General features: G+C 39.3%; 106 protein-coding genes, 1 riboswitch and 2 other annotated features (1 of these 109 running past the window's edge). Of the genes, 73 read left to right on the top strand and 33 right to left on the bottom strand.

What is annotated here, in order from left to right; genetic code table 11:
- The 4 genes in view from AB7942_RS12580 to AB7942_RS12565 are tightly spaced (at most 22 nt apart) and all read left to right on the top strand, a layout consistent with a single transcriptional unit that may run on beyond the window.
- On the top strand, positions 1-910 hold the 3' portion of the coding sequence (locus AB7942_RS12580; RefSeq protein WP_335439989.1) for a glucose-1-phosphate adenylyltransferase. It extends 236 nt beyond the left edge of the window; 910 of the gene's 1,146 nt are visible here — the last part of the coding sequence; its start codon lies beyond the left edge, outside the window; it ends in the stop codon at positions 908-910.
- Between the two features lie 22 nt (positions 911-932).
- Positions 933-1,964, top strand: a complete 1,032-nt coding sequence (locus AB7942_RS12575; protein WP_335439987.1) for a GlgC family sugar phosphate nucleotidyltransferase — start codon at positions 933-935, stop codon at positions 1,962-1,964.
- Positions 1,961-3,412, top strand: a complete 1,452-nt coding sequence (gene glgA, locus AB7942_RS12570; RefSeq protein ID WP_369447100.1) for a glycogen synthase GlgA — start codon at positions 1,961-1,963, stop codon at positions 3,410-3,412. The genes AB7942_RS12575 and glgA overlap by 4 nt, the downstream gene beginning before the upstream one ends.
- Positions 3,402-5,798 carry a glycogen/starch/alpha-glucan phosphorylase gene (locus AB7942_RS12565; protein ID WP_369447099.1) on the top strand — a complete coding sequence of 799 codons (2,397 nt, stop codon included), beginning with the start codon at positions 3,402-3,404 and terminating at the stop codon, positions 5,796-5,798. The genes glgA and AB7942_RS12565 overlap by 11 nt, the downstream gene beginning before the upstream one ends.
- 222 nt (positions 5,799-6,020) lie before the next feature.
- Here the strand turns inward: AB7942_RS12565 and AB7942_RS12560 are convergent, their stop codons facing one another.
- Positions 6,021-6,956 carry a 1,4-dihydroxy-2-naphthoate polyprenyltransferase gene (locus AB7942_RS12560; protein ID WP_369447098.1) on the bottom strand — a complete coding sequence of 312 codons (936 nt, stop codon included), beginning with the start codon at positions 6,954-6,956 and terminating at the stop codon, positions 6,021-6,023.
- A 357-nt stretch (positions 6,957-7,313) separates the two neighbouring features.
- On the opposite strand from AB7942_RS12560, the gene AB7942_RS12555 reads away from it, so the two are divergent.
- The 6 genes from AB7942_RS12555 to menC all read left to right on the top strand — a co-directional run bounded on the left by AB7942_RS12555 (position 7,314) and on the right by menC (position 14,805).
- Positions 7,314-8,714, top strand: a complete 1,401-nt coding sequence (locus tag AB7942_RS12555) for an isochorismate synthase (RefSeq protein ID WP_369447097.1) — start codon at positions 7,314-7,316, stop codon at positions 8,712-8,714.
- 2 nt (positions 8,715-8,716) lie between these two features.
- Positions 8,717-10,465: a 2-succinyl-5-enolpyruvyl-6-hydroxy-3-cyclohexene-1-carboxylic-acid synthase gene (menD, locus tag AB7942_RS12550; RefSeq protein ID WP_369447096.1), complete on the top strand. Its 1,749-nt coding sequence runs from the start codon at positions 8,717-8,719 to the stop codon at positions 10,463-10,465.
- Entirely contained in the window at positions 10,466-11,278 is an 813-nt protein-coding gene (gene menH / locus AB7942_RS12545) for a 2-succinyl-6-hydroxy-2,4-cyclohexadiene-1-carboxylate synthase (protein WP_369447095.1), read from the top strand.
- Between the two features lie 18 nt (positions 11,279-11,296).
- Complete coding sequence (gene menB, locus AB7942_RS12540) at positions 11,297-12,115, top strand: 1,4-dihydroxy-2-naphthoyl-CoA synthase (RefSeq protein WP_088089340.1); 819 nt, start codon at positions 11,297-11,299, stop codon at positions 12,113-12,115.
- Positions 12,116-12,205: 90 nt separating this feature from the next.
- Positions 12,206-13,699, top strand: coding sequence for an o-succinylbenzoate--CoA ligase (locus AB7942_RS12535; protein ID WP_369447094.1), 1,494 nt, complete (start codon positions 12,206-12,208; stop codon positions 13,697-13,699).
- A complete protein-coding gene (gene menC / locus AB7942_RS12530; protein WP_369447093.1) occupies positions 13,699-14,805 on the top strand; it encodes an o-succinylbenzoate synthase in 1,107 nt (368 codons plus the stop codon). The genes AB7942_RS12535 and menC overlap by 1 nt, the downstream gene beginning before the upstream one ends.
- Positions 14,806-14,853: 48 nt before the next feature.
- On the opposite strand, the gene AB7942_RS12525 is transcribed toward menC, so the two are convergent.
- Positions 14,854-15,792 (bottom strand): metal ABC transporter solute-binding protein, Zn/Mn family, encoded by a 939-nt coding sequence (locus AB7942_RS12525; RefSeq protein WP_369447092.1) that lies wholly within the window; start codon positions 15,790-15,792, stop codon positions 14,854-14,856.
- 215 nt (positions 15,793-16,007) lie between these two features.
- Here AB7942_RS12525 and AB7942_RS12520 point away from each other — a divergent pair, with 215 nt between their 5' ends.
- Positions 16,008-16,580, top strand: a complete 573-nt coding sequence (locus AB7942_RS12520; protein WP_369447091.1) for a beta-class carbonic anhydrase — start codon at positions 16,008-16,010, stop codon at positions 16,578-16,580.
- On the opposite strand, the gene yidD is transcribed toward AB7942_RS12520, so the two are convergent.
- Positions 16,577-16,804 carry a membrane protein insertion efficiency factor YidD gene (gene yidD / locus AB7942_RS12515; RefSeq protein ID WP_168245403.1) on the bottom strand — a complete coding sequence of 76 codons (228 nt, stop codon included), beginning with the start codon at positions 16,802-16,804 and terminating at the stop codon, positions 16,577-16,579. The two genes, AB7942_RS12520 and yidD, sit on opposite strands and share 4 nt — an antisense overlap.
- Before the next feature lie 141 nt (positions 16,805-16,945).
- Here yidD and AB7942_RS12510 point away from each other — a divergent pair, with 141 nt between their 5' ends.
- Complete coding sequence (locus AB7942_RS12510) at positions 16,946-17,419, top strand: S-ribosylhomocysteine lyase (RefSeq protein ID WP_369447090.1); 474 nt, start codon at positions 16,946-16,948, stop codon at positions 17,417-17,419.
- Positions 17,420-17,480: 61 nt separating this feature from the next.
- On the opposite strand, the gene ytzI is transcribed toward AB7942_RS12510, so the two are convergent.
- Both ytzI and AB7942_RS12500 read right to left on the bottom strand, forming a co-directional pair.
- Entirely contained in the window at positions 17,481-17,654 is a 174-nt protein-coding gene (gene ytzI, locus AB7942_RS12505) for a YtzI protein (protein WP_369447089.1), read from the bottom strand.
- A gap of 111 nt (positions 17,655-17,765) precedes the next feature.
- Positions 17,766-18,023 carry a DUF6154 family protein gene (locus AB7942_RS12500; RefSeq protein ID WP_066258317.1) on the bottom strand — a complete coding sequence of 86 codons (258 nt, stop codon included), beginning with the start codon at positions 18,021-18,023 and terminating at the stop codon, positions 17,766-17,768.
- A 201-nt stretch (positions 18,024-18,224) separates the two neighbouring features.
- On the opposite strand from AB7942_RS12500, the gene AB7942_RS12495 reads away from it, so the two are divergent.
- Positions 18,225-18,542: a hydrolase gene (locus AB7942_RS12495; protein ID WP_369447088.1), complete on the top strand. Its 318-nt coding sequence runs from the start codon at positions 18,225-18,227 to the stop codon at positions 18,540-18,542.
- Between the two features lie 88 nt (positions 18,543-18,630).
- Complete coding sequence (gene ytkD, locus AB7942_RS12490; protein WP_369447087.1) at positions 18,631-19,110, top strand: RNA deprotection pyrophosphohydrolase; 480 nt, start codon at positions 18,631-18,633, stop codon at positions 19,108-19,110.
- Between the two features lie 21 nt (positions 19,111-19,131).
- On the opposite strand, the gene AB7942_RS12485 is transcribed toward ytkD, so the two are convergent.
- From AB7942_RS12485 to AB7942_RS12475, 3 genes are read right to left on the bottom strand one after another with little or no spacing between them, the layout of a single operon-like run.
- Positions 19,132-19,938, bottom strand: coding sequence for an ABC transporter permease (locus tag AB7942_RS12485; RefSeq protein WP_369447086.1), 807 nt, complete (start codon positions 19,936-19,938; stop codon positions 19,132-19,134).
- Complete coding sequence (locus AB7942_RS12480; RefSeq protein WP_335398895.1) at positions 19,919-20,695, bottom strand: ABC transporter ATP-binding protein; 777 nt, start codon at positions 20,693-20,695, stop codon at positions 19,919-19,921. The genes AB7942_RS12485 and AB7942_RS12480 overlap by 20 nt, the downstream gene beginning before the upstream one ends.
- Before the next feature lie 20 nt (positions 20,696-20,715).
- Positions 20,716-21,681 (bottom strand): ABC transporter substrate-binding protein, encoded by a 966-nt coding sequence (locus AB7942_RS12475; protein WP_483310871.1) that lies wholly within the window; start codon positions 21,679-21,681, stop codon positions 20,716-20,718.
- Between the two features lie 175 nt (positions 21,682-21,856).
- On the opposite strand from AB7942_RS12475, the gene AB7942_RS12470 reads away from it, so the two are divergent.
- Positions 21,857-22,651 (top strand): alpha/beta hydrolase family protein, encoded by a 795-nt coding sequence (locus AB7942_RS12470; protein ID WP_369447085.1) that lies wholly within the window; start codon positions 21,857-21,859, stop codon positions 22,649-22,651.
- A 37-nt stretch (positions 22,652-22,688) separates the two neighbouring features.
- Positions 22,689-22,931 (top strand): DUF2584 domain-containing protein, encoded by a 243-nt coding sequence (locus tag AB7942_RS12465; protein ID WP_088089328.1) that lies wholly within the window; start codon positions 22,689-22,691, stop codon positions 22,929-22,931.
- A 44-nt stretch (positions 22,932-22,975) separates the two neighbouring features.
- Here the strand turns inward: AB7942_RS12465 and pckA are convergent, their stop codons facing one another.
- Positions 22,976-24,562 carry a phosphoenolpyruvate carboxykinase (ATP) gene (gene pckA, locus AB7942_RS12460; protein WP_369447084.1) on the bottom strand — a complete coding sequence of 529 codons (1,587 nt, stop codon included), beginning with the start codon at positions 24,560-24,562 and terminating at the stop codon, positions 22,976-22,978.
- Between the two features lie 251 nt (positions 24,563-24,813).
- Positions 24,814-24,953: riboswitch (SAM riboswitch) on the top strand.
- 200 nt (positions 24,954-25,153) lie between these two features.
- Here pckA and metK point away from each other — a divergent pair.
- Both metK and asnB read left to right on the top strand, forming a co-directional pair.
- Entirely contained in the window at positions 25,154-26,353 is a 1,200-nt protein-coding gene (gene metK / locus AB7942_RS12455; protein ID WP_335711868.1) for a methionine adenosyltransferase, read from the top strand.
- 280 nt (positions 26,354-26,633) lie between these two features.
- On the top strand, positions 26,634-28,538 hold the full coding sequence (asnB, locus tag AB7942_RS12450) for an asparagine synthase (glutamine-hydrolyzing) (RefSeq protein WP_335711867.1): 1,905 nt from the start codon (positions 26,634-26,636) through the stop codon (positions 28,536-28,538).
- Between the two features lie 129 nt (positions 28,539-28,667).
- On the opposite strand, the gene AB7942_RS12445 is transcribed toward asnB, so the two are convergent.
- Positions 28,668-29,180 carry a gamma carbonic anhydrase gene (locus AB7942_RS12445; protein ID WP_335711866.1) on the bottom strand — a complete coding sequence of 171 codons (513 nt, stop codon included), beginning with the start codon at positions 29,178-29,180 and terminating at the stop codon, positions 28,668-28,670.
- Between the two features lie 147 nt (positions 29,181-29,327).
- On the opposite strand from AB7942_RS12445, the gene AB7942_RS12440 reads away from it, so the two are divergent.
- Positions 29,328-30,131: an alpha/beta hydrolase gene (locus AB7942_RS12440; RefSeq protein WP_088089323.1), complete on the top strand. Its 804-nt coding sequence runs from the start codon at positions 29,328-29,330 to the stop codon at positions 30,129-30,131.
- Between the two features lie 17 nt (positions 30,132-30,148).
- Positions 30,149-31,231 (top strand): tetraprenyl-beta-curcumene synthase family protein, encoded by a 1,083-nt coding sequence (locus AB7942_RS12435; protein WP_179195933.1) that lies wholly within the window; start codon positions 30,149-30,151, stop codon positions 31,229-31,231.
- Between the two features lie 21 nt (positions 31,232-31,252).
- Here the strand turns inward: AB7942_RS12435 and mnmM are convergent, their stop codons facing one another.
- Both mnmM and mnmL read right to left on the bottom strand, forming a co-directional pair.
- Complete coding sequence (gene mnmM, locus AB7942_RS12430; RefSeq protein WP_369447083.1) at positions 31,253-31,825, bottom strand: tRNA 5-(aminomethyl)-2-thiouridylate-methyltransferase MnmM; 573 nt, start codon at positions 31,823-31,825, stop codon at positions 31,253-31,255.
- A 5-nt stretch (positions 31,826-31,830) separates the two neighbouring features.
- Positions 31,831-32,787 (bottom strand): tRNA modification radical SAM protein MnmL/YtqA, encoded by a 957-nt coding sequence (mnmL, locus tag AB7942_RS12425; protein WP_214719265.1) that lies wholly within the window; start codon positions 32,785-32,787, stop codon positions 31,831-31,833.
- Positions 32,788-33,106: 319 nt separating this feature from the next.
- Between mnmL and AB7942_RS12420 the strand changes: the two genes are divergently transcribed.
- The 6 genes from AB7942_RS12420 to AB7942_RS12395 all read left to right on the top strand — a co-directional run bounded on the left by AB7942_RS12420 (position 33,107) and on the right by AB7942_RS12395 (position 38,501).
- The gene (locus tag AB7942_RS12420) at positions 33,107-33,376 is read left to right on the top strand and encodes a YtzC family protein (RefSeq protein WP_088089319.1); all 270 of its coding nucleotides are present in this window, start codon (positions 33,107-33,109) and stop codon (positions 33,374-33,376) included.
- Positions 33,373-33,552, top strand: coding sequence for a glycogen biosynthesis protein GlgD (locus tag AB7942_RS12415; protein WP_335711861.1), 180 nt, complete (start codon positions 33,373-33,375; stop codon positions 33,550-33,552). The genes AB7942_RS12420 and AB7942_RS12415 overlap by 4 nt, the downstream gene beginning before the upstream one ends.
- Positions 33,553-33,922: 370 nt before the next feature.
- Positions 33,923-34,735, top strand: coding sequence for a hypothetical protein (locus tag AB7942_RS12410; RefSeq protein ID WP_369447082.1), 813 nt, complete (start codon positions 33,923-33,925; stop codon positions 34,733-34,735).
- A gap of 90 nt (positions 34,736-34,825) precedes the next feature.
- Entirely contained in the window at positions 34,826-35,338 is a 513-nt protein-coding gene (locus AB7942_RS12405; protein WP_088089316.1) for a NapC/NirT family cytochrome c, read from the top strand.
- Between the two features lie 2 nt (positions 35,339-35,340).
- On the top strand, positions 35,341-36,792 hold the full coding sequence (locus tag AB7942_RS12400; protein ID WP_369447081.1) for an ammonia-forming cytochrome c nitrite reductase subunit c552: 1,452 nt from the start codon (positions 35,341-35,343) through the stop codon (positions 36,790-36,792).
- Between the two features lie 515 nt (positions 36,793-37,307).
- Positions 37,308-38,501, top strand: coding sequence for an MDR family MFS transporter (locus AB7942_RS12395; RefSeq protein ID WP_369447080.1), 1,194 nt, complete (start codon positions 37,308-37,310; stop codon positions 38,499-38,501).
- Positions 38,502-38,642: 141 nt separating this feature from the next.
- On the opposite strand, the gene AB7942_RS12390 is transcribed toward AB7942_RS12395, so the two are convergent.
- Positions 38,643-39,515: an AraC family transcriptional regulator gene (locus AB7942_RS12390; RefSeq protein WP_369447079.1), complete on the bottom strand. Its 873-nt coding sequence runs from the start codon at positions 39,513-39,515 to the stop codon at positions 38,643-38,645.
- Between the two features lie 168 nt (positions 39,516-39,683).
- On the opposite strand from AB7942_RS12390, the gene AB7942_RS12385 reads away from it, so the two are divergent.
- From AB7942_RS12385 to AB7942_RS12295, 19 genes are all read left to right on the top strand, one after another.
- The gene (locus AB7942_RS12385) at positions 39,684-41,021 is read left to right on the top strand and encodes a carbohydrate ABC transporter substrate-binding protein (RefSeq protein WP_369447078.1); all 1,338 of its coding nucleotides are present in this window, start codon (positions 39,684-39,686) and stop codon (positions 41,019-41,021) included.
- A 66-nt stretch (positions 41,022-41,087) separates the two neighbouring features.
- Positions 41,088-41,978, top strand: a complete 891-nt coding sequence (locus tag AB7942_RS12380) for a carbohydrate ABC transporter permease (protein ID WP_369447077.1) — start codon at positions 41,088-41,090, stop codon at positions 41,976-41,978.
- Positions 41,979-41,995: 17 nt separating this feature from the next.
- Positions 41,996-42,877, top strand: coding sequence for a carbohydrate ABC transporter permease (locus AB7942_RS12375; protein WP_483310867.1), 882 nt, complete (start codon positions 41,996-41,998; stop codon positions 42,875-42,877).
- Positions 42,878-42,892: 15 nt separating this feature from the next.
- Complete coding sequence (locus AB7942_RS12370) at positions 42,893-43,060, top strand: DUF6903 family protein (protein ID WP_369447075.1); 168 nt, start codon at positions 42,893-42,895, stop codon at positions 43,058-43,060.
- Positions 43,061-43,106: 46 nt separating this feature from the next.
- Complete coding sequence (locus AB7942_RS12365) at positions 43,107-45,674, top strand: beta-galactosidase (RefSeq protein WP_369447074.1); 2,568 nt, start codon at positions 43,107-43,109, stop codon at positions 45,672-45,674.
- 111 nt (positions 45,675-45,785) lie between these two features.
- Positions 45,786-46,517, top strand: a complete 732-nt coding sequence (locus tag AB7942_RS12360; protein ID WP_369447073.1) for a GntR family transcriptional regulator — start codon at positions 45,786-45,788, stop codon at positions 46,515-46,517.
- A gap of 305 nt (positions 46,518-46,822) precedes the next feature.
- Positions 46,823-47,872 (top strand): LacI family DNA-binding transcriptional regulator, encoded by a 1,050-nt coding sequence (locus AB7942_RS12355; protein ID WP_369447072.1) that lies wholly within the window; start codon positions 46,823-46,825, stop codon positions 47,870-47,872.
- A 92-nt stretch (positions 47,873-47,964) separates the two neighbouring features.
- Positions 47,965-49,239, top strand: a complete 1,275-nt coding sequence (locus AB7942_RS12350; protein WP_369447071.1) for a Gfo/Idh/MocA family protein — start codon at positions 47,965-47,967, stop codon at positions 49,237-49,239.
- A 203-nt stretch (positions 49,240-49,442) separates the two neighbouring features.
- The gene (locus AB7942_RS12345; protein ID WP_369447070.1) at positions 49,443-50,693 is read left to right on the top strand and encodes an ABC transporter substrate-binding protein; all 1,251 of its coding nucleotides are present in this window, start codon (positions 49,443-49,445) and stop codon (positions 50,691-50,693) included.
- An 88-nt stretch (positions 50,694-50,781) separates the two neighbouring features.
- A complete protein-coding gene (locus tag AB7942_RS12340) occupies positions 50,782-51,702 on the top strand; it encodes a carbohydrate ABC transporter permease (protein ID WP_483310870.1) in 921 nt (306 codons plus the stop codon).
- 14 nt (positions 51,703-51,716) lie between these two features.
- The gene (locus AB7942_RS12335) at positions 51,717-52,550 is read left to right on the top strand and encodes a carbohydrate ABC transporter permease (RefSeq protein WP_369447069.1); all 834 of its coding nucleotides are present in this window, start codon (positions 51,717-51,719) and stop codon (positions 52,548-52,550) included.
- A 420-nt stretch (positions 52,551-52,970) separates the two neighbouring features.
- Positions 52,971-53,885, top strand: a complete 915-nt coding sequence (locus AB7942_RS12330) for an ROK family protein (protein ID WP_369447068.1) — start codon at positions 52,971-52,973, stop codon at positions 53,883-53,885.
- 14 nt (positions 53,886-53,899) lie between these two features.
- Positions 53,900-55,066, top strand: coding sequence for an SIS domain-containing protein (locus tag AB7942_RS12325; RefSeq protein WP_369447067.1), 1,167 nt, complete (start codon positions 53,900-53,902; stop codon positions 55,064-55,066).
- Positions 55,067-55,099: 33 nt separating this feature from the next.
- Complete coding sequence (nagA, locus tag AB7942_RS12320; protein ID WP_369447066.1) at positions 55,100-56,248, top strand: N-acetylglucosamine-6-phosphate deacetylase; 1,149 nt, start codon at positions 55,100-55,102, stop codon at positions 56,246-56,248.
- Between the two features lie 25 nt (positions 56,249-56,273).
- Positions 56,274-57,209, top strand: coding sequence for a tagatose-6-phosphate kinase (lacC, locus tag AB7942_RS12315; RefSeq protein WP_369447105.1), 936 nt, complete (start codon positions 56,274-56,276; stop codon positions 57,207-57,209).
- A gap of 15 nt (positions 57,210-57,224) precedes the next feature.
- On the top strand, positions 57,225-58,211 hold the full coding sequence (lacD, locus tag AB7942_RS12310; protein WP_369447065.1) for a tagatose-bisphosphate aldolase: 987 nt from the start codon (positions 57,225-57,227) through the stop codon (positions 58,209-58,211).
- Positions 58,212-58,433: 222 nt separating this feature from the next.
- Positions 58,434-62,792 carry an endo-alpha-N-acetylgalactosaminidase family protein gene (locus AB7942_RS12305; RefSeq protein ID WP_369447064.1) on the top strand — a complete coding sequence of 1,453 codons (4,359 nt, stop codon included), beginning with the start codon at positions 58,434-58,436 and terminating at the stop codon, positions 62,790-62,792.
- A gap of 191 nt (positions 62,793-62,983) precedes the next feature.
- Positions 62,984-63,205 (top strand) — a binding site (T-box leader).
- Positions 63,206-63,248: 43 nt separating this feature from the next.
- Positions 63,249-65,666, top strand: coding sequence for a leucine--tRNA ligase (leuS, locus tag AB7942_RS12300; RefSeq protein WP_369447063.1), 2,418 nt, complete (start codon positions 63,249-63,251; stop codon positions 65,664-65,666).
- A 48-nt stretch (positions 65,667-65,714) separates the two neighbouring features.
- Positions 65,715-66,029, top strand: a complete 315-nt coding sequence (locus AB7942_RS12295) for a rhodanese-like domain-containing protein (protein ID WP_088089312.1) — start codon at positions 65,715-65,717, stop codon at positions 66,027-66,029.
- Positions 66,030-66,080: 51 nt separating this feature from the next.
- Here the strand turns inward: AB7942_RS12295 and AB7942_RS12290 are convergent, their stop codons facing one another.
- Genes AB7942_RS12290 through AB7942_RS12280 form a run of 3 tightly spaced genes read right to left on the bottom strand, consistent with a single transcriptional unit; the run spans position 66,081 to position 67,895 of the window.
- Entirely contained in the window at positions 66,081-66,602 is a 522-nt protein-coding gene (locus AB7942_RS12290; protein WP_369447104.1) for a ferric reductase-like transmembrane domain-containing protein, read from the bottom strand.
- A 7-nt stretch (positions 66,603-66,609) separates the two neighbouring features.
- Positions 66,610-67,488: an FAD:protein FMN transferase gene (locus AB7942_RS12285; protein ID WP_369447062.1), complete on the bottom strand. Its 879-nt coding sequence runs from the start codon at positions 67,486-67,488 to the stop codon at positions 66,610-66,612.
- Positions 67,488-67,895: a hypothetical protein gene (locus AB7942_RS12280; RefSeq protein WP_369447061.1), complete on the bottom strand. Its 408-nt coding sequence runs from the start codon at positions 67,893-67,895 to the stop codon at positions 67,488-67,490. The genes AB7942_RS12285 and AB7942_RS12280 overlap by 1 nt, the downstream gene beginning before the upstream one ends.
- Before the next feature lie 150 nt (positions 67,896-68,045).
- On the opposite strand from AB7942_RS12280, the gene AB7942_RS12275 reads away from it, so the two are divergent.
- Positions 68,046-68,231 carry a sporulation protein Cse60 gene (locus tag AB7942_RS12275; protein ID WP_088089308.1) on the top strand — a complete coding sequence of 62 codons (186 nt, stop codon included), beginning with the start codon at positions 68,046-68,048 and terminating at the stop codon, positions 68,229-68,231.
- A gap of 7 nt (positions 68,232-68,238) precedes the next feature.
- On the opposite strand, the gene AB7942_RS12270 is transcribed toward AB7942_RS12275, so the two are convergent.
- A complete protein-coding gene (locus tag AB7942_RS12270; RefSeq protein ID WP_369447103.1) occupies positions 68,239-69,513 on the bottom strand; it encodes a BaiN/RdsA family NAD(P)/FAD-dependent oxidoreductase in 1,275 nt (424 codons plus the stop codon).
- Between the two features lie 204 nt (positions 69,514-69,717).
- On the opposite strand from AB7942_RS12270, the gene AB7942_RS12265 reads away from it, so the two are divergent.
- Both AB7942_RS12265 and AB7942_RS12260 read left to right on the top strand, forming a co-directional pair.
- Positions 69,718-71,328 (top strand): putative polysaccharide biosynthesis protein, encoded by a 1,611-nt coding sequence (locus AB7942_RS12265; protein ID WP_369447060.1) that lies wholly within the window; start codon positions 69,718-69,720, stop codon positions 71,326-71,328.
- Positions 71,329-71,347: 19 nt separating this feature from the next.
- Positions 71,348-72,076: a 16S rRNA pseudouridine(516) synthase gene (locus AB7942_RS12260; RefSeq protein ID WP_369447059.1), complete on the top strand. Its 729-nt coding sequence runs from the start codon at positions 71,348-71,350 to the stop codon at positions 72,074-72,076.
- A gap of 192 nt (positions 72,077-72,268) precedes the next feature.
- On the opposite strand, the gene AB7942_RS12255 is transcribed toward AB7942_RS12260, so the two are convergent.
- Both AB7942_RS12255 and AB7942_RS12250 read right to left on the bottom strand, forming a co-directional pair.
- Entirely contained in the window at positions 72,269-73,555 is a 1,287-nt protein-coding gene (locus tag AB7942_RS12255; protein ID WP_369447058.1) for a DUF4309 domain-containing protein, read from the bottom strand.
- A gap of 143 nt (positions 73,556-73,698) precedes the next feature.
- Entirely contained in the window at positions 73,699-74,133 is a 435-nt protein-coding gene (locus AB7942_RS12250; RefSeq protein ID WP_369447057.1) for a Dps family protein, read from the bottom strand.
- Positions 74,134-74,322: 189 nt separating this feature from the next.
- Here AB7942_RS12250 and speD point away from each other — a divergent pair, with 189 nt between their 5' ends.
- Positions 74,323-75,132: an adenosylmethionine decarboxylase gene (gene speD / locus AB7942_RS12245; protein WP_369447056.1), complete on the top strand. Its 810-nt coding sequence runs from the start codon at positions 74,323-74,325 to the stop codon at positions 75,130-75,132.
- A gap of 192 nt (positions 75,133-75,324) precedes the next feature.
- Here speD and AB7942_RS12240 read toward each other — a convergent pair whose 3' ends face one another.
- A complete protein-coding gene (locus AB7942_RS12240; protein ID WP_335439091.1) occupies positions 75,325-76,071 on the bottom strand; it encodes an AAA family ATPase in 747 nt (248 codons plus the stop codon).
- 287 nt (positions 76,072-76,358) lie between these two features.
- Between AB7942_RS12240 and AB7942_RS12235 the strand changes: the two genes are divergently transcribed.
- Both AB7942_RS12235 and AB7942_RS12230 read left to right on the top strand, forming a co-directional pair.
- Positions 76,359-76,784 (top strand): SRPBCC family protein, encoded by a 426-nt coding sequence (locus AB7942_RS12235; RefSeq protein ID WP_168245371.1) that lies wholly within the window; start codon positions 76,359-76,361, stop codon positions 76,782-76,784.
- Entirely contained in the window at positions 76,785-77,162 is a 378-nt protein-coding gene (locus AB7942_RS12230) for an ArsR/SmtB family transcription factor (protein ID WP_369447055.1), read from the top strand. It begins immediately after the preceding gene.
- 44 nt (positions 77,163-77,206) lie between these two features.
- On the opposite strand, the gene AB7942_RS12225 is transcribed toward AB7942_RS12230, so the two are convergent.
- Positions 77,207-79,207 (bottom strand): YhgE/Pip family protein, encoded by a 2,001-nt coding sequence (locus AB7942_RS12225; RefSeq protein ID WP_369447054.1) that lies wholly within the window; start codon positions 79,205-79,207, stop codon positions 77,207-77,209.
- Between the two features lie 124 nt (positions 79,208-79,331).
- Here AB7942_RS12225 and AB7942_RS12220 point away from each other — a divergent pair, with 124 nt between their 5' ends.
- Positions 79,332-80,240 (top strand): LysR family transcriptional regulator, encoded by a 909-nt coding sequence (locus tag AB7942_RS12220; RefSeq protein WP_335439087.1) that lies wholly within the window; start codon positions 79,332-79,334, stop codon positions 80,238-80,240.
- Positions 80,241-80,266: 26 nt separating this feature from the next.
- Here the strand turns inward: AB7942_RS12220 and AB7942_RS12215 are convergent, their stop codons facing one another.
- Both AB7942_RS12215 and AB7942_RS12210 read right to left on the bottom strand, forming a co-directional pair.
- Positions 80,267-81,622 carry an amino acid permease gene (locus AB7942_RS12215; protein ID WP_369447053.1) on the bottom strand — a complete coding sequence of 452 codons (1,356 nt, stop codon included), beginning with the start codon at positions 81,620-81,622 and terminating at the stop codon, positions 80,267-80,269.
- A gap of 469 nt (positions 81,623-82,091) precedes the next feature.
- On the bottom strand, positions 82,092-82,313 hold the full coding sequence (locus tag AB7942_RS12210) for a DeoR family transcriptional regulator (protein ID WP_369447052.1): 222 nt from the start codon (positions 82,311-82,313) through the stop codon (positions 82,092-82,094).
- A gap of 575 nt (positions 82,314-82,888) precedes the next feature.
- Between AB7942_RS12210 and dat the strand changes: the two genes are divergently transcribed.
- A complete protein-coding gene (dat, locus tag AB7942_RS12205) occupies positions 82,889-83,761 on the top strand; it encodes a D-amino-acid transaminase (protein WP_335713369.1) in 873 nt (290 codons plus the stop codon).
- 48 nt (positions 83,762-83,809) lie between these two features.
- Here the strand turns inward: dat and cysK are convergent, their stop codons facing one another.
- Positions 83,810-84,736: a cysteine synthase A gene (gene cysK, locus AB7942_RS12200; protein ID WP_369447051.1), complete on the bottom strand. Its 927-nt coding sequence runs from the start codon at positions 84,734-84,736 to the stop codon at positions 83,810-83,812.
- A gap of 167 nt (positions 84,737-84,903) precedes the next feature.
- Between cysK and thpR the strand changes: the two genes are divergently transcribed.
- From thpR to AB7942_RS12180, 4 genes are all read left to right on the top strand, one after another.
- On the top strand, positions 84,904-85,482 hold the full coding sequence (gene thpR / locus AB7942_RS12195) for an RNA 2',3'-cyclic phosphodiesterase (RefSeq protein ID WP_369447050.1): 579 nt from the start codon (positions 84,904-84,906) through the stop codon (positions 85,480-85,482).
- Between the two features lie 22 nt (positions 85,483-85,504).
- The gene (locus AB7942_RS12190) at positions 85,505-86,488 is read left to right on the top strand and encodes a diacylglycerol/lipid kinase family protein (protein WP_369447049.1); all 984 of its coding nucleotides are present in this window, start codon (positions 85,505-85,507) and stop codon (positions 86,486-86,488) included.
- Positions 86,475-88,607, top strand: coding sequence for a type I pullulanase (gene pulA, locus AB7942_RS12185; RefSeq protein WP_369447048.1), 2,133 nt, complete (start codon positions 86,475-86,477; stop codon positions 88,605-88,607). The genes AB7942_RS12190 and pulA overlap by 14 nt, the downstream gene beginning before the upstream one ends.
- 219 nt (positions 88,608-88,826) lie before the next feature.
- Entirely contained in the window at positions 88,827-89,600 is a 774-nt protein-coding gene (locus AB7942_RS12180; RefSeq protein ID WP_335712604.1) for a phosphotransferase, read from the top strand.
- Here AB7942_RS12180 and AB7942_RS12175 read toward each other — a convergent pair whose 3' ends face one another.
- The gene (locus AB7942_RS12175; protein WP_088089290.1) at positions 89,601-89,879 is read right to left on the bottom strand and encodes a YtzH-like family protein; all 279 of its coding nucleotides are present in this window, start codon (positions 89,877-89,879) and stop codon (positions 89,601-89,603) included. It lies immediately after the preceding gene.
- Positions 89,880-90,044: 165 nt separating this feature from the next.
- Between AB7942_RS12175 and trmB the strand changes: the two genes are divergently transcribed.
- Positions 90,045-90,686 (top strand): tRNA (guanosine(46)-N7)-methyltransferase TrmB, encoded by a 642-nt coding sequence (gene trmB, locus AB7942_RS12170; protein WP_088089289.1) that lies wholly within the window; start codon positions 90,045-90,047, stop codon positions 90,684-90,686.
- Positions 90,687-90,784: 98 nt separating this feature from the next.
- On the top strand, positions 90,785-91,627 hold the full coding sequence (locus tag AB7942_RS12165) for a YtnP family quorum-quenching lactonase (protein WP_369447047.1): 843 nt from the start codon (positions 90,785-90,787) through the stop codon (positions 91,625-91,627).
- A gap of 42 nt (positions 91,628-91,669) precedes the next feature.
- Here AB7942_RS12165 and AB7942_RS12160 read toward each other — a convergent pair whose 3' ends face one another.
- On the bottom strand, positions 91,670-91,993 hold the full coding sequence (locus tag AB7942_RS12160; protein WP_088089287.1) for a PepSY domain-containing protein: 324 nt from the start codon (positions 91,991-91,993) through the stop codon (positions 91,670-91,672).
- A gap of 192 nt (positions 91,994-92,185) precedes the next feature.
- Here AB7942_RS12160 and AB7942_RS12155 point away from each other — a divergent pair, with 192 nt between their 5' ends.
- The 6 genes from AB7942_RS12155 to murC all read left to right on the top strand — a co-directional run bounded on the left by AB7942_RS12155 (position 92,186) and on the right by murC (position 99,294).
- On the top strand, positions 92,186-93,259 hold the full coding sequence (locus AB7942_RS12155; RefSeq protein WP_335398976.1) for a M42 family metallopeptidase: 1,074 nt from the start codon (positions 92,186-92,188) through the stop codon (positions 93,257-93,259).
- A gap of 60 nt (positions 93,260-93,319) precedes the next feature.
- The gene (locus AB7942_RS12150) at positions 93,320-93,823 is read left to right on the top strand and encodes a DUF84 family protein (protein WP_088089285.1); all 504 of its coding nucleotides are present in this window, start codon (positions 93,320-93,322) and stop codon (positions 93,821-93,823) included.
- An 81-nt stretch (positions 93,824-93,904) separates the two neighbouring features.
- Positions 93,905-94,219 (top strand): thioredoxin family protein, encoded by a 315-nt coding sequence (locus AB7942_RS12145; RefSeq protein WP_098933329.1) that lies wholly within the window; start codon positions 93,905-93,907, stop codon positions 94,217-94,219.
- A 95-nt stretch (positions 94,220-94,314) separates the two neighbouring features.
- Positions 94,315-95,103 carry a DUF1444 domain-containing protein gene (locus AB7942_RS12140; protein WP_369447102.1) on the top strand — a complete coding sequence of 263 codons (789 nt, stop codon included), beginning with the start codon at positions 94,315-94,317 and terminating at the stop codon, positions 95,101-95,103.
- Between the two features lie 162 nt (positions 95,104-95,265).
- The gene (locus AB7942_RS12135; RefSeq protein WP_369447046.1) at positions 95,266-97,758 is read left to right on the top strand and encodes a DNA translocase FtsK; all 2,493 of its coding nucleotides are present in this window, start codon (positions 95,266-95,268) and stop codon (positions 97,756-97,758) included.
- A gap of 234 nt (positions 97,759-97,992) precedes the next feature.
- On the top strand, positions 97,993-99,294 hold the full coding sequence (gene murC / locus AB7942_RS12130) for a UDP-N-acetylmuramate--L-alanine ligase (protein WP_369447045.1): 1,302 nt from the start codon (positions 97,993-97,995) through the stop codon (positions 99,292-99,294).
- A 199-nt stretch (positions 99,295-99,493) separates the two neighbouring features.
- Here murC and AB7942_RS12125 read toward each other — a convergent pair whose 3' ends face one another.
- Complete coding sequence (locus tag AB7942_RS12125; protein WP_369447044.1) at positions 99,494-100,609, bottom strand: aminopeptidase; 1,116 nt, start codon at positions 100,607-100,609, stop codon at positions 99,494-99,496.
- Positions 100,610-100,832: 223 nt separating this feature from the next.
- Here AB7942_RS12125 and AB7942_RS12120 point away from each other — a divergent pair, with 223 nt between their 5' ends.
- The 5 genes from AB7942_RS12120 (at position 100,833) to ccpA (ending at position 104,786) form a co-directional block, all read left to right on the top strand.
- The gene (locus AB7942_RS12120; RefSeq protein WP_088089280.1) at positions 100,833-101,294 is read left to right on the top strand and encodes a DUF948 domain-containing protein; all 462 of its coding nucleotides are present in this window, start codon (positions 100,833-100,835) and stop codon (positions 101,292-101,294) included.
- A 20-nt stretch (positions 101,295-101,314) separates the two neighbouring features.
- Entirely contained in the window at positions 101,315-101,809 is a 495-nt protein-coding gene (locus tag AB7942_RS12115) for a YtxH domain-containing protein (protein WP_369447043.1), read from the top strand.
- 95 nt (positions 101,810-101,904) lie between these two features.
- Positions 101,905-102,240, top strand: coding sequence for a bacillithiol system redox-active protein YtxJ (gene ytxJ, locus AB7942_RS12110; RefSeq protein ID WP_088089278.1), 336 nt, complete (start codon positions 101,905-101,907; stop codon positions 102,238-102,240).
- Positions 102,241-102,459: 219 nt separating this feature from the next.
- Positions 102,460-103,539 carry a bifunctional 3-deoxy-7-phosphoheptulonate synthase/chorismate mutase gene (locus AB7942_RS12105; protein ID WP_335712922.1) on the top strand — a complete coding sequence of 360 codons (1,080 nt, stop codon included), beginning with the start codon at positions 102,460-102,462 and terminating at the stop codon, positions 103,537-103,539.
- 248 nt (positions 103,540-103,787) lie between these two features.
- Entirely contained in the window at positions 103,788-104,786 is a 999-nt protein-coding gene (gene ccpA, locus AB7942_RS12100; RefSeq protein ID WP_369447042.1) for a catabolite control protein A, read from the top strand.
- A gap of 37 nt (positions 104,787-104,823) precedes the next feature.
- Here the strand turns inward: ccpA and AB7942_RS12095 are convergent, their stop codons facing one another.
- The 3 genes from AB7942_RS12095 to AB7942_RS12085 are packed head-to-tail and all read right to left on the bottom strand — an operon-like array spanning position 104,824 to position 107,309.
- Positions 104,824-105,996 (bottom strand): acetoin utilization protein AcuC, encoded by a 1,173-nt coding sequence (locus AB7942_RS12095; protein ID WP_369447041.1) that lies wholly within the window; start codon positions 105,994-105,996, stop codon positions 104,824-104,826.
- Positions 105,993-106,640 carry an acetoin utilization AcuB family protein gene (locus AB7942_RS12090; protein WP_168245346.1) on the bottom strand — a complete coding sequence of 216 codons (648 nt, stop codon included), beginning with the start codon at positions 106,638-106,640 and terminating at the stop codon, positions 105,993-105,995. The genes AB7942_RS12095 and AB7942_RS12090 overlap by 4 nt, the downstream gene beginning before the upstream one ends.
- A gap of 36 nt (positions 106,641-106,676) precedes the next feature.
- The gene (locus AB7942_RS12085) at positions 106,677-107,309 is read right to left on the bottom strand and encodes a GNAT family N-acetyltransferase (RefSeq protein ID WP_369447040.1); all 633 of its coding nucleotides are present in this window, start codon (positions 107,307-107,309) and stop codon (positions 106,677-106,679) included.
- Between the two features lie 221 nt (positions 107,310-107,530).
- Between AB7942_RS12085 and acsA the strand changes: the two genes are divergently transcribed.
- Positions 107,531-109,249 (top strand): acetate--CoA ligase, encoded by a 1,719-nt coding sequence (gene acsA, locus AB7942_RS12080; RefSeq protein WP_369447039.1) that lies wholly within the window; start codon positions 107,531-107,533, stop codon positions 109,247-109,249.
- Positions 109,250-109,360: 111 nt separating this feature from the next.
- On the opposite strand, the gene AB7942_RS12075 is transcribed toward acsA, so the two are convergent.
- A complete protein-coding gene (locus AB7942_RS12075; protein ID WP_369447038.1) occupies positions 109,361-112,222 on the bottom strand; it encodes a transglycosylase domain-containing protein in 2,862 nt (953 codons plus the stop codon).
- A gap of 145 nt (positions 112,223-112,367) precedes the next feature.
- Positions 112,368-112,586: a binding site (T-box leader), on the top strand.
- Between the two features lie 47 nt (positions 112,587-112,633).
- Between AB7942_RS12075 and tyrS the strand changes: the two genes are divergently transcribed.
- A complete protein-coding gene (gene tyrS, locus AB7942_RS12070) occupies positions 112,634-113,887 on the top strand; it encodes a tyrosine--tRNA ligase (protein WP_369447037.1) in 1,254 nt (417 codons plus the stop codon).
- A gap of 113 nt (positions 113,888-114,000) precedes the next feature.
- Entirely contained in the window at positions 114,001-114,189 is a 189-nt protein-coding gene (locus AB7942_RS12065) for a DUF6954 family protein (protein ID WP_214732634.1), read from the top strand.
- A gap of 89 nt (positions 114,190-114,278) precedes the next feature.
- Here AB7942_RS12065 and AB7942_RS12060 read toward each other — a convergent pair whose 3' ends face one another.
- Together AB7942_RS12060 and AB7942_RS12055 are read right to left on the bottom strand one after the other, a co-directional pair.
- The gene (locus AB7942_RS12060) at positions 114,279-114,698 is read right to left on the bottom strand and encodes a hypothetical protein (RefSeq protein WP_369447036.1); all 420 of its coding nucleotides are present in this window, start codon (positions 114,696-114,698) and stop codon (positions 114,279-114,281) included.
- A 463-nt stretch (positions 114,699-115,161) separates the two neighbouring features.
- Positions 115,162-115,343, bottom strand: a 182-nt coding sequence (locus tag AB7942_RS12055) for a hypothetical protein (RefSeq protein WP_369447035.1), incomplete at its 5' end; no start/stop codon positions are given.

Here is a 115,343-nt window from a genome sequence, read left to right as displayed (position 1 = left end):
CCGAAAGGATGGCGGGGTAACTGTATTACCACCGTATGCTGAATCTTCCGAAGTAAAATGGTATACAGGCACTGCAAGTGCGATTTATCAAAACCTTAATTACCTTAAACAATACCAGCCTGAATATGTGCTAATCCTATCAGGTGACCATATTTACAAAATGAACTATGAGAGTATGCTTGAATATCATATTGAAAAAAGGGCAGACGTAACTATTTCTTTAATTGAAGTTCCTTGGAATGAAGCCAGTCGTTTTGGGATCATGGATACAGACGAAGAACTAAGAATTGTCGATTTTGACGAAAAACCAGCGAATCCAAAAAATAATCTTGCTTCGATGGGCATTTATATTTTTAACTGGAATATACTTAAAGAATATTTAGAAATGGATGACCGTGTTCCTGAATCGAGTCATGATTTTGGTAAAGATGTGATTCCGATGCTTTTAGAGGAAAATAAAAAATTGTTTGCTTATCCATTTAAAGGCTATTGGAAAGACGTGGGTACGGTCCAAAGCCTCTGGGAAGCTAATATGGATCTACTAAGAGAAGAATGTGACTTAGATTTGTTTGATCACGGATGGAGGATTTATTCAGTTAACCCGAATCAGCCGCCACAATATATTTCTCCGAGTGCGTTGGTTAAAGAGTCACTTATTAATGAGGGATGTACAATAGAAGGGGAAGTAGAGAAATCAGTTCTTTTTCAAGGGGTTACTGTTGGAAAAGGATCAACTATTTTAGAGTCGGTCATAATGCCGGATGCGATCATTGGTAATAATTGTTTGATTGAAAGGGCCATAGTACCTTCTGAAGTGAATGTTCCTGACGGGACAGTTATCCGCTCGTTCGATGAAGAGATTATTCTAGTTACTAATGAAATGTTAAGCGGGTTATACCCTGCTTTTTAATATAATACAGGAGGGACTTGGATTGAAAAAAAAGCTACTAGGAGTCATTGATGCCACAACATACCATGAAGATTTGGAAGATTTATTAACACATCGCTCACTTGCTGCCCTGCCTTTTGCAGGAAGATATCGTATTATTGATTTTGTGCTATCGAATATGGTGAATTCAGGTATTCGAAGTGTGGCAATATTTCCAAAAATGCAGTACCGTTCACTGATGGATCATCTAGGTTCAGGGAAAAACTGGGATTTGGATCGAAAACGGGATGGCCTTTTCTTTTTCCCATCGCCAATAGTTGATTACGATGGAAATACAATTGGTTCGTTTGAGAATTTTGCAGCAAATTTAGACTTCTTTTATCGCAGCACGCAAGAGTATTCGATTATTTCCAATTGCAATACGGTTTTTAATATGAACTTTAGACCAATCTTAGATTGGCATATCAATTCAAGATGTGACATTACCGAAATCCATCAAAAGGATGGAGCTTCGATGGAGATGTACTTAATCAAAACATCCCTACTTATTAAGCTGATTGAAACGCGTAATGAAACAGGGTATACCTGTATGAAGGATGTTGTAAATGATATTGAAAATCTTTACTCGATTTGTAACTATGAATATGACGGTTATTCCGTGATGATAGATTCGATCGAAAACTATTTTTCTACTAGTATGAATTTGCTACAGTCGGATGTCTGGAAAAAACTATTTATTAAAGAACAGCCGATTTTCACAAAGGTAAAGGATGAGCCGCCAACGAAATATAATAAAGGGTCTGTTGTAAAAAATGCAATGATTGCCAATGGATGTTTAATTAGCGGTTCAGTAGAAAATAGTATTATATCCCGAGGTGTAAAGATTGGAAAAGGTGCAGTTATTAAGAACTGTATCATTATGCAAAAGTGCCAGATCGAAGATAATTGTTATCTAGATTCCGTTATTTTAGATAAAGATGTGAAAGTTGAAGCAGGAACTAAATTAACTGGAACAGCGGGGTCACCATTTGTGGTTCGTAAAGGGACAAAACAAGGAGCGTTGATGAACTCGTGAAAGTACTATTTGCCGTTTCGGAATGTGGACCATTTGCAAAATCGGGAGGACTTGCCGATGTTGCTGGTTCCCTTCCAAAAGAATTAAAGAGTTTGGGAACTGATGTCAGAGTTATTCTACCTAAATACGGAACAATTTCAGAAGAATTTAAGAGTGAGATGAAAAAGGTTAAAGAATTTACTGTTTCTGTTGGCTGGAGAAATCAGTATTGCGGAATTGAAGAGCTCACACACCAGGGAGTTACATTTTATTTCGTAGATAATGAATACTACTTTAAACGAGAAAATTTATATGGATATTTTGATGATGGGGAAAGATTTGCTTATTTTAATAGGGCTGTCTTAGACACACTTGCCCAGCTAAACTTTTTTCCAGATGTGTTACATTGCCATGACTGGCACACGGCGATGATTCCTTTTCTGTTACGAACTGAATATTATAAAAGAAAAGGTTACGGCTTAATGCGTACTGTTTTTACGATTCATAATCTTCAATTCCAAGGGATCTTTCCAAAAGAGGTGTTGGGAGACTTGTTAGGCATGGATTACAATTCCTTTCACACTGGTCACTTAGAGTTTTTCGGAAATATCAATTATATGAAGGGTGCTCTTGTATCTGCAGACAAAATTACGACAGTTAGCCCAACCTATAAAGAAGAAATTCAAACACCTGTATTTGGTGAAAAGTTAGACGGTCTCTTAAGAGAAAGAAATGATGATTTAATTGGGATTTTAAATGGGATTGATGAAGATTTCTATAATCCTGTTTCCGACCCATTAATATATCAAACATATACGGCTGATAATCATCAAAAAAAATCAATCAACAAAAGTGAGATTCAAAAACATTTTGGATTACCACAATCTGAGCGTACACCTTTATTAGTCATGATTACAAGGCTGACAAGGCAAAAAGGACTTGATTTAGTTAAATGTGTCCTTCGTGAAATTTTGCAGGAGGATCTGCAGGTCATTATCCTTGGAACAGGTGATTATGAATACGAAGAACATTTAAGACAGGCTGCACGCATTTATCCTGAAAAATTAAGGGTTCATACCGGTTTTAATGAAGGTCTTGCCCATAAACTTTATGCCGCTGCAGATTTATTTTTGATGCCATCCCAATTCGAACCATGCGGGCTTGGACAGTTGATTGCAATGAAATATGGTGCGATCCCGATCGTTAGGGAAACTGGCGGCTTAAATGATACAATAAAACCTTGGAACGAATTTACTGGAAAAGGAAATGGATTTTCTTTTTCAAATTTTAATGCCCATGATATGCTCTATACAATTAAAAGAGCACTAAGCGTTTATCACGATTCAAAATCGTGGAAATCGATTGTAAAACAAGCAATGGAAATGGATTATAGCTGGGCACAGTCAGCATATAGCTATAACCAGTTATATGCAGAGATCGTTGCAAGGAGTGAAACACATGTTTTCTAATACGGTCGAGTTTAAGGAAGCTTTTCTAAAAAGGATTGAGATGGTATGTGGGAAGAGTTTCCCTGAAAGCTCAGCCAGGGATCACTATCAAACCCTTGGAACAATGATTAGCGAATTTGTAAGTAATGATTGGATTACTACAAACGAGCGCCATTTGGCGGCAAAGGGAAAGCAGGTTTATTACCTCTCTATTGAATATCTTTTGGGGAAATTACTAAGACAAAATCTAATTAACCTGGGTGTGGAAGAGACGGTGCAAGCAGGCCTAGAGGAATTAGGAATCGATCTAGGAGAATTAGAGGAATATGAGGCAGATGCAGGCTTAGGAAACGGCGGCTTAGGAAGATTAGCTGCCTGTTTTCTAGACTCACTTGCATCACTTAATCTGCCGGGTCATGGTCATGGCATTCGTTACAAACATGGCTTATTTGAACAAAAAATTGTTGATGGCTATCAAGTAGAATTGCCGGAACAATGGCTAAGGAACGGAAATGTTTGGGAAATCCGTAAAACCGATAGTTCCATCAAAATCCCATTTTGGGGTAAGGTGGAAACAAAGATGGAAAATGGCCGACTTGTGTTTCATCACCTACATGCTGAAACGGTCACCGCAGTACCTCACGACATGCCGGTCATCGGCTATCAGTCAAAAACCATCAATACACTAAGACTTTGGAATGCAGAGCCTTCCCAATTTCCCTTACACGAGGATATTTTAAAATATAAACGGGAAACGGAAATGATTTCTGAGTTTTTATATCCTGATGATACCCATGATGAAGGAAAGGTTTTAAGATTGAAACAGCAATACTTTTTGGTATCCGCTAGTATACAATCTATTTTAAAGACCTATCGGAAACAACACAGCAGCTTAAAACAACTCCATGAACATATCTGTATTCACATTAATGATACACACCCTGTCCTCGCCATTCCCGAGTTAATGAGAATCCTAATTGATGACGAAGGATTTGATTGGGAGCAGGCATGGAACATTACAAAACATACTATTTCTTACACCAATCATACCACCTTGTCAGAAGCGTTAGAGAAATGGCCAATACATATTTTTCAACCGTTGCTTCCAAGAATATTTATGATTGTAGAAGAAATCAATGAACGATTTTGCCATGAACTTTGGGAGCAAACACCAGGTGATTGGGAGCGGATTAAGGGACTAGCCATCCTTGCCGATAATTATGTAAAAATGGCTCATTTGGCTATCGTCGGAAGCTTTAGTGTGAATGGTGTGGCGAAACTGCATACTGAAATATTAAAGAAACGCGAGATGAATCAATTTTATCAATTGTTTCCTGATAAATTTAACAATAAAACGAACGGAATTGCCTACCGCCGCTGGCTGTTAAAAGCGAACCCAAAACTATCTTCATTGATTACAGATACGATTGGGTCTGCATGGACATATAAAGCTACGGAGCTTTCCCAATTACTTAATTATCAAAACGACACTTCGTTTTTAGAGCAATTGTTAAAAATTAAGAATGAAAACAAACAAACACTTGCCAAGATTATTTTCGATAAGACGGGAACTGCCGTTGATACTGGTTCAATCTTTGATGTACAAGTGAAGCGGCTCCATGCTTATAAGCGGCAGCTTTTAAATGTCTTACATATTATGCATCTCTATAATCGGATCAAAGAAGATTCAAGCTTCAAGGTTGTTCCAAGGGTGTTTATTTTTGGAGCGAAAGCATCGCCAGGATATTATTATGCGAAGAAAATCATTAAGTTAATAAATACAGTTGCTGAAAAAGTTAACAATGACCCATTTATCAACGACAAAATTAAAGTGATTTTTCTTGAAAATTATCGTGTTTCTCTTGCGGAGAAGATCTTTCCAGCAGCAGATGTCAGTGAACAAATCTCCACGGCTAGTAAGGAAGCTTCTGGAACAGGTAATATGAAGTTTATGATCAATGGGGCATTGACGGTGGGGACCTTGGATGGGGCCAATATAGAAATTCGTGAATTAGTCGGTAATTCCAATATATTCACGTTTGGACTAACTGCAGATGAAGTTCTTCACTACTATCAACATGGCGGATATCAATCCGATGAATATTACCATCACGATTATCGAATTCGTCAAGCCGTTGACCAGCTTGTGAATGGCTTTTTTCCTGGTGTTTATAATGAATTTGAACCAATATTCGATTCACTCCTTCAGGAAAATGATCAATATTTTGTTTTAAAGGATTTTGCTTCCTATGCAGAAACACAACGTTCCATTGGAGAAGCGTTTATTGACCGATTACGTTGGCAGCAAATGAGTCTAAATAATATCGCCCAGGCTGGTTATTTTTCAAGTGATCGTACGATTCAGGAATACGCAGACGATATATGGGGAATTAAGCCTCTACAATAAGATAAGCGCAAGCGCCCTGTTCAGCGGCGTATGGCCTGGAGCGCTCCAACTGAGATAAAGGAAACACGAAGAGCCGAAGGTGATTCGATGTTGACTTATCGTAGGGCGGAGAGCGAAGGACACTAGCCGCTAGGGCGCTGGAGCTGGACAATTTTCAAAGTCGAAATTTATATTTTCTAATCTTATAAAAAAACTTCTGCCAGTCTATGGCAGAAGTTTTTTTTATAAGTAATGCCCAGCGAAAATTCCGATTGCTAATAAAAACCCAAATATCGTATTGGTTTGGGCTGTTGCTTTCATCGCTGGTGCCATTTGAATCGGCAGGGTATTTTCAATAAATCCTTTGGTTGCTTTAATAGCCTTTGGGGCGCTAAGAATTACAAGTGCTGTCCAAATTGGTAAGACACCAATAATGATGAGTCCCAAAACCCAAAGAAATGAAAAAGTGAACATCCCTGTTAATAAGTAAATAGCACCTTTCTTACCTAATAGAATAGCAACTGTTTTACGGCCGTTTTCTTTGTCGCCATCCAAATCACGGATGTTATTCGATAACATAATCATACCAACCAATATCATACTTGGAACTGAAACGAGAATACTTGTGCTGCTGACTGTTCCCGTTTGAATAAAGAAGGCGATTAAAATAATCAGCATCCCCATAAAGAAACCTGAAAGAATTTCACCAAATGGTGTATAGGCGATTGGGAAAGGACCTCCAGTATAAAAATACCCCACAGCCATACAAATTAGGCCTACAATGGCTAACCACCAGCTACTATTTGCGCAAATATAGATCCCTAATAATAGGGCAATTCCATAAAAGCCAAACGCAAGATTTAGGACTGTTTTGGGTTTGATTCCGTCACGAACAATCGTACCGCCAATCCCAACGGATTGGGCAGTATCCAGACCGCGTTTGAAATCGAAATATTCATTAAACATATTGGTTGCAGCTTGAATCAATAAACTCGCTATAAGCATGGCAAAAAATAGACCAAAATGGATTTTCCCATACTTAAGGGCTAATGCCGTACCAAGCAGAACTGGTACGAATGCAGCGGTTAATGTATGTGGGCGGGTCATTTGCCACCAAACTTGAAAGCCGCGGTTTGATTCAACTACAGGATTCGAGCTTTGCTGTATATTTGGTTGCATAGTATCTCTCCCTTTTTAGTTTTTTTCTCTCTATTTAAAGGTTTAGAATCGATTATTTGATGGGCTTTGCCCAAAACTAAGTGTATGAAATTCAAGGAATAGTGTCAATTAATTTTTCTTATCAAATCTAGAAGATTATACCTGTTTGATTATTATTGGATGGTTGGTGGGAAAATGAAACTAATTAAATGAGAATACTTTTTTTATCAGTAAGATGAAAACTTAAGATATAATACGGAATGAGGAAGGTTTGCTAGTGACAAGTATTACTGACTTCTTTACAATGAGAGTAGTATGTTAAAATTTGCATTAATATGAATGGATAACAGTCATTTCGGCTGTTTTGGAGGGATTTGTTTGGTTACCATTCAAGAATTGGAAATAATGGAACGAGGTCTTTTGGCTGTTAATAGGGCAAAAGAACTTGGCCGGCCCATTTTAATTAGTGAAGTTCATAAAATGGACACGATTAACCCACTATCATTTTTTAATATAGGAAAAGAACATTATCGCGGGGAACGATTTTTCTGGAAGGACCCAACGGACGAGACGGTGCTAATTGGACTTGGGATTTCGAAACAAATTCAGACGGATCAGGCTTCTGACCGCTTTTTTCATGTTGAAAAGGAATGGGAAAAATTTTTAGAGGACTGCCTCATTTTTAATCCATATACAGAAGTTGGTGTAGGACCCGTCATGTTCGGGGGCTTCTCTTTTGACCCCTACAAGGATAAAACAGACCTCTGGTCCAAGTACGCTGATTCATTGTTCCACATACCCAAATTTTTATTGAGTATCATTCGCGGTCAAACGTATTTAACCACGAATACAGTTTGTACTCCACATGAGGATCCTTATTTATTTAAGAAAGTGAGCAAAGAGAGAAATCAGCTATTAAATTCGCTCCATCAGAATGAACGGATGAGTACAGCGTCACTTCTAGAAACGCGAGAGATTGAACCAGAGGAGTGGAAAAAAACTGTTGACGGAGTTGTGAAGGAATTAACAGAAGGCCCGCTTAAGAAGGTCGTTCTCGCCCGAGAATTGCGGCTTGTTTTTGACGATCAGGTAGAGGCAGAGGATGTATTGAATAATTTATATATGCAGCAGCATGAAAGCTTTATTTTCGCATTTGAATCGAATGGTGATTGTTTTATTGGAGCATCTCCAGAAAGACTAGTGAAAAAACATGGCAATGAGGTTTATTCTACCTGCCTTGCAGGTTCTATTTCACGGGGGAAAACCGAACAAGAAGATTTGAAATTAGGTCAAATGTTATTAAATGATCAAAAAAATCTGATTGAGCATGGTTTCGTTGTTGAAATGATTAAAGCAGCACTTGAAGAATCATGTGAGGAAATTATCCTGCCTGACAAGCCGCAGTTGATGAAGATACGGGATATTCAGCACCTATATACCCCTGTTATCGGAAAATGCCATAAGGATGCTTCCTTGTTGTTATTAGTCGATCGACTTCACCCAACACCAGCACTCGGCGGACTGCCTAAGGATGAAGCAGTTGTAAAGATTAGACAAGTAGAAGAACTGGACCGTGGATTCTATGCTGCTCCTCTAGGGTGGGTGGACTACAGAAAAAATGGCGAATTTGCTGTTTCGATTCGATCTGGACTGATCCAGGGGGATGAAGTATCGTTGTTTGCAGGTTGTGGAGTAGTAGCAGATTCTGACTCAGAAAGTGAATATTTGGAGACGAGCTTGAAATTTAAACCAATGCTCCGAGCCCTTGGAGGAAATTAAATATGAATCATCAAGAATCATTAACAGCCTATATAGCCGCCGTAGTTGCTGAACTTATTTTTTCGGGAGTTACGGATGTAGTTGTTAGCCCTGGTTCAAGATCAACTCCAATGGCGATGATCATGGCAGAACATCCTGACCTGAAAGTCCATATCCATGTTGATGAACGGTCAGCGGCTTTCTTTGCGTTGGGCATTGCAAAGTCGTTAAATAAGCCAGTTGCCATACTTTGTACTTCAGGTACAGCAGCAGCAAACTATTTTCCTGCGATTGTTGAAGCGCGTTATGCTCGGGTACCATTGATTGTACTTACAGCGGATCGACCGCATGAACTGAGAGAGGTTGGTGCCCCACAGGCAATCGACCAAATTCATTTATATGGAAAGCATGTGAAATGGTTCTCCGAAATGGCATTGCCTGAAAAAAGTGATGAAATCATCCGCTATGCCAGGACCGTTTGTGCCCGGGCAGTTGCGATTGCCACTAGTGCCCCTTCTGGTCCTGTACATTTGAATTTTCCTTTCAGAGAGCCGCTAATTCCAAAGATGGATGATGAGCTCTTCCAGCTTAATGAACGACCAAATGGGTATATAAAAGTTCAAAACGGGGACTTAACCCTTTCAGATGAACATTTTCAGGAAATAGCTGAAAGGCTTAATAAGACAAATAAAGGTGTTATTATTTGTGGAAACCTGGGAGATTCTGAATTTCCTAACGCGGTTACGCAATTAGCTGAGAAATTAAATTTTCCAATCATTGCAGACCCCTTATCACAATTAAGAAGTGGGCAACATAGCCTTAAAAATATCATTGAAACTTATGATACCTTCCTAAGGAATGAAGATGCAAAAACCTTCCTTAAACCAGAAATTGTTATTCGAATTGGTGCTATGCCAATATCAAAAGCATTAACGATCTTCTTAAAAGAAAATGGAGATGCTGAACAATTTGTGATTGATGGCGGCGGAGGCTGGCGTGATCCTTCATCCTTGTCAACCAGGATGATCTTTTGTGATGAATCGGTATTCTGCAAGAAGCTATTGTCATATACGAATGAGAACCCCTCATCCCAATTTTTAACGAAATGGAAAAAGGTAAACGGGTTAACCAAAGAAAATATGAATGCTCTAAGAGATATAACAGAATTAAGTGAAAGCAAACTATTTTATCAATTAGCCGATATGGTACCAGAGGGTGCTACCCTTTTTGTTGGCAATAGTATGCCAATTCGCGACTTGGATAGTTTTTTTATTAACAATAATAAAGCAATCAAAGTAATGGCGAACAGGGGAGCCAATGGGATCGATGGTACTGTTTCGACCGCTTTAGGTGCAGCTTTATACTCAAAATCTTTATACCTTGTCCTTGGCGATTTAACTTTTTTCCACGACTTAAATGGTCTGATTGCAGCAAAGTTGTACAATATAGATATTAATATTCTTCTGGTTAACAATAATGGAGGCGGAATTTTTTCCTTCCTTCCTCAATCGGAGCATCCTAAGAATTTTGAACTGCTGTTTGGAACCCCACTAGATCTAGAATTTGAGCATTCGGTTAAGATGTTTAAGGGTGAATTTACGAAGATTGAAGATTGGGACCATTTAGGGTCAGAAATGATGAAGGCTATGAATCAAACGGGGTTAAAAGTATATGAACTTAGAACAAACAGAGACGTTAACCGTGACGAACACCGCGGATTTTGGAGCTTTGTTTCCCGGGAAATATCGAACTTTGTCAAAGGTGAACAGTAAATGAAGATTGTTAGCGACGGGATTCAATATCATGTCGAAGTTTACGGGGAAGGATCTATCCCGCTTGTTCTTTTACATGGATTTACCGGGGACTGCTCGACATGGACTCCTTTCTATGATGCTTGGGAGAAGCAAATGAAACTAATTAATCCTGACATCATTGGACATGGAAAAACGGAATCACCCGATGTACTTAGTCGATATCAAATAGAGTCAGTTGCGAAGGATTTAAAAACGATCCTTGAACATTTAGATGTTAAGCAAGTAGATTTACTTGGTTACTCAATGGGTGGAAGACTTGCCCTTACTTTTGCCCTGCTTTTTCCTGAGCGGGTCCGTAAATTAATACTTGAAAGTGCCTCACCAGGTCTGGCAACAGAAAATGAAAGTCAACTTCGCCGTATGAAAGATGCGGAACTTGCTAAATTTATTAAAGAACAGGGGATAAGCTCGTTTGTAGATTATTGGGAAGGGATCCCCCTTTTTCAAACGATGAAACGATTGCCTTCAGCACAAAAGCAGGTCATAAGAGAACAGCGTTTAAACAATTCGCCTACTGGGCTCGCGAACAGCCTGCTTGGGATGGGAACCGGATCTCAGCCTAACTGGTGGGGGAAATTAAACGAACTAACTTGCGAGGTCATGCTGTTAACGGGTGAAGAAGATAAAAAGTTTTGTGATATTGCGGATAAAATGATGAAAGAGCTAAAAAATAGCTCTTGGGTGGTTATTGAAGGTAGTGGGCATGCAATTCATGTGGAAGAACCAGAAAAGTTTGGTACAATAGTAAGTGACTTTTTGTCAAAAGAATAAATAAGGGAGGATTTCATTTTGACAGTAGAATGGATTGCAGGACGCAAATATGAGGAAATTCTATATGAAACATACAATGGTATTGCGAAAATCACCATTAATCGTCCACATGTACATAATGCATTTACACCGAGAACTGTTTCGGAATTAATTGATGCTTTTGCCTTCGCACGAGATGATTCTAGTGTAGGAGTTATTATTTTAACTGGAGCAGGAGATAAGGCATTTTGTTCAGGTGGTGACCAAAAAGTTCGTGGCCATGGGGGATATGTTGGAGAGGATCAAATTCCTCGTCTAAATGTTCTTGACCTTCAGCGCCTTATTCGTGTTATTCCAAAACCTGTTATCGCAATGGTAAAAGGATATGCCATCGGTGGTGGTCATGTGCTGCACATTGTGTGTGACTTAACGATTGCAGCGGATAATGCTATTTTCGGACAAACTGGACCGAATGTTGGAAGCTTTGATGCTGGATACGGCTCAGGCTACCTAGCTAGAATTGTTGGACATAAAAAAGCTCGGGAAATCTGGTTCCTATGTCGTCAATACAATGCCCAAGAGGCACTTGATATGGGCTTGGTGAATACGGTTGTTCCGCTTGAAAGAGTAGAGGAAGAAACGATTCAATGGTGTAGTGAAATACTTGAGAAAAGTCCAACTGCCCTTCGTTTCTTGAAAGCAGCCATGAATGCTGATACAGACGGATTAGCTGGTCTTCAACAATTTGCTGGCGACGCAACCCTGCTTTACTATACAACCGATGAAGCCAAAGAAGGCCGTGATTCATTTAAAGAAAAGCGTAAGCCTGATTTTGGTAAATTCCCTCGTTTTCCTTGATAGTTTTTACCAGCAGCTTGATGGTTTCCATCAGGCTGTTTTTAATAGAAAATCTGGGAGAAAGCAGGCAGATTAGGAAAGGTGACAATTATGCAAAGCGAAATGATACCTAATTTTTTGAAGAAAAGAGCGTTTCTAACCCCTGAACGAACAGCGGTGTATTTTCAGGAACAAACCATAACCTTTGGCGAACTCTACCAACGTTCTTATCAAGTTGCAGGACAGCTACAAGGGTTAGGAATGCGAAAAAGCCAATATGTTGGTGTGTTATTAAAAAGCAACCTAGATACAGTTGTCATATTATTTGCCCTTCAACTATTAGGGGTTCGGGCTGTAATTTTGAACAACCGCCTTTCTCCGTCGGAACTAGTATGGCAGCTAATTGATGCAAAGGCCGTCTCTTTAATAATTGAAGATACTTTTTCTGAAACAAAAACGATCATAAATAGTCAAATTCCATCAATTTGTTCGCTGACAAAGGCAGAGATATTTTCCGGCAGTCAAAACGCGCCCATTATTCAGGAAGAAATCAGCTTATCAGAAATTTGTACGATAATGTATACGTCTGGAACCACTGGAAATCCCAAGGGGGTAATCCAAACCTATGGAAATCACTGGTGGAGTTCCGTTGGTTCAGCCTTAAATTTAGGATTTATTGAAGGGGATTCCTGGCTTTGTAACGTTCCGCTTTTTCATATTAGCGGCTTTTCAATTTTAATGCGCAGTGTCATATATGGAATGCCGATCGTTCTCCACGAGCACTTTGATGTTGAAGAAACCATTCATGATATTCATGATAAAAAAGTGACCATCATGTCAGTTGTTGGTACTTCCCTGCGACGAATAGTTGATGCTCTTCGAGAGAGGCGCCTGCCTAATCATTTTCGGTGTATGCTTCTGGGAGGAGGACCTGCACCATTACCATTACTCCAAGCGTGTATAGAAAAAGAAATTCCTGTCTTCCAAACCTATGGAATGACCGAATCCTCCTCGCAAATCGTGACACTTGCTCCAGAATATAGTCTGACGAAGCTAGGCTCGGCAGGAAAGCCATTGTTCACCTCACAGCTTCAAATAGTTGCAGAAGATGGTGGTCTGGCTCCCTCAGGTATGCCAGGTGAAATTGTCATAAAAGGACCCAATGTTACCCCAGGGTATCTATTCCTTCCTGAAGTAACAGAAGAAAAGTTTATTAATGGCTGGTTCCACACGGGAGATGTGGGCTACTTAGATGAAGAAGGCTTCTTATATGTACTCGATCGGCGTTCTGACTTAATTATTTCAGGGGGAGAGAATATTTACCCTGCAGAAATTGAGGCAGTTTTGTTAGCCCATCCGGATGTTTCAGAGGCTGGTGTGACAAGTTTAGAGGATGCTGAGTGGGGACAAGTGCCGATTGCTTATATTGTAAAAAGAGAAGGAACAAATCCTTCAGTTGGAGCACTTGAGCAATTTTGTAAAGAGCGTTTAGCCAAATATAAAGTCCCTAAAGCATTTTATTTTACTAAGGAACTGCCTAGAAACGCATCGAAAAAAATACTCCGCCGAGAGCTCCGGGAGTGGGTGAAAGAGGAGACCCGGTAATGAAGATAGCAGCAGTAGAGTTAAATGTCATTCAAATGCCCTTAATTGACCCGTTTCTGACCCATTTAGGAGCCGTGAAGAACCGTGAGGGAATAATCATTAAGATAACCAATTCCGATGGTGTATCAGGGTTTGGAGAGGGCGTTGCCTTTTCTACTCCGTGGTACACAGAAGAAACGGTTAAAACAAGTTTACATATGTTAACTGATTTTTTGATTCCACTCCTTCAAAAAACACCCTTAAACCATCCTGAGGAGGTCTCTCAGCTGTTTAGCTCGGTAAGAAGGAACAATATGGCTAAGGCTGCCTTAGAAACAGCTGTATGGGATTTATTTGCGAAGAGTCATTCGCTGCCACTATCAAAACTCCTTGGGGGAACACGGTCTTTGATTGCGTCAGGGGTTGTAGTGGCCACAGATTCCACTAAAAATGCACTCCAGCAAATTGAGCAATATCTTGAGGACGGTTATCAAAGAATTAAAGTTAAAATAAATCCACAGCAGGATTATGCTTTTCTTTCTGAAATTCGCCGTTTTTATCCTGAACTGCCAATCATGGCAGATGCGAATTCTGCCTATACGATTAAGGATATCGAACGAATAAAAGCTCTTGATGACTTTAACTTGTTGATGATCGAGCAGCCGCTGGGCTATGATGATATTCTTGAACATGCCTTGCTTCAAAAAGAAATTAAAACACCTATATGTTTGGACGAAAGCATTGTCAGCTATGATGATGCTCGAAAGGCCATCGAGTTCGGAAGTTGTCAGGTAATTAATATTAAAGTGGGAAGGGTAGGGGGCTTGTATGAAGCGAAACGAATTCATGACTATTGCTTCGAAAAGGGCATACCGGTTTGGTGTGGGGGTATGATCGAGTTTGGGGTTTCTCGCGCCCATAATATTGCACTCGCCTCATTACCAGGATTTTCGATCCCAGGAGATATCTCTGCTTCTAATCGCTTTTGGGAGGAAGATATTATAACTCCCGAAGTAACCGTTGAAAACGGATTTGTCAAAGTCCCATCCAGTCCTGGGATTGGATTTGAAATAAACGAAAAAAGATTACAGGAAACCTTGCTAATGAAAGAAACATTTGTTTTATAAAAAAAATGAACCAGGTTAAAAGCGGCCTGGTTCATTTCATCTTCAAATTTAGTTATTTAACGCTATTTTTAATGATTCAAGATTTTTATTCATTAATGAAAAATAGGTTTCTTTGTTTTTGATGTTGTCGTTAGACAAAACAGCAAGATTATGAATGTGTAATGCTTTTGCCCCAATTTCTTTTTGAACAATTTTTCCAAGTTTTGATTGAACATTTTGTTCGAAAAGCATATAGTGTAAACCCTCATGTTCAGCTACAGAAATAATTTTTTCTAATTCCTTTTGGGTTGGCTCATTAGCCGTCGAAAGACCTGATATGCTGATTTGTTCAATCCCATAACGTTTTTCCCAATAACTGAACGCCGCATGGGTAACGATAATCTTTTTATGCTTCGAATTTGTAAGTGTCTGCTTATATTTAGTATTTAGTTCATCTAACTTTTGGGCAAGTTGTTTAAAATTCTCATTGAATAGTTCTTTGTGCTGCGGCATTTGTTTAATTAATGAATTACGGATGACAGCAGCCATTTCCTTTGAATAAATGGGGTCAAGCCATACATGTGGGTTGACATCCGAATTGCTATGGTCATGTTCTTCTTCTTCAAGTGAATCGTCGCTTTTTGGGAGTTTTAGTCCCTCAGCCGTTGGGACTAATGTTACATGTTCACTTTTCAATGTTCCTTTTGCTTTTTCCACAAATCCTTCAAGTCCAAGTCCAATGTAGAAAAATAAGTCTGAATCGGCTAAATTCATCATATCCTTTTGGGATGGTTCAAATGTATGTTCATCAGCCCCAGGTGGGTAGATCGTTTTGACATTTACATATTTTCCACCAATTTGTTCAGTAAAATATTGAAGTGGGAATACTGTTGTATAAATAGTTAACTGGTCCTTCTTTTTTTGTACATGGTCTTTACCATTTGAACACGCGGACAACAGAAGACTTAATGGTAACAGAAAAGAAAGGATAAGGATGATTTTTTTCATAAAGACTCCTTCAATATATTATTAAATCGGATTAATTACGATTTATTATCGAAATTTTTTTTGAATTCTGAATGATTACAAATGCATAATACGGAACGATTCCGATTTCCATTAGTATCTTACAAAAAATTTTCCTCAAAAGCAAGTATAAAATTTGGTTAAATCATTAAATATTAGGTATGCTTAAAAAGAAAACAAAAGAAAGGATGGTTATCATGAGTAACCCTACATTATTGAATGAGCTGTTAGACTATAATAAAAAATTTGTGGAGAACCACGAATATGAAAAGTATGAAACAACTAAATTCCCTAATAAACGCATGGTGATTCTTACATGTATGGATACCAGATTATTGGAATTATTGCCAAAAGCATTGAATTTGGGAAATGGTGATGCAAAGATCATAAAAGACGCTGGCGGCCTAGTGTCTCACCCTTTTGGAAGTGTGATGAGAAGTATACTGATTGCTTTATATCAATTGAAGGCTCAAGAGGTTTTAGTCATTGCCCATTATGATTGCGGCATGAGCGGTCTAAAAGCAGAACCAGTGATCGAGAATATGATGGAACGTGGAGTATCAGAAGAAACGATTGACACACTTACATATTCTGGAATCAACATTAAAAAATGGCTTCATGGATTTGATAATGTGACCGAGAGTGTTGAGCACAGTGTAGGTATCATAAAAAATCATCCATTAATGCCAAAGGGTGTTCCTGTTCATGGGTTGGTCATCGACCCAAAGACAGGAAAGCTTGATTTAATTGTTGATGGCAATAAGAATTAAAGCTTTTCTTTTTCAGGAACAGGATCCAAGCCACCAGGATGAAAGGGATGACATTTTGATATCCTTTTGATAGTGAGCCAGCCGCCTTTTAAAGCACCAAACCGCCCAATCGCTTCCAGACCATATTGGGAACAAGTAGGATAAAAACGGCAGGTCGGCGGTTTTATAGGTGAGATAACAATTTGGTAAAATCGAATAATCGCTAGGAAGGCTTTTTTTAACATGTCAATCTCTCCTTAACTACAATTAACTACAAGATACCATAAATAAATAATATCGTCTAAATTGTTAATTGTATGTAAGTGGATGAAAAAACTCGGAATTTATTGTATGATAAATGGTAGATAAAAAAAGGAGTGATATCGATGCCTTCAGTTGAAAGCTTTGATTTAGATCATAACGCTGTTAAAGCCCCTTATGTGAGACATTGCGGGGTCCACAAAGTTGGAAGTGACGGTGTTGTTAATAAATATGATATTCGCTTTTGCCAGCCCAATAAACAGGCGATGAAACCTGATGTCATTCATACACTAGAGCACTTGCTTGCCTTTAATCTTCGTGAGCACTCCGAGAAGTATGATCACTTTGATATTATCGATATTTCACCAATGGGCTGCCAAACCGGCTATTACCTTGTTGTCAGCGGCGAGCCGACTGTGGAGGAAATCATTGATCTTCTTGAGGATACAATGAAGTCTGCAGTTGAAATCGTCGAAATTCCTGCTGCAAATGAACGACAATGCGGCCAAGCAAAACTGCATGATTTGGAAGGTGCTAAACGTTTAATGCGTTTCTGGCTTGAACAAAGCAAGGAAGATCTTAAACAGGTATTTGCTTAATTAGAAAAGCTGAAGCTAGACAAATAATAAAAATTCCTATTCTACTTGAATAGGAATTTTTTTAAGCTTTATTTTGGTCCTGATTATGTTCTTGTTCCTTCTCTTGGTCAAGATATGGATTATTTTCTATTGGGTCCACAGTATGTTTATACGTGTAGGCTTTAGAAGTGGTGCCCACGGCTAGAAGCAGGATAACGATAACAATAATAATACAAATAACAGCTACTACATACATTCTTGTGAATGCCTCCTTTTTTCTTAATTGTAGCATGAATGGATGCTTTTTTGAGAAAAGAAAAAGGGAAGCCCGCTGTTTGAGCTTCCTTCCTTATGTTTTTATGTACAATCAATGAATATTTCGAGGATGATAAGTATTTGTGCGATGTTGTCCGTACTCTTCTTGGGCAAATTTACCTTTCAAACTTTCAATTAAATAAATACCCATTAAATTGTATAATTCCTGCTTATCCATTTCTTGGATTAAAGCAAGTAGATCCTCATGTGACATCTCTTCTAAAAAGGCAAATGCCAGCATGTCGATATCCTCTTCATCACCGGTTAGCTTGTTTCGGTACATTTCGTACAACTCATCAACTAATTTCATTTCGATACACCTCCTAGTTATTCTTTTCCCTTATAAACATAAAATAATTCTAACTTAACCGTTTGTAAATTAACAGAAAAATCTGTTTCTTTGATTGTATGTTTATTATAGCGTATTCATTTCTAAAAAATGAATCGAAATTTGACAAAGAATAAATTTTTTCTATTTGCAAATTACTAATGAGTAAAAGGGGATGACATAATGGATCAGCAAAAGAAGACCTATTATATTGATGTTGGAAGCGGTGAAATATCTCAAAGTGCAACAAGTTCAACCTGGAGCTATAAAATACAGGCAGATAATGAAGAAATAACCCAGCTGCGCGAGCTTTTTGACCAAAACTATTCCACCGAGTGGAAAAACTTCTTTAGAGCCCATGTGCCATATGTTGAGTATCATTATGACCGTGAAAACGATGCATATGACAGTACGATTCAGCAAGTGTATGGGATGTTGCATGAACTTGGTGACGCAGAAGCAAAAAATCATATTGAAAGTATGAATATACTACCAAAATAAAATTTTCACCCTGTAAGAAAAATCCTAACTTTAGGATTTTTCTTTTTTTTATTATAATTAAGTATAAAATAGTTGAGGCGGAAATTAGATGATGCGTTTTTTAGATGAAAATGGGAATCCTGTAGAATTGTCTTTTTTACCAAATGCTTTCGAAGAGGCAGCAAAGCATGTGTTAGTCATTTGCCAGTATGGGGAAGAATGGCTATTGACGAACCATAAAAAAAGAGGACTTGAATTTCCCGGTGGAAAAATGGAATCAGGGGAAACTCTTGAAGAGGCAGCACAACGAGAAACCTATGAGGAGACAGGCGCAATCCTAGGTGAGCTAAAATTTATTGCTGAGTATAAATTTACCGACCCGATGAGGTCTTATGTGAAGGCTGTCTTTTGGGGAAAGGTCGCTAGGGTTGAAGAAACGACAAGTTACCATGAAACCAATGGTCCTGTTGTTGTTAGAGGAGATATATTACAGCAGCGATTTGGGGATGATTACAGCTTTATTATGAAAGACCAAGTCGTCGAGCAATGTGTTAAACTCATTCAAAAGGTACAAAACAAAAAAGAATAGCAGAAAGTATTTGACAATCCACTATTCTTTGATAATTTTTTTCTCTAATAATTCAACAAGCTGGTACATAATGGTAGCAAATACCGCGATAACCAAAAGTGATAAGAAAACAAGTGTAAAATTAAATACTTGGAAGCCATAAATGATCATGTATCCAAGTCCTCTAGAGGATACAAGGAATTCACCTACGATCACACCGACCCAAGACAGACCGACATTTACCTTTAGAGTAGAAATAATCGTTGGAAAACTAGCGGGGAGGATAGCTTCTTTGAAGCATTGCCAACGAGTTGCTCCGAAAGTTTGGAGTACTTTAAGATAATTCGGATCCACCTCTTTAAATGAGGTATATACCACAATGGTGGTAATGATAATTGAGATAATCGCGCCCATGGCAATAATCGATGAATACCCAGGACCTAGCGCCACAATCAAAATGGGCCCTAATGCGACTTTCGGCATGGCATTTAAAATAACAAGATAAGGATCAAGCACCTTTGAAATTATTGGCGACCACCAGAGAATAGCAGCTAATATCGTACCCAGTAGTGTGCCTAGAATAAATCCTAGGACGGTTTCCGTTAAGGTTACGCCAATATTGCTAACTAAAGTTCCATCCTGAATTTTTTCCAGGAGTAAGTTCCATATCTTTGAGGGAGAACTGAAAAGAAGCGGGTCAATCCACTGCTTTTGACTAAACAATTCCCAACTAGAGAAAAAGACGATAAAAATGATCGCCTGATAAAATCCGACCCATCTTTTTTCAACCTGCAGTGATTGAATATAATTTTTATGGAGGAGTTCCAGCTTATTCTTTTTCTGGCTCAAGAGACTCCAACTCCTTCCATATGGTTTGAAAGATACTTGAAAATGCCTCATGATTTCTTGCTTCAAATGGGGATATATTTCTTAGTTCCTCCGGCATTGTAAATGTTTTATAAATTCTTCCGGGGCTTGGTGAAAGCAGAAAAACGCGATCGCTCATGGCAATAGCCTCACCAATATCGTGAGTAACGAGAATAGCTGTTTTTCCAAAATCATCTAATGTTTGTGAGACTAAATCCTCCAATTTAAGCTTGGTTTGATAATCAAGAGCGGAAAAAGGCTCATCAAGCATAAGCAGTTTTGGTTCTGTGGCAAGCGTCCGGACGAGAGCCACCCGCTGCCTCATACCCCCAGATAATTGCCTAGGAAGCTGTTTTTCCACCCCGGTTAATCCGATTTGGCTTAACAGGCCAAGGGCAGCCAATCTCGTTTTTTGATTCAACTGCTTTGATAACTTCAAACCAATCAGGATATTCTCTTCAATCGTTTTCCAAGGGAACAAATAATCTTGTTGGAGCATATAACCGATTTGGTTTTTTGCGGTAGTTACCGGCTTTTTTTCTAACAAAACAGTACCTTGCGTTGGTTTAAGCAAACTAGAAATAATGGAAAGCAGAGTCGTCTTACCACAGCCGCTGGGGCCGAGGAGGGAGACAAACTCGCCCTCCTCCACTGTTAATGAAATATCGGAGAGGGCCGTGGTGGCAGAGGCTTTAGTGAAATAGGTGTGATGAATATTTTGAACGGTCAAAAAGCTCATAAGGACGGCCTCCCTTTCCTTTATTCTTTTATTATCTTGTCAGCAATCTCTGTATTTACAAGTGTTTGATGATCTACTTCTTTTGGCAGTACTCCTGCTTCGTTCATGATGTTTTGTAGATTGTTCCACTCCTCTTGGTCAAGGATAGGATCTGTTGCAAAGGAGCCTTGACTTTTATAGCGTTCAACAACTGTGGTCATAATTTCTAAATCTGTATCTGGAAAAAACGGTTCCACCGCTTTGGCAATTTCCTCAGCACTGTGCGACTCTACCCATTGTTGAGCTTTGTAAATTGCTCGTGTGAACTTTTCAATCGTTCCTTTATTTTCTTTCATATAGCTTTCCTTGGACATAAACGTAGTATAGGGTACGTGGCCAGATTCTTTACCGAAGGAAGCAACAATATGACCTTTTCCTTCTTTTTCAAAAATACTTGCCGTTGGCTCAAATAATTGCACAAATTCGCCCGTTCCAGAAGCAAATGCATTGGCGATATTGGCGAAATCAATATTCTGGATTAAGTTCAAATCCTTTTGTGGATCAATTCCATGCTTCTTTAAAACAAATTCACCAACCATCTGTGGCATGCCGCCTTTACGTTGGCCTAAGAAGGTTTTTCCTTTTAGGAGATCCCATGAAAAATTATCAATCTTTTCTCTAGCAACGAGGAAAGTACCATCAGTCTGGGTTAATTGTGCAAAATTGATGACGGGGTCGTTTGCTCCTTGGGCATAAACGTAAATCGATGTTTCTGAACCAACTAGGGCAACGTCGGCCCCCCCAGAAATCAGAGTAGTCATGGTTTTGTCTCCGCCGGGTGTTGTTGTTAGTGTGACGTCTAAACCTTCAGCTTTGAAAAATCCTTTGGCTAGGGCAACATACTGCGGGGCATAGAAAATCGAACGGGTAACTTCAGCGATTCGAACTTTCTCAAGTTTCTTTGTTTCATTTTTTGTGGAGCTATTACAAGCGACAAGTGAAAACATAAGTATAGTGATGAGCAGAAAGGAGAAACTGAATTTTAACGATTTTTTCATGAAGCGAGCCTCCTTAGTTATCATAAAAAATCTGGGCTAATTGCCTAAGATATCGTATGAGGAGGAGAAAAATGTGTGAATGCCTAGAGAGAATAAATTTTATAAAAAAAGGGAAGTTTTGCTGATGAGCCAATACAATGATGGAAAGATTGTTGATATCACGCGCTTTCCTTCTCCAAATCCCAATATTGAATTAAAAGTAATCACTTACCTTTCCAATGGATTACGAGTGAAAGGAATGCTTGCGGAACCGATTGGGGAAGGTGAGTATGATGGATTCCTTTATTTACGCGGCGGCATTAAAAATGTTGGTAAAGTTCGACCAGCAAGGATTGCCCAGTTCGCAGCGGAGGGCTTTGTTGTTTTTGCGCCTTATTATCGTGGAAATCAAGGTGGGGAAGGCAATGAGGATTTTGCCGGGGACGACAGGGAAGACGCCTTTTCCGCCTTTTTGCTGTTAAAATCTATGCCCAGAGTACGTGATATACATATATTTGGGTTCTCGCGGGGTGGAGTAATGGCGCTTTTGACAGGAATTGAGTTCCCTGAGACCGCGTCTGTTGTCAGCTGGGGCGGGGTCAGTGATATGTCCCTCACCTATTTGGAACGTAAAGATTTACGGAGAATGATGAAGAGAGTCATTGGAGGAACCCCTCAGAAATTTCCGGAACGGTATCAAGACAGGACCCCTCTTTATCAAATAGAAAAGATGACAGCCCCTGTCCTGATTATCCATGGTGTTAAAGACGGAAATGTTTCGGTGGAGCATGCGTATCGTCTTGAAAGAAGGCTGAGGTTAGTAGAAAAACCAGTCGATGCATGGTATTTTAACGAATTTACACATTACTTCCCACCAGCAGTAAATAGAAAAGTCGTGAATGATTTAACGAAGTGGATGAAAAGTCATCGCAAAAGATGATAATATATAGGTATTACAAGTAGAGGAGCGGATGTTTATGGGTATGCCTCTTGAGTTAAATACGATGATAGTAACTAAAGGTAGAGAGAAACGAGTGGAAGAAAACGTCTTTTTGCTAGAAAAAGAAGGGTACAGACTTTATCCAATTGAGATTCCGATTGATGTAAGAAAAACAATCGATAGTGATTCAAGTGGTACCGCATTGATAAAAAAAGTTGAATTGCAAAAGAACAGCACGACCATAACCTATCAATTAATTTCATTAAATTCGACTAACTGATTATGTAAGAAAGCCCATATCGAATCGATATGGGCTTTCTTACATTATGCTATTGGACCGCCTTTTTCTTCAATATCACGTGAAACATTAGTGAATTTTTTAAAGTTTTCGCGGAACTTTGCAGCTAATTCTATTGCTTTCTTTTCATATACTTGCGAATCGGACCAAGTTTTAATCGGCTGCAGGACTTCGTCTGGTACACCTGCAATATGGAGCGGGATATTTAATCCAAAGATCTCGTCCTTGACAGTCTCTACATGGTTTAATTCTCCCTCAAGAGCGGCTTCAACCATAGCGCGCGTGTAGGAAAGTTTCATTCGATTACCGACCCCATATTCGCCGCCGGTCCAGCCAGTATTGACTAGAAAAACATTGGCATTGTGCTCAAGTATTTTTTCACCGAGCATTTCTGCGTAACGAGTCGCAGGCAGCGGCAGGAATGGAGCACCAAAGCAAGTGGAGAAGGTAGCTTGTGGTGAAGTTATTCCACGCTCTGTTCCGGCTAGTTTTGAGGTGTAGCCACTTAAAAAGTGATACATTGCTTGTTCCTTTGTTAATTTTGAAATTGGAGGCAATACTCCGAATGCATCAGCGGTTAAAAAGACAATCGTATTTGGGTGGCCAGCGATACTTGGTTGAACAATATTATCAATTGCGTCAATCGGATAAGCGGCACGTGTATTTTCGGTCAACGTTCCATCTTCATAATCAGGGATTCTTGATTCCTGGTTCAATGTTACGTTTTCTAGGACAGTTCCAAAGCGGATGGCATCAAAAATTTGCGGCTCCTTTTCACGAGAAAGATTGATACATTTTGCGTAGCAGCCCCCCTCGATATTAAAGACACCATTGGAGGACCAACCGTGCTCATCATCCCCAATTAATCGACGATTGGAATCGGCTGATAAGGTTGTTTTGCCAGTTCCAGACAAGCCAAAGAATAAAGCAACATCGCCTTCAATCCCAACATTTGCAGAACAATGCATGGAAAAAATATTGTTTTCAGGCAGTAAATAATTCATTACAGAAAAAATCGACTTTTTCATTTCACCTGCGTATTCTGTACCACCTATTAAAACAATTCTTTTTTCAAAAGAAATCATAATAAAAGCTTCCGAGTTGGTGCCATCGATAGCCGGATCTGCCTTGAAATTAGGTGCAGAAATAACGGTAAATCCAGCATCATGGGCAAGAAGTTCATCATCAGACGGGCGAATAAATAACTGGTGTACAAATAAATTTTGCCAAGCTAATTCATTTACCACTTGGATGGATAAACGTGATTTTTTATCAGCACCCGCAAATCCTTTAAAAACAAAGATCTCATTTTTCTGTTGTAAATAATTAATGACCTTTTGATAAAGCTTTGTAAAAACCGGTTCTGAAATTGGTTGATTGGTCGTGCCCCATTCAATTTTGTCTTTAGTTGAATCTTCTAAAACAATGAATTTATCCTGTGGAGACCGGCCAGTATATTTTCCAGTAACGACACTAATAGCTCCCGTAGAAGTTAGTGCTCCTTCATGTCGGGTTAAGACTTTCTCAACTAATTGAGGAACAGATAATTGCACATGAACATGACTTTCATTTAACAATTGATTTAATTCATTAGGAGTATCAACAGAATTCATTTAATGAGACCTTCCTTTATTTTAGTTTTTATGTTGTTAATAATATAAAAAGTATAACACATTAGCCGAATTGATGTATCCTATTTAACTAAATTTATATATTATAAAACTTTAATTGAAGATATAAAAAATATTTATAAATAGAGACTAACTTACTTCGTATTATTCCCATTTTGTTGTGAAAGACATTTCTTAAAAAATTCATTGACATTGTTGGGCAGTGTGATATTATTCTAATTTGAACGGATACTCTCTTATCCTGAGCTGGTGGAGGGACAGGCCCAATGAAACCCAGCAACCTGCAGTATGAAAAGATTGACCACTTAAAAGGTCCTTTTCAGGATGCGAAGGTGCTAATCTGACGCAAGGCTTTGACCTTGAACGATAAGAGCGAAAGGCCCGGAACAACCTTTCCTCTCTGGTAAGGTTTTTTGTTTTGTATAAGTCCTTTATGAAAAGAGTCTCTAATAAAAATCCTTTGTTTATTACATACTAAGGGAATGAGTACCGTATCAAATTCTCGATGTTTAAGGAAGTATTCCTGTAACCTTCCTAAAACCTCGATTATCTCATATTATAGGAGGAATTCAGATGTCAACAAAACGTCGTTTGTTCACTTCTGAATCAGTTACTGAGGGTCATCCTGATAAGATCTGTGACCAAATTTCTGATTCCATTTTAGATGCTATTTTAGCAAGGGATGCTAATGCCCGTGTTGCGGCTGAAACTTCAGTAACAACAGGACTAGTGCTAGTAGCAGGAGAAATCACCACATCTACCTACGTGGATATTCCAAAAATTGTTCGTGAAACGATTAAAAACATCGGCTACAATCGCGCGAAATTCGGTTTTGACTCAGAAACCTGTGCTGTTTTAACATCTATTGATGAACAGTCTCCAGATATCGCGATGGGTGTTGACCAAGCTTTGGAAGCGCGTGAAGGTCAAATGTCCGATGAACAAATCGAAGCAATTGGTGCAGGGGACCAAGGTTTAATGTTTGGTTTTGCTTGTAATGAAACTAAAGAGCTTATGCCTCTTCCCATTTCACTAGCGCACAAACTTGCTCGCCGTTTAACAGAAGTACGTAAAGATAAGGTTCTTGATTACTTACGTCCAGACGGAAAAACACAAGTAACGGTTGAATATGATGAGAACGATAAACCAGTACGCATTGATACGATTGTTATTTCCACTCAACACAATCCTGAAGTTGAGTTAGAGCAAATTCAACGTAACTTGAAGGAATATGTTATTAATCCGGTAGTTCCAAAAGAATTAATCGATGAAAAGACAAAATACTTTATTAATCCAACCGGCCGTTTCGTTATTGGCGGACCACAAGGGGATGCTGGCTTAACAGGCCGGAAAATCATCGTAGATACGTATGGTGGATATGCTCGCCATGGCGGTGGTGCCTTCTCTGGTAAGGATCCTACAAAAGTGGACCGATCAGCTGCCTACGCAGCACGTTATGTTGCTAAAAACATCGTGGCTGCTGGCCTTGCTGATAAGGTAGAAGTTCAACTTGCTTACGCTATTGGTGTAGCAAGACCTGTTTCGATTGCTGTTGATACGTTTGGTACAGGTAAAGTAAGCGAAGAGGTGTTAGTTGACCTTGTAAGTGAAAACTTTGACCTTCGCCCTGCAGGTATCATTAACATGTTGGATCTTCGTCGTCCAATTTACCAACAAACAGCAGCTTACGGTCACTTTGGCCGTACTGATGTGGATCTTCCTTGGGAGCGCACAGATAAAGTAGAAACATTACGCCAACAAGCAAATCTATAAAACGTTATGGGGGTTACATTCTACATGTAGCCCCCGTTTTTATTTCTCCGTCTATTTACCTGTATAGTAATTCAATTAGTGAATAAAATGTAATGTTTAAGCAGGTCAAAAGAAGTGAAAAATGATGATATTAAATTTGCCTATTGTTCACAGTGCAATTTTTATATAAAAAGTGGTAGTATTAGAGAGTATGTTTTTCTGTCTAGCTCCAGCGCAAGGCGTTTGGGATTTGGAGCAATACGTCCTTTTAAAGGATATTTAGAATGAGGTGAAGTACATAATGTGTGGTTTTATCGGTTGTGTACACGACAAAACACAAAACTATAGTGATGAGCAAAAACAACAATTTAAAAATATGAACGATATTATAACTCATCGCGGGCCGGATGATGATGGTTTTTATTATGATGATCATATCCAATTTGGTTTCCGCCGTTTAAGTATCATTGATATTGAGAGTGGTCATCAACCGCTTACGTATGAAAATGAACGGTACTGGATTATCTTTAATGGTGAAGTTTATAACTATGTTGAACTGCGCGAGGAACTATTGAGTGAAGGATTAACCTTTTCAACAAGCTCCGATACCGAGGTTATTATTGCACTCTACAGCCATTTGAAGGAAAAAGCCGTCGAAAAACTACGCGGAATGTTCTCCTTTGTCATATGGGATAAACAAGAACAAACTCTTTATGGCGCACGTGATCCGTTCGGGATTAAACCGTTTTTTTATTTTGAAGATGGTGAAAGAACATTTTTTGCCTCTGAGAAAAAGAGTATTCTCTTGGGTCTCGAAAATGATGTTCTTAATTATGATTCCTTGCAGCATTATTTGACCTACCAATTTGTTCCTGAACCAACCACCATGTCAGATGGTATTAAGAAATTAGAGCCAGGTCATTTTTTTACCAAAAAGATTGGCTCACCAATGGAAATCAAAAGATATTGGAAAGCACACTTTAAACCAGTTCACAAATCAGAACCTGATTTTATCAAGGAAATTAAAGATGTCCTGTTCGATTCTGTAAAAATGCACATGCGCAGTGATGTTCCAGTAGGCTCATTCCTTTCTGGCGGGATTGATTCTTCGATTATTGCATCGATTGCAAAAGAATATCATCCTGCGATTAAAACCTTTTCGGTAGGTTTTGAGCATAATGGATTCAGTGAAATTGATGTCGCAAAAGAGACAGCTGAGAAGCTTGGTGTCGAAAATATCAGCTATGTGATTTCACCGCAGGAATATATGAATGAAATTCCAAAAATCATGTGGCATATGGATGATCCGCTGGCAGACCCTGCTTGTGTCCCGCTTTATTTTGTTGCCCGTGAAGCGAGAAAACACGTAACCGTTGTTCTTTCAGGTGAAGGTGCGGATGAATTATTTGGCGGCTACAATATTTATCACGAGCCGCAATCCTTAGAGGTGTTTAATAAAATTCCGAAAGCAGGAAAAGTGCTTTTAAAAGGGATCGCGGGTATGATGCCTGAGGGAATGAGAGGAAAAAGCTTTATCGAACGCGGTGTAACGCCAATGGAAGAACGTTACATTGGTAATGCGAAAATGTTTACCGAAGAAGAAAAGCGCGAACTACTAAATGTCTATCGTGAAGGATTAGACTATACAGATATAACGAAGCCGCTTTACGCCGAATCTCGTGGTTATGATCCTGTTGACCGGATGCAGTATATTGATATCCATACCTGGATGCGCGGCGATATTTTGCTGAAGGCCGATAAAATGACGATGGCTCATTCCTTAGAACTTCGTGTGCCATTCCTTGATAAAGCGGTCTTCGAAGTGGCATCAAAAATTCCGACTAGCCTGAAAACAGTGCATGGAACGACGAAGTATATCTTACGTAAAGCAGCCGAAGGTGTTGTACCTGCCCATGTACTTGATCGGAAGAAACTTGGGTTCCCTGTACCAATCCGTCATTGGTTAAAGGATGAAATGAACGAATGGGCGAAGAAGATCATCCGCGAAAGCAACACGGATCATTTGATCAATAAATCATATGTGCTTCAATTGCTTGAAGACCATTGCCAGGGTAAAGCCGATAACAGCAGGAAGATTTGGACTGTGCTGATGTTCATGGTATGGCATCAAGTATATGTTGAAGATGTCTATTCCTTTCAACGTGATTATGCACTAGAAAAGGCCCTGCAAGCATCGAAAAATTAATCGTAAAAGCACCCAAAATTTCTTGGGTGCTTTTGCTTTTTCTCTGTTACAATTGCCAAGTTGATTTCCGCTCCAATCAACTTGGCAATAAAATCAACAATGACCTTTAACACAGCCTATTTTTAAGAATTATGATTGGATCGACTTATAATATTGTCCCTTTTCTGCATATTCTTTAGAGATTCTTACCATATCTTTTATGTCTTCTGGTGTTAATTCTCTAATAACTTTTGCCGGTCTGCCAAATGCTAAGGTATTAGGGGGAATTTTTTTCCCTTGCGGAACCAAACTGCCGGCTCCAATAAAAGCACCCTCGCCGATTTCAGCATTATCAAGAATGATGGAACCCATTCCTATTAACGCTTTTTTTCGAATGATACAACTGTGTAGAATAACCTGATGGCCAATCGTTACTTCATCTTCTAAAATTAGCGGGTTATTAGGGCTTTGGTGTAAGATAGAATTATCTTGTATATTTACTTTCTTACCAATAATGGTTGGGGCTACGTCCCCTCTGATAACGGTGTTAAACCAAACACTTGATTCATCGCCAATTTCAACATCACCGGTAATCGTCACATAGTCGGCAATATAAGCAGTATCAGCTATGAGGGGGTACTTCCCTTTAAATGGATAAATCATTATTCTCGCTCCTTTTGTATGATGATTCTATTTTATCGGAAGTATGAAGTAATTCACAAAAAATTTGTCTTTTTTATTAAAAAAGGACTAAAGATAGTTTGAAATTTTTCCAACAATAGGTAATAACTAATTCCAGGGGGGAAAACTATGTGGAAGTGGGAAGCAGAAGGAGAAGCGAAGGCTGTAATCGTGATCGTCCATGGCGCTATGGAACATCATCGCCGTTATGGCTGGCTGATTGAAATGTGGCGTTCGGCTGGATTCCATATCATTATGGCAGATCTTCCGGGGCAAGGGATGACAACAAGAGCAAACCGCGGCCATATTAATTCCTTCGATGAATATATTTTCGAGGTGAAAGATTGGATACAGGCTGCTTATCGTTATGATTTACCAGTCTTTTTACTTGGTCACAGTATGGGTGGCTTGATCTCAATCCGTCTCTTACAGGAAGAAAGACTGAATGTCGCTGGAGTCATTCTTTCTTCCCCGTGTTTAGGGTTAATTCATACTCCTTCCAAATTTTTAGATATTCTATCGCATGGTCTGAATTTGGTTTTCCCTTCACTTCGAATGAATTCCGGATTGACGGTTCAAATGGCGACAAGAAACGAAGAAGTAAGGGAAGCCGATTCAAATGATACTCTCTATATTACAAAGGTATCGATCAGATGGTATCGGGAACTGGTAGGGGCGATAAAAGAGGCATTTCAAGACCTTGAAAAAATACAGGATATTCCCATGCTTGTCATGCAAGGTGGAGATGACAAAATTGTAAATAAAGGCACCGTAAAAGAATGGTTCAATCATGTTCCATTATCTGAAAAAAGATTTAAGGAATGGCCGAAATGTTACCATGAAATCTTTAATGAACCAGAGCGGGAAGAGGTATTTGAGTATGCAAAGGATTTTGTTTTAAGTCAATTAAAAGCAATAGGTTATATTGTTTAGAAAGGTTGTCGGTTTCAATGATGCCAATCACCCTTATGTCTAGGGTCTATCGCAAAATACTTCCAGCAGTACACAAAGAATTGGCTTATTGGAAAAGCCGTGCTGAAAACATTCCGAATGCGGAGCTAAGAACCCAAGCTCTTGCAAGCATTGAGCATAAAACATTCCATTGTGAAGGTGGAGCCATCCTCGCACTAACTGCTAAAGAGGACTATAAAAAAGCCATAAAATTTATCGTTGCCTATCAAACCATCAGTGATTATCTAGATAATCTTTGTGACAGAAGTACCTCTCTTGATCCTGAGGATTTTGCAACACTCCATGAATCGATGTCAGATGCATTTGTTCTACAGGCTGGCAAAAAAAACTATTACCGGCTCCGCGCGGATCAGGATGATGATAATTATTTGAATGATTTATCGGAAACCTGTCGTTCTGTCCTTAGGGAAGTAAATAATTATGATGGAATCAAAGATTATTTGCTTGAGCTTTGCCAATACTATTGTGATTTACAAATTCACAAGCATGTAACTCAAGAGGAGAGGGTTCCTCGTCTTGAAAAATGGTTTCAAAACAACAAATACCAGCTGCCTGAAATGGAATGGTATGAATTCTCGGCATGTTCCGGTTCTACCTTAGGAATTTTTTGCCTCATATCCTATGCGCTTCGTGATGATTTTCAGCTGAGTGATGCAGAAAATATCAGGAAGGGGTACTTTCCATATATTCAGGGCCTACATATTCTATTGGATTATTTTATTGATCAAGAGGAGGACATCGCGGGAGGGGACTTGAATTTTTGTTCCTATTATCAAAGTGAGGAAAAACTTTTTCAGCGGTTGAAGCATTTTGTGGTTGAAGCTGACCGACACACGGAATACCTTCCGCATAAGAACTTCCATCGCCTGATTAATCGCGGTCTGTTAGGAATTTATTTATCAGATGCCAAGGTCCGCAAACAGAAAAATGTTCGTAAACTGGCAAAAGGCATTATCAAGTCGGGCGGCTGGATTAGCTATTTCTTTTATTTCAATGGTCTTGCCTACCGTTCTATGCAAAAATCAGTACCAGCATTTGTCACAAGGTTAATCACAAAATAAACCAGGCGCGAGCCTGGTTTGTTATATTTTTTCAATCGCAATAATAAATGCTGGATGATTTTGTTGATTAATAAATTGGTATTGGAGCACATGTGCCGTTTTCTGGTCCATTTTCTGGCAATAGGCAAGCAAAGAATCCCGCTCCTCGACACCGCCTTTGTGACCTTGATAAATAACAAGCACGATGATTCCTTCAGGTGCCATGATCTCCAATAGTTGTTGAATGGCAGCAATCGTTGTTTCAGGACGGGTTACAATTGCTTTATCACTGCCAGGAAGATAACCTAAGTTAAAAATCGCACCTGAAATCTTACCGTGATAGTTGGTTGGAATCAATTTGAAGAGATATTCATGTCCGGAATGAAATATTGTAGCTCGCTCTGACAGGCATTTCTGTTTCAGACGTGCCTTGCTAGCAACAATGGCTTCATTCTGAATATCAAATCCAAATACTTGCCCTGATTCACCAACAAGCTCTGCTAAGAAAACAGTATCATAGCCATTTCCTACTGTCGCATCAATAACGACATCCCCAGGTTTAACAGCTTTAATGAGTAAACTTTTCGCAAACGGAAGAATCTTATCTATGTTCATTGTTACTACACCAAGTTCCCCTGATAAAATTTACCCTGCCAACTGTTCCTTTCTTTCAGTTTAGCATCAATCGCATTTAAGACTTCCCACTTGTTTACACTCCACATGGGTCCAACCATTAAGTCAATTGGTCCGTCTCCTGTGATTCGGTGAACAATCATTTCTGGTGGTAAAATTTCTAATTGGTCACATACTAAGTTTACATAGTCTTCTTGGGATAGAAACTCAAGCATTCCTTTTTCATATTGCTTGACCATGGGCGTTCCTTTTAACAAATGAAGCAAATGAATCTTTATTCCTTGCACATCTAACTTGGCAACTTCATGCGCTGTTTCCATCATCATGTCATATGATTCAAGCGGCAGGCCATTAATGATGTGGGAACAGATGCGAATGCCATGTTTCCTAAGCTTAGTAACGCCGTCTTTATAGCACTGAAAGTCATGGGCACGATTGATAAGTGAGGCTGTCCGTTCGTGCACTGTTTGAAGCCCTAATTCAACCCATAAATAGGTGCGTTGGTTTAATTCCGCTAAATACTCGACCACATCATCGGGCAGACAATCAGGACGAGTGGCGATTGATAAACCCACTACGCCTTCCTGATTTAGTACTGATTCGTATTTTTCGCGGAGAACATCTACAGGTGCATGGGTATTTGTAAATGCCTGAAAGTAGGCCATATATTTGCCATCTTTCCATTTCGTGTGCATTTTTTCTTTTATTTCATTAAATTGTGTTTCCAAGGTCTCCACGCGATTACCAGCAAAATCACCTGATCCAGACGCACTACAAAATGTGCAGCCCCCGTGTGCCACCGTGCCGTCACGGTTCGGGCAGTCAAATCCCCCGTCAAGTGCAACCTTAAACACTTTATGACCAAATTGCCCACGAAGGTGGTAATTCCATGTATGGTAACGTTTATCATCAGAAGCATATGGAAAAGGTCTAGTCTGAATCAATCAGAAAACCTCCTTTATTAAAAGTAGTCTCTGTTATAGAGCATTGTTGATTTTGCTAACAGTTGATTGGAGCGGAAAGCGAGTGCCTGAAGCGGAAATCAACAAACTAGTTTTACAAAGCCAAAAAGTAAAAGAGCATAACATCAATTTTATCATGATATGACAAGCTTATCCAAATGTAATTATTAACGGACATGGTTGGTAAAATTTATCCAACTGTTTGTGTTATAGGAAAAAGAATGAAGAACACAATAAGAAATGAAGCATTATGCTTCTAGACATGAATGGGAATGAGTTATTACAGAAGGGGGTTCTAAAGATGGCCACTCGCGACTCAATGGACAACTTAATGCAACAGGTTGAGGATGCAATTCGCTATGCCGAGGAACAGTACAAACAAAGCAGCCTTCAAGAGCATTATAATGATGATGATTACACAAAGGCACTGCAACAGCTTGAAGATACTTATCTGGACATTGCAAAAATGGCCCAAAGTGCTAATTCGCAGCAAAGGGACCAACTCCATAGAATGAGACTCCAGCTTCAGCAGCTTCAGAACACAATGATTCTAGAGGGGGAAAACCTTTGAAAAAACGTTCCAAGCAACAAAACCCTGAACAGAAAACACGGAATGGAAGTAATAATCAAGATCTGGAACTAGGACAAGATTTCGATCTTGTAAAACAAGCAAAGAAAAACTATGAAAAAACAGGCGGGCAGCCGGTGAAATCCAAATTTCACCAAGAAAAGGACCAGTCCTCCTAAAAACACAGAAGGAACCCTCATTTTTTTTTCATTGAGGGCTCCTTTTTTTTTCGCGAAAAATATTCCGGAAAATTACTAAAAAGTGTTAAAAATCACTTGAGATACTAATTTTTCAACAAAAGCACCTTGAAAATAGAAGGAAAACCTCGTTCATAATTTGGTAACAAGTGTTGTTTTATTTGTGATGTGCGTCACAGTTTGACCATTCATATCATGGTTTAAATAAGGTATGGATTAACAAAATTCATCTCAAAATCACCACTTTTTGTTAGATAACACGGAATAAGCATGGTTCGGCCTAACATACTTTTTTGAATTTTATGTGAACGAATTCACATTTTTTTACCTTGTAGGGAAAGGAAGTAATTAAATGAATAAATACATAATGATTATCAGTATAATCCTTGCCATACTATTTCCCGCTAAGAGCTTTGCTGAAAATAGAAGCATTTTAAATGTGGAGGAATTATCGATTCAAGTAATGCCGGAATTGACTTATCCTCCAAACGATAAACAGAAGGATCATGTACCACTATTAATCGGGTATCAAGGATCGATGGTAAATAATTCGGACCAACCGCAGACAGGAAAAATTGAAATACCGCTGCCAATGAAAGAGAAGGACTTTCGGATTGGCTATGTGGCAGATTACTCAAGTGATTTAAGCAGGGCATATGAAATCGAATACATAATTGACCATGAAAAAGAGACCATTTCCTGGACAACAAGCGAAGAAATCGGACCTAAAGAGCGATATAAATTTGTTATTGAGTTTTATTCAGATAGCTTAAATGTAAAAAAAGATAGGAAATCTCTCCAGTACAAATTTAAAAGTTTTGCTGACATCGACTTGGTCAATGTGACCATTACACCGCCTAGTAAGGCGGAAAAAGTGAAGCTCTCACCTGCTCCGTCAGAAAAACAGAATCATGGTAGAGGGGAAAATACATACTCTTACCTTTATCAAAATGTTAAAGCAGGGGAAGAAAAAAACTTTACCCTTACATATGTACGCAGTGAATCCAAGCCAACCTCTGAGCTTATGAATTCACAAACCAAAGAGATAAAGGACAAAAAATCAAATAGTCTTGCGATTGGAGCCTTTAGTGGGGTCAGCATCCTTTCAGTAGGCGCACTAACAATATTGATAAGGAAGAGGAAAAAAATTAATAGGCATTTGTGAAAAAGAAAAATCCATTTGGGATTAAGGTACAGAAAAGTACTTTAACTATATAAAAAGAGAGAGAAGAATTTTCTATGGGAGGTGAAGTAAATGTTTAAAAAACTGCTGAAAATGGACAAAAAGTTTTTAATTGTGTTGGCACTTCTAATTGGTGTGTTTTTATCTTTTTCAACGGTAAAAACAATGGCTTACCTGGATTCACCAGGTTTTTGTCAAAACTGTCATACGATGAAATCTGTTCATAAGTCATTCATGGATTCTACGCATTCGGATTTACAGTGTAATGACTGCCATCTTCCACATAAAAGTGAAGCGGGTAAGTTATTCTTTAAAGGCCGTGCAGGGATGACACATATTTATTTCAACACACTTGGAACAAAGAAGATACCAGATGTGATTGAGGCAACGGATCGAACAGAAAATATCATGAACGATAACTGTATTTCCTGCCACAAGAGTACGCTAGACAATGTATCACATGATGCAAAGGAAAAGTGTATTTCCTGTCACAAAACAGTACCACACGGGAAAGGCTTTAAAGATGCCAGTTATAATAAGCCACCTGTTTCAGGGGAGTTATTAGAAAATAAGGGAGGATTTTAGAAATGGGAAGGTTTCGAAATGGGGCATATCTTCTCCTGCTAGCTTTAGTACTGATTATTACTGGATGCAGCAATGATTCCAGTGAGAAAACAGCTTCTGCTGCAGGTAAAAAGACAACAGGCCTCTCAGCCGATGAAATAAGTAATGAAGCGTTTAAGGACTTATTTCCGCTTCAATATAACAGTTACAAGAAAAATGAAAAAATGGAAGATACAACTTATGGTGGTTCTGAAAAACGGAGTAAGTATGATGCTGACAAGGAGCCCTTGTTACCAATCCTCTTCAATGGATATGGGTTTGCGACCGAGTATAACGAAGAGCGGGGACATACAAACGCTTTAGAAGATATTCGTAACGTGAAACGGATCACAGATAAATCAGTGGGTTCTTGTTATACATGTAAATCTACGGCCGTTCCAAAAATGATTGAAGAAATGGGCGACAGTTACTGGGGCGCTAATTTTAATAAAGATATTTGGCCAAAAGGGGAAAAGATGGGTCACTCTCCAATCGGCTGCTCCGATTGTCATGATCCAAAAACAATGGATTTGCGTGTGACTCGTCCAAGCTTTTATAAAGCGTTAGAAGCAAAGGGAGTAGATGTTTCAAACCCTACAAAAAATGATATGCGCAGCTATGTTTGCGGTCAGTGTCATGTGGAATATTATTTTGCTGCGGATAATAGTGAAGTAACGTTCCCATGGACCAAAGGATTTAAACCAGAAGAAATGTATGAGTATTACAGCACGATTGCCAAAGAGAAAGGTTTTGAAAAAGACTGGATTAGTAATATTTCTGGAACTCCAATGTTAAAGTCGCAGCATCCAGAATATGAAACCCATTCATCAGGAACACATGGTAAGGCCAATGTTTCTTGTGCAGATTGCCATATGCCATATGAGCGTGTCGATGGAAAAAGAAAGATCACGTCACACTGGTGGACTTCTCCACTTAAAACGATGCAAACTTCATGCGGACAGTGTCACGGTGATCGTGATTTAGATAAATTGAAAGATCGCGTGCTTGAAATTCAAGAAGCTAATGTAAGTGCATTACACGAAGCACAAGATATTTCAACAACCTCACACTATTATGTAAATAAAATGATTACCTCTGGTGTAAGCGAAGAAAAAATCAAGCAAGCTCAAGAATTTGTTCGAAAGGGACAATGGTTCTGGGATATCATTGCAGCTGAAAACTCCGCAGGCTTCCATAATCCACAAGGATCGATGGATTCACTGAGAGAATCAGTAGTCCAATCAAACAAGGCAGTCCGTCTTGCCACAGAAGAGCTTGTGAAAAAAGGCGTTAATATGGAAGAACTCGACAAGGAAATCGAAAAAGTGAAAAAAGCGGTTCTCGACGAAAAAGTTAATGAGAAGAAAAAGGACGCAGCCGTCAATAGCTATTTCCCTGCTCAAGCGCCGGTTGTACCAGCAGTACCGAAAAAATAATCCTATCTGTACATTCCTTAGAGGGTTTGGGGTCCAGATGATATATTTAGAAAAACACTGTTTCTTTTTTGAGACAGTGTTTTTTATTGTGTATGTGGTACTAGGATTGTTGCGGGAGAATTATAGGGTTTGGCGGAATAAATGGAATGGATGGCGGAATCGAAACGTAGTTTGGCGGAATAATTTCGAAAGTTGGCGGAATCCCAGCGCAATTCGGCGGAATCCCAAAGAAGTGAGCTGATCCTAAAACATAGAAAGTCTTTGTCGATAATATTCATAAAAAAGGTAACTTAAAAAGGGTTTGGCGGAATAATTTCGAAAGTTGGCGGAATCCCGTCCCAGTTCGGCGGAATCGCCTCTAGAATCCACAGAATTATTTAAAAGTTTCAAGAATTCCCTATTTTAATACGCCAGATCATAGCCCGCCAATACTGGAAAAGAAAAAGAATTGCACCCCACTTGAAAAAGGAATAGAATAAATCTTTGGAAATTGAAAAGTGAAGGGGCGTTTTTTTATGCCACGTGCCTTATGGCTCTTAATAATTGGAATGATCGTTAATGTAACAGGCTCTTCATTTTTATGGCCTTTAAATACAATCTATATTCACGACCATTTGGGGAAGTCCTTATCCGTAGCTGGAATTGTTTTAATGTTAAATTCCGCAGCTAGTGTGATCGGGAACCTTTATGGCGGCAGTCTATTCGATAAAATTGGCGGCTACAAATCTATTATATTAGGTATTAGTATTACGCTCGCAGCCCTTGTTGGCTTAACGTTCTGGCACGACTGGCCAGCATATATTGTTTTCCAAATCATTATTGGATTTGGTACAGGAATTATTTTTCCATCGATGTATGCCATGGCAGGTTCAGTTTGGAAAGAAGGCGGGCGTAAAGCCTTTAACGCCATTTATGTTGCCCAAAACCTTGGAGTAGCCTTGGGTGCATCTCTTGGAGGGATTGTTGCAGCTCATTCTTTTCAACTAATCTTCCTTGCAAATACAGTCATGTATGTCCTCTTTTTACTCATAGCAGTATTTGGCTATAAGGGAATCTTAGTGGATTCAGGAAAACAAGGAACGATCGATATAAATGTTCCAACCGTTACGAACAGAAAAAATCTGTATGCCTTATTAATACTGTGCACAGGTTATTTGCTGTGCTGGGTGGCCTATGTACAATGGCCAACGACGATTGCATCGTATACACAGGAAATCCATATCTCTTTAACGCAATATAGTTTATTATGGTCTATAAACGGAGCCCTGATTGTTGTTGGTCAACCGCTATTAAATGGTGTGTTGAAATATTTTACCGCCTCCCTAAAGCTTCAGATGATTATTGGAATTGTTATTTTTATTGTTTCATTTTTAGTCGCAGGGAAGGCCACGGCGTTCTTAGGAATTCTTGTCGGGATGATCATCCTAACAATCGGTGAGATGTTCATCTGGCCAGCAGTGCCAACAGTTGCTTTCGACTTAGCCCCAAAGGGCCGTGAAGGCTTCTACCAAGGAATCGTTAACAGTACAGCAACCGGCGGCAGAATGATTGGTCCTTTATTGGGTGGAATGCTCGTTGATCTATACAGTATGTCCGCATTATTTATCGTATTAATTGGTTTATTCATAATTGCAATTATTACTACTCTTTTATACGACCGTCGCTTGAAAGGCGAAAAGCAAGTGAGTAGAGGTATTCTAGATTTGTAGAACTTCCTGATGATTAAAAATATCATTTATTTTTCCCACAGTTATTGATACTGTGGTTTTTTTAATTTATTTAAAAATATGTAAAGCTGTCTGAATAAATTGAGGAATCTAATAAGCAATCTTTCCAACTTATTTGAAATTCTATTTATCTTTTGATGCTTTTGGATTCTCTAGTATTGTTTTTTTGTATTTCTCAGCTTTTCGGTATTGCGAAGGAGATATATTCGTCACACGTTTAAAGGATTGGGCAAAGAATGACTGGGATGAAAAGCCGGTTATAGTTGATATATCTGAAATTGGGTAATTGGTAGTTTCTAACAAAATTTTACTTTCCCTGATCCGGGTTTGAATTAAGTATTCAATCGGTGAAACACCGACGGATTTCTTGAAGGAATGCGCAAGATAGTATTTATTGATATGACCGGCCTCTGCTAAAGTATCTAGATTGATCTCTTCGCGAAAATGCTGTTTAATGTAATTTTTAATAAAAGCCACATCTTTACTAATCTTTTTAGTAGAGGTTTTCTCCAAGTTAAATGCTTTTTTCCTCATCATTTTAAGAAGTAAAATTTCTAATATGTCTTGTATGATCAACTCATAATCTTCCTTTTGGTTTTCCACTTCCTCAATCAATTGCTGGAGGTAAAAAAGATAGACGTTTTGCTCCTGTTTGTAATTATAAAAAGTGACCTGTAATCCCGGATCATCTGGAGATGAAAAGGCGAGACCTTGGATGCCAAGTGCAATATATTCAAGGGGGTGATCGGCACCGGACTTTTCCGTGTGCTCGGCATTCGGATTGATGACAATTAAATCATGCTCTTTGACTGGGATTTCTTCTTTGGAAAAAATGAAAGACCCTTTGCCTTTAGTAATATACAAAATTTCTGTAAAGTGATGTGTATGATTGGTGCTATGCCAATCTTTATCATATTTTGCTTTTGTTACATAGAGAAGTTTTACTGTTAGATGGCCCCGTTCCGATTGCGGAACCTCATAGATTTCATTTGACAAATGATTCCCCTCCTTATAGAAGCAAACAATTACCTAAATTATAAGTATTTTAGTGAATTATTACAACGGAAAGCAAGATATCTAAAAAACAGAACAAGATGTTTATTGTGAAAGCGCTTTTGGATTCGTATACTTTACCTATAAAGAGGAAAAGGGAGGACGAGCGAAATGAAAAAGAAAGTTTTGTTAACAGGAATGTCAGCATTGTTATCTGTTAGTTTAATAGCCTGCCAAAGCAGTAAGGTTGATAATTCTAAAGGTGGTAAAACCTCCGAAAAAAAACAAACCCTTCATGTAGCGGCACTTGAATCTGCTTATGGCAAAGACATGTGGACCAAAGTAATTGACGCTTATGAAGATGCAAATCCAAAAGTCGATGTTGAATTGACGGTCGATAAAAATATTGAGGATGCCATTAGCCCGAATATGAAAGCCGGAAACTATCCGGATGTCGTTTTACTAGCAACGGGGAGAAAACTGGCACTCACAGAGACATTAATTAAAGACAAAGCCTTAGAAGATGTTACGGATGTTCTTGATAGGAACGTTTATGGTGAGGAAGTCAAGGTTAAGGATAAGTTGATCCCAGGCTTTACCAGTACGCTTGCAACCAATCCTTATAATGAAGGAAAAACGTATTTGGCACCAATGTTCTATAGTCCAACTGGGCTGTTCTATAATGCCAATTTGTTAAAAGAAAAAGGCTGGGAAGTACCAAAGACTTGGGATGAGATGTGGGCGCTGGGCGATAAAGCCAAAGCAGAAGGAATCGCGTTATTCACCTATCCTACGACAGGTTACTTTGATGCATTCTTCTATTCATTACTATTAGAAGTAGGCGGGCCTGATTTTTACAATAGAGCGATGAAATATGAAGATGGCATTTGGAATTCTCCTGAAGCAACGAAGGCATTCGAAATTGTCGGTAAATTAGCGAAGTACACTGAGAAAACGACTGTTGCTAATGCCAATGATAAAGACTATACGAAAAATCAACAATTGATTCTCGATAACAAAGCACTGTTTATGCCAAATGGTACGTGGGTTGTTGGGGAAATGAAGGATGCCCCAAGAGCGGATGGCTTTGAATGGGGAATGACAGCGTTGCCGGCTATTGATAATGGCGGTGATCGATACGCCTTTACCTTCTTCGAACAAATGTGGGTACCGGCTCAAGCTAAAAATAAAGATGCAGCCAAGGATTTCTTAACGTATGTTTATTCCGATGAGGCAGCGGCGATTTTTGCGGAAGCTAATGCGATTCAACCAATCGAAGGGATTTCCGAAAAGCTGACCGGTGACAATAAACTTTTCTATAGTATCTATGATTCTGGAGCAAAAGCAGGTATGGGTGGATTTGCTGCAACGGAAGCCGTTGAGGGCGTCAGCATGGCAGATACATTATTCAGAACGATAGACAGTATTGTTTCTGGTGATAAAAAAGTAAAAGATTGGCAAGAATCCGTTGAAAAAGTGAGTGACCAATTACGGTCAGCATTAAAATAATAGTTCACTAGTATAACGGTGAGTTTTCCTTCATCACCGTTATATTTATTAATTGAGGTGATTGCAATGAATAAGACAACAGAAAAAAGGATTTTTATCTTTGTTTGTACGGTACCTGCTTTGATCTTATTAACCGTTTTCCTGATTGTACCTACGATTGAGGTATTCAGGATGTCCTTGTATAAGTGGGGTGGATTCTCTAATAATAAGGTATTTGTCGGGCTCGATAACTTCAAAATTTTATGGAATGATATGAACTTCTTTCGATCTCTCCAAAACAGTATTGTATTGATTGCTATCGTTACACTTATCACCATGGTGCTTGCAATCTTGTTTGCCACTTTGTTAACGAGAGAAAAGATGAAAGGCAATAGTTTCTTCAGGATTATTTTTTATATTCCTAATATCTTATCCGTTGTGGTCATCGCTGGAATATTTTCTGCGGTGTATGATCCAACCACAGGTTTGTTGAATAATCTCCTTGCTTTATTTAACCTTGAGAACCTGCAAAAATTGTGGCTTGGTAATCAAAAAATTGCCATTTATAGCATCGGCGGAGCACTCGTCTGGCAGGCGATTGGCTACTATATGGTCATGTATATGTCGAGTATGGCAAGTATCCCGGAAAGCTTTTATGAAGCATCTGCTTTGGAAGGTGCAGGAAGAATCAGACAATTTTTCAGTATTACCTTGCCGTTGATTTGGAATAACATTCGGACCACGCTAACCTTTTTCATTATCAGTACAATTAATTTAAGTTTTCTACTTGTCCAAGCAATGACCGGCGGTGGACCTGATGGGTCGACGGAGGTATTTTTAAGCTATATGTATAAACAGGCTTACACCAATTCTTCTTATGGTTACGGTATGGCTATTGGGGTGGTAGTTTTCCTTTTCTCATTCGCAATATCTGCGATTGTCAGCCATGTTACCAAACGTGAAGTGCTGGAGTATTAAGGGGGTCCATGAACACGGTGAAAACACAAAAAGGAATGAGTGCAGAAACAGCGTATCGCTTTTTTATCTACGTAGCTCTGATTACATTAGCAATCTCAATCATTATCCCTGTTGCATGGGTTTTCTTAGCATCAGTGAAGCAAAACTCGGAATTTTACGGAAGCCCTTGGACCATGCCGAAAGGATTCTATTTTCAAAACTTCATCGATGCTTTTGGGAAGGCCAACATGGGTACCTATATGTTGAATTCAGTCATGGTGACTGCAATGGCTCTGCTTATTTTATTGATTGTCGCCTTGCCGGCAGCCTATGTGCTGGCCAGATACACCTTTAGAGGCAGTCAATTTATGAATGGCTTGTTTAAAGCTGGATTATTTATCAATGTGAACTATATTGTCGTTCCAATTTTCTTGATGTTATTAGATGGGGATGCCCTATTACGAGGACAATTTGGGGCTGGATTCCTATTAGACAATTTATTTATTTTAGCTGTGGTTTATGCTGCGACCGCTTTGCCTTTTACCATTTACCTGTTGTCCAGTTATTTCCAATCACTTCCGTCAACGTATGAGGAAGCGGCGTTGGTTGATGGGGCCGGATATTTCAAAACAATGATTTCGATTATGATTCCAATGGCTCGACCAAGTATCATAGCTGTCATCTTATTCAATTTCCTAGCATTTTGGAATGAATACATTATTGCCCTGACATTGATTCCAGGTCCAAATAAGACCTTGCCTGTTGGGCTAATGAACTTAATGGCAGCTCAAAAATCTGCTGCTAATTACGGTCAAATGTATGCGGGTATGGTTCTCGTCATGCTGCCTACCTTGATTTTATATATTATTGTTCAAAAGAAATTGACACAAGGGATGACCCTTGGCGGTTTGAAGGACTAGAGGAGGATTTATCCAGTGAAGACCACTTTTGTAGTTATCCTAAAACTCGTCGTTTTTATCATTTGTCTTACTTTGATTATCATTGGCCAAAAGACAGTTGGTAAACTTGAACTAGGCCTGATGTTACTCGGATTAGCCGGTCTCTTAGGGCTGCTTTATGATTACAATCGAAAATATGTGTAAAAAAAGTCTCGATATCAATAGATTATAAGATTGTGGAGGTGTTTAGATGATTACTTATGATAAAAAAAGCTGGAAGATTCATAATGAAAGAATCTTTATCCTATCTGCTGCCATCCATTATTTCCGCCTTCCAAAAGGGGAGTGGAGTGAAGTCTTAGACAAGGCGAAAGCTGGAGGATGCAATACAATTGAAACATACATACCTTGGAATTTCCATGAAATGAATGAAGGGGAATGGGATTTCTCTGGCGACAAAGATTTAGCGCACTTTTTTCAGTTATGCGCTGACAGAGGATTATATGTAATTGCGAGACCGGGGCCATACATTTGTGCGGAATGGGATTTCGGCGGTTTTCCCTGGTGGCTCTCTACGAAAAAGGGGATTCAATATCGTTCCGCCGACCCTTTCTTTTTACAATATGTAGATAAATATTTTGATCAGGTCATACCAATCATTGATGAATTTCAGTTAACGAAAAATGGGTCCGTCATTATGGTCCAAATTGAAAACGAGTTCCAGGCTTATGGTAAACCAGATAAGGCGTATATGGAGTACCTGCGGGACGGTATGATGTCACGAGGCATTGATGTACCGTTTGTTACCTGCTATGGAGCCGTTGATGGTGCTGTGGAATTCCGTAATTTTTGGTCGGATGCCAAACATGCTGCAGAGATTTTAGATGAGAGGTTTGCCGATCAACCGAAAGGGGTAATGGAATTTTGGATTGGCTGGTTTGAGCAATGGGGCGGAAATAAAGCGAATCAAAAAACACCTGAGCAGCTTGAATTTGAGTGTTATCAGCTGTTGAGTAATGGATTCACTGCGATCAATTATTACATGTATTTTGGCGGCACCAACTTTGATCATTGGGGCGGCAGGACAGTTGGAGAACAGACTTTTTCTACGACATCGTATGATTATGATGTTGCCATTGATGAGTATTTACAGCCAACAAGAAAGTATGAGGTATTAAAAAGGTTTCATGCATTTACCCAATGGCTTGCACCGGTATTCACGAATGCCGAACAATCGGGAATGAATTTAAAGCTACCTAGTTATTTAAAATCCCAACGAGTCGTCAGTCCTCATGGTGAAGTGATATTTATCGAGAATCATAGACTGGAACGGGTTCAATCACAGGTTTTACTTGATGGAGAAATGGTTCCGTTTACGATAGAGGCCAATGCGGTTTTACCGATTGTCCGTAATGTGAACGTAGGAAATGGTTTTACCATTAAGACACTCACGGGCCAGACGACAGGATTCGATGCAACGAAGGGCGTCATTTACCACGAAAATGGCCAACGTTCGACCTTAGTTTTGCAGCTTCATAAACATGCTGAAATCCACTGCCCAATGCCAAATCGTTTTGAAACCGGTGAAGATGATCTAGTTACGGTTCATTTATTCCATGGAAGCCAGTCGCAAACCGTTAAGCTTTCCTTTGAGGATGGTACCAGCTATTCGATTGAAGTTGTGTCAAGAATATCTTTAGAAAAAGCGATTCCTCGTTTGAAAAAAGGTATTGAAAATCTCCCATTGCATTGGGAAGCAGCAGATGAAAATCTTTGTTTTTTAAGTGGAAAAGTAAAAGAGGCTGATAAACCGCTTGATTTCAGCAACTTCGGACAGTTTAGTGGTTATTTAGGTTATGAAAGTGAATTTTACTCTGAGGAAACAAAGGAAACGACCATTATTTTTACGAGAATTGAGGATCCCGTAATGGTCTTCTGTAATGGTCAATATGTCGGCAAGCTTAGCAAGCTTGGGGCTGCTGCCATTGAGGTTACAGTTAAGAAAGGGGAAAATACGTTAACATGCCTTGTTCAGAATATGGGGCGTTTCAACTTTACTCAAGCGATAGGCGAACCAAAAGGGATGAGTGAGGCACCTGCTCTTAATGGAAAGTATTTATCATTAAGGGAAGGATGGCAGGTAGAAGGGTGTGGAGTTCCGCATCACTTATCACAATTACCAAAAATTGAGGGGCGAATTGGGTTGTTAAGAACTTTCATAAATCAGGGCTATAACCGGGCGATTCTCGTTGGTGAAGGCGTTTCGCGTGTTAAGGTAAATGGAAGTTCTGTCAAGATGTTGATAGAGAGTCAAACGGCTTGGTCTAGGGGCAGTGCTGTCTATGGGGTTGCTGATATCAGTGATGCCTTAAAGCAGGGTGAAAATGTAATAGATTTAGATGCTCAGAATCTCACAAGTATTCGCCGCTTTGATCTTTATTTATTTAAAGAAGTGGACCAAATTAGAAACTGGAAAACAAAATCATTTGCACAGATTCAAGAGGAAAAGCAATGGACAGTAGTGAATCCACAAACGATTTCTCCACGCTGGTATAAAAGTCGTTTTGACTGGAACGCAGACAACGGTCCGATTGTAAAGATTCGGTTTGAACATATGAGTAAAGGGTGTTTTTGGGTTAATGGCTGCTGTTTAGGACGGTACTGGAACATTGGCCCGCAGGAGGAATATAAGATACCAGCCTCGTTCTTAAAAGAACATAATGAAATTGTTATTTTTGATGAAGAAGGATTAAAGCCAGATCAGGTGTTTATTAATCCTTATATTCCATGTGTAGAGGAAAAAAAAGTTTGTCTTTAAATTATAAGCATTTTTGATAGATCCCTGTTGTTGGGTTGACTGTACAAGTATTGGTGATATAATTTAGGTTAATAAAAGAATGTTAGTATGGTTTGGAGGAAAGGTTAAAAAATGGAACCATTGCAACATGAAAGTTTAATTCCGTTATATCACCAATTAATGGAGAGATTAAAGGATTCGATTGAGAAAGGACATTGGATACCAGGTGATAAAATCCCTTCGGAAAATCAGTTAATGGATCAATTTGGTGTGAGTCGCAACACAGCAAAAAAAGCAATTGAGGAGCTCGTACAGGCAGGAATCCTTTACCGTATCCAAGGAAAAGGAACATTCGTGGCAAAACCGAAATTGCAGCAGTCGTTGATGGGGTTCTACAGCTTTAGCAAAGTATTAAAAGAAAAAGGATTAAATCCCAAGGATATCATTTTGAAGATTGAAGAAGTAATACCAACTGCAAAAATCCGGGAAGCGCTCCAGCTTGGAGAAGATGAGCATGTGATTGAAATGAAACGTCTTCGCTGTGCCAATAATGAGCCGTATATTTTGGAATCATCTTTTATTCCTAAAGGCGTGGTTTCCGATACGGTGCAACTTAAGAAAGTGGGGGAAATATCCTTATATGATTTATTTTTGCAACAATTCAACATCGTTGTAACCAGAGCAAAAGAGGCATTTGAACCCGTCCTTATCCGTGCTGACGAAAGTGAATACCTTCAAACGGAAGAAGGCCGTCCGGCACTGTTACTCGAACGAACAGCCTATGATTCCGAGGGATCACCTGTTGAATTTTGTATCTCCATTGTCCGTGGCGATCGCTGCCGCTTCTACACTGAACTAACATAAACGTTGAAAAGCTCATAGCATTTTGTCTATGAGTTTTTTATTGACTTCAAAAATAAAATTTCAGTTGGTGGGTTGACAGGTTAATTAAGAGAGGGGTATATTTAAATTAGCTAAAATTTTCAGTCAATAATTGCGGTTTATTTTTTTTTGAAAATCCTGTACCAACAACCCGTCAACAAGAAGGAGGGAAGGACGGCCTCTTTTACAAAACTTTTAATAATTTTAAAGAAATTTCCGAAATGGGAGAGAAATTTGTTATCCTATTAAAGAAAGCGTTTAAGTTCAACCTAAGAGGTGTTTTAGCAGTGGCAAGATTAAAGGATATTGCGGAATATGTTGGCGTTTCCATTTCGACGGTTTCAAGAGTGATTCAAAATGATCAGACCAGAAATGTGAATCCGGAAACGAAAATGAAAATTTGGGAGGCAGTGAAGGAGTTAGGGTATATTCCAAATCAGCATGCCCGAAATTTAGTGACCAACAAGCAAGAAAAGAATAAGACAAGAGCAATGAAAATTGGCTGGGTAGCCAATCCAAAATCAGCAGAAACGAACCCTTACTTTGCAACAATTTATACAGGTATTCGCGATACATTAGCAAATAATGATTACACTCTTATTAGTATTACCAAGGATGAAATCGAAAACGAGACACTGCTTCTTAAGACGATTCATGACTTGGGGATTGAAGGACTACTTCTAATCGATAAGATTGAGGACAGCCTTATCGATTATATTCAGCAACAAATTCCTGTAGTAGGGCTGGACTTTTATTATTCAGATAAAAATATGGCCATCGTAGACTATGATCGCAAAGCCGCTATCAATTCGGTGGTTCAGTACTTTGTAAAACAAGGACACCGGGACATAGGATTTATTGGCGGAGGTGTTGATGCAGCCATTGAAGATTTGTCTGGGGAATATCGTTTTAAAGGGTTTCAGCAGGCCATGGTGGAAGCGGGACTAGCGATTCAACCAGAATGGGTCATCAATACAAAGTGGAAAATGGAAACCAGCTATCAGCAAATGAGGAATTTGCTAAAGCAGGAGCCGCCGCATTTGCCGACCGCTATGGTTTGCGCGAGTGATTTAATGGCCATCGCTGCAATAAGGGCTGTCAGAGAAAATCATCTTAGAATCCCTGAGGACATCGCTTTTTTTGGCGTGGATAATCTTGAAATGGGAAAATATTCATCACCACAGCTTTCAACGGTAGAAATCCCCAAGTATGAAATAGGAAGAATGGCAGCGAAAACGATTATGGAAATGGTGGAAGAGGAAGTAAAACTTCCGATAAAGATGATTTTACCGTTTGAATTAGTCATTCGTGAGTCTTCTAAAATAAAACGAGCCTAAAAGGTTCTTTTTTCATCAACGATTGGAAAACGTTTGGATTAAATCGGGAAAATTAAGGAAAACGAAATTTATTGAAGATAGGAGCGTTTAACATGAAACCACTGACAGCCATTTTGATCGGGGCAGGTGACAGAGGGGTAAGAGCATATGCGCCTTATGCCCTAGAGTATCCGAATGAATTAAAAATAATTGGTGTGGCAGAGCCCAACAAAGAAAGAAGAACCAGATTTCAGCAGGACCATCATATTTCTGATGAAAATTGTTATGAATCGTGGGAAGAGGTATTGAATCAAGAAACAAAAATCGCAGATATTGCCATTATCTGCACACTTGATCAAAATCATTTCAAGCCAACCATGAAGGCATTGGAATTGGGTTATCATGTTCTTTTAGAAAAACCAATGTCTCCAGATCCGGTCGAGTGCATCATGATGGAACATGTTGCCCAAAAGTATAATCGCCAGCTTACCATCTGCCATGTCCTAAGATATACGGAATTTTGGGCAACGATTAAAAAGATTATTTCTAAAGGGGACATTGGGGAGGTCGTATCTCTGCAACTAAATGAAAATGTAGAAGTCATGCATATGTCCCACAGCTTTGTCCGTGGCAATTGGAATAATAAGGGCAGGACGAGCCCGATGATCCTCCAAAAATCTTGTCATGATATGGATATTATTTCTTTCGTGATCGGCAAGGATTGTAAACGGGTTAGTTCATATGGTTCGCTCATGCATTTTAAGGAAGTAAATGCCCCCATTGGAGCACCAAATAGATGTCTAGATGGATGTCCTGCCGAAATGGAATGTCCTTTTCACGCTAGAAGGTATTATCTTGGAGAAGGAAAAGGATGGGCAAAGAAATTTACAGAAGATGATACAAACGAAGGCATTATAAAGGCATTGCATGAAACGCCTTATGGAAAATGCGTATATCACTCCGACAATGATGTGGTCGATCATCAGGTGGTCAATATGGAATTCGAGGGTGGAGCAACAGCAACGTTCAGCATGTGCGGTTTTACAAGGGAACAAACACGGATTGTTCAAATCATGGGAACAAAAGGAGAAATACGTGGAAATATGGAGGAAAACCGTATATCCATCTTTGATTTTCTCACAAGACAGGAAACGGTCATCCATTTTGACAACCCCATTGGAGGACATGGCGGGGGAGATCAAGGCATTATGAGAACCTTCCTAAGAGAGGTTCAATATGGAAATAAACAAGATAGTGTTTCATCCGCATCTGCATCCGTAAGAAGTCACCTAATGGCATTTGCTGCTGAAAAATCCAGGTTAAATCAGGGTCAATCGATTAATATTGATGAATATTTTACTAGTTTAGCTGGGAGTGTTAAAAGTTAAAGAAATCTCCCAATATTAAAAGTTATCTTATTTAGGGAGGTGGTCATCGTCTAAAATAAGTGTTCGCAGCTTTTTCATAACAAACTATTAAAGTTAGTAAAATTGTAAGGGGTATCAAAGGGAAACAGTTCATCATACCATTCATGTTCTAGGGGTACTTTTTAGGAATCTACTAAACATTTAAGAGAAGGAAGGGAAACAAGTTGAAAAAGTGGCTTATCATGCTTTTAACTGTAATTTTAGGATTACTAGGGTTAGCCGGATGTAATAGTGATACGACTTCAGGTAATGGCAAAGATGAAAAAGTGGAAATAACCTATGGGTTTTGGGATAAGAAGCAAGTCCCTGCTGTGGAGGAAATTATTAAGTTATTTAATGAAAAATACCCGGACATTAAAGTGAAATCAGAATTGACTGCATATGGTCAATATTTCCAGAAACTCGAAACAGCGGCCACTGGGGGTGCCTTGCCAGATGTTATGTGGATGAATGGTGCTCATGTTGAACAATATGCGGAAGGAAAGGTGATTCTTCCGCTTAGTGACCTTGCAAAGAAAGATAACTTTAGTTTAGATAATTATCCGAAATCTTTAATTGATCTTTATACCGTTAATGGAAAAGTATTTGGAATACCAAAAGATTTTGATACTACAGGCTTATGGTATAACAAAAAAATCTTTGATGAAGCAGGCGTACCTTATCCAGACGAAACGTGGGATTGGAATAAATTAAAGGAAGAGGCTAAAAAGCTGACAAATAAAGAAAAAGGTATTTGGGGATATGCTGCTTTAATGGGCAATCAAGGCGGATATTATGATTTCATTTGGCAAAATGGCGGTTATATTATTTCCGACGATCGCAAGTCTGTCGGATTTGACCAGCCTGAGGCGATTGAGGCACTTAAATACAATATTAGTTTTATTAAAGAGGGGCTATCTCCAACACAGTCTCAAATGACGGAAACAGCTGCTTCTGAATTATTCTCATCAGGAAAAGTAGCGATGATGTTTGATGGTCCTTGGATGGTTCCGGAATATAAGAATAATCCTGATTTAAACGTTGCCGTTGTACCAAAAGGAAAACAGCGTGCGGTTGCGATTCATGGGTTATCAAATGTCATTGCGGCGAATACCCAGCATAAGGATGCGGCGTGGAAGTTTGTTCAGTTCTTAGGCTCTAAAGAAGCAGCGGAAGTATATGCGAAAACAGGAACAGTGATTCCTGCTTATAATGGGACGCAAGATGCTTGGTTACAATCTGTTCCAAATTTGAACCTTAAAGCCTTTATTGATGGTGTTGAATATTCTGTTCCACTTCCAAGTGTGAAAAGTACAGGGGAAATCTGGCAGTATGAAACCGATGTTCTTAAAAAGGCTTGGAGTGAGGAAGAAAGTGTAGAAAATGCTGTAAAAGAGCTAACGAAAAAGGCAAATGAGTCTTTATCTAAGAAATAGAAAAATTGAAGAGGAGAAATTGTTTCTTCTCTTCTTTTTTCTAATATAAGGAGGGAATGCAGTGAAGGAAATTCCTCTACAGGTTGAAGTGAAAGTGAATAAAAAATTTAAGATTTCTAATTTAGCGAAGACAAGGAAACGATCAGACTACTTTTGGGCATATCTCATGATTGCTCCCACCATGTTGGGCTTGTTTATTTTTTACCTGTGGCCCATCTTTCAAACATTTTACTTTAGTTTCACTGAATGGGGAGCATTTGGACAGTATGAGTGGACGGGGTTAGATAATTATAAGCGGATGCTAGAGGATACAAACCTATTAAAATCATTTAAGAATACTGGGATTTATATTATTTTTACGGTTCCATTTGGGATCTTCTTATCGATTCTCGTAGCGGTTCTCCTGAACCAGAAAATTAAGGGGAAATCCGTTTACCGGACATTATATTTTTTACCCGTCATCACGATGCCGGCTGCTATCGCCATGGTTTGGAAATGGCTTTATAATTCCGATTACGGACTACTAAACTATCTTTTATCTTTAATCGGAATCAAGGGTCCCCAGTGGGTGAGTGATCCCAAAATTGCCTTATATTCGATTATTGTGGTAGCCATTTGGAGTGGGATTGGTTATAACATGGTCATTTTCCTTTCCGGACTGCAAGGAATTCCAAAGACCTATTATGAAGCAGCGGAAATGGATGGAGCCGGTCCAATCAGGGTATTCTTTAAAATTACACTGCCGCTGCTCTCTCCTGTAATTTTTTTTGTAAGCATCATGTCTCTCATCGGAGCATTTCAAGTATTTGATTTAATTTTCATGATGATTGGAAAAAGTAGTACAGCGCTGGAGAATACGCAATCGATTGTTTATTTATTCTATCAACATGCGTTCGTATTAAACGATAAGGGATATGCAGCAGCCATCGCTGTCCTCTTATTAGTTGTTATCCTAATTATCACAGCGATACAAATGGTCTTACAGAAAAAATGGGTTCATTATGACTAAAGGAGGGAGAATCAATGGAAAGATCGAGACAGCTTTTTACAAATAAGACATTCCTCATCCATTTCGTCCTTATCGTGGGATCGGTGGCGATGGTCGTACCTTTTTTATGGATGATCCTAACCTCCTTAAAAACCTATGCTGAGTCGATTCATGTACCGCCAGTTATTATTCCAGAGGATTTTAAATGGGAGAACTACAAAGAGGTTTTTGGACTGCTGCCTTTTTTCAAATTTATGTTTAATACCTTCGTTGTGACAGTCTTACGGACAGCCGGTCAGTTGTTATTGTGTTCATTGGCCGCCTATGCTTTTGCCCGAATTGAATTTCCAGGTAGGAATATTCTATTCATGTTGGCGTTATCTGTTCTAATGGTTCCTGGACAAGTGTTTTTACTGCCACAATACATGATTATGGTGAAATTGGGCTGGCTGAATACATTGCAAGCGGTCATTGTCCCTGGTTTGTTTAGCGCCTTTGGTACGTTCCTGCTGCGTCAATTCTTTATGGGGCTTCCAAAAGAACTGGAAGAAGCAGCCAGGCTTGATGGCTGCAACCATTTCCAAATTTACTGGAAGATTATGCTTCCGCTAGCTAAACCGGGTTTGGTTGCATTAGGTATTTTCACAACTCTTTGGAGCTGGAATGAATTAATGTGGCCAATGATTGTGAATAGTTCTCCGGAATCAATGACCCTTTCTGTCGGATTGTCATCGCTCCAAGGTCAATATTTAACCAACTATCCGATACTAATGGCTGGATCCTTTTTAGCTATCTTGCCAATGTTGATTTTATTTATCATCCTGCAAAAACAATTTATTGAAGGAATAGCTGTAACAGGAGGAAAATAAAAATAGTACATGCAGTCGTACCAGGCTGCATGTGTTGTTTTTATTTAGCTTATTGGAAAGTATAACTTTTGTTTAATATCCAGACTGGTAGAAAACGGCTCCCGATGGCACGTCCTGGATTGGTTACCCTAATAAAAAATAATATCTTCTCCCCCTAAAAATAAAACGTATTTAAAATGTTGGGTTGACCCTACAAGTTGATGTAGTATAATAGAATTACTTACAATAAACAGATTATTATTCTCATAGTCTAGTTTCTATTAGTTTTTTTGCTGCTTAACTTGTACCATCAACCCAATGTTACAAAGCGTGTGGAATGGATTTTTTTAAGAAAACTCGTCTTTCAGATTACATCAAATTTTACAACAGATGAGTAGGTACACTCGAATAAAGCAAAATTGGCAGTAGAGGTGCAGGAACATGAAAATGGCAATTGGTATTGATATTGGCGGGACAAAGATTGCGGCGGGCATAATATCGGAAACAGGGGAATTGTTCAAACGTGCGGAGTTAAAAAGTGATCCTTCTGACAGAGAAAAGATGTTTGTTAAAGTGGTAGAAGCTGTAGAACAAGTTCTTGAAGATTCTACTTATTCGCTAGCGGACATGGAAGGCATTGGTGTCGGTGTACCAGGAAAAGTGGATCAAGAGCAGGGGGTTGCGGTTTATCAAAATAATTTACCATGGGCCCAGTTTCCTGTCACTTCTCGGTTACGGGAGCAATTTGGACTCGGGAGGATTACTATCGATAATGATGTTTACATGGCGGCCTTTGCCGAGTGGAAGTCAGCCCAGACAAAAAGCGATGAAACGTTTGTCTACGTGACGATTAGTACGGGCATCTCCTGCTCTATTATTCATAATGGTTCTTTTTTCAGAGGGGCTGGATTTGCCGGAGAACTTGGGTTAATTCCTGTCCTTTCAAAGGTTACTGGGAAGAAATTGATGAGGTTGGAACATGCGTCTGCTGGACCGGCGATTGAAAAATTAGCACAAAAGAAATTGCAATTGGCATCTCTGTCGACCAAGGATGTCTTTGAAAGCTATCAAGACGGGGTCCGCGAATATCAGCCCATCATCGATGAAGTGACAGACACGTGGGCACAAGGCTTGTACTCGATTTCCTGTTTACTAGACCCGCATAAAATTGTTTTCGGCGGCAGTGTCATCGTAAACAACCCTTTTCTGCTTGACATCATAAAAGAAAAACTGAAATCGTATCAAATCCCTGAACAACATCATCTCTTAAACCAAATGGTAATTAGCACAATTAAGCAAAATAATGGAGTGGTTGGTGCTGGGTTGCGGGTATTCGAAGGAAACAAAAAATCATAAGAGGTGTGACACATATGTCTTCATTAAGTAAGAAAGAAATAATGCCATTAGGGGCATCAATTACAACCCAGGAAATCAAGCAACAGCCTGAATTATGGGGTGAAGCATTTGCATTGTATACTGGGAAGAACCATAAGATTGAAGCCTTTTTACAGAACTTGACAGAAAAGCACGATCGTGTCCGGGTTATTTTTACGGGGGCTGGAACTTCCGCATATGTCGGTGACACCATTATCCCTTATTTAAAAGGAAAAATCGATGAGAAACAGTGGGACATGATGAGTGTTCCAACGACTGCTATTGTGTCAAATCCTTACCAATTTTTAAAGGCAGACATCCCGACCTTATTGATTTCTTTTGCAAGAAGTGGTAACAGTCCGGAAAGTGTTGCGACTGTTGAATTAGCGGAACAAGTGGTAACCGATCTCTACCAGATCACAATCACCTGTTCAAAGGCCGGTAAGTTAGCAAAGCGGGCAGAAGGGGATGAAAGCAATCTCTTACTGTTGATGCCAGAAAGATCCAATGATCAAGGCTTTGCGATGACGGGTAGCTACACCTGTATGACCCTAACTGCGCTGCTCATTTTTGATTCACTGACAGTGGAAGAAAAATTGACCATTGTTGAAACAATCCGCAGTATGGGTCAAAGTGTTATTAGCAGAGAAGAAGATATTGAAAAGATGATTACATCCGACTTTGAACGGATTATTTATCTTGGCTCAGGTGGCTTTGAAGGCTTGGCAAGAGAGGCGCAATTAAAAATTTTAGAGTTAACTGCCGGTAAAATTGCCACTTCCTTTGATTCATCACTTGGATTCCGCCACGGTCCTAAATCATTTGTGAATGAAAAAGCTATCGTGTTTGTGTTTGTTTCTAACCACCCGTATACGCGCAAATATGATTTGGATATGTTAAATGAATTGAGACAGGATCAAATCGCAGCCTATATTTGTGCAGTCGCCGTTGACATGGACATCAATTATGCCGGTGATACGTTCTTATTTGACAGCGATGCCCGCACTGTACCGGATGTCTATTTGTCACTGCCGTATGCCATGGTCGGCCAAACGCTCGCCCTGTTAGCTTCGATTAAGGTCGGGAACAAACCGGATACTCCTTCGCCAAGTGGAATAGTCAACCGAGTTGTAAAAGGCGTAACCATCCACACATTCAAGTAATAGAATTTTACTTGTAGTACCGAGGTGAAATTAATGAAAAATCATATTTTTGCAGAAAAGTTTTTTCTAGAAGATAAGGTGGTAGGTCCAGGTTTTCTGGAAATCAAGGATGGTAAATTCGGTACCTTTTCAATTGATAGGCCGGATGAAGCAGCAGAAATCATTGATTATAATGGGCAATGGGTTGCTCCAGGCTTAGTAGACACACATATTCATGGTTTTAAAAATCACGATATTATGGATGCTGACATTGAAGGATTGAACGTAATTTCCGAAGGGATGCTATCCTGCGGAGTCACCTCGTTTTTGCCGACCACTTTAACATCATCAACCGAGTCGTTAAATAACGTGGTTGCAATGATTGGTGCGAATTATACCAAAGTACAAGGAGCAAAAATAAAAGGGATCTTTTTGGAAGGACCGTTTTTTACCGGAAAACATAAAGGTGCTCAAAATACGAAATACTTTTCTGACCCGTCGATCGAGAAGTTGCAAAAATGGCAGGGCCTATCCCGAGGTATGGTTAAAAAGGTTGCGATTGCTCCCGAAAGACAAGGGGCAGTAGAATTCATCAGATATGCCGTGAAGGAAAAAATTGCGGTTGCGTTGGCTCACAGTGACGCTACGTACGAACAAGCAAGACAAGCGGTTGAAACAGGGGCTTCCATTTTTGTTCATACATTCAATGGAATGAGAGGGTTGCATCATCGTGAGCCGGGGATGGTGGGTGCTGCCATGAATTTAAGGGATGTTTTTGCCGAAATTATTTGTGACGGACACCACGTTCATCCAGTTGCAGCAAACATTTTAATGAATACCCGCGGCAGAGATTCAACCGTTATGGTGACCGATTGTATGATGGCTGGAGGAATGCCGGAAGGAAACTATCAACTGGGAGAATTCCCTGTAGTAGTTAAAGATGGGGCTGCCCGCATTGAAGGCGGGAGTTTAGCAGGCAGTATTTTGCAATTAAAGGATGCCGTCAAAAATGTCGTCGAATGGGGAATTGCCACCCCGGAAGAAGCCATTTATATGGCAAGTACGGCAGCTGCCAAAAGTGTCCAAATTGATCACGAATGTGGGAAAATTGCTGAAGGGTATGCTGCGGACTTTATCGTGTTGAATCCTGATCTTGATTTAACCGCCACTTACATGGATGGTGTCTGTCGTTATCAAGCCTAAATAACAACCAGAAAGAGGGAGTATGTTGATTGTAGCTGTAACCATGAATCCATCGGTTGATATTTCCTATCCGCTTGGCCGCTTCAAGTTAGACGATGTCAATCGGGTAGAAACGGTCCGTAAAACGGCTGGCGGGAAAGGCTTGAATGTTGCCCGAGTGATTGCGCAAATGGAAGAAGCTGTTCTGGCGACGGGTGTGCTGGGCGGGACGATTGGCGATTATATCGTTCAGGAATTAAATAAAAGCACGATTCCCAATGATTTTTTGAAAATCGAAAAAGAATCAAGAAATTGTATAGCCATTCTTCATGAAGGCATGCAGACAGAGATTTTAGAATCAGGACCGACGTTATCTAAGGAGGAAGGGACAGCCTTTTTAGGTAAGTTTGAAGGCATTCTTGCAAACGCTTCACTAGTGACAATTTCAGGCAGTTTGCCAAAAGGGTTATCAACGGACTTTTACTATCAAATGCTAGAAATCAGCCGCAAAAAAGGTATTCGGGTACTTGTGGATTCGTCAGGAGAATCGTTAAAACAGGTCTTGCTGCAGAAGGAAAAACCATTTGCCATCAAACCGAATACAGCGGAATTGTCGCAGCTGTTGGGCATGGAAGTAAGAGCGGGGATCATTGATTTGAAACAAGCATTACACCATGGACTATTTACGGGGATTGAGTGGATAATTGTGTCTATGGGCAGTGAAGGTGCCTTTGTCAGGCAAGGTGAGGATTATTACCGGGTGAGGATACCAAAGATTGAAGTGGTCAATCCCGTTGGATCCGGTGATGCGACTGTTGCTGGTTTAGCAGTGGCACTGAATCGAAATCAAACGGTTGAGACTGTGCTGAAAGCGGCAATGACCACAGGAATGTTAAATACCATGGAAGCCGGAACCGGTTTTATTAATATGAACAAGTTCAAACGGTACTTTAATGAAGTTAAAGTTGAAAAAATAGATTAAGAGGGGAGATTGACGATGCTAGAACTAACCAAGAATAAATGGGAAGCGCTAAAACGTTTATCAGATGAGAATGGCGTGATTGGAGCATTGGCCATTGATCAACGCGGCTCATTGAAAAAAATGATTGCGTCCGGAGAGGCCAGTCATGTGGGTGATGAAGGTATAGTCCGTTTCAAAGAATTGGTTTCTGAAGAATTAACACCTTTTGCAACAGCGATCCTGTTGGATCCGGAATATGGTTTGCCGGCGGCGAAGGTCCGCAGCAAAGACTCCGGCTTACTAGTGGCATATGAAAAAACCGGCTACGATGCCTCAGAAGCGGGACGGTTGCCGGATTTATTACCGGAATGGTCAGTGAAACGATTAAAGGAAGCCGGTGCCGATGCGATCAAGTTCTTACTCTATTATGATGTCGATGAAGATGAAAAAATTAATAACTATAAACATGTCTATATGGAACGTGTGGGGTCCGAATGTGCGGCTGAAGACCTTCCATTTTTCTTAGAAATTGTCTCATATGATGCTGAAAATAATGATGTAAAAAGTAAAGCGTACGCAAAAGTAAAACCGCATAAAGTGGTTGGAGCGATGAAGGAGTTCACTAAACCGCAATACCATGTCGATGTGTTGAAGGTAGAAGTTCCGGTAGATATGAACTTTGTGGAAGGCTATACAGAAGGAGAAGCCGTTTACAGTAAAGAAGAAGCAGCTTCCTATTTCAAGGATCAAAGTGAGGCAACTAATCTGCCGTTTATCTTTTTGAGTGCGGGAGTAAGTGCGGAGCTATTCCAACAGACATTGAAATTTGCCAAAGACTCTGGTTCGACGTTTAACGGCGTGTTATGCGGCCGGGCAACCTGGAAAGACGGAGTCGAACCTTTTGCTTCCAATGGCGAACAAGCAGGTCGTGTCTGGTTACAAGAAATCGGTAAAAGGAATATCGAAGAACTGAACTTAGTATTGAAAGAGACAGCCAGCTCCTGGTTTGATAAAGCAAATTAATAAAGCACGGGGACAGTTTTCTGGCCTCAACACCGAATGGTGCCTGACACCGTTCGTTTTTTTTATGCAATTCACTAAAAAAGCAATATTTCTAAAAATTTGAACAATATCTTTATTGTGTAAGCGTTTTAATCAAAGTAAGCTAGATTACAAGTAGAGGGTGGTTTTTGATGTTAAGGCATCGTCTTCTATTAAAATAGTACATTCAAAGGAGGAGAAGAGTTGAGCAGGAACAATTACAAGAGATTTAGCCATACACTGCTTGCACTTGTGTTATTTTTTCCAACGTTCTTGACGGGGGTTATTCCGCCGTTACGTGCGGTAGCAGAAGTTACGAATCCATGGGTTACCATTTCATCTGGAGGCAATGAAGTAAATGAAATGGTCAACCAGAATGGGAAGGTCTATACAAGGCTTGGAGCAGGTGCTGGAAATGACAATGGAACCAAAGCAGCTATTTTTCAAGAAGAAAAGGCAGCAGCGAAAGAATCAGGAACGATGGAATATACCTTTATTCCAGAATTGGATGGGGCGGATACTAGATTTGGTTTCTATCCACATTATATTGATCCTAATAACTTTGTCTTTGTTGGCTATGACTCTATGGGGTGGTTCTATGAATACAAATATAAAGGCAGCGGTACCTGGTTAAACACTAGACCAAGCTTACCACTACCAGAAGCAGGAACTAAACATTCCATTAAAATTGATTATAGCGGAACCACTTTCAATGTTACATTAGATGGCCAAGATTTATTTGGACCTGTTACTTTATCCAATGATGTAACTAACCTGCTTACAGGTAAGGAAGCGGTTAAACTGGGTGCTTTTGGAGGTAAAAACAGCCAAGTACTCATTGAATTGGGGGATGCTCCTGGAGATGGAGGCGCAAACTCAGGTGACGTGGAACCTGTCGACATTACGGATAACCAACTGACAGAAGGGGATTTTAAAATCCTCTCAGGTGACGGAAGCGTTACCTATAATCAAGATGGTTCAGCAACCTTCAAGGTTACCTCTACTCAAAAGAATCGAATTGTCTACAATAAAATGAAAGGAATTAAGAATGGTATTTTTGAGGTTGATATTACTCCCGGAACGAGCGCGATGAACCGTTTCGGTCTCATCTATCGTGTTCAAAGTCCTTCTGCTTACACGTATGTGGGAACAGGAGATCAGAACAATCAGTATTTTGGTGAAACCTTTGGTCCTTCAAATAATTGGACATCGATGACATCAAGCGTGCCATTAGAAGCAAATAAAACCTATCATTTACGAATGAAATTCATGGATGATACAGCTATTTTATACCTTAATGATAAAAAGGTGAATAGCTGGACATTATCAGGCGGTGTCAATATAGCAGGTTTACTTGGATTTGAAAAGAGCCGCGGTGCTGCCGACATTACGATTTCAAACATCAAAATTAAAGAATACGTTCCACCTAAAGCGCCAGATACTCCTCCGGTAGAGGATACATTAAGCTCAGATTTTATGAATGTCACTATCGACCAAGTATTCCCGCGTGTCATCGAATACCGGGTGGGCGATAAGGTAATGGACGGACAAAAATCTCCTGTTTACGGATTGAAAGTGAACGGCACACTTTACTATCCAGAGGTAGGCTATGAAAAGCTGAGTGAAAGTGAAGCATTGTATACCTTAAAGGTAAGCGATGAATATGAAGACCTTGATGCTGTTATTAAAGTTTCATTAAAAGTTCAAAAAAATAAAGTGATCTATACTTTTGAAGAAATCAACAATGATAAAGGTGCAAAAATCGAATCGGTTGAACTAGCTGATCTGAACTTTATCTCCGTTAATTCAGCTCAAACCAATGCGAAAGCCGAATTAACAAATATTAGCGGTGATGTGACAAAACCGGGGGATGTTGATGTTACTGTCGATTCATCTTTGGAAGGCATTGGAACTTCAGAAAGATACTATACAGCCTTCCTGTCAACGAACACATTGAGTGCTGGTGTATGGTCAAGTTCGGAAGTCAATGGCTACCGTAATTTAGTGGCTAATCGTTATCAGAATAAAGATGGTACGAAAGCCATCGGAATCGGCTCCAGCTTGCTTTATTATCAAAGAGAATTTATGCCGGAACCACAAACGGCTAAACCTACTTTGAAAATTGCTATTGCTGACGATTTGAATAAAGATGATGAAGTTGACTGGCAAGACGGTGCGATTGCTTACCGCGAAATCATGCAAGATATAAAAGGATCAGAAGATGTAAACAATCTTGTCGGCACACGGATTGCCATGAATTTTGGATCACAAGCACAACATCCCTTCCTAAAAACATTGGATAATGTAAAAAAGGTAGCTCTCGCTACAGATGAATTGGGCCAGGCTGTGCTATTAAAAGGATATGCGAATGAAGGTCATGACAGCGGGCACCCGGATTATAGCGATGTAGGTGAACGGATTGGCGGCGCAGACGATTTAAAAGCGCTTATTAGTGATGGTCATAAGTACAACTCTGAATTTGGTGTCCATATTAATGCTCAAGAAACGTATCCTGAAGCCAAAGCTTTTAGTGAGGATTTTATTGATGGTCCAAATTCCAAAGGATGGGGTTGGCTGGATCAATCTTATACCATCAATAAATTAAAGGATTTGTACTCAGGATCACGTGCGCAAAGACTGGACCAATTAAAAGCAGCTGCACCAGGTCTTGACTTTATCTATTTAGATGTATGGTATCAAGATCAGTGGGAATCTGATCGAGTGGCAGAACAATTTATGGATAGAGGTTGGAGAGTATCAACCGAGTTTGGTACATCTATTGCCAATTATTCAACATGGCAGCACTGGGCAACAGATAAGAACTACGGCGGGGCATCCAGCAAGGGAATTAACTCTGAAGTTCTTCGCTTTATTAGCAATCACCAAAAAGATTCTTGGGTGTTGAATTGGCCTGAAGCAGGCGGAACGGCTGATCACCCGTTGCTTGGCGGATTTGAATTAGCCGGTTTCGAGGGTTGGCAATCGGATAAGAACTTTGACCAGTTTATCCGGATGACATTCGATACCAATCTACCAACTAAATTTTTACAAAAGTATTTTGTCACCAAGTGGACAGATGGAGAAGGTAACAAGCAAAAAACAAACCTTGAAAAAGAAATCAAGTTAAAAGACCCAAGTAATGGGGATGATGTGGTTGTAACTAGGAAAGACAACTCCAGAGAGCGTGTTATTACACTTAATGGAAATGTTGTCCTTGATGAACATGCTTATTTACTTCCTTGGGTGGAACAAGATTTTAATAATCCAACACCTGCTGCTGAAAAATTGTATCATTGGAATTTGGAAGGCGGTACAACAACTTGGACATTGCCGGATGGATTTGTTGGTCCATCTCAAAAGGTTTATGTGTACAAATTGACCGATAAAGGCCGAACAGATGTGCAGAAAGTCGAAGTGGTCAATAATCAGGTAACCTTGACAGCTGAGGCAGCAACGCCATATGTTGTTATTCCGGATAAAAAAGAGAAGGGTTTACAAGTCGATGACTGGAGCAACGGTGCTCATGTCTATGACACAGGATTCAATTCGGGAACTGTCAAAGATGAAGTGACAAAAGTGGCAGGAGATAAAGATGCTGTCAGTGTCAAGAGAACGAATCAAACGGAAATTGCCCGTAATGTAAGCAGTGGTGACTATTATTTGAATATGGAAAGTCCATCGAAAAATACAACCGTTTCCCGCTCCATTACTGACCTGGTGCCTGGCAAGGATTATGTGGCAGAGGTATATGTAGAAAACAATAGTGATGTAAAAGCCGGAATCAAAATAACTGGCGGGGTGAAAGATGTAAGTAATTATACGCTACGTAGCCTTCAAAAGAACTTTGTGAAAGCAGACTCACATGCTACGAATGATGGCTACAATAGCAAAATGCAAAGAATGCAGGTAAGCTTTACGGCTACATCAAAAAAGGCTGAAATCATTCTAAGCCGTGAGGCCGGAGAAGGAACCACCAAATTTGATGATATTCGGGTCGTTCAAAAGTCTTTGAAAAATAATGTGTCATCAGGGGTATTTAAACAAGATTTTGAATCGGTCGTGCAAGGAATTTACCCATTTGTGATTGGTAATACGGAAGGGGTAGAAGACAACAGAGTTCATTTGTCTGAGTTACATGCTCCTTATACACAAAAAGGATGGGCAGGTAAAAAATTAGTAGATGATGTCTTAGGCGGAAATTGGTCCGTTAAAGTAAATACCGGAAACAAAGGCTTAGTGTATCGCACGATTCCGCAGCACTTCCACTTTGAACCGGGAGTAACCTATAAAGTATCCTTTGACTATCAAACTACTGCCAATGCCTATCGCTTTATCTCAGGTAATCAAGAAATTGATGTTCGAGATATTACAGCGGCCAAGGGACTAAGTTTGAATAATACGCTTCCAGCATCTGCCACTACCAAAACGGCTGAGTTTACAGTTACTGGTTCCGACAATGGGCAAACCTATATTGGAATTTTCAGCGATGGAACTAGTGTGAATGAAGATACCGGGGCAGGAACATTTATTTTAGATAACCTTCGGATTGAACAGGTGAAATAGAGTTGAAGAGGGAAGTGCTTCTGACACTTCCCTCTATTTAATTATAGAGGAAACAGACTCAATTTCTTAATAAAGCCTTTTGATAAATGTTTATTTTAATGAAAATGAGTCTATCCTTTAATTAGGCACAAGTTTGCTTGCATACTTACTGAAAATTTAATACAATAACCGTAATACTTTATATTAATATTGAAAAGACAGTGATCAGGAGTAGTAATGATTCATACCCGTAAATAGAGAGTTGACGGCTGGTGGAAGTCAACCGGGTACATCATGAACTCGCCTTTGAGTTGCAAGCGTGAAGGAATAGTAAGGCTTGCCGTTTTCCGCGTTAAGGATGAATGAAGCGAGTGCAGTCAGCACTAATGTGGGTGGTACCGCGGGAAGATACATACAATCCTCTCGTCCCTTTTTGGGATGAGGGGTTTTTTATTTTTTTTTAGGAGGAAGAGCATTATGAGTTTCGACCATAATCAAATCGAACAAAAGTGGCAAAAGAAATGGGAAGAAGAAAAAACATTTAAAACAAGCGAAGAATTTGATAAAAGAAAATTTTACGCTTTAGATATGTTTCCATATCCGTCAGGGGCAGGTCTACACGTTGGACACCCTGAAGGCTACACAGCAACCGACATTCTTTCCCGCTTAAAGCGGATGCAGGGATACAATGTTCTTCATCCAATGGGCTGGGATGCGTTCGGCCTACCAGCGGAACAATACGCATTGGATACGGGTAACGATCCAGCAGAATTTACAGAACAGAATATCAATACGTTCCGCCGGCAAATTAAATCATTAGGATTCTCGTATGATTGGGATCGTGAAGTCAATACGACTGACCCTAAATACTACAAATGGACCCAATGGATTTTCCTGAAATTATTTGAAAAAGGCCTAGCTTATATTGATGAAGTAGCGGTAAACTGGTGCCCTGCACTTGGAACGGTACTAGCAAATGAAGAGGTCATTGATGGCAAAAGTGAACGCGGCGGGCACCCTGTTGAACGTCGTCCGATGAAGCAGTGGATGTTACGAATCACCGCTTACGGTGACCGTTTACTGGAAGACCTTGAAGAACTTGATTGGCCTGAAAGCTTGAAGGAAATGCAGCGCAACTGGATCGGCCGTTCAGAAGGTGCGGAAGTTACCTTCTCAATCGAAGGACATGAGGAGACATTCACTGTCTTCACTACTCGCCCTGATACTTTATTTGGTGCTACGTATGCCGTGCTTGCACCTGAACATTCCTTTGTTGATAAAATAACAACAGCTGAACAGCGTGCTGCGGTTGATGCCTATTTAGACAAAGTTAAGACGAAAAGCGATTTGGAACGTACGGATCTTGCCAAAGAGAAAACAGGAGTATTTACTGGCGCCTATGCCATCAATCCTGCCAACGGTGAGAAAATGCCAATCTGGATTGCTGATTATGTGCTAGTAAGCTATGGAACCGGTGCAATCATGGCCGTTCCTGCACACGATGAACGAGACTATGAATTCGCAAAGGAATTTAACCTGCCGATTAAGGCTGTTGTCGCAGGTGGAGATATCGACAAAGAAGCCTTCACAGGAGACGGAGAACATATTAACTCTGATTTCTTAAATGGTTTGGATAAAACGGAAGGCATTCAAAAAATGATTGCTTGGTTAGAAGAAAAAGGGATCGGTACCAAAAAAGTAACTTTCCGTTTACGTGACTGGTTATTTAGCCGTCAGCGTTATTGGGGTGAACCAATTCCGATTATCCATTGGGAAGATGGCACAATGACTGCAGTTCCTGAGGACCAGCTTCCATTGATGTTGCCAAAAACTACGGAGATTCGTCCTTCCGGAACAGGTGAATCACCACTTGCGGTCATTTCTGATTTTGTGAATGTCGTGGATCCTGAAACAGGTAAAAAGGGTCGCCGTGAAACGAATACCATGCCGCAATGGGCGGGCAGCTGCTGGTATTATTTACGTTATATTGATCCGAAAAATGATCGGGCACTTGCTTCACAGGAAAAATTAAATCATTGGCTTCCTGTTGATATCTACATTGGCGGTGCCGAACATGCGGTATTACATTTACTTTATGCTCGCTTCTGGCACAAGTTTTTGTACGATATCGGTGTAGTTCCAACCAAAGAACCATTCCAAAAGTTATTTAACCAAGGAATGATCCTAGGTGAAGGAAATGAAAAAATGAGTAAGTCCAAAGGGAATGTAGTAAACCCTGACGATATCGTTGGCAGCCATGGTGCTGATACCCTTCGCCTGTATGAAATGTTCATGGGACCGCTTGATGCATCGATTGCTTGGTCGACAAATGGGTTGGATGGTTCCCGCCGCTTCTTAGATCGTATCTGGCGCTTATTGGTTGAGGAAAACGGTGAACTAAATCCAAAGATTCAAGCAACTGATGAAGCCTCAACACTGGAAAAAGTGTATCATCAAACCGTGAAAAAAGTGACGGAGGATTATGAGGGCTTAAGATTTAATACGGCTATTTCACAAATGATGGTATTCATTAATGATGCCTATAAAGCAACGGTACTGCCAAAAGAGTACATTGAAGGATTCGTTAAAATGCTTGCCCCTATTTGCCCGCATATCGCTGAAGAGCTATGGGAAAAGTTAGGTCACAGTGGAACGATAGCTTACCAAACATGGCCTGCATTTGATGAGGCGAAACTAGTCGATGATGAAGTTGAAATTGTCATCCAAGTTAATGGTAAAGTAAAAACAAAGCTTATGGTTCCAACTGATGCAAGCAAAGAGTCACTAGAAGGAATCGCTATGGAAGATGCCCACATAAAGGAACAAATTGAAGGAAAAACAATTCGCAAGGTGATAACTGTTCCGGGAAAACTTGTTAATATTGTTGCAAATTAAAAGAACGGCCCCTCTCCGGGGCTGTTTTTCCTAAAGGGGATGGACTTGATGGAAGAAATTCAAACGATTACACCAGAAGAATTACAAAAAAAGCTTGAGGCAGGGGAAAAACTTGAGCTTGTGGATGTAAGGGAAGATGAAGAAGTAGTATTCGGGATGGTACCCGGGGCCAAGCATATTCGCATGGGGGACATTCCGGCTAATCTTGACTATTTTGATAAGGATAAAGAATATATCTTTATCTGCCGCTCAAGTGCCCGCAGTGGGAATGTCTGCTATTATCTGCAGGACCAAGGCTTTAAGGTCCGCAATATGGTTGGCGGCATGCTCGCATGGACAGGAGAAACGGAATACACAGAATAACCGATTCCACCATGGAATCGGTTTTTTTATGAAAATAAGCGCTTTTCTTTGTTAGTGAGTAATCCCTGCCTTAGGTCTATCTCTCATCAACATACCTCCTAAAAGGATAAGCGGCAGGATATTGACTCCCGCAAGCACAGCCGCTTGAATATCTGTACCAATCAATAAACCGTGTATCGTAACAAATATATATAGGACCGGATTCAATGCGTGTAATTTCCGCCATTTTTGATAGCCGATTTTTTTTCGTGCTTTGGATGTAACGATCGTCATAATTAAGAAATAAAGGGAAAGTGCGCCCAGCGCCATTGGCCAGGGCTTATAGTCCGTATTAAACGGTATGAGTACTTCTACCCATTGTAACGAGATATATGAATCGATTAGTAAAAATCCTACGTGGCCAAGGACAAGATAAAGGGTCCAATTAGACAGTGATTCATGCAAAAATAGGGAAGCAGTGACCTTTTGCTTTCGCTTTTTCTGAACTTGAGAGTATAGTCCTATGATGACAGACAAGTAAAGTAAAAGGTAAGCTACCAAACCTGTAGCACGGATCATATACCATTCAAACATTTCCAAGTTACTCTCCTCCTCTCCAAATATCTCCGTCTTTAGTAATTAACACAGCCTGGACACCTTTTCTATTTATCCACTCTTGACCAGCCTGTTTACCAAGTAAAAGAACGGTTTTTGCCCAAACGTCAGCTTCCAAAGCAGTTGGGGCTGTCACTGTTGCCGATACAATCTTACTTTTACTAGGGTTTCCTGTTCGAGTATCAATCAAATGATGCGTCCACTCCCCGTTCATCCGCCATGTTCTTTTCATGGTTGTGGACGTCGCAAGCGCACCATTTTGAACCTGAATCGAAGAAATCATCGTTGTTTCGGCAAATGGACTCTCGATCCCGATATTTAATGTTCGTGGCAATGTGCCGAAAATGCGGATATCACCACCCACGTTGATAAAGCCATAGCCCAACCTATCTAAAAGCAGTGCGGCACGATCAATTACCCAGCCCTTGGCCATTCCCCCAAGATCGATTTTTGATAATAGGGTTACGGACCGTTTACTTTCGTTTAGTATAAAAGGTAGCGAACTTATCGCAGCCATTGATGAAGGAGGAGTTACTGCTAACTCTTTCCCCTTTATCATTTCAATCGATTTTGAATAGCCGTGGTTTTCAAGCGACGATAGAATGCTAGGATTAAAAATACCTTCCGTTTCTTCAAAAAATCGAAGAGCGTCTGATAGTATTGAAAACATCTCACTGCTAACGATGACTTCTTTATCAACATGTTGATTTAATCGTGACAGTTCACTATCAGAACGAAAACGGCTGCACGTATCCTCTATCAATTCAAATAGCTTGTAGATAGGCATTAAATCGTTAGCAAACAACTCTTGACTAATAGAGATTTGAACAATTGTACTCATTGAAGGAAACCGGTAGGTAAACATCAGGTTCCACCTGTAGTCGTGTCAAAGCCGCTTTGTTGTCCCATTCCAGGTCCGCCGCCATTTGAGAATTGATCCTGTTGATTACTGTTTCCATTGAATTGATCATTATTATTCGAGTACTGATCACTAGAATCAAAATTATTGTTAGAATCATCATTTTGATTGTATTGTGATGAGTTACCGCCATCAAAGGATTGATCAAAACCGCTGCCATGGTCAGTACGTTGTTGTGTATTAAAGCCATCCTGTGATTGCTGATTAGAATTATTTGAGGATTGCCCTTGAGTAAGTGCCACTTGGTTGCTCGCTTGATCGCCATTTGATAGACCAAGAAATGATACCATTCCAGCTACTAATGCTAAACTCCCAAAACTAACGCCCCAAGAGATTTTTTGTTTTTTATCCATTTTAATGCTCCTTTCTATAGGTGAAACTGTCTTTCTAAAAAGGAGTTTACAAGTTGAATCTTAAAATAACCTTAATTTTTCAGTCTGCTTATTTTTAAAATTCAGATAAGTTGTTAATAATGGTAGTAAAAAAGAGAGGGAGAGAGAAAAGTGATACAGGTTAAATTGTTTGATCGGGAGCATGAGAAGGATTTAGAAAAGGAAATGAATCGTTTTTTGAAAGGGCTGGATGAAACAAGCCTGCTGGATATTAAATATAATGTGGCAGCAATGCCGGAGGAAGAAGAAGAGGAGCAGATTTATTGTTTTTCCGCGATGATTATTTACAAGGCCTGACAAATAGTCAGACCTTTTTGTTTTTTGCAGACAGGGCTGCATTGGTACCTGCTAATCTTCCAGTTACAAGGGCAGAGGTAATATTATACCCTCCTGTATAACCGTGAACATCAAGGATTTCACCGCAAAAATATAAACCGTTCATTAATTTTGAGCCCATCGTTTGTGGCTCGATTTCTTTAACAGACACTCCACCGCCAGTGACAAAAGCTTTTTCAAGAGGCAAGGTGCCATTTACTTTTATCAGGAATTGCTTGCAGCTCTTTGAAAAACTACGAATTTTTTCATTGGAAATCGTGCCACCTTGCTCGGATGGGTCAATCCCATTATGTTCTAATAGAAATAGAAGATATCGTTCAGGGACTAGCCCTTTTAGCGTGTTTTTAATGCTTTTCTTAGGCTCACTTTTTACAAGCGCTAGAATTTCTTGAAAAACTTCCTCCTCTTTTTTGTCTGGTAAGGCATCAAGGCTCATGGTTACTTCTTTTAAATTCCACTTTTTCATAGCTTTGACTACGAACTGACTGCAGCGCAGCACGGCAGGTCCGCTGATTCCAAAATGGGTAAAAATCATATCCATTCGGTGCGAGATAATCGGCTTACCTTTCGGATTCAAAACACTTAGGTCAATGTCTCTTAGTGATAAACCTTGTAGGGCTTTATTTTTAATAAATGGTTCGCTAGAGGTGACAGGGACTTCAGTTGGAAATAAATCCGTAATCGTATGACCTGCTTTCTTCGCCCAGGCATACCCATCACCAGTTGAACCGGTATGTGGAACTGATTTTCCCCCAACGGCAATCACGATCGATTTAGCTGATAATTTTTGACCATCTTTCAACAAGACGGCAGAAACAGTTCCATTTTCATAGAAAAGGTCCTCTACAGGGCTATTTTTGAAAATCCTGACACGAAGCTTTTCTAACTGATTTAATAGGGCGTCAACGACAGATTGAGCCTTATTGGAAACGGGGAACATCCGCCCGTGATCCTCTTCCTTTAATTCGATACCTAATTTTTCAAAGAACTTAATAATATCTTCATTACTAAAGATTGAAAAGGCACTATATAAAAACTTACCGTTCCCCGGCAGGTGCTTGATGATTTCCTCGATTGGCAGGCGATTCGTCACATTACAGCGACCACCTCCGGAAATAGCTAACTTTCTGCCGAGCTTGTCTCCTTTATCAATTAAAAGTACTTTTGCGCCTTTTTCACCAGCTGCAATGGCCGCCATTAACCCTGAAGGGCCGCCGCCGATGACGATTACATCATAATCCATATTTACACCAACTTTATATTTATCCGTCACTCCATTATAAACATTTATCATCAAAATAAAACGACTGTGCCTATTTTTTCATAAATTTCATTTGGTTGTTAGTAGCGTCTGAGAGAAAGAAGTTGTAAACTACTAATAGTGTGCAAAAAAAGTCGAATTATTTGTGAAGAAGCGCACGTATTTCTTCGGGTAGGAAGGGATTCTATGCAGTCAAAGCTTTTAAGAGGAACATTTATTTTAACGTTTGGAACAATATTATCTAAGGTTATCGGATTAATTTATGTTATTCCGTTTTATCAAATTGTCGGGAAACACGGGACGCAGCTTTATTCATTTTCATATGTCCCATATACCATTTTTATCAGTATTGCAACGGCTGGTGTACCGTTGGCTGTTTCAAAATTCATTGCAAAATATAATGCACTTGAAGAGTATGCTGTTGGCCGAAAGCTGTTTAAATCGGGAATAGTGGTAATGTTGTTGACTGGGTTTGTGGCATTCTTAGTGATGTATTCCGCTGCACCTATGTTAGCTGAATTAAGTCATCCTGGTGAAGGACAACTGGCCAATGTTACGACGGTTATTCGGGCTGTTAGTTTTGCATTGATCGTTGTGCCTATTATGAGTTTAATCAGGGGTTACTTTCAGGGACATCAATCGATGGGACCATCGGCTGTTTCACAGGTCGTCGAACAAATCGTACGAATTATTTTTACACTTGCAGGAGCCTATGTTGTCCTGAAATTTTTACATGGCACTATTGTTTCGGCTGTTAGCGTTGCCACCTTTGCAGCATTTGTCGGTGCTATCGGAGGATTAGTTGTTTTATTTTGGTATTGGTATAAAAGAAAACCCTATTTGGACGAACTACTTGAACATGATAAAGGGACCAGCCATATTTCTCTAAAGGAAATCTATAAAGAAATTCTTTTATACGCAGCGCCCTTCGTTTTTGTCGGAATTGCAAATCCGTTATTTCAATTTATCGATCAAATTACCTTCAACCGGGCGATGTCCGCAATGGGCAATGCAAAGCAGATGGCTGATGCGGCCTTTGGTATATTAAATTTCGAGTCACATAAAATTGTCATCATTCCTGTATCACTTGCAACGGCCTTTTCCTTAACACTCATACCGAGTATTACAAAGGCATTTGTAGAGAATGATCAGAAAAACATGAACCGGCAATTAAACCAAACCTTTCAAGTTTTGCTCTATTTAACATTACCGGCTGCTATCGGGCTTTCGTTATTGGCCGAACCGGTTTACACAGCTTTTTATGAGCATGATAATCTTGGGACACAAGTATTAGGCGCCTATGCACCTGTTGCGATTCTTTTTTCCCTCTATTCTGTCACAGCAGCCATATTGCAGGGAATTAACGAACAGCGCTTTACCATCTTAAGCTTGCTTGTGGGTTTATTAATAAAATTTGCTCTAAACATTCCATTAATTAAAATGTTTGAAACTAGAGGGGCCGTTCTCGCCACAGCGCTTGGTTATACGGCAGCGATTGTCATTAATTTAATTGTGATTAAGACATTCTCCGGCTATCGTTTCCGGTTGGTATGGCGGAGGAGTTTATTGATTATCATCTTCGCAGGATTGATGTGGGCAGGAACAGAAATTGTTTATAAATTACTATTACTATTCCTTTCTCCTGCATCAAAGGGTCAATCCGTCCTGCTTATCGTGATAAGTGCCGGAATGGGCGCCGTCATCTATTTTTACTTAGGCCTGAAATCAGGATTAGTGAACCGTTTATTTGGTGACAGGGTCGATCGAATCAAGCAAAAACTAAGGTTAAGATTTTAAAAATCTTCTTAAAAAGGAGATGGGACAGTTGAGAATTGATAAAATGCTAGCTAATCTTGGCTTTGGCAGCCGGAAAGAAGTGAAGCAGCTTTTAAAAAGTAGTGCGGTCAAGGTTGATGATGTGGTAGTCAAGGATGCAAAACAGCATGTGGATACGTCCAAACAAACCGTGACTTTAAATGGTGAGGTTATTGAATACAAAGAATTTATCTATTTGATGATGAACAAGCCGCAAGGGGTATTATCAGCGACAGAAGATAGCACTACCGAAACGGTTATCGATTTATTAGAGCTCGAGGACCAGGTCTATGAACCGTTTCCTGTTGGCAGATTGGATAAGGACACAGAAGGTTTACTGCTGATCACCAATGACGGTCAGTTGGCACACAGATTACTTTCACCGAAAAAGCATGTTCCGAAAACGTATTTTGCTGTCATTGATGGTGAAGTAACGGAAAATGATGTCGTGGCCTTTGCTAATGGAGTAACCTTGGATGATGGCTACGAAACAAAGCCAGGTGAGTTGAAAATAATAAAATCCGGTATCCGTTCTGACATTGAGCTAACCATCACGGAAGGTAAATTTCATCAAGTGAAAAGAATGTTTGAAGCTGTTGGTAAAAGAGTGGTTTATCTTCAGCGGATTACAATGGGCCCCTTGCCGTTGGATGAGACACTGGAGTTAGGTGAATACCGGGAACTGACAGACGAAGAAGTAGAATTATTGCGAGGATATCAAGTGAAATAATCTTAAAATGGAAAAAGCAGCTAAAAAAATAGCTGCTTTTTCCTTTTAATAAATATTTCACTATGAAATAACGTTATTAAAGCGTAAATATGGAATTTTCTTGCCTTTAATAAGTTCAATCAGCGAATTTATGAATCCAATCAGCGAATTTCCTTGTTGAATCAGCGAATCCATATTCTGATATATGGTTGATTATTGATAGGCCTTCACATCTAACATTGTTTCTAAATCGACAATTTCAACATTTCTTTTTTGCAATTCTTCTATAAGGAGTGGTAAGGCTTTTTTGGTCTCACTCTTATCGGAATCGGAGTGCATTAAGATAATGTCACCGTTTCGAAGATTATCGATCACATTGCGAATGATATTTTTTGAATCCATTTGGGACCAATCAAGGGTATCAATCGACCAGAGGACAATGGAATAGCCCTCTTGTTTTGCAACCTCTGCCACCTGTACATTTGTATCTCCATATGGTGTACGAAGGATAGCCGGCTCCTTGCCAATAACTGATTTAATTGCTTTCCCAGCTTGATCAATTTCGAGTCTAGTAGCGTTTTTGCCTAATTTGGTTAATTCTACATGATTAAAGCTATGGCTTAAGACTAAGTTTCCATTTTTAAAGGCATCCTTTACAACATCAGGATGCTTATTAACCTTACTGCCAATAAAAAAGAAGTTTCCTTTTACATGGTGGTTTGCCAAAATCTCAATGATTGCCGGTGTGATTACTTCATCAGGTCCATCATCAAACGTTAGGGCCACCTGTTTTTTATCAGGGCCATTAATATAAACACTCTTTTGATTTTTAGCAAAGAGGACGATATCTTTCCGCCATTTTTGCATCGAAGCCCAAGCTGATTCTGATAACTGATTGGAGCTTCCTTTTATATCAAGGATGTATTCGCTATTTGATGCTGTGATGGTAGATCTTTTTGGGTTAAAAACAGAAATATGATCTATCACATTACTACTTTTCGGAAAAATCAACTTAAGCTGAATTTCCTGCTTCAATTCATAAACATAAATATTTTCATTATTATTGTCTCGTATTTCCTTAGGCTGCCCGAATGATCTGACCACCATCTTGTCTGTAATTTCTTTGAGGTCAGCATCATAGGAACGAACGTCGAAAATTTCTCCTGCCTTGTTATAGCCTAAAACGATGTTTTTATTGTCATAGGTGGCATAGGTGCCAGAACCTGCCTGATCAACCTTGTCGGGTTCACCCCATTCAGAGTTAACTTGTTGGATTGTGCGATCAAGCGCATTAAATGGACAATCCTTCACCATTCCTTTTTGAGCCAAATCCTTAATATTATCAAGCTTTTTTAAATAGGATTGGTTTATTTCCTTAGGCTGTAGGCCATTTTGCTTTTGCTGTACATTATTACTTGGATGCAGCTGTTCCGAATCACAAGCAGTTAATAGGGTAGACAAAGAGAAAATGACCGTCAAGATAGGTGTTAACAACTTCATTAGGGGTTTCACCTCCCATAATTTATTTGATCTATACTTGATTTAATAATAGCAAAGACATTCAATTTTGGGAAAATTCAACTCAATCGCATGAAAAAAAAGACAAGCAATCAGCTTGTCCTAGATTTAACGTTTATTTTCAATTAAGCCTGTAGGAAAGATTGTAACATCCAGTTATGTTTATTGAGTTTGCCGATTAGGCCTAAAAACATATCACTGGTTACCTCGTCATTGTTTTGTTCAGCAACTTCCATCCCAGCTTTTAATTCATCAATGATTAAGGAAAAGTCATGGACGATTGTCTGAACCATTTCTTCAGCAGTTAATGTTTCACTGGTTTCTTCAATGGTTGCAAGTTGAAGATATTCTTTAAGGGTAGAAATGGGACTGCCGCCAATGGTTAATAATTGCTCAGCAAACTCATCAATTGTCGTTGCTGCTTCCTCATATAATTCTTCGAATTTGGCATGTAAGGTAAAGAAGTGAGGACCTTTCACATACCAGTGAAATCGATGTAATTTAGTATATAGTATATTCCAGTTTGCAATTTGGTGGTTGATTACTTGTTCAACGGTCATTTTAGCATTCCTCCTAATTTCTTATCTGAATTAATTATATCATATATTATTTAAAAGTAAATATTAAATGATAATAATTATAATTAAGAAAGGGGAACATTTTATAAAAAATTAGTAACTAGGTAGAACTCTGGGTATCTTAATAATATTTACTTGCAAAGGATACCTTAATTTTAAGGGGGAACTGTCATGAGACTTACACACGAGCAGGCTATTGAGTTACACGGCTTTAATAACTTGACGAAATCGTTAAGCTTTAATATGTATGATATTTGTTTTACAAAAACGAGGGAAGAACGTGAAGCCTATCTGAAGTATATAGATGAACAATACAGTGCAGACAGGCTGCAAAAAATTTTAACCCATGTATCAGATATAATCGGTGCCCATGTGTTAAATGTGGCGAGTCAGGACTTTGAACCAGCCGGGGCGAGCGTGACTCTATTGGTATCTGAGGGTCCAGTTGCGAATGCGCCGTCTGAATCCTTCGAGGAATCTCCGGGACCGCTGCCGGAATCTGTGGTGATTCAGTTAGATAAGAGTCATATCACGGTTCATACATATCCGGAATTCCACCCTGATGAAGGAATAAGCACATTTCGGGCAGATATTGATGTTTCGACATGCGGGGAAATTTCGCCCCTTAAGGCCCTTCATTATTTAATCCGATCATTTGAAACAGATGTGATGACAATTGATTACCGGGTCCGCGGTTTTACAAGGGATAAGACAGGGCATAAGCTCTTTATTGACCATGAAATAAATTCGATTCAGAATTACATCCCTGATGATGTTGGCGAATTATTCGATATGATTGACGTTAATGTCTATCAAGAACATATTTTTCACACAAAATGCAAGCTGCGTGATTTCGACTTAAATAACTATTTGTTTGGATATACAAAAGATAAGCTTTCCCCTGATGAACATATTGAGATTACGGAGCGATTAAAGATTGAAATGGATGAAATCTTTTATGGGAAAAATATTATCCAATAGCAATGGAGCCCAAGGAAAAGTCATTAATTAAGGATCTACGTAACTGGAACAGAGTCATAATTATGAATAGGGTCACGTAGAAGGGGTCTACGTGCCCGAAACAGGAGTCTAACCAAGGATAGGGTCACGTAGAAGGTGTCTACGTGACTGGAACGAATGGTGATTGAGAAACCAGTCTTTCAAAGTCAAATTTTAATCATCTAACAGATGATGCAGCATTCTATTTTTATCATCAAAAAATTGTTTCATAATCCGATAATGATTCGTTTCCTCGAGTGTATTTTCAATAATTCCTTCTTCCGTAAATTCAAAGATTTTTGCATCAGGATAAGCCATAATGATTGGCGAATGGGTAGCAATAATAAATTGGGAGTTCTCTTTCACCAAATCATGAATCCTTGTCAGCATCGACATCTGCCGCAGTGGGGAGAGGGCTGCTTCTGGTTCATCTAAAATGTATATCCCATTACCGCCAAACCGATGAAGAAACGTGGCAAAGAAGGCCTCACCATGCGACTGTTCATGCAGGGAAACACCTCCGAATGATTCAATGACCCTTCTCCCGCCGCCTCCTTTATCCAGCTCCTCAATATTAGAAGCAACATTATAAAAACTTTCAGCGCGCAGAAAAAATCCATCCTTAGGTTTTTCGATACCCTTTATTACTTTGAGATAGTCTGCAAGGGGAGAATGTGAATCATAGGTTGAAAAATTAAAATTAAAGGACCCTCCCTCTGGATTAAAACCAACTGCTACAGCAATCGCTTCAAGCAAGGTGGATTTACCCATGCCGTTCTCCCCAATCAGGAAAGTAACATTCGGATGAAAAGCTAGTTCGTCTAAGCCTCGCAAACTGGGCAGGTTAAAGGGATATTTATTAAAAGAAGGAATTTCATCTCTTTTCAGATTAATTCTTCGTAAATATTGAGTATTTATCATATTTATTACCCCAATTTTTATTTTAATAAGGAAAGTTAGCAGATTGATTAATATTAAAAGATAGCATATTTTTACTGCTTATCCTATATATTGATTTGTAATAATTATGGGATGAAAGTATATTGAATGAAAATTACGGTGACTTTACTTAATGTGAAGTCACCGCTTTTCTTTTTAAAAAAGAAATGCTTGACGTGCAACCAAATGGTGTTATATAGTCTTGATGTGAAACCAAATGGTTTCGTAATGAAGAGATAATCGCAGCATAATTCGAGGAGGCAATTAAAATGGGAAATGAGTCACAGGCAACATTAGAAGATATAAAGTATACAGTCGTTTACAATGCTCCAATTGCTAAAGTATGGGATGCAGTAGCTACAGCAGAAGGTCTGGGTGCGTGGTTCATGCCTAATGACCTTCAACCAGTTGAGGGTCATGAATTTCACTTAAATGCAGCGCAATTTGGTATGTCGCCATGTAAGGTAACACATGTCGATCCGCCTAACAAACTTTCATTTAATTGGGGAAAAGATTGGACACTAACTTTTGAATTAAAAGAACTGGATGATAAAACAGAGTTAACTCTTATCCATGGTGGCTGGGACGCTAACAAAGTTACAGAATTCGGTGCTCCTCATACTCCGATCCGCGATAACATGAATCAGGGCTGGGCAGGTCTTGTGAAAAAATTGCAAGCATATGTTGAGGCATAAATGGCGGCTTCATCGGCAAAGCATGATGTTTTTCAAGCAATCGCTGATCCAACAAGGCGCAAGCTGTTAAAACTTCTTAGCAAGGAAGAGATGCCTGTCACGGCGATAAGTGAACACTTTCCGATAAGCCGAACCGCTGTGTCCAAGCATTTACGTGTATTAGCTGATGCCGGGCTGGTTAAGGAACGGAAAGCGGGCAGGGAAACAAGGTACAAGCTTGAGCCGGAGCCTTTAAACGAACTAAAGGATTGGCTCCAATATTTTGAGCTATTTTGGGAAAATAAGCTCTCAGCACTTCGGCTATTTGTTGAGCCAGATGTAAAGGAAATCAAACATCTCCATCCGGCAACTGAAAAGCCAGAAGACAAAAAAGATTAAAAAAGTGATACCCATGTAAATATTGGGTATCACTTTTTTAGTTTTTAATGAGAGGTCTCCACGGCAGTCTTGGAATGTTGCAGATGACTTGTCACCCATCCAATACCTCCCGCTATTACTAGGTAGAAAAGTAAGATTAGTATTTGCTGTTGTAGTTGGGCCCAATCCCCTAGGGAGATAACATCTTGGAAGCTCCGTAATGAATGGGCCATTGGTAAAACATTACCGATCTTGCTTAGGATAGGATTACTCAATTCACCCGGGAATGTTCCACCACATGTAGCTAATTGTAAAACCAATAGTGTGACAGCCATAAATTTCCCTGCAACGCCAAACAATGTCACTAACATAAGGATGACCGTCATGAAGGTTAAGGAGACAATGACACTGGATACAATAAACAAGGGAACACTTACCACATGTACTTTGAATCCGAAAAGGACTACCAAATCGACAAATAACACTTGTATTAATGCGATTGAGTACTTAAGTCCGAGTTTATTAATAAAATGCTCTGTTCCATTAACCTTAAGATCCTGTCTGCGCCCTAATGGAAGGATGTTAGCTGCCATTATTCCACCTACATAAAATGCTAAAGATAGAAAATAGGGGGTAATTCCAGTCCCATAATTCGGAACCTCAGATAAATCCGATTCTACTAATTTGACTGGTTCTGAGAACATCGAGGTTAATTGGTTATTATTATGGATACTAGACGTTTGCATAGCAGCATCATTTAATTTTGTGGCTAACTCGTCGGAACCAACGCTCAATTGATCCAAACCATCTACTAACTGCTTGGTGCCGTTATCTAATTTACTTCCACCGTTTGCTAAATCAACTATTCCATTATTTATAGAGGAAAAACCAATTTTCCATTGAACGAAACCATTGGAAAATTGTACGGTTCCCTCAGATAATTTGTTTGCCCCGGTGGCAGCATCAGCCATTTTATCGCCAAGCTTTGTCATACCATCTTGGACTTTTGTTTGTCCTTGAACTAATTTGTTTGCCCCTTGAGCAAGTTGGACTTGACCACTTCTCAATGAATCAGCTGCTTTTGATAGGCCGGTTGACATGGCAGCAATTTGTTGGAAGGTAGGATCATTTTTCATATCAGGGTGATTTTGTAAAAATAGTTCTACTGCTTTCGATAATTCATCTGTCGTATTTTTCACCCCTGCTTGACCTTGAGATAACCTTTCACTATTCAAAGCCAAAGATTGCATGCCTTCCGTTAATTGTTCCATCCCAACTTCTACACTTGCATGACCTTCAGAAAGCTTTTCCATGCCATTAGAAAGTGCTAGTGAGCCCTCTTTTAAACCGGCAAGCCCATGAGTCAATTTTTGTTGACCGTTTGAAAGCCGATGACTCCCATCCTCTAACTTTTTTGCACCATCATTTAAGCGGTCGACACCATCTGACAGCTGGATCATTCCATTCTTAGCATCGATTGTTCCTTGATTAATTTTTGACGCACCATCGCCGGCATCACGTAAGCCGTCTGCTAATTCAACAAACTTTGAAAATACGCCATCTGCGTAGGATTTCGTGATGCTAGCTGCTATTTTTGTCTTCATTTCTTCCGTTGCGGTCGTACTAATTTGTGAGGCAACAAAGTTTTTTCCTGGATTTATTTTAAAATTTAGTTTTGCCTGCTCGGGATGTTCATCCATTAATGTACTAACTTTTTGTGAAAAATCTTTTGGAATCGTCAACACCATATAATATTTCCCGTCTTTCAATCCTTGGTTTGCGGTCTTTGCAGAGAGGAAATAGAATTTGAGATCCTTGTTTTCTTTTAAGTTTTTGACAAATTCCTGACCTGCCTCAATCGACTTGTTATCCATCATCGATCCATGATCTAGATTGACGACAGCGACAGGAAGTTGATCTAACCGTCCATAGGGATTCCAGTAACCAGCAAGAAAGAAACCAGAATAAATTAACGGAACGATTAATAGGAACACTAAGGCGATCCTTCCGTGCTTATGATGCCACATCATCTTTAAATCCCTAAATACTAAGTGAATTCCTTTCATAATGACCCCTTTACATTTAAGTTTTTTACATAACCACAATGATAAATACTTTTACGTATATTGTATAATATATAATTAGTTATCATTTAGTAGCTTTCAAGCTATTGATAAGGGGGCATAATTGATGGAGTTTTTACAATTACAGTATTTTCAAACAGTTGCCAGACTTGAGCATATGACCAAAGCCGCAGAAGAACTTCAAATTGCCCAACCCTCTTTAAGTAAAACCATAGCACGATTAGAGGAAGATTTGGGTGTTCCATTATTTGATCGGAAAAATCGACAGCTCCGGTTAAACGACTACGGGAAACTGTTTTTAGATCGAGTGAATCGGATATTTTTAGAATTAAATGAAGGGAAAAGAGAAATTGCTGAAAGAGCTCATCAAAAGCAAACACAAATTACTTTAGCGGTCAGTATTCCAAGGGTCCTTCCTGAGTTATTGAGTTCTTTTTTAAAGCTTTTTCCCGAAATTAAATTTCAACAAGTCCTAGAGTCAACCTCCTCAATGAAAAGCCGGCTGGAAAAGGCGGAGATTGATTTTGGTATTTCATCCGTGCCTATTGAGGGGACGGATATCGTCTGGGAACCGCTAATGACTGAAGAAATCTACTTAATTGTTCCCCCAGAACATCGTTTATCGAGGAGAGAAGAAATATTTCTTAATGAAGTAAAGGACGAGCCTATTATCGGTATGAATACTGGTTTCGGATTTAGAAACTTAACAGATGAATTTTGTCGTAAGGCAGGATTTGTTCCAAACATTGCTTTTGAAGGAGATGAGCCGGGGGTGATAGGGGATTTAGTTAAACAAGGTTTAGGGATTGCTTTTATTCCAGAAATTTCGTGGCTCCATCATACGAATCCCTTTCCGAACAAACTGAGAATCATTGAACCAAAATGCCAAAGGACCATTGGGTTAGGCTGGTCAAAGAGGCGATATTTATCTGAGGCGGGACAAGAATTTCGTCAGTATGTGATCGAGTACTTTTCAAAGCTTTCTCTTGAAAAAGCAAAAAAGGCCAGCAAGTGAATTGATGGCCTTTTCTGTATTATTTTTTAAGCGATGATTTCATTCGTACCATTTCGTCTAACAATAAAAGAGAGAATGATTAGAAAGCCAATCGTTACCAAGCTAACGGTTGTACCAATTAGATTATTTGGATTAAACACAAATCCAATAAAGATAATACTTAAAGATACAATGGCGAAGATGGTCGTATATGGAAACCATTTTACGTTAAATGCCGGTTGACTTTTGTAAAGTGGTCTTAGTTTTAACTGAGCTGCACAAATACTAATCCAGAGTAGCATGACCGTAAACCCTGGAATGGTCATGAGATAGCCGATTACCTGACTAGGTGTTAGATAGGCTAGGTAAACACCTGCTAGTATACATATACTTGTAAGCATTATTCCTGTTAATGGAATTCCCTTTGCAGAGAGTTTTGCTAACCCCCTATGTGCAACGCCACTTTGTGCCATGGAAAACAGTGTTCTGGATGTCGCATAAATACCTGAATTTGCAGCGGAAAGTACGGCTGTCAGCAGGACAAAATTCATAATATGTGCTGCTCCGGGCAACCCTGTTGTACTGAAGACCTGAACGAAAGGACTGTCTGCACCTGTAACCTTGTCCCAAGGCATGAGTCCACAAATGATTAGAATTGGTAATATATAAAAAATAATGACGCGCCAAACTGCCCCTTTAATAATCTTTGGCAATACTCGCTCAGCATCTTTTGTCTCGGTAACAGCGACCCCAATTAACTCCGCACCACCATACGAAAACATGACCACTAAAAAGGCGCTTAATGTTCCACCAATTCCATGCGGGAAAAATCCGCCATGTCCTGTGTAGTTAGCGAGCGGATCCTGGATCGAGCTTGGAATAATTCCTAATAGGAGTGAAAAGCCTAAAATGATAAACGCTATCAGCGCTATGATTTTAATTCCAGCAAACCAAAATTCAAGTTCCCCATAATTTTTTACTTGTGTTAAATTAATTCCTACGATTATAACTGCGCAAAGGAAACTTAACACCCATAATGGTATTGTAGGAAACCAAAATTGTAGGAAACTTCCCGCTGCTAATAATTCAACAACCGTAACAAGAATCCAGTTGATCCAGTAAAGCCATCCCACGATATATGAAACCTGGAATCCAAATGCTTTGTTTACTAAATGCTGTACATTTAAATTTGGAAAAGCAATCGCCATTTCCCCTAAGGCCGCCATTATGATAAATAGTAAAAGGCCGCCAATTAAATAGGCAATTACAACACTTGGTCCTGCAATCGCCAAGGTGTCGGAACTCCCTTTAAAAATCCCCGTACCAATCATACCAGCTAATGCTATAAACTGGACATGCCTCGGTAATAATCCTTTTTGTAAGTTCTGATGATTATTTTTCATGTTATTCCTACCCACTTATCTTTTTTGCTTAGACGCTTTTAAGCGCTAAAGTATTTTTTGATATTAATATACTACCATACTATTGAAAACTGTCAATTAGTGTCGAAAATTTTTCAGTGTATCCATATTTCTGTTTCTGGAAAAGCTTAGCCCATCCCATCCCATGATAATCTTGCTAAAGGGTTAAAATATTATCCATAAGAATTTTTTTTGGTTGAAGGAAACTTTGTTTGGAATGGCGAATATAATTAATTAAGGCAGGAGATGATTAATATGTTCGTAACCCCTCGATTGCAACGGAGGATTTTCATTTATTCATATGTATTTAGAAAACTAGGGATCCTAAGTGAACAGGAATATCAAAAAATCACGAACCAAGTACATGAGCACCATTGATTTTAGACAAACAAAAAGCACGCGAGATGGGCTCGCGTGCTTTTTTATGAAATTATGCTCATTTATTTTCTTATTAAGAAGAAATTTTTACTCTCTTTTGTGTTGTCGTCCATTTTCCGCGGCTTGGGCTAATTACCAAGTCATTATAGGCTAAGACATTTAAATCTCGTTGAATGGTGCGAGGAGTGATACCAAATTCCTCTACAAGTTCTTGCGTAGAAACAGTGCCGTTATTGCGGATAAACATGTAGATACATTTGATGCGGTTTAACATCCGGTTAGTTGAAGGTTTCAAAGAACCACTCCCTATCCTTTTTTCAAACCCATGGCAATACCCTGCTACCGACAGCCTATTTGAAGATTCCTCTTCAAGAATATGTAGTTTTCTTTTCCGCGCAGACATCTCCTTTTCATGGATGATTACTGTGGATACTTAGATGTCTTACATCTAACCTTATTGTAACCACAAAATCAGAAAATTTCCACCAATATACTTAAATTTACAAAATAAACATCTAATATTTACAAAAATCGTTCGGATTTTCGCCCTCCCTTACCATACTCTTACTATAGGTTATGGGCGATAATGTATGGATTATGACTAATTATTTGAATTTTTAGTTAAATTAGTTGATTTATTTTTTGCATAATAAAAAAACAACGTTTATTGAAGCAAAATTGATAAAATATTTACAATAATGATATTGTTATGGTGGAAGTGAATTCATCAACGATAGGAGGATTTACATCTGAGGAAGATTGATTGGTTGAGTGAAGTTGAAAAAAGAAAACAGTCCCTGATTACGGACACACAGGATTTATTTTGAATTGGCCATGAATGAATAAAAAATAAAAAGGGGATATGGGAGAATGAAATTTGCAATCTTGAATGGGGAAATTATTGAGCGTTCAGAAGCAAAGGTTGATGTGGAAGATCGCGGCTATCAATTTGGTGATGGTGTATACGAAGTTATCCGTGTCTACAACGGAAAAATGTTCACAGGAACGGAACACATGAATCGTTTTGTGAAAAGCTTGGATAGTATTGGGATTGTACTCCCGTATACTATGGAGCATTTAACGAAATTGTTAGAAGAGCTTGTTGCAAAAAATAATCTTCAGTTAGGGACCATTTATATGCAAATTACGAGAGGAGTCGCCCCTCGTAATCATGCGTTTCCGGCGGAAAATATAACTCCCAGCCTTGTAGCTTACACAAAGGAAGCGCTCAGACCTTTGGAAAGTTTGAAGAAGGGAGTAAAAACTATCGTAACAGAAGATATTCGTTGGCTGCGATGTGACATAAAAAGTTTGAATTTGCTAGGCAATCTATTAGCGAAACAAAAAGCGGCTGTTGAAGGTTGCTTTGAGGCGATCCAACATCGCAGCAGCAATGTTACCGAAGGAAGTTCGTCGAATATCTATATTGTCAAAAATGGTGTTGTTATCACGCATCCGTCGGATAACTTAATTTTAAAAGGAATTACAAAGGATGTAATATTGCAGATTTGTACTAGTAATAATATTGTGGTGGAAGAACGAATATTTACACTTGATGAATTGGCCTCTGCCGATGAAGTGTTCCTATCAAGTACTACTTCAGAGGTAATGCCGATTATTGAAGTGGATGGGAAAGAAGTTGCTGAGGGTATACCAGGACCTGTTACACGAAGGCTGCAAGAAGCATTTGAGCAAGAAATTGAAAAACAATGCGGGGCACTTAAAGATAAAACCCTTAATTAATTAAAAAAGACGTGAACACAAGTAAAGTGTCCACGTCTTTTTTAATTACTATTGAAATAGATCACTGGATAAATATCGTTCCCCCGTATCACAAGCAATACAAACGACCACATCATCTGGAGTTAAACGTTTGGCAACTTCCAATGCGGCGAAGCAAGCACCGCCAGAGGATGGTCCGACTAGAATTCCTTCTTCGACAGCCAACCGACGTGCGATATCATAGGCATCTTCATCATTGATTTGATGAATTTCATCATAGACATCTTGATTAAGAATAACTGGGATAAAACCTGGGCTTGTTCCAACCAGCTTGTGTTTACCTGGTTTTCCGCCGGATAAAACAGGTGAGCCTTTCGGTTCGACAACATGGACGGTTAAATTTTCATAATGCTCCTTTAATGTTTCCCCTGTGCCAGTGATGGTTCCTCCAGTTCCAGCTGTTGCGACAAAAGCTGCCAGCGGTTTACCGATTTCCTTCATCGCTTTGATAATTTCAACAGCAGTAGTGAATCGGTGCGCATCTGAATTTGCGGGATTTTCAAATTGCATGGGGACAAAACTATTTGGAATCTCACTTGCTAATTCAAGTGCTTTTTGGATAGCTCCGGGCATTTTTTCAGCCCCAGGTGTAAGAACAACCTCAGCCCCGTATGCCCTTAGGATGCTGATTCGTTCTTGTGTCATCGTATCGGGCATCACGATAATCGATTTATAGCCGCGAGCAGCAGCATTCATGGCAAGGCCAATCCCTGTATTTCCACTGGTCGGCTCAATAATCGTTGAACCTGCTATTAATTTTCCAGCCTTTTCTGCTTCGATAATCATATTAAAAGCTGCCCGGTCTTTAACGCTCTTGCTGGGATTAAAGTACTCCAGTTTTAAATAAACCGAGGCCCCGTCCTTTGGTGCTAAGCGATTTAGTTTCACTAATGGTGTATCTCCGATTAATTCAGCGATATTGTTGACTACTTTCATAGGGACCTTCCTTTCAATACCTTGTAGTAAGTTCTTAATTTATAGTTTCCTATCTAATAATAAATAAATTTATGCTCTATGTAAAAAATATCGGGTAATTGTCTGTTTGCTAATAGATACATTTAGGACAAAATAGACTAAAATTAACTAAAGAAAGGAAGATAACAATGGAACATCGATCCCATTTTTTCTTTGCCGTAAGAATACCAGAACAAACAAAATTTACGATGCAAGAACATATGGAAAAAATAAAGGAACGAATACCATTTAGCCGCTGGGTTCATTATCAAGATTTGCATATAACCCTAGCATTTCTAGGCAGTGCTCCACCTGATAAACTTACACTTGCAGAAAATAATGTTAAGGATGCCCTTAAAGATGAGAAGGCATTCACCCTGAAAATCAACAAACTTGGATTTTTCGGAAGTGCTGATTCTCCTCGTGTTTTTTGGGCCGATACCGAGGAAAGCAAACATTTACAAACGATCAGAAAAAAGGTGTTTTCTGCTTGTGAGAATGCAGGGTTTCAACTTGAAACCAGACCCTTTCGACCTCATATAACACTTGCTAGAAAGTGGGGCGGAGTCTATCCTTTCCAAAAGGAAATGCTTGATTTATGGGAAGAACTTCAGCCTAACCCTCTTTCATTTGAAGCAAGTGAAGTAGTATTATATCGGACAAACCTTAACAAAATACCCAAGTATGAAGCCCTAAAAATATATCCTTTAAATTACACAAAAACATAAAATTAAAATAAAGGTTGGTAATATGAAACAAATTTACTTTATTATTAATCCAAAAGCTGGAAATGGCCACTGCTTTAAGATTTGGGAACGGGTGGAACAGCAACTCAAAGGTGAACAGGTGTCCTACCTTGCATTCTTTACCGAATATCCAGGCCATGCCAATATCCTTGCCAGCCAAATTGCGTTAAAGAACCCTGAGCAAAAGATGATCATCGCTGTTGGCGGAGATGGAACGATGCATGAAGTGGTAAATGGAGCAGTGAAGGATAATAATATTACACTGGGATTTATCGCTGGTGGGTCTGGAAATGATTTTTCCAGAGGTTTTCAAATTCCTGTCGACCCCGTGGAAGCAATAGCAGTGATTCTCCGCCTCGCGAAACATAAGGGTCTGCCTATTGATATTGGGAAAATTACCATGGATGATTCGAATCAGCAATATTTTATTAACAATATGGGTGCTGGGTTTGATGCAATCATTTCTTATGAAGTTAATCAATCCCGGATGAAGGCTTTACTCAATAAACTTTCGTTGGGCAGGTTGGTTTATGTTTATTTTCTATTAAAAAAATTATTTACTTATAAAACCTCAACAATTGATTTATCAATTGACGGAGAAAAGCATATATTTGAACAAACATGGTTTGTAACGGTTTCCAATCAACCATATTATGGCGGTGGAATGAAAATTGCCCCTGTGGCCGAGCCTGATGATGGACTTTTTGATATAACCGTTGTTCAACGATTATCAAGGTGGAAGCTGTTACTCGTTTTTATCAGTGTGTTTTGGGGGAAGCACATCCATTTTAAAGAAGTGAAAACTTATAAAGGAAAGGATGTTTCTATCCAATCCCCTTCAACCCTTTTTGTTCACGCAGATGGGGAGCATATTGGATTTACTCCTTTGAATATACATCTTCAAGCAAGAGCTTTGGAAGTGTTGTCGAGAATAAAACGTCCGGAAGAAGTGGAGTTGAAAGAGAGGGACTCGAATGATTGCTACTGACCGAAATTTCTTTGCCTATCTAGATGAGATGAAGATCATTACGATTCTTCTACCACTTTCCTATCATCACGGTTTGTCATCCACTTTCTTGATTTCTAGTGATTTTCAAGAACATCCCTTGAAAATCATCGAGAAAAGACAAATAGATAATAATATGAAATATATTTGTGAATTTTCAAAAGATTATTCCTTTGAAAAACAATATGTGATTATTGATGAACATGGCGGGAAAACAGACCTGCATATTGGTGCAGTGATTCGAACGGACGCCTTTGACGAGAAATTCTATTATGACGGTAATGACCTTGGTGTTACCTTTCATGCTGGCCAAACCTGTTTTAAGCTATGGGCCCCAACCGCCACACAAGTTAAATTAAAGTTACGTCCTGCTAATAGCAGTTTTTCAGAAATTGTAAAAATGAAACGAGAGGATCGCGGCATATGGTCTGTTACTGTCAACCGTGAATTAGAATTCTATCAATATAGTTTCCTCATCCTAGTTAATCAAGAATGGCGAGAGGCTACAGATCCTTATGCTAAGGCTGTGTCGGTCAATGGCGAGTTTGGAGTGATTGTGAGGCTTGAGAAAACACATAGGCCGCGTCCTAACTTACCCGCTATTGAAAATGCCGTAGATGCAATTATTTATGAAACACATATCAGAGACTTAACGATTCACCCTAAAAGTGGTGTAAAGAATAAAGGACTTTATCTAGGTGCGGGCGAGCTAAATACAAAAGGGATAGACGATGAACCTACAGGATTATCTTATATAAAAGACCTTGGTATTACCCATATAGAATTCCTCCCCTTCCATGATTTTGCTGGCGTCGATGAACTGCAACCAAATAATGAATATAATTGGGGATATAATCCTCTCCATTTCAATGCTCCCGAAGGAAGCTATTCAACGAATCCTGCCGATCCATATTCAAGAATCATGGAGTTAAAACAGTTAATTGATCAAGTTCATAGTCTTGGACTACGAGTGATTATGGATGTGGTTTATAATCATGTTTACATCCGTGAGAATTCCTCCTTTGAAAAGGTGGTCCCGGGTTATTATTTCCGTCATAACGAAATTGGACTCCCCTCCAACGGTACTGGGGTTGGGAATGACATTGCATCAGAACGAAAAATGGTCAGAAAATATATTGTTGATTCGATTCGTTATTGGCTGGAGGAATATCATATCGATGGTTTTCGCTTTGATTTGATGGGGATATTGGATGTAGAGACCATGAACGAGGTAAGGAAAGTGTGCGACAGCCTGTCAGAAGGAACAATCATCATCGGTGAAGGCTGGAGTCTCAACACACCTCTTCCAGTTGAGCAGAAAGCAACAATAGCAAATCAGGCAAAAATGCCACAAATAGCTCAATTCAATGATAAATATCGTGATTGTATAAAAGGTAGTTCATTTAACTTGTTTGATAAAGGCTTTGCCTTAGGAAATGAGCACTATGTTGAGGCCGCTAATGAGGTTATAACGGGCAGTATCGGTTTTACGAAACAGGGGTTGGCCCTTTTTAATGAACCTTTTCAATCTGTGAACTATGTGGAGTGCCATGATAATCATACAATGTGGGATAAACTTATTGCCTGTCTCCCCGATGCAGAGGATTCGTTACGAATGAAATATCATCGTCTCGCAACGAGTATTGTCTTATTATCACAAGGAATTCCATTTCTCCACAGCGGCCAAGAGTTTTTTCGAACAAAAAAGGGTGATGGAAATAGTTATCGTTCTCCTGATCCAATCAATCAACTGGATTGGGATAGAAAGATTATATATAAAGAAAACGTAAAATATATTAAAGGACTTATTCAAATCCGTAAATCTCTTTCTTTTTTCCGAATGAGAACTTCTGCTGAAATCCGTGCAAATATACGCCAATTACCATTAGCAGCACCGATGTTGGGGTATTTGTTTAATAGGGAAAATGATGTAATCTTATTAATTAATCCTTCGTCAAAGAAGCAAGCGATTTCGATACCAGAAGGGGACTGGGCTGTTTTAGCTGACCATGAACAAGCTGAAATTTCCTCCAAAAAGATTTTGCATGGTGGCGAAGTTTTGATAGAGCCAGTTTCCATAAATGTTTTGCTGAAAAAATAGTTTCTTCAGATTTACTTGACGAAAAAAGGTATTCCGAGATAAAATTTATTAAGATGGCTATTGTGTGCAATGGTTTCAATAGCTTTTTTTTATTTCTTAAAAATAAAAAGCTGTTAATGAAACTGTGGTAATATAGGACCTTCCGGCAGCGCAGGTTTTACCTCTTAGAAATAAGGGGAATGAGCCCATTAGAACGGCATAAATTGAAGGTGAGCAATTTTGGATCATATACTAGGACAAGAATGGGAAATTACCCCTGCTGGAGGCAAAACAGGTGAAGCCTTTTATGCGAAACATAAAGACCAAAGGCTTTTTTTAAAGCGGAATTCTTCTCCGTTCCTTGCTGTACTCTCAGCAGAAGGCATCGTCCCAAAGCTTGTTTGGACAAAACGGTTGGAAAGTGGAGACGTCATAACTGCACAGCAGTGGCTTCCCGGCAGAGAGTTAAAGCCGTCTGAAATGAACCAAGAACTCGTGGCGAGACTGCTTAAGAAAATTCATTGCTCCGAGCCAATGCTAGGAATGTTAAGTCGATTAGAGAGCTCTCCAATGCATCCTGAACCGTTATTGCAAAGAGTTGCAAACGAGTTAGATGAAGAGGTACTCCTAATGCCTGAATCGCAAAAAGCAATGAACTTTTTAAAAAAAGAAGCTTTAAATGTTTATTGCGATGAAAAGGTGGTTTGTCATGGTGATGTCAACCATAACAATTGGCTGCTTGCAGAAGACAACCAGTTGTACTTGATTGATTGGGACGGGGCAATGATTGCCGACCCCGCCATTGACTTAGGGCTGCTCCTTTATTGGTATATTCCAGAAGAAAATTGGCAGGATTGGCTTAAGCTTTACGGAAAAAAGCTGACAGACAACCTAAGACTGCGCATGAAATGGTATGTGACCATTCAAACGCTTTCTTCTATCCAATGGTATAAAAATAAAAATCGCTTGGAAGAAATGAACAAATGGATAAAGTTCTTAGATGGAATTCTCTAGTTAAGAAAACTGACCAATATCGCTAACCCAATTGGATAAATTTTCTTGGTTTGATAAGATGTGTTGATCTAAATCTGCTGTGCCAACCCCATGTTGGCTGTACTGATATACTTCCTGTAAGATATTTTTAACATTTTGATCAACCTGTGTATTAACCATTAGGGATTTCACTAAGCGTTCCAGTTGTTCACATTCTGAAACGGACCCGCAGCAATCTGTTTGATGATTGTTTAATATATCTTTTAATAATGTAACTTGGTCACCATGACTTAATGGCATGAATGTACACCCTCTCAAGTGTTATTTAAAAAAAAGAACTCACACTGTTAGGTTGTGAATTCTTTTTTTGTTTATGCATCATCTTATTTCCATATAGTTAAACTTGTAAGGACAAATGGTGCATGATATGTAGTAAACAATATTATTTTTTTAGGAGTGTCATAAATGAGAGTCAGACATAAACCTTGGGCAAAGGAAAAAATAGAGCAGCATCCCCAATATATAGTTGCCAATCCAGAACAATATAAAGGAAAATGGCATGAAGTATTTGAAAACGATCATCCACTTCATATTGAAGTGGGTACAGGAAAAGGTCAATTTATTACGGAAATGGCGAAAGCAAATCCGGGGATTAATTATATTGGGATTGAAATATACGACAGTGTCATCATTACAGCTTTGGACCGCTTAATTGAAGCCGATTTACCGAACCTCAGGCTTCTTAACGTAGATGCAAATGATTTAGCAAAATACTTTACAAAGAATGATGTGGACCAAGTCTATTTAAACTTTTCTGACCCATGGCCAAAATATCGTCATAGAAAAAGAAGATTAACATATAAGGATTTCTTGAAGCTTTATGAGGATATTATGGTTAATGGTGGAGAAATCCATTTCAAAACCGACAACCAAGGGTTATTTGAAAATTCTTTAATGAGCTTTTCGGAGTACGGTTTATTATTAAAGTACATTAGTCTAGATCTTCATAAAAGTGATTATGAAGGTAACATCATGACAGAGTATGAAGAGAAATTTTCAGAAAAAGGAAGTCGCATTTATCGTTGTGAAGTAAAGTATCAAAACTAAATTTTAGGGACAGTTCAATTTTGAACTGTCCTTTTTCGTTTCTCTAAATAGTTAGTCAATGTTAATATATAGAAAAAGGCACAAAGGGGGATGGAAAGTTGGAAACATTAAAAATAGGCGGCGTAACATTGACTTGGTTATCTGGAGGGGTAACCAATTTAGACGGTGGTGCCATGTTTGGGGTTGTTCCAAAAGAGTTATGGTCTAAGAAATATCCACCCAATGTGAAAAATCAAATTGAATTGCCAACAGATCCCATGTTACTTCAAATGGATGGAAAGAATTTCTTAGTAGAAACCGGTATCGGAAAAGGAAAGTTAACGGAAAAGCAATTAAGAAATTTTGGAGTCACCAAGGAATCGGAGCTTGATGAATCATTAATAAAATTAGGGTTAAAAGCAGAGGAGATCGATTACATCCTGATGACCCATATGCATTTTGACCATGCAGGCGGCCTAACCAAGTTTGAAAATGAACAATATGTTTCTGCATTTCCCAATGCACAAATTATTACCTCACAAGTAGAATGGGACGAAATGCGTAACCCCAACATTCGTTCGAAAAATACATACTGGACAGAAAACTGGGAAGCCATTGAATCACAGGTGGTTCCTTTCAAGGAAAACTGGAATTTAGGGGCGATTACAATGGTCCATACGGGCGGGCATAGTGATGGACATTCCATCCTTATCGTAGAGGACGAGGGAGAAATGTTAATTCATATGGCAGATCTGATGGCAACACATGCCCACCAACCGGTATTATGGGTAATGGCCTATGATGATTACCCTATGACCTCAATAACGGCAAAGGAAAAATGGTTGCCATACGGCTTTAAAAAAAATGCATGGTACAGCTTTTATCATGATGCCTATTACCGGGCAGTGAAATGGGACGCTGACGGAAAGCAAATAGTGGAGAGCATAAAAAGGGAAAGTTAAAAGAAAAATAGCCGTATCCCTTTTAAGGAACGGCTATTTTGACTAAGAAACACTAGATAAATTACGCACGTCCAAAAGTGTCCCTGTTTGGGCATCAGCAATGAATTCAAATTGTTCGTTTGTGCCATTGTTGTTTTTAGAAATACCACCTTTGTAAACACGATAATTGATTTGCTGCTTTTCATACGGCTCTGCTTCCATATGTATCCATGACCCGCTAATCGGCCCATTCTGATTAAATTGTTTTTTGACTTGTTCTAATACTTTTTCAGGTGAAACATTGGTCTTACAGTTAATCATTTCTTTAGCAGCAAATCCACCGATAATACCAACTGCTGCACCGAGGAAAAACGACTTCCAATTCATAACAGGACCTCCAAAAAAATAAATTTGGAAAAGATTACTATCAAGAATTCTCTTCTTTAGTATATCGTATTTGCCATGTGGAACATAATATGACAAATATTAAATTCAATTGTTGGAAAGAGAAATCGAAGTTCTGTAATATAAAAATATCTACATAAACTACCAAAGAAATCCAAAGGAGCCTCAAAAAAAATGAATGAACAAACCTTAAAGCTTTTTCAAACGTTAACAGAGCTTCCAGGTGCCTCTGGAAATGAACACTTAGTAAGAAAATTCATGAGAGAACAACTGTCACAATACTCAGATGAAATTGTTCAAGACAATCTTGGCAGCATCTTTGGTGTGAAAAGAGGTACGGAGACTGGTCCAACCGTAATGGTAGCCGGTCATATGGATGAAGTGGGCTTCATGGTGACTGCTATAACGGATAATGGAATGCTTCGTTTTCAGCCGCTTGGCGGATGGTGGAGTCAGGTTATTCTTGCCCAGCGGGTTCAAGTAATGACAAATAATGGTCCGGTGATTGGTGTCGTTGGTTCCATTCCACCACATCTATTAGACGATGCAAAACGCAACAAACCAATGGAAATTAAAAACATGCTGATTGATATCGGCGCAGATGATCGTGAAGATGCAAAACGAATTGGGATTAAGCCAGGTCAGGCGATTTTGCCTATTTGTCCATTTACTCCAATGGCTAATCCGAAAAAAATATTAGCTAAAGCATGGGATAATCGCTACGGCTGTGGTTTAGCGATTGAATTGCTTCAAGAACTTAAAGATGAAACCTTGCCAAATACTCTCTATTCAGGTGCAACGGTGCAAGAAGAAGTAGGCTTACGTGGTGCCCAAACTGCCGCTAATATGATTAAACCTGACCTCTTTTTTGCACTGGATGCAAGTCCTGCCAACGATATGACAGGAGATAAACAAGAGTTTGGCCAATTAGGCAAAGGGGCCTTGCTCCGGATCCTTGACCGGTCAATGGTTACTCATCGCGGGATGAGAGAGTTTGTACTAGATACAGCGGAAACACATAATATCCGTTACCAATATTTTGTTTCACAGGGTGGAACAGATGCAGGTCGTGTCCATCAATCGAATGAGGGCGTTCCAAGTGCTGTCGTTGGTATTTGTTCTCGGTATATTCATACGCATGCTTCCATTGTTCATGTTGATGATTATGCAGCGGCTAAAGAGTTAATTGTTAAACTAGTCAAGGCTTGTGACCAAACAACGGTCGATTCCATTAAAGCCAACAGCTAATTTTAATGGGGGGCATTTTACAATATGCCTCCTTTTACTATGTCTAAAGGAGTTACTATAATGAAAATTATCATTGGATCAAAGAACCCAGCTAAAATTACTGCAGTAAAAAACTGTTTTTCTCATGAAGATGAGTTTGTTTCCTTAGATATCCCATCGGGTGTCAGCGAGCAGCCTTTTTCCGACGAAGAAACGATAAGAGGAGCCATTAATCGAGCGGCAACTGCCTTAAAGCAGGGAAATGGAGATATTGGGATTGGACTTGAGGGAGGCGTCCAGGAAACGAGTTACGGTTTGCTTATTTGTAACTGGGGGGCTCTTGTATCAATTGGGAGGGAGCCGATTATTGCAGGTGGAGCAAGACTCCCTCTGCCTGAAGAAATAGCCATTCGATTAAGGGCAGGTGAAGAACTCGGACCGGTTATGGAAGATTATGCGAAAAAGGAAAATGTAAGGAAACAAGAAGGAGCAGTCGGGATTTTTACAAATGGAATGGTCAATCGTTCTGAAATGTTTACTCATGTTATGAACCTTTTAGTGGGACAATATCAAAGGAGCAAATAATTGGACTGAAATGCAGCAGGGCTGATATGATTTGTGAAGATGTTACGAAAAAGGTCATATATTCAAATGGAGGCGTTGAATTTGAAGAATTTAGAATCAGTTGAGCAATTTGAACAGCTGCGCGATCATGGGAAAACGATCTTCATGTTTTCTGCAGGCTGGTGCCCCGATTGTCGCGTGATCGAGCCGGTTCTACCAGAAGTAGAATCCAAATTTAATGAGTATACATTCATTCATGTAGACCGTGATCAGTTTATTGAAATATGTCAGCAATTAGACGTCTTTGGGATCCCGAGCTTTATTGCCTTTGAAAATGGGAAAGAGCTGGGTCGATTCGTAAGTAAGGACCGAAAAACGCAAGAAGAAATTGAAGGTTTTATTTCGGGTTTGAAATAAAAAAGTCCGAAACCCTCCATCACCTTTTGAGATGGAGGGTTTTTATTGTAAAATAAGCTGTGTAGCTCCTAAAATGGAGGGATTAAAAGGTGAAAATGGATAGCAGAAAAATGAAAAGTGAATTAGAACAGCGCTTGGCAAGAAAAGATCGTTTAATAACTTATGACCGTGAGAAAGACCAACTTCGATTTGAAAGTAAAGTGACCGGTAAAGGTATAACAGTAGCATTACCTGGGATTATTGCCAAATGGCATAGTGAAAAGGAAAAAGCCATTGATGAAGTCGTTTATTATATCGAAGAAGGCCTCCGTGCCATGGAAGACGACATTCAATTAACCAATCATGAGAAAAAAATCTTTCCCGTTATCCGCTCCACTTCTTTCCCATCAGAAGCAGAAGAGGGTGTGCCATTCTTAGTTGACGACCACACAGCGGAAACAAAAATTTATTATGCGTATGATCAAGGCAGTACGTATCGGCTAATTGACTCACGTATCATGGCTAAAGAGGGCTGGGAAGCTAAAAGGATTAAGGAAATTGCCTTATTTAATGTAAGATCCCTGTCGACTCCTTTAAAAGAAGACCAAGTGGCTGGCAATAGTTTTTACTTCCTCAATACCAATGATGGATACGATGCAAGCAGGATCTTAAATAAGGGATTCTTACATGAAATGGAGAAGCAATTTACTGGTACGATGGTACTTGCTGTTCCACATCAGGATGTATTAATGATCGCTGATATTCGTAATGACAGAGGCTATGATGTGCTAGCGCAAATGACGATGAGCTTTTTCGCAAACGGTCATGTACCAATCACTGCCCTTTCATTTTTATATGAAAATGGTGAATTAGAACCTATTTTTATTTTAGGGAAAAATAAATAATCAAAATAGAAAAAGGATCACATCAAGAAAGGTGATCCTTTTTCATTGCGCGATGTTAGTCTGCATGTATTTTGACTCATTTCAAAGAATTATGTCGAAAAAATATGAAAAACTGATAAAATAGAGTGATAGTGAAAGTTGAAAGTAGAAAGAGTGATAGTTTTGAGCTGGTTCCAAAACTTTTTTCAAAGATTAAAAAAAGAGGAAGATGATGAAGAATTTGACGGTTACATTTTACATAAACATGAAGGTCCGCCGTTACTAAACAAATATGAAAATCTAAAGGATTTGGATACAAAAATATCCTATCAATACCCAAAGGGAAGCAATCGTTCTTCTTATACACCCATTCCTAAGGTAACTCAGAAAGTGAAGGAAGAAACATTGCGTCAAAAACGAACAGAGCGGCTTCCGGAAAAAGGAAAAATGACGGAAAAGTCTGTGGTTCAAACAGTCAAAAAGGAAGTGCCTAAAAGCAAACAAGAGCCGCTGCCTAAAAAGAAGGGTCCCTTCCAACCGACAGAAATTCCTTCGCCTGTTTTTGGATTTAATCAGCGGCCTAAGAATACGGATATCATAGTCGAGCATGAATTAAGCCATTTCTTAAACGATGTTGTTGAAAATCGGTTTGATAGTTTAGTTGTTTCAAAAGAAACGATGACCGAAACGGAGAAAACTGTACCATTTGTAAACGATGAGGAACAGCTAGAGGTGGAAACAACTTGGTTAGAAATTAATCAAGAAGAACAAGTGGGCCTTATCGAAGAAAAGCCATCATCTGAACTGCTGGAACACACGATCGAAGAGATTGTTCCAATTCCAATGCCAGAAATTCAGATAGAATTGGTTGAAGTTGAAGAGGAAGTAACACAGGAAGAAGAAGCGACAGAGGAAGTAACACAGGAAGAAGAATCAACAGAAGAAGTAACACAAGAAGAAGATTCAATAGAGGAAGTAAAAGAATTAATTGCAGTTTCAACAGAATCCATCGAGGAAGCGGAAGTAGTTGAGGCTTTACCTGAACCGCCCGCGCCGAAGCGATCTAATTTGCCATTTAATGTGATGATGTTAAAACAAGATAAACAGAAATGGGAAGAGCGAAAACGAAAAAGAGCGCTCGAACAGCCGTCTGAGGTCCCAACTGAGAATAAGCAGGCAGAGAAGGTTAGTCAAGTAATTGACCTGTTCCCAATCAAGGAAAAAGAGAGTCTGCCACCTACGGATGATGACTATTATGCATTCCCAACAGATAGTTTACTAAACCCTCCTGTTACTGTGGTGAATGATACCAAATGGTTACTAGAGCAAGAGGAGATTTTAAACGAAACCTTACAAAACTTTAATGTAGGTGCAAGTGTTGTTAATGTGACACAAGGTCCTTCCGTCACCCGCTTTGAGGTCCAACCAGAGCCAGGTGTGAAAGTAAATAAAATAACTAACTTAAGTGATGATATCAAGTTAAGCCTTGCCGCAAGAGATATTCGGATTGAAGCTCCTATTCCCGGAAAACATACCATTGGGATCGAAGTTCCAAACCAAAAGTCGCGACCTGTATTCATTAACGAAATTATTCAAAGCAGCATCTTTAAAGAATCTACGTCACCATTAACAGCAGTACTTGGCCTTGATATTGCCGGAAAACCGATTGTAACTGACTTAAAGAAGATGCCCCACGGCTTGATCGCAGGAGCGACCGGGTCAGGAAAGAGCGTTTGTATTAACACGATTTTAGTTAGCTTGCTATTTAAGGCTAGCCCAGAAGATTTAAAGCTATTGCTGATTGATCCAAAAATGGTGGAACTTGCTCCATACAACCGTATTCCACATCTTGTTAGTCCAGTTATAACGGATGTAAAGGCGGCAACAGCTGCATTAAAATGGGCTGTAGAGGAGATGGAAAGACGTTACGAATTATTCGCCCATACTGGCGTTCGTGACATTAACCGCTTTAATGAATTGGCTATAAAACATAAACAGTATTCAGATAAACTTCCATTCATTGTTATTGTCATTGATGAGTTAGCCGATTTAATGATGATGTCACCAGCAGATGTGGAAGAAGCAATTTGCAGGATTGCTCAAAAGGCTAGAGCCTGCGGTATTCATCTCATCGTGGCAACACAAAGACCTTCGGTGGATGTAATAACTGGATTAATTAAAGCTAATATTCCGACACGAGTCGCCTTCTCCGTTTCTTCTCAGGTCGACTCGCGGACGATTATAGATATTAGCGGTGCAGAAAAGTTGCTAGGACGCGGCGATATGTTATTTTTAGAAAACGGCTCCTCTAAACCCGTCCGTCTTCAAGGAACGTTTGTATCGGATGAAGAGATTGATCTAGTGGTGGGTCATGTGAGAGAGCAGCGGGAGCCAGAGTACTTGTTCGAGCAAGAAGAACTATTAAAAAAAGCACAAGTAACCGAAAATGAAGATGAACTTTTTTATGAAGCCTGCGAATTTATTATTGACCAAGGCGGTGCTTCCACTTCAAGCCTGCAAAGGCGGTTTAAAATAGGATACAACCGAGCGGCAAGGTTAATGGATATGCTTGAGACCCATGGGTATATTACCAGCGCAAATGGAAGCAAGGCACGTGAAGTTTTAATTACCTTAGCCGATTTAGAGTCAATCCAAGATGCTAGTGCAAATAATTAATCTATAGTATTCTTTAATGACAGGAACAAATAATAAATAGTGGACTGACTAGTGCGGCCGTAAAGATTTTAGATCCGCAAATAGTTTTTCAAGATGAACAATGTTATAATTATTAAATATGTTTTTACAAGTAAATGTTTTTTTAGGGTGCAATCGCACTCAGTTTTTCTTATTAGCAAATACAGACAGATGTCATATACTGTTATACAGATAGACGTTGTTGGAGGTTCTTCTATGACTATTTACCATTTTGTAGGTATAAAGGGGTCTGGAATGAGTGCACTCGCACAAGTTCTACATGATATGAAATTTAAAGTGCAAGGCTCCGATGTCGAAAAGCGCTTTTTTACACAACTGGCCCTTGAACAATCAGGGATAACGATCCTTCCCTTTCAAAAGGAGAATATCAAGCCAGGAATGACGATTATTGCAGGAAATGCTTTTCCAGATACCCATGAGGAAATTAAAGAGGCCATGAAGCTAGGTCTCCCTATTGTGCGATACCATCGGTTTTTGGGCGACTTTATGCAGAACTTTACTAGTGTTGCGGTCACCGGTGCGCACGGTAAGACGTCTACAACAGGTTTACTCGCCCATGTGATTGAAGGGGCTAAACCTACCTCTTTTTTAATTGGTGACGGAACAGGTAAAGGTAAAGAGGGCTCGGAATACTTTGTATTTGAAGCCTGTGAATACAGAAGGCACTTCTTGTCTTATTTTCCTGACTATGCGATTATGACAAATATCGATTTTGATCATCCCGATTACTTTGCGAATATTGATGATGTCTTTTCGGCATTTCAAGAGATGGCCATTCAGGTAAAAAAAGGAATCTTCGCTTATGGCGATGATGAACAGCTTCAAAAAATCCAAGCAAAGGTTCCTGTCTTGTTTTATGGTTTTGGCGAGGAGAATGACTATCAAGCCAAAAATATTGTGAAAACAACAAGTGGAACGAGCTTTGATGTATTTATTCGCAATACATTCTATGATACATTTTCCATCCCAACCTTTGGTGATCATAGTGTGTTAAACGCACTTGCCGTTATTGGATTGTGCCATTATGAAGAAACAAATGTAGAGATAGTCAAGGACCAATTAACTACCTTCCAAGGTGTAAAAAGAAGATTTTCCGAAAAAAGAATTGGGACACAGATTTTAATTGATGATTACGCTCATCACCCAACTGAAATTAAAGCAACTATCGATGCAGCTAAGCAAAAATATCCGGATCGGAAAATTGTGGCGGTCTTCCAGCCACATACTTTTTCACGCACTCAAGCGTTCTTAGAAGACTTTGCGAAAAGTTTACGTGAAGCGGACAAAGCCTATTTGTGTGAGATCTTCGGCTCTGCTCGTGAAAATCATGGAAAACTATCAATAAAGGATCTCCAGGACCGAATTGAACGTTCTGAAATAATTACCGAAGAAAATACATCCGTACTAAATGAATACGAAAACAGCGTAATTATTTTCATGGGCGCTGGAGACATTCAAAAATTCCAAGAGTCATACGAAAAACAACTTATTAAATAATGCTGTGATAAAGGTTATTTTTGATTTTATAGCCAAGTTGATTGGAGCGGAAGGCGCGAAGACTCCTGCGGGAGGACGGGGCCGAGGAGGCTCCCCGGACCGCCCGCGAACCGCACGCGCCTGGAGCGGAAATCAACGGCCAAATTTAACAAAGCCTAAATAAAAAGAAGGATGCCAGCAATTGTTGGCATCCTTCCTTTTATTTAAGGTTTTCAGGATTTAACACTTCTAATTCAGGAATAACGAACAGACCATCTTTGCGGATTAATACCTCATCAAAATACATCTCCCCACCGCCATACTCAGGACGTTGGATATTAACCATATCCCAGTGGATATTTGAATGGTTTCCATTAAAGGCATCATCATAGCATTGTCCAGGAGTAAAATGAAAGCTGCCAGCAATCTTTTCATCAAACAAGATATCTTGCATTGGATTGAGGATAAAAGGATTTACCCCAATAGCAAATTCCCCAATATAGCGGGCCCCTTCATCCGTATCAAAAATTTTATTGATCCGGCTAGAATCGTTAGACTCAGCTTCTACAATTTTCCCACCTTTAAAAGTCAGCTTCACATTTTCAAATGTAAAACCTTGATACGGAGAAGGAGTGTTATAAGTGATAACCCCATTAACGGAGTCCTTAACAGGCGCAGTATAAACTTCACCATCAGGAATGTTTAACCGTCCTGCACATTTAATGGCTGGAATATCCTTAATGGAAAAGCTTAGATCCGTTCCTGGACCAGTAATTCGTACTTTGTCAGTACGATCCATAAGCTCCTTAAGACTATCCATTGCTTTATCCATTTTTCCATAATCAAGGTTACAAACATCAAAGTAAAAGTTTTCAAATGCTTCCGTACTCATCTTTGCTAATTGGGCCATGGACGAAGTAGGATATCTAAGAACAACCCATTTGGTCTTAGGAACACGGATGTCACGATGGACCTTTTTACCAATGGTATTACCATGGACTTTCATTTTATCATCAGGAACATCTGATTGTTCACTGATGTTATCACCCGAACGAAGACCTATGTATGCATCCATTTTGCTCATCACATTTGCTTCAAATTCTGCCATCATGTTAAATTGCTCTTCCTGAGCACCTAATAAAAGAGAGCGATCCACTTGATGGTCCTTTAAGAGCACAAAAGGGTATCCCCCTGCTAGATAGGCTTCCTTCACGAGGGCAGTCACAAGTTCACGCTGAAGTCCAAAGTTTTCAATTAAAACTTTTTCTCCCTTTTGAAGCTGTACCGAGTAATTAATTAGATTTTTTGCCAGTTTCTCAATACGTGGATCTTTCATATTTTTACGCCTCCAACAGATTTAAGTAAGTACACACATATTGTAACCGAATAAAGGCCGAAAGTTGAAAAATAAAATTCTGCTTCCAATCTGAGATGAAATTTTTATTAGAAGCGGCAGGAAATGAAGACAATTATATGGAAGTAGTATAAGATAATTAGCGAGGTTTATATCTATACTTGATGGGTAATACATATTGATAGGATTAAGGCGGAGGTGCACGATGCAAATTATTTTATACTTAAGCGTAGCCTTGATAGCGATTGCGTTTTTTGTACTTGTCATATTTTTATCGACAACACTCAAATCATTTCAGGTTACACTTACAAACGTTTCGAAGACATTATCTGGATTAGAAAAACAGTTGGAAGGTGTTACAGCAGAAACCACGATTCTTTTACAAAAAACAAACGCTCTTGCTGACGATATTAAGCAGAAATCCGATAGTTTAAATAGTGTGGTTGGAGCCGTAAAAGACGTAGGTACAACTGTCACTAAATTCAATGGGACTTTACAAAACATTACTCAATCTGTAGATAAACAAGTAGAGGAAAGTAAAGAAAAAGTCTCGCAAATTGTTCAATGGAGTCATATCATTCTTGAATTAAAGGATAAGTGGCAAGCTAGGAAGCAACAAAAAAACAGAGTAAGCTTAGACGAGGGCAAGAAGGTTAGATCCCATTAGAATATAGAGGAGGAAATTAAATGCCTAATAGAGAATATGATTCACGGGATACGAATCAAACTCGGAATGAGGAGTCTTCCAATAGCTTTTTGCTGGGAGCAATTATCGGAGGAGTGGTTGGTGCAGCTGCGGCACTGCTTTTGGCTCCCAAGTCTGGAAAAGATCTCCGCAATAAGTTTAATAACCAAGCTGGAACGATCCTCGATAAAACAGCTGCCATGCGTGAAAATGTAATGACAAAAAGCAATGAATTAGCGTCCAAAGGATCCAGCCTTTCCCAAGGAATTGTCCTACAATCCCAAGAACTATTGAACAAGGTAAAAGGAAAAATAACGAGCCAAGACGAGTTGAAAGAAGATGGAGAATTAAACTATATTCCTCTTCAAACTTCAAAAGAAAAGATAGATTCGAAGAGGTCAATCGAAATTGGACCCCTTGATAGCTCAGAAATAAGAAAAAAGCTGGAAGAAGCCGAAAAGGCCTTTGATGAGGAAGAAAATAAGGTTAAACTATAAAAATTAGTCGCAAGCTAAATCTGTTTATTTGTTATAAAAACGGTGGAGTGATAAAATTACTTCACCGTTTATTTATTTTCTGGAGGTATGTACACATGTTAGAGAAAATTGATTCAATTGAACAATTTGATGAAGTATTAAAAAAGGAGAGTACGTTTTTTCTCTTAAAGCATAGCCTAACGTGTCCGATTAGCCATGCTGCATATAAGGAATATGAAAAATTTGCAAATGAAAATCAAGCTGTACCCACTTATTTCTTAGCTGTTCAGGATTCTCGTCCGTTGTCCAATGAAGTAGCAGAAAAATTTCAAATCAAACATGAATCGCCACAAACCATCTTGTTTTCAAACGGAGAGCCTTTATGGAATACTTCACACTGGAAAATAACAAGTCGTTCTTTGACAGGTGCTTTTGGTGAAAATCAAGCATAATATATCACAAAACGCTTTAGCGCTTAAAAGCGTTTAATCGTTAAAGAAAAAACAAGTGACAAACAAATATTTATCCGCTATAATAAGTCCTAATTATTAAATTGTTATAATATTTAAATTCTTAAACTTGAACCGATATTATAATGACAGAAGAAAAAAAGGCATTCAGAGCCTTATTTTATAGAGTTCTGATTAGCAAAGGAAGGACGGGGACGAAGGATGGGCAAAAAAATTGAATTAGAACAATTGAGGTCGCGTGTCGATGAACTAAACTTAGAATTGTTGAGGTTAATTAATGAAAGAGCACAGCTCGTTCAGGATATAGGGCGGGTTAAAGAAAACCAAGGGGTTTACCGTTACGATCCAGTCCGTGAAAGAAAAATGCTTGATATTATCAAAGAGCATAATGATGGGCCTTTTGAAAATTCGACCATTGATCATATTTTTAAAGAGATTTTTAAAGCTGGTCTTGACCTGCAACAGGATGACCATAGTAAAGCCTTACTTGTCTCAAGAAAAAAGCAGCCTGAAGACACCATTGTTACCTTAAAGGGTGAAAATATTGGCGATGGCAAACCACACTTCGTTTTTGGTCCATGTGCAGTCGAGTCATATGAGCAAGTGGCAACTGTAGCAAAAGCAATGAAAGAAAAAGGATTAAACCTATTACGTGGCGGAGCTTACAAACCTAGAACATCTCCTTACGATTTCCAAGGGCTAGGTGTTGAGGGATTAAAAATCTTGAAACGTGTTGCAACGGAATTTGATATGGCTGTTATTAGTGAAATTGTAAACCCTGCTGATCTTGAAATGGCTTGTGACTATATCGATGTCATTCAAATTGGGGCACGCAATATGCAGAACTTTGAACTGTTAAAAGCAGCAGGTTCCGTCAAAAAACCAGTTCTGTTAAAAAGAGGGATTGCGGCTACAATCGAAGAATTTATCAATGCTGCCGAGTACATTATGGCACAAGGGAATGGGCAAATCATCCTTTGTGAGCGTGGCATAAGGACTTACGAACGTGCTACAAGAAACACTCTAGATATTTCAGCAGTACCTATTTTAAAGCAAGAAACACATTTACCTGTATTAGTTGACGTAACGCATTCTACAGGTAGAAGAGATTTACTATTGCCATGTGCTAAGGCTGCGATTGCAATTGGTGCAGATGGTGTAATGGCTGAGGTTCATCCAGATCCAGCAGTGGCACTTTCGGATCAAAAGCAGCAAATGGATCTTAATCAATTTGATAAATTCTTCAATGAACTGCTTGCATCCAATTATGTTCGACTCTAATTTCAAGTAGATAGTTTTATGAAAAACCTTCTGCAACTCCTTTGCAGGAGGTTTTTTTGATAATATTTAGCTATTTTGCAAAAAATGTTGACAAATGCAATTGCGGCTTTAATCTTCTTGTCGTATCATTAAATACATATTAAAGATTGTTTACGTTCTCACAAACAAAAACAAAAACTAAATGTTTAAGTTTATACAAGCTGATGTAAAATAAAGAAAACGATGTTCGTTTTAGGAGAGTGTGTTAAGTGAATATTACTATTTATGATGTAGCAAGAGAGGCCAATGTTTCAATGGCAACCGTTTCCCGTGTGGTTAACGGAAATCCGAATGTAAAGCCAGTGACCCGCAAAAAGGTTTTAGAAGTTATTGACAGATTAGGCTACCGTCCAAATGCTGTCGCTAGAGGATTGGCAAGCAAAAAAACTACTACAGTTGGAGTTATTATTCCAGATATTTCAAATATCTTTTTTGCCGAATTAGCCCGTGGGATTGAAGATATTGCAACGATGTATAAGTACAATATCATTTTAAGTAATTCCGACCAAAACAAAGATAAAGAATTACATTTGCTTAATACGATGCTCGGTAAACAAGTGGATGGATTAGTCTTCATGGGTGGTAATATTACAGCCGAACATGTCGAGGAATTTGAAAAATCACCGGTACCGATTGTGTTGGCAGGATCGATTGAAGAATCAAACAAGATTCCATCTGTAAATATTGATTATGAAGAAGCGGTATATGACTCAATCAAGGAATTTATAGAAAAAGGTCATAAGAATATTGCCTTTGTAGTTGGACCACTCCATGAACCTAAAAATACGTTTAAAAAGTTAAGAGGGTATCAAAGAGCATTACAAGATTCCGGTATTCCTTATAATGAAGAACTTGTGGTTGAAGGAGATTATACGTACGATTCTGGGATTGAAGCTATAGAAAAATTACTTGAAGTGGCAGACCGACCTACAGCCATCTTAGTGGGTTCTGATGAGATGGCACTAGGCGTTGTCCATGGTGCAGAGGACAAAGGCTATAAGATCCCTGAAGATTTTGAGGTTATCACATCTGACAATACAAGGCTATCACTAATGGTGCGCCCGCAGCTAACTACCATTGTTCAGCCATTATATGATATTGGCGCGGTTGCAATGCGACTCTTAACCAAATTAATGAACAAAGAACAGGTGTCAGAACAAATTGTGGTTCTCCCACATCGGATTGAACACCGACAATCAACAAAATAAAATAATGGGGTGGCCACATGTTGGCCACCCCACTTTTTTATACGGATTCGCTCTTTTGCTGACTTCGAATCGGATAAAGTGACTTTTCGAGGGTTAATAAATTCTTTTCGGTAATTTCTGCTTTTCTAGGGATGGGAGTATATAAGTTTTCTGGATCGTCCCATTCCTTTGGTAACGATACAGGAGATTCCTTCTGCCAGGAAGCTAACCACTCCTTAGGTAAACTGCCATAACAGTTTGAGTTTTCTGTCATTTCCAGCCAAATAAGGGACCATGCTCTTGGAACTACCCTCCAGATATCATAACCGCCGCCGCCGACAGCAATCCACTTCCCGTTACAATACTGATGGGCAATTTCATGTGCAAGCCTTGGTATCTCTCGATAGATTTTCATTGTTGAAGAAAGGTGTGTTAAAGGATCCAAATAATGGGAGTCTGCACCATTTTGGGTTAGAATCACATCCGGTTTAAAAAACTCAGCCACTTCTCTAAACGCATGTGTGTAGGCCTGCAGCCACGATTCATCTTCGGTAAAGGCATCAACGGGGATGTTAAAGGAATAGCCATAGCCTAACCCTTGACCGCGCTCATTTACATTGCCTGTACCTGGAAATAAATATCTTCCTGTCTCATGGATCGACAGGGTACATACATTTGGATCATCATAAAAGGACCATTGAACCCCATCGCCATGATGTGCATCGGTGTCCACATATAAGACACGAGCATTATATTTTTCCTGAAGATATTTGATGGCGACCGAGCTATCATTATAAACACAAAATCCAGATGCTTTTCCTCTGAATCCGTGATGCAATCCTCCGCCAAGATGAAGAGCGTGAAGTGCCTTTCCAGTCATAACCTGATCGACGGCCGTTAATGTCCCCCCAACAAGTGAGGCGCTCGCTTCATGCATGTTAGGGAATATAGGAGTGTCTTCCGTACCAAGACCATAGTTTTCTGCTATATCTTGTGGCAATTGGCCATTTCCCGCCTTTTTCACTGCTTCTATGTAACTTAGGTCGTGTATTAAAGCTAACTCTTCCATGGATGCCATTCTGGGCGGGATGACATCGTCTGGATTAAGAGCATTAATCTTCTCTAATAGGTCTACTGTTAACTTAAGCCGGAATTGGTCAAAAGGATGCTGATTGCTAAATTTATATTTCAGCAGTTCGTCTGAAAAAATAAAGGAACACTTATCGCTCATATTGAAATCCCCGGAAGGTTTGGCCATAATACATGAAAGCCAGCCTGTTTAAGGTCTTGAATTAATACAGTGGGATTCATAGTTTGCAATCTTATCACAAGGATTTTATATTGCTCATCTGTTTTATCAGGGTAGACTAATACACTCAATATATTTGCTTTCCGGTTCTTAATAACAGCAGTGATTTCACTGAGTTTACCCGCAAGATTGGGAATCTTAATTTCAATTTGTGATCCAGGCTGATGGGCCCCTGTTAATTCAACCAATGTCCGCAGCAAATCTGTTTCGGTCAAAATTCCAACCAATTCCCGGTTATTTATGATCGGCAGACAACTGATTTTATGCTCATAGAAGAGACCTGCCACTTCCTCGACGAAATCAAGAGGATGGCCTGTAATGACATTGCGTTCCATAATCGCCTCAAGTGGCTTTTTCATATCCTCTGGATGCTCATTGGCATGAAAAATAGATGGAGTTGCCTCATGTATTTTCGAAACAGTGACAAGACCAACTAAATGTTTCTCCTCATTAATTATAGGAATATGGCGGATTTTTCTTGACTCCATTAATTGGATTGCATCAGCAATGGTATCTGTTGGCAGAAGTACTGCAACATCTATTTTCATGATTTGTTCTACAATCATAAGAAAATCCTCCTTACCCAAATATCAATAAAATGATTAATACATAAACCGGTTCATAAATCTGAGACGGTCAAATTTTTGGATGGTTTCCATATCGATTCTTTTTCCCATCCTAGCCATGAGACAATTAGCAGGGTGTGAACAAATTTCAGGATCATCGGTTGCATACCACTCAAGGCCGCCCGCATTCATCATTTTTTCCATGATCTTCCGATACTCCCACACATTTAGTTTGGTACCCTTTAAATCCCAGTGCCAATAGTACTCTGTTGTTATGGTAAGATAATCTTCCATCGCATCATCCATCATGGAGACAATTAATAGGCTTTTCCCGACTGCACATCCCCTAAATTGAGGAATCACCTCGATGGCACCTAATTCTATTAAATTATCTATTTTGCCTTCTGACCATCGTTCAAGCGGGTCAGGATATAGAAAAGTAACATATCCGACAATGGTGTTTCTGTCCCTTGCAATAATAATTCTACCTTCTGGAAGCTCTGCAATACCAATTAAAGCCTGATGCTGCTGTGCAGGAGGGCGGAAGGCAGTGAGGTCTTCGTGAAATTCAAAGCCAGCAAGTTTATCTGAAGTAATAGGCCCTTCAACAATTATAGACCCGTGAGGTGTTTTTAATTGTTTGGCATTGTATGTCTTTTTGTGTTCCATACGGTCACCTACCCTGGAAAAATCTTTCTAATTATAATTCTATTATACATAAAATCTATTACAGAAAAGTAACTTCACAAAATTTTCTGTCTTATAGTAAAAAAATATTGACATTTTATGTATAAATATAAAAAAATAATAATATAGTACTTTTTTAAAAATTGTGAATAGTTATTATTTGTACTATAATAATTTTAAATAAACTCAAAGGGGGAGATTGAATGAAAGTGGAAGCGTTGCCAGTTGTGCAAGGGGATCATAATCTAGGTAATTATCAAGAAATGTACAAGCATTTCGACTGGAAGGAAACAGAAAAGGAATTTACATGGAGTGAAACGGGGCTTGTCAATATGGCGTATGAGGCCATTGACCGTCACGCGAAAACCTTCCGGAAAAATAAAGTTGCACTATACTATCGTGATGGATCAAGAAATGAGAAGTACACCTTTAAAGAAATGAAAGATCTATCAAACAAAGCGGGCAATGTGTTAAAAACTTACGGGGATGTAGAAAAAGGTGACCGTGTATTTATTTTTATGCCGCGCTCTCCAGAACTTTACTTTACCGTTTTGGGTGCAATCAAGCTTGGGGCTATTGTTGGTCCTTTATTTGAAGCATTCATGGAAGGGGCTGTCAGGGACCGTCTGCAAGACAGTGAAGCGAAAGTTTTAGTCACGACACCTGAACTGTTGGACCGGGTGCCAGTTCAAGACCTGCCTGCACTGAAGCATATTTTCCTTATCGGTAAAAATGTTGATGAACAAGGCCGATATATTGACTTTTTGAAAAAATTTGAAGCCGCAAGCAAGGATCTTCGAATTGAATGGGTTGACAGAACGGACGGCTTGATCCTGCACTACACATCAGGCTCAACAGGAAAACCAAAAGGCGTATTGCATGTACATAATGCCATGCTTCAGCATTACCAAACAGCTAAATGGGTGCTCGATCTAAAAGAGGATGATGTTTATTGGTGTACTGCTGACCCAGGATGGGTAACCGGTACTTCTTACGGTATCTTTGGGCCATGGTTAACAGGGTCTTCGAATGTGATTGTCGGAGGTCGATTTAGTCCAGAATCCTGGTATCAAATGATTGAGGACTTTGGTGTAACCGTTTGGTACAGTGCTCCTACGGCATTCCGAATGTTAATGGGTGCAGGTGATGAATTGGTTAAGAAATTTGACCTAAGCAGTCTACGCCATGTTCTAAGCGTCGGGGAACCATTAAACCCTGAAGTTGTTAAATGGGGGGCAAAGGTATTCAATAAGCGAATTCATGATAACTGGTGGATGACAGAAACTGGTGCGCAATTGATTAGTAACTATCCTTGTATGGAAATTAAACCCGGTTCAATGGGGAAACCGATTCCAGGTGTAGAAGCAGCGATTGTTGACAATCAAGGGAATGAACTTCCGCCGTATCGGATGGGGAACCTCGCGATTAAAAAAGGCTGGCCTTCCATGATGAATACAATTTGGAATAATCCAGAGAAATATGAATCATACTTTATGCCAGGCGATTGGTACGTTTCAGGCGATTCTGCTTACATGGATGAAGAAGGCTATTTCTGGTTCCAGGGCCGTGTCGATGACGTTATTATGACCTCAGGGGAGCGCGTAGGACCGTTTGAAGTAGAAAGCAAGCTAGTCGAGCATCCTGCCGTCGCTGAAGCCGGTGTCATCGGTAAACCAGACCCAGTTCGTGGTGAAATCATTAAAGCCTTCATTGCACTCAGAGACGGCTATGCTCCAACGGACGAACTAAAAGAAGAAATCAGGCAATTTGTGAAAAGAGGTCTTGCCGCTCATGCAGCACCAAGGGAAATTGATTTCCGTGATAAGCTGCCGAAAACAAGAAGCGGGAAAATCATGAGACGTGTGTTAAAGGCATGGGAACTAAACCTGCCAACAGGTGACCTTTCTACAATGGAAGATTAAAGACCTGTTTTTCATAGGGAAAAAACACTAAAAAGCCAGGCTAGATGCCTGGCTTTTTAGTGTGATAAAAGCCAAAAAAACCGCACCAACTATCGGTGCAGTTTTAAATATTTACGGTGTTGTTGTTGGCTCAGTCGGTTTAGTTGGAACATTAGGGCCATTCGGTACACCAGGTTTAGCAGGGTCTTTCGGTACTGCAGGTTTAGTTGGATCTACAGGTGGTGGTGTTACTATTACTCCAGCCTCAACCAGATTCGATGGGGCAGACTCTCTACCAGCAATATCGACCGCCGTTACATAATAGGTACCAGTACCAGCTTGAAATGATCGTTTTGAGCCATTGATCACACTGCCTACTTTTGCTGAAACTAATCCACCTTGATAGACGCGGTAACCGACAACATCATTATCACCAGATGCTGACCATGTCAATGTATTTCCTTCTACTTTTAAGACGACACTGTCAGGGTTCTTGCCGTTATCGTACATTCTTGCACTTGATACGAGAATTTTCCCCCAGCGCTCCTTCTGTGGAATTAGTTGTCTATAATTATGGAAGTTACTTCCTACGATTCGTTTGATAAAATCAGGATTTAAAATGAGACCAAATTGGGCAAACTCTTTTGGTGTAGAATCCAAGGCCAAATATTTTTTGTCGCCAACCATAACATATTTTCCTTCAATTAAGCTATCATCAACTCTTGTTGGTACATTATTGACATTAAAGTAATCTGTTTCGATTAATCCTGCTTTTGAACATGCCTCGGAAGGCAGCATTCCGGAAACCGCACAATAAGAACGTTGAACGATTCCTTTTGGCATTTTAAATGACGTTTTTGGAGCAATTAGATCAGGTTTAATTTTATAGGCAGCGTTCATTAACTGAGCCCATAAGTTATTGGTCCGTGAACTATAAGACATACCGGATGTCTGGAGCGATTTTGGTGTATCATACCCTCTCCACAGACCAAAGGTGACATTAGGGTTTGAAGCAACGAACCAAGAGTCAATATATTGATTTCCTGTCCCAGTTTTTCCAGCCCAGTCCGCACTGAAATTTAGTTTGCTTCTAACTCCTGCTGCCGTTCCCATCTTTACCACGTCACGCATCATATCAATCGTTAAATAGGCTGTTTGCGGCTTAAAGACATTAACAGGCTTCACTTCGTGCTGATAGATAACCTTGCCGTTTTTATCGACAATTTTATCAATCATATAGGCATCAATAAATTTTCCATCATTAGCAAAGGTACTAAATGCGTTCGTATTTTCTTCGATGGTTACCCCATTTGTCATCGATCCAATCGAAGTAGCTAGATTGGTATAATCATCTTTTCTTAAAGAGGTAAATCCCATTTTTTCAAGATACTTGGCGGGACGTTGATCAACGATACTCTTGTAAAGCTTAACCGCTGGTACGTTATAGGATTTCGCTAATGCATATCTTGCTGAAACCAGTCCACTGTACCGATAGTCATAATTTTGCGGCCAAGGATCACTTCTGCCGGGAGCAAGACTTAACGCTACATTTGGCAGCGGTGTTCCCGGAGCTGCTTTTCCTAACTCAATCGCTGGTGCATAGACAAGAAGTGGTTTCATGGTAGAACCGTTTTGTCTGATGGCACTGGTTGCGTGATTAAGCTGTTGATCGTCATAATTCCTTCCAGCGACAAAACTGATAATTTTTCCAGTCTTGTTTTCGATCAGTTCCGCCCCAACCTCCGCAGGTTCCATAACTGTTTTTATTTCTCCTGTTTCAGGATCCTTTTTTTCTTGAGGCTTATCGGGTCCGTAATATTGATAATTATCCTTAACCTTTTGCATCGCATCGTATATGCTTTTGTCTATCGTCGAATGAATCTTATATCCATTTTGACGCAAAGCATTTCGAGCTAATATTTGATATTTATAAGCAAGATTGTCATCGTTTTTTAACTCTTTCTCTGAAATTCCATCATTTTTTGCTAAGACAGTAGTCAGGACTTCAATCGAACGCTTTTCAATTTCGACTGTTAACCATGGGTATTTTTCCAGTGGGTTTGCGACCGGTTTGATAAAATCCTTTTTAATATCATAGGCAGAGGCTTGCGCATATTCATGCTCGTTAATATAGCCACCGTCAAACATTCTCTTTAGGACGGTTTTCATCCGTGTGAGACCTGGTTCGAGATATTGCGGTTCTTTTATCATCCCTTCCCGTGTAAACGGGGTATATCCAAACGGGCTTTGAGGCAACCCTGCAATGAAAGCGGCTTGCGGAAGTGTTAAATCACTAGCCTTTTTACCAAAGATCCCTTTTGCCGCTGCCTGGACACCAGCAATGTTTCGTCCAGACGAATTTCTTCCTAAGGTAGACACATTAAGATAAGCTTCAAGAATTTCTTTTTTATCAAAAAATTTCTCTAAACGAAGAGCAAGTAAGATTTCATTGGCTTTCCTTTGAAACGAGACCTCATTTGTTAAGATTTGATTTTTTATTAATTGCTGTGTTAACGTACTACCGCCGGATTGAACAGCAGAATTTGTCACTTCCTGAAAGACGGCCCGAAATACTGCTTTTGGGACAACTCCTTTATGCTTGTAAAAGTATTCGTCTTCAGTTGCAACTACCGCATTGACTAAATCATTTGATACATCGTCCAATTTTACTTCTTCCCGTTCCAAGTCGGTGTGAAGTTTACCAAGATAAACATTATCCGAAAAATATAACTCAGAAGTTTCCGTATAGTTATAAATATCTTTTTTCATGCTGTCATACGAGCGAACAGGTTCATCTTTTACAAGTGAAGCAAAATAACCAGCACCAACACCTGTGGCAAATGATCCGCCAAGAATGACGACTGTTAATACAAGGAGTAACAGATTCCAAACTACTTGATATGTGATTCGTGCACGTTTAACCGTTTTTCTATGGGTAAATATGTTCAGTAAGGATTTTGCTTTTTCTATCCATGCTTGTAATTTTTCAACCATCTATAGTATCACCTCATCTAAAATCAAGTACATTATAGCATACCAAAGGTATAAAAACTGACAAACTTCTACATTTATCTGAAATTTCCAGTTGGGTTTGACAGGGAGCTTTATATATGGTAAAAAAAGCTATACATTAATTTAATAAAAAGCTGTGAAGGGAACCAACTGTAGTTCTTCTATCCCTGTTTTTAGAGAGTCAGCGGTGGTGCGAGCTGATACATATAGAAGAGTGAATTACTCCCCTGAGCTTTCTCTGTGAAACCTGATTTTTAGTAGCGGAGAACGGTCTAAACCGTTAATTTTTTGAGTTGGAGGAACTTTCCTCAAGCTGGGTGGTACCGCGTAAATTTACGTCCCTGCATTTTTGCAGGGGCGTTTTTATTTTTTTACCAAATTGGAGGGAATAGGATGGATTTATTACAGGATTTGGCATGGAGAGGAATTATCTATCAGCAGACGGATGCAGAAGGTTTAAAGGATACATTAGGCAAGGCGCAAATTTCTTTATATTGCGGTGTTGACCCAACCGCAGATAGTATGCATATCGGCCATTTGCTGCCATTTTTAACTCTTAGAAGATTTCAGCAGCATGGACATCGTCCGATTGTGTTAGTCGGAGGAGCGACAGGCTTGATTGGAGATCCAAGTGGTAAAAGTGAAGAACGAAAGCTGTTAACATTAGAAACAGTGCAGGATAATGTAGCAGGTATCAAAAAGCAACTTGAATCTATTTTCGAATTTGAAGGTGAAAACGGGGCGATCATGGTTAATAACTATGATTGGGCAGGCTCAATGGATGTCGTTACCTTCTTGCGTGATATCGGCAAGCATATCGGTGTCAATTACATGCTGGCGAAGGATACCATTGCATCAAGGCTTGAAACAGGTATTTCGTTTACAGAATTCACTTATACCATTTTACAAGCGATGGATTTCCTTCATTTATATGAGCATCACAACTGTAAATTACAAATTGGCGGAAGTGACCAGTGGGGGAACATAACTTCAGGATTGGAATTAATCCGCAAAGTTCAGCCAGAAAGCTCGAAGGCATATGGGTTAACCATTCCGCTTGTGACAAAAGCAGATGGTACAAAGTTTGGAAAAACGGAAAGCGGTGCCGTTTGGTTAGATCCTGAAAAAACTACCCCATACGAGTTCTACCAGTTCTGGATTAATACGGCTGATGCAGATGTGGTGAAATACTTAAAGATTTTCACATTCCTTTCGCACGAGGAAATTGAACAATTAGAAAAAGCTGTTCAGGAAGAGCCGCATCTTCGTAAGGCACAAAAGGTATTAGCTGAAGAACTGACTCGTTTGATTCACGGTGAAGATTCCTTGCAACAGGCCATCAAAATTTCCCAGGCGTTATTTAGCGGGGATGTAAGAAGTCTTTCAGGTGCGGAAATCGAGCAGGGCTTTAAAGATGTACCAGCTTATACTTCGCAAAAGGAGGAGAATTTGGTCGATCTTTTGGTTGCGGCGAAAATTTCCCCATCCAAGCGTCAAGCACGTGAAGACATCTCAAATGGTGCTGTTACTGTTAATGGTGAAAAAATTACGGACAACGCTTATATCTTAGTAGAATCCGATCGAATTGAAGGAAAGTTTACGATTATTAGAAGAGGTAAAAAGAAGTATACGTTAATTAAATACTAATAAAAGAAGGGCTTTGGAAATCAAAGCCCTTTTTTTGCTATAAGGATATCCGTGTAACAACGGGTTAATTTATTTCGTCTAATATAAAAGGAACGAATATGGGGGTGAATGTATTGAAAATTTTATTACACGCCGTATTTATTATTCTCATCGCACTTGTTACATTTTTCGGACTTGGTCCTGTTTTATATGCAGACGGGGTATTACAAGAAAGATTATCGACTGCGGCTATCGTAGTTGTCATCTATATAATACTAGCCTTTTTATATCGGAAATCTATCAAATGGGTCAATCGAAGATAGGAAAAGCTCTCATACCAATGGGTATGAGGGCTTTAACCTTATTAACGTGACTCATGTCCTCGTGACTTAGTTTCTTCGGATTCAGCTTTTTAATTTTTACTCCTATAACTAACATTATTAATGTAGAACATGGGAATGCGAACGAGTTCCTCATTAGCGACCAAATGAACAAAATCATCTTTTACCTCACAAAGTACTCCCTTAACCATTTCAGAACTTCCACGATTAATTTTTACCCAATGATATTTCAATGATTTAAGTAGGTCTTTAAATTTCTCAGCATTTTTAAAATTCTCAGGAATTTCAACGTCGAATTCCCACTTCCCTTTCATATTTTCTGTAAAACTTTTAATGTGTTGAGTTTTGTAATAAACGACTCCATGCTCTTCTGTAAGAACGACGATATAATCGTCTTTTTCAGCCAATAACTTCCCAATTTTGGATTCCGATCCGTCTCGATTAACCTTGATTACTGTATCTTTAAAATATTTCATGAGGTTTTCACTCATATAAAAAATCTCCCCTTTAAGTTTATTTAATTACACTGCATCATATGTATAACGGGAGGAACTTGTCCTAAGCAAATGGCCTGTCTTTTAATTATTTGTCTTTTTCACTTTTTAACTACCTTGAAAATAAGTTTCTTCAAGATTAGAAAAATGGCAATACTTAAGAAGACCCTGCTCAATCGTTAAAAAAGAGAGTGGAAAATCATTTACTCTTTAAAGTCTCTTTATGTCTTATTAGTCATAAAGAAGAAGTAAAAAAGAAGCGTTAGACGCTTCAATCAGAGGAAAGTGTGAAAATTGACACTCGCACTAAATGTTATTAAAACTAAAACGGCTTGGGCAAAAACAAAATTTCATGAAGAAATAACCTATTTAATGAGTGGACATTATCAAGCGTTTTTGTTGACAATGTCCCTTCATTTTTAACTACTCTACGAACCACTATGACTATGAGTAAGAAACTTTAAAAATTTAATCTTCGTAAAATCTTTTTCAATGAGAATAATGAGAATAAAAGGGCTGACACATCAAGTTCATCTTCAATAGATGATTTTTGCGAAGTTCCCTGAGGGCTATTATTGGTGTTATTGTTGTTATTTTCACTCTCATCGTTTGATTCTTGAGGTAATATTTGGGAAGTTCCCT

The organism is Neobacillus sp. BF23-41 (assembly GCF_041106275.1).
Note: the sequence above shows the minus strand (reverse complement) of the source record. Positions and strands in the feature narration are given on the sequence as shown.

Excerpts from the sequence above, each read along its gene's own strand:
- AB7942_RS12335 (WP_369447069.1), top strand. The coding sequence starts at position 51,717 with ATGGAAAGATCGAGACAGCTTTTTACAAATAAGACATTCCTCATCCAT.
- AB7942_RS12510 (WP_369447090.1), top strand. The coding sequence starts at position 16,946 with ATGCCTTCAGTTGAAAGCTTTGATTTAGATCATAACGCTGTTAAAGCC.
- menC (WP_369447093.1), top strand. The coding sequence starts at position 13,699 with ATGAAGATAGCAGCAGTAGAGTTAAATGTCATTCAAATGCCCTTAATT.
- AB7942_RS12405 (WP_088089316.1), top strand. The coding sequence starts at position 34,826 with ATGTTTAAAAAACTGCTGAAAATGGACAAAAAGTTTTTAATTGTGTTG.
- AB7942_RS12445 (WP_335711866.1), bottom strand. The coding sequence starts at position 29,180 with ATGATTTATCCATTTAAAGGGAAGTACCCCCTCATAGCTGATACTGCT.
- AB7942_RS12470 (WP_369447085.1), top strand. The coding sequence starts at position 21,857 with ATGAGCCAATACAATGATGGAAAGATTGTTGATATCACGCGCTTTCCT.
- pckA (WP_369447084.1), bottom strand. The coding sequence starts at position 24,562 with ATGAATTCTGTTGATACTCCTAATGAATTAAATCAATTGTTAAATGAA.
- AB7942_RS12565 (WP_369447099.1), top strand. The coding sequence starts at position 3,402 with ATGTTTTCTAATACGGTCGAGTTTAAGGAAGCTTTTCTAAAAAGGATT.
- AB7942_RS12400 (WP_369447081.1), top strand. The coding sequence starts at position 35,341 with ATGGGAAGGTTTCGAAATGGGGCATATCTTCTCCTGCTAGCTTTAGTA.
- menH (WP_369447095.1), top strand. The coding sequence starts at position 10,466 with ATGAAGATTGTTAGCGACGGGATTCAATATCATGTCGAAGTTTACGGG.
- AB7942_RS12160 (WP_088089287.1), bottom strand. The coding sequence starts at position 91,993 with ATGAATTGGAAGTCGTTTTTCCTCGGTGCAGCAGTTGGTATTATCGGT.
- AB7942_RS12440 (WP_088089323.1), top strand. The coding sequence starts at position 29,328 with ATGTGGAAGTGGGAAGCAGAAGGAGAAGCGAAGGCTGTAATCGTGATC.
- AB7942_RS12520 (WP_369447091.1), top strand. The coding sequence starts at position 16,008 with ATGAGTAACCCTACATTATTGAATGAGCTGTTAGACTATAATAAAAAA.
- AB7942_RS12215 (WP_369447053.1), bottom strand. The coding sequence starts at position 81,622 with ATGAAAAATAATCATCAGAACTTACAAAAAGGATTATTACCGAGGCAT.
- metK (WP_335711868.1), top strand. The coding sequence starts at position 25,154 with ATGTCAACAAAACGTCGTTTGTTCACTTCTGAATCAGTTACTGAGGGT.
- ytxJ (WP_088089278.1), top strand. The coding sequence starts at position 101,905 with ATGTTAGAGAAAATTGATTCAATTGAACAATTTGATGAAGTATTAAAA.
- trmB (WP_088089289.1), top strand. The coding sequence starts at position 90,045 with ATGAGAGTCAGACATAAACCTTGGGCAAAGGAAAAAATAGAGCAGCAT.
- AB7942_RS12240 (WP_335439091.1), bottom strand. The coding sequence starts at position 76,071 with ATGATAAATACTCAATATTTACGAAGAATTAATCTGAAAAGAGATGAA.
- cysK (WP_369447051.1), bottom strand. The coding sequence starts at position 84,736 with ATGAAAGTAGTCAACAATATCGCTGAATTAATCGGAGATACACCATTA.
- AB7942_RS12420 (WP_088089319.1), top strand. The coding sequence starts at position 33,107 with ATGGCCACTCGCGACTCAATGGACAACTTAATGCAACAGGTTGAGGAT.
- murC (WP_369447045.1), top strand. The coding sequence starts at position 97,993 with ATGACTATTTACCATTTTGTAGGTATAAAGGGGTCTGGAATGAGTGCA.
- AB7942_RS12365 (WP_369447074.1), top strand. The coding sequence starts at position 43,107 with ATGATTACTTATGATAAAAAAAGCTGGAAGATTCATAATGAAAGAATC.
- AB7942_RS12115 (WP_369447043.1), top strand. The coding sequence starts at position 101,315 with ATGCCTAATAGAGAATATGATTCACGGGATACGAATCAAACTCGGAAT.
- AB7942_RS12280 (WP_369447061.1), bottom strand. The coding sequence starts at position 67,895 with ATGGATAAAAAACAAAAAATCTCTTGGGGCGTTAGTTTTGGGAGTTTA.
- acsA (WP_369447039.1), top strand. The coding sequence starts at position 107,531 with ATGAAAGTGGAAGCGTTGCCAGTTGTGCAAGGGGATCATAATCTAGGT.
- dat (WP_335713369.1), top strand. The coding sequence starts at position 82,889 with ATGAAATTTGCAATCTTGAATGGGGAAATTATTGAGCGTTCAGAAGCA.
- AB7942_RS12175 (WP_088089290.1), bottom strand. The coding sequence starts at position 89,879 with ATGCCATTAAGTCATGGTGACCAAGTTACATTATTAAAAGATATATTA.
- AB7942_RS12140 (WP_369447102.1), top strand. The coding sequence starts at position 94,315 with ATGGATAGCAGAAAAATGAAAAGTGAATTAGAACAGCGCTTGGCAAGA.
- AB7942_RS12525 (WP_369447092.1), bottom strand. The coding sequence starts at position 15,792 with ATGAAAAAAATCATCCTTATCCTTTCTTTTCTGTTACCATTAAGTCTT.
- AB7942_RS12285 (WP_369447062.1), bottom strand. The coding sequence starts at position 67,488 with ATGTTTACCTACCGGTTTCCTTCAATGAGTACAATTGTTCAAATCTCT.
- AB7942_RS12435 (WP_179195933.1), top strand. The coding sequence starts at position 30,149 with ATGATGCCAATCACCCTTATGTCTAGGGTCTATCGCAAAATACTTCCA.
- AB7942_RS12250 (WP_369447057.1), bottom strand. The coding sequence starts at position 74,133 with ATGACCGTTGAACAAGTAATCAACCACCAAATTGCAAACTGGAATATA.
- AB7942_RS12395 (WP_369447080.1), top strand. The coding sequence starts at position 37,308 with ATGCCACGTGCCTTATGGCTCTTAATAATTGGAATGATCGTTAATGTA.
- AB7942_RS12190 (WP_369447049.1), top strand. The coding sequence starts at position 85,505 with ATGAAACAAATTTACTTTATTATTAATCCAAAAGCTGGAAATGGCCAC.
- speD (WP_369447056.1), top strand. The coding sequence starts at position 74,323 with ATGAGACTTACACACGAGCAGGCTATTGAGTTACACGGCTTTAATAAC.
- lacD (WP_369447065.1), top strand. The coding sequence starts at position 57,225 with ATGCTAGAACTAACCAAGAATAAATGGGAAGCGCTAAAACGTTTATCA.
- AB7942_RS12230 (WP_369447055.1), top strand. The coding sequence starts at position 76,785 with ATGGCGGCTTCATCGGCAAAGCATGATGTTTTTCAAGCAATCGCTGAT.
- AB7942_RS12105 (WP_335712922.1), top strand. The coding sequence starts at position 102,460 with ATGGGCAAAAAAATTGAATTAGAACAATTGAGGTCGCGTGTCGATGAA.
- AB7942_RS12295 (WP_088089312.1), top strand. The coding sequence starts at position 65,715 with ATGGAAGAAATTCAAACGATTACACCAGAAGAATTACAAAAAAAGCTT.
- AB7942_RS12500 (WP_066258317.1), bottom strand. The coding sequence starts at position 18,023 with ATGAAATTAGTTGATGAGTTGTACGAAATGTACCGAAACAAGCTAACC.
- AB7942_RS12360 (WP_369447073.1), top strand. The coding sequence starts at position 45,786 with ATGGAACCATTGCAACATGAAAGTTTAATTCCGTTATATCACCAATTA.
- AB7942_RS12060 (WP_369447036.1), bottom strand. The coding sequence starts at position 114,698 with ATGAGTGAAAACCTCATGAAATATTTTAAAGATACAGTAATCAAGGTT.
- asnB (WP_335711867.1), top strand. The coding sequence starts at position 26,634 with ATGTGTGGTTTTATCGGTTGTGTACACGACAAAACACAAAACTATAGT.
- AB7942_RS12265 (WP_369447060.1), top strand. The coding sequence starts at position 69,718 with ATGCAGTCAAAGCTTTTAAGAGGAACATTTATTTTAACGTTTGGAACA.
- AB7942_RS12075 (WP_369447038.1), bottom strand. The coding sequence starts at position 112,222 with ATGGTTGAAAAATTACAAGCATGGATAGAAAAAGCAAAATCCTTACTG.
- AB7942_RS12465 (WP_088089328.1), top strand. The coding sequence starts at position 22,689 with ATGGGTATGCCTCTTGAGTTAAATACGATGATAGTAACTAAAGGTAGA.
- thpR (WP_369447050.1), top strand. The coding sequence starts at position 84,904 with ATGGAACATCGATCCCATTTTTTCTTTGCCGTAAGAATACCAGAACAA.
- yidD (WP_168245403.1), bottom strand. The coding sequence starts at position 16,804 with ATGTTAAAAAAAGCCTTCCTAGCGATTATTCGATTTTACCAAATTGTT.
- AB7942_RS12535 (WP_369447094.1), top strand. The coding sequence starts at position 12,206 with ATGCAAAGCGAAATGATACCTAATTTTTTGAAGAAAAGAGCGTTTCTA.
- AB7942_RS12255 (WP_369447058.1), bottom strand. The coding sequence starts at position 73,555 with ATGAAGTTGTTAACACCTATCTTGACGGTCATTTTCTCTTTGTCTACC.
- AB7942_RS12095 (WP_369447041.1), bottom strand. The coding sequence starts at position 105,996 with ATGAGCGATAAGTGTTCCTTTATTTTTTCAGACGAACTGCTGAAATAT.
- AB7942_RS12325 (WP_369447067.1), top strand. The coding sequence starts at position 53,900 with ATGTCTTCATTAAGTAAGAAAGAAATAATGCCATTAGGGGCATCAATT.
- nagA (WP_369447066.1), top strand. The coding sequence starts at position 55,100 with ATGAAAAATCATATTTTTGCAGAAAAGTTTTTTCTAGAAGATAAGGTG.
- AB7942_RS12150 (WP_088089285.1), top strand. The coding sequence starts at position 93,320 with ATGAAAATTATCATTGGATCAAAGAACCCAGCTAAAATTACTGCAGTA.
- tyrS (WP_369447037.1), top strand. The coding sequence starts at position 112,634 with ATGGATTTATTACAGGATTTGGCATGGAGAGGAATTATCTATCAGCAG.
- ytkD (WP_369447087.1), top strand. The coding sequence starts at position 18,631 with ATGATGCGTTTTTTAGATGAAAATGGGAATCCTGTAGAATTGTCTTTT.
- mnmM (WP_369447083.1), bottom strand. The coding sequence starts at position 31,825 with ATGAACATAGATAAGATTCTTCCGTTTGCGAAAAGTTTACTCATTAAA.
- AB7942_RS12410 (WP_369447082.1), top strand. The coding sequence starts at position 33,923 with ATGAATAAATACATAATGATTATCAGTATAATCCTTGCCATACTATTT.
- AB7942_RS12385 (WP_369447078.1), top strand. The coding sequence starts at position 39,684 with ATGAAAAAGAAAGTTTTGTTAACAGGAATGTCAGCATTGTTATCTGTT.
- AB7942_RS12235 (WP_168245371.1), top strand. The coding sequence starts at position 76,359 with ATGGGAAATGAGTCACAGGCAACATTAGAAGATATAAAGTATACAGTC.
- AB7942_RS12225 (WP_369447054.1), bottom strand. The coding sequence starts at position 79,207 with ATGAAAGGAATTCACTTAGTATTTAGGGATTTAAAGATGATGTGGCAT.
- AB7942_RS12085 (WP_369447040.1), bottom strand. The coding sequence starts at position 107,309 with ATGGAACACAAAAAGACATACAATGCCAAACAATTAAAAACACCTCAC.
- AB7942_RS12480 (WP_335398895.1), bottom strand. The coding sequence starts at position 20,695 with ATGAGCTTTTTGACCGTTCAAAATATTCATCACACCTATTTCACTAAA.
- AB7942_RS12120 (WP_088089280.1), top strand. The coding sequence starts at position 100,833 with ATGCAAATTATTTTATACTTAAGCGTAGCCTTGATAGCGATTGCGTTT.
- AB7942_RS12560 (WP_369447098.1), bottom strand. The coding sequence starts at position 6,956 with ATGCAACCAAATATACAGCAAAGCTCGAATCCTGTAGTTGAATCAAAC.
- menD (WP_369447096.1), top strand. The coding sequence starts at position 8,717 with ATGAATCATCAAGAATCATTAACAGCCTATATAGCCGCCGTAGTTGCT.
- AB7942_RS12155 (WP_335398976.1), top strand. The coding sequence starts at position 92,186 with ATGAATGAACAAACCTTAAAGCTTTTTCAAACGTTAACAGAGCTTCCA.
- AB7942_RS12290 (WP_369447104.1), bottom strand. The coding sequence starts at position 66,602 with ATGTTTGAATGGTATATGATCCGTGCTACAGGTTTGGTAGCTTACCTT.
- AB7942_RS12260 (WP_369447059.1), top strand. The coding sequence starts at position 71,348 with ATGGGACAGTTGAGAATTGATAAAATGCTAGCTAATCTTGGCTTTGGC.
- AB7942_RS12220 (WP_335439087.1), top strand. The coding sequence starts at position 79,332 with ATGGAGTTTTTACAATTACAGTATTTTCAAACAGTTGCCAGACTTGAG.
- ytzI (WP_369447089.1), bottom strand. The coding sequence starts at position 17,654 with ATGTATGTAGTAGCTGTTATTTGTATTATTATTGTTATCGTTATCCTG.
- AB7942_RS12270 (WP_369447103.1), bottom strand. The coding sequence starts at position 69,513 with ATGGATTATGATGTAATCGTCATCGGCGGCGGCCCTTCAGGGTTAATG.
- AB7942_RS12475 (WP_483310871.1), bottom strand. The coding sequence starts at position 21,681 with ATGTTTTCACTTGTCGCTTGTAATAGCTCCACAAAAAATGAAACAAAG.
- AB7942_RS12350 (WP_369447071.1), top strand. The coding sequence starts at position 47,965 with ATGAAACCACTGACAGCCATTTTGATCGGGGCAGGTGACAGAGGGGTA.
- AB7942_RS12330 (WP_369447068.1), top strand. The coding sequence starts at position 52,971 with ATGAAAATGGCAATTGGTATTGATATTGGCGGGACAAAGATTGCGGCG.
- pulA (WP_369447048.1), top strand. The coding sequence starts at position 86,475 with ATGATTGCTACTGACCGAAATTTCTTTGCCTATCTAGATGAGATGAAG.
- AB7942_RS12495 (WP_369447088.1), top strand. The coding sequence starts at position 18,225 with ATGGATCAGCAAAAGAAGACCTATTATATTGATGTTGGAAGCGGTGAA.
- AB7942_RS12380 (WP_369447077.1), top strand. The coding sequence starts at position 41,088 with ATGAATAAGACAACAGAAAAAAGGATTTTTATCTTTGTTTGTACGGTA.
- leuS (WP_369447063.1), top strand. The coding sequence starts at position 63,249 with ATGAGTTTCGACCATAATCAAATCGAACAAAAGTGGCAAAAGAAATGG.
- AB7942_RS12125 (WP_369447044.1), bottom strand. The coding sequence starts at position 100,609 with ATGAAAGATCCACGTATTGAGAAACTGGCAAAAAATCTAATTAATTAC.
- AB7942_RS12090 (WP_168245346.1), bottom strand. The coding sequence starts at position 106,640 with ATGATTGTAGAACAAATCATGAAAATAGATGTTGCAGTACTTCTGCCA.